This is a genomic window from Rhizobium sp. NPDC090279 (genome assembly GCF_044769665.1).
Taxonomy (GTDB): Bacteria; Pseudomonadota; Alphaproteobacteria; order Rhizobiales; family Rhizobiaceae; genus Rhizobium.
This window is the reverse complement of record NZ_JBIVYI010000002.1, coordinates 451,259-562,277: the sequence shown is the minus strand read 5'-3', so window position 1 is coordinate 562,277 and position 111,019 is coordinate 451,259. Positions and strand designations below refer to the sequence as shown.

115 protein-coding genes, 1 tRNA gene, 1 pseudogene and 1 riboswitch (1 of these 118 only partly in view) are annotated in these 111,019 nt (G+C 60.6%); of the genes and pseudogenes, 55 read left to right on the top strand and 62 right to left on the bottom strand.

Annotated features, from left to right (window positions below):
• The 4 genes from iolG to ACIQWP_RS06845 form a co-directional block, all read left to right on the top strand.
• Positions 1-166, top strand: the end of a protein-coding gene (iolG, locus tag ACIQWP_RS06860; RefSeq protein WP_402783934.1) for an inositol 2-dehydrogenase. It extends 827 nt beyond the left edge of the window; the window shows 166 of its 993 coding nt (coding positions 828-993); its start codon lies off the left edge, out of view; its stop codon occupies positions 164-166.
• Positions 167-320: 154 nt separating this feature from the next.
• A complete protein-coding gene (locus ACIQWP_RS06855; RefSeq protein ID WP_402783932.1) occupies positions 321-635 on the top strand; it encodes an ArsR/SmtB family transcription factor in 315 nt (104 codons plus the stop codon).
• Positions 632-991 carry an SRPBCC domain-containing protein gene (locus ACIQWP_RS06850; RefSeq protein WP_402783930.1) on the top strand — a complete coding sequence of 120 codons (360 nt, stop codon included), beginning with the start codon at positions 632-634 and terminating at the stop codon, positions 989-991. Before ACIQWP_RS06855 ends, ACIQWP_RS06850 begins: the two co-directional genes overlap by 4 nt.
• A 44-nt stretch (positions 992-1,035) precedes the next feature.
• Positions 1,036-1,659 (top strand): ATP-dependent Clp protease proteolytic subunit, encoded by a 624-nt coding sequence (locus ACIQWP_RS06845; protein ID WP_402783928.1) that lies wholly within the window; start codon positions 1,036-1,038, stop codon positions 1,657-1,659.
• Between the two features lie 57 nt (positions 1,660-1,716).
• On the opposite strand, the gene ACIQWP_RS06840 is transcribed toward ACIQWP_RS06845, so the two are convergent.
• Entirely contained in the window at positions 1,717-2,958 is a 1,242-nt protein-coding gene (locus ACIQWP_RS06840; RefSeq protein ID WP_402783926.1) for an ROK family protein, read from the bottom strand.
• A 223-nt stretch (positions 2,959-3,181) separates the two neighbouring features.
• Between ACIQWP_RS06840 and xylF the strand changes: the two genes are divergently transcribed.
• From xylF to ACIQWP_RS06810, 6 genes are all read left to right on the top strand, one after another.
• A complete protein-coding gene (gene xylF / locus ACIQWP_RS06835) occupies positions 3,182-4,222 on the top strand; it encodes a D-xylose ABC transporter substrate-binding protein (protein ID WP_402783924.1) in 1,041 nt (346 codons plus the stop codon).
• Between the two features lie 291 nt (positions 4,223-4,513).
• Positions 4,514-5,827, top strand: coding sequence for a sugar ABC transporter permease (locus tag ACIQWP_RS06830; protein WP_402783922.1), 1,314 nt, complete (start codon positions 4,514-4,516; stop codon positions 5,825-5,827).
• Positions 5,828-5,842: 15 nt separating this feature from the next.
• Positions 5,843-6,625, top strand: a complete 783-nt coding sequence (locus ACIQWP_RS06825) for an ATP-binding cassette domain-containing protein (RefSeq protein ID WP_402783920.1) — start codon at positions 5,843-5,845, stop codon at positions 6,623-6,625.
• Positions 6,626-6,787: 162 nt separating this feature from the next.
• Positions 6,788-6,864, top strand: a tRNA-Arg gene (locus ACIQWP_RS06820).
• Positions 6,865-6,935: 71 nt separating this feature from the next.
• Positions 6,936-7,433 (top strand): hypothetical protein, encoded by a 498-nt coding sequence (locus ACIQWP_RS06815; RefSeq protein ID WP_402783918.1) that lies wholly within the window; start codon positions 6,936-6,938, stop codon positions 7,431-7,433.
• 224 nt (positions 7,434-7,657) lie between these two features.
• Positions 7,658-7,975 (top strand): hypothetical protein, encoded by a 318-nt coding sequence (locus tag ACIQWP_RS06810; protein WP_402783916.1) that lies wholly within the window; start codon positions 7,658-7,660, stop codon positions 7,973-7,975.
• A 145-nt stretch (positions 7,976-8,120) separates the two neighbouring features.
• Here ACIQWP_RS06810 and ACIQWP_RS06805 read toward each other — a convergent pair whose 3' ends face one another.
• Together ACIQWP_RS06805 and ACIQWP_RS06800 are read right to left on the bottom strand one after the other, a co-directional pair.
• On the bottom strand, positions 8,121-8,432 hold the full coding sequence (locus ACIQWP_RS06805) for a hypothetical protein (protein WP_402783914.1): 312 nt from the start codon (positions 8,430-8,432) through the stop codon (positions 8,121-8,123).
• Between the two features lie 302 nt (positions 8,433-8,734).
• Positions 8,735-9,835 (bottom strand): porin, encoded by a 1,101-nt coding sequence (locus tag ACIQWP_RS06800; RefSeq protein WP_402783912.1) that lies wholly within the window; start codon positions 9,833-9,835, stop codon positions 8,735-8,737.
• Positions 9,836-10,202: 367 nt separating this feature from the next.
• On the opposite strand from ACIQWP_RS06800, the gene ACIQWP_RS06795 reads away from it, so the two are divergent.
• Complete coding sequence (locus ACIQWP_RS06795; protein WP_402783910.1) at positions 10,203-10,664, top strand: cupin domain-containing protein; 462 nt, start codon at positions 10,203-10,205, stop codon at positions 10,662-10,664.
• Here ACIQWP_RS06795 and ACIQWP_RS06790 read toward each other — a convergent pair.
• Entirely contained in the window at positions 10,661-11,179 is a 519-nt protein-coding gene (locus tag ACIQWP_RS06790) for a GNAT family N-acetyltransferase (RefSeq protein WP_402783908.1), read from the bottom strand. The genes ACIQWP_RS06795 and ACIQWP_RS06790 overlap by 4 nt on opposite strands.
• A gap of 21 nt (positions 11,180-11,200) precedes the next feature.
• Positions 11,201-12,196 (bottom strand): LysR family transcriptional regulator, encoded by a 996-nt coding sequence (locus tag ACIQWP_RS06785; RefSeq protein WP_402783906.1) that lies wholly within the window; start codon positions 12,194-12,196, stop codon positions 11,201-11,203.
• A gap of 119 nt (positions 12,197-12,315) precedes the next feature.
• On the opposite strand from ACIQWP_RS06785, the gene ACIQWP_RS06780 reads away from it, so the two are divergent.
• Positions 12,316-13,716 (top strand): MFS transporter, encoded by a 1,401-nt coding sequence (locus ACIQWP_RS06780; protein ID WP_402783904.1) that lies wholly within the window; start codon positions 12,316-12,318, stop codon positions 13,714-13,716.
• 31 nt (positions 13,717-13,747) lie between these two features.
• Here ACIQWP_RS06780 and ACIQWP_RS06775 read toward each other — a convergent pair whose 3' ends face one another.
• Entirely contained in the window at positions 13,748-15,019 is a 1,272-nt protein-coding gene (locus ACIQWP_RS06775; RefSeq protein ID WP_402783902.1) for an RNA polymerase sigma factor, read from the bottom strand.
• A gap of 31 nt (positions 15,020-15,050) precedes the next feature.
• Entirely contained in the window at positions 15,051-15,443 is a 393-nt protein-coding gene (locus ACIQWP_RS06770) for a YciI family protein (RefSeq protein WP_402783900.1), read from the bottom strand.
• A 370-nt stretch (positions 15,444-15,813) separates the two neighbouring features.
• Between ACIQWP_RS06770 and ACIQWP_RS06765 the strand changes: the two genes are divergently transcribed.
• Entirely contained in the window at positions 15,814-16,191 is a 378-nt protein-coding gene (locus ACIQWP_RS06765; RefSeq protein ID WP_402783898.1) for a VOC family protein, read from the top strand.
• Positions 16,192-16,324: 133 nt separating this feature from the next.
• The gene (locus ACIQWP_RS06760; RefSeq protein ID WP_402783896.1) at positions 16,325-17,170 is read left to right on the top strand and encodes a phosphatase PAP2 family protein; all 846 of its coding nucleotides are present in this window, start codon (positions 16,325-16,327) and stop codon (positions 17,168-17,170) included.
• Between the two features lie 12 nt (positions 17,171-17,182).
• Here ACIQWP_RS06760 and ACIQWP_RS06755 read toward each other — a convergent pair whose 3' ends face one another.
• Complete coding sequence (locus ACIQWP_RS06755) at positions 17,183-17,569, bottom strand: response regulator (RefSeq protein WP_402783894.1); 387 nt, start codon at positions 17,567-17,569, stop codon at positions 17,183-17,185.
• A 231-nt stretch (positions 17,570-17,800) separates the two neighbouring features.
• Here ACIQWP_RS06755 and ACIQWP_RS06750 point away from each other — a divergent pair, with 231 nt between their 5' ends.
• Positions 17,801-19,480 (top strand): phosphoethanolamine transferase, encoded by a 1,680-nt coding sequence (locus ACIQWP_RS06750; protein ID WP_402783892.1) that lies wholly within the window; start codon positions 17,801-17,803, stop codon positions 19,478-19,480.
• A gap of 61 nt (positions 19,481-19,541) precedes the next feature.
• On the opposite strand, the gene ACIQWP_RS06745 is transcribed toward ACIQWP_RS06750, so the two are convergent.
• Positions 19,542-19,919 carry a cupin domain-containing protein gene (locus tag ACIQWP_RS06745; RefSeq protein ID WP_402783890.1) on the bottom strand — a complete coding sequence of 126 codons (378 nt, stop codon included), beginning with the start codon at positions 19,917-19,919 and terminating at the stop codon, positions 19,542-19,544.
• A gap of 200 nt (positions 19,920-20,119) precedes the next feature.
• Between ACIQWP_RS06745 and ACIQWP_RS06740 the strand changes: the two genes are divergently transcribed.
• From ACIQWP_RS06740 to ACIQWP_RS06720, 5 genes are all read left to right on the top strand, one after another.
• The gene (locus tag ACIQWP_RS06740) at positions 20,120-21,157 is read left to right on the top strand and encodes an LLM class flavin-dependent oxidoreductase (protein WP_402783888.1); all 1,038 of its coding nucleotides are present in this window, start codon (positions 20,120-20,122) and stop codon (positions 21,155-21,157) included.
• A 149-nt stretch (positions 21,158-21,306) separates the two neighbouring features.
• Positions 21,307-22,206, top strand: a complete 900-nt coding sequence (locus ACIQWP_RS06735; RefSeq protein WP_402783887.1) for a MurR/RpiR family transcriptional regulator — start codon at positions 21,307-21,309, stop codon at positions 22,204-22,206.
• Between the two features lie 142 nt (positions 22,207-22,348).
• A complete protein-coding gene (locus tag ACIQWP_RS06730) occupies positions 22,349-23,095 on the top strand; it encodes a COG4280 domain-containing protein (RefSeq protein WP_402783885.1) in 747 nt (248 codons plus the stop codon).
• Positions 23,092-23,298 (top strand): hypothetical protein, encoded by a 207-nt coding sequence (locus tag ACIQWP_RS06725; protein ID WP_402783883.1) that lies wholly within the window; start codon positions 23,092-23,094, stop codon positions 23,296-23,298. Before ACIQWP_RS06730 ends, ACIQWP_RS06725 begins: the two co-directional genes overlap by 4 nt.
• 131 nt (positions 23,299-23,429) lie before the next feature.
• A complete protein-coding gene (locus ACIQWP_RS06720) occupies positions 23,430-24,011 on the top strand; it encodes a histidine phosphatase family protein (protein ID WP_402783881.1) in 582 nt (193 codons plus the stop codon).
• Between the two features lie 74 nt (positions 24,012-24,085).
• Here ACIQWP_RS06720 and ACIQWP_RS06715 read toward each other — a convergent pair whose 3' ends face one another.
• Complete coding sequence (locus tag ACIQWP_RS06715) at positions 24,086-25,021, bottom strand: phytanoyl-CoA dioxygenase family protein (protein ID WP_402783879.1); 936 nt, start codon at positions 25,019-25,021, stop codon at positions 24,086-24,088.
• Between the two features lie 133 nt (positions 25,022-25,154).
• Between ACIQWP_RS06715 and ACIQWP_RS06710 the strand changes: the two genes are divergently transcribed.
• A complete protein-coding gene (locus ACIQWP_RS06710; RefSeq protein ID WP_402783877.1) occupies positions 25,155-26,018 on the top strand; it encodes a helix-turn-helix domain-containing protein in 864 nt (287 codons plus the stop codon).
• Here the strand turns inward: ACIQWP_RS06710 and ACIQWP_RS06705 are convergent.
• Positions 26,008-27,435 (bottom strand): PLP-dependent aminotransferase family protein, encoded by a 1,428-nt coding sequence (locus ACIQWP_RS06705; protein ID WP_402783875.1) that lies wholly within the window; start codon positions 27,433-27,435, stop codon positions 26,008-26,010. The two genes, ACIQWP_RS06710 and ACIQWP_RS06705, sit on opposite strands and share 11 nt — an antisense overlap.
• A gap of 94 nt (positions 27,436-27,529) precedes the next feature.
• Here ACIQWP_RS06705 and ACIQWP_RS06700 point away from each other — a divergent pair, with 94 nt between their 5' ends.
• Positions 27,530-28,213: a pyridoxamine 5'-phosphate oxidase family protein gene (locus ACIQWP_RS06700; RefSeq protein WP_402783873.1), complete on the top strand. Its 684-nt coding sequence runs from the start codon at positions 27,530-27,532 to the stop codon at positions 28,211-28,213.
• 93 nt (positions 28,214-28,306) lie between these two features.
• On the top strand, positions 28,307-28,969 hold the full coding sequence (locus ACIQWP_RS06695) for a GNAT family N-acetyltransferase (RefSeq protein WP_402783871.1): 663 nt from the start codon (positions 28,307-28,309) through the stop codon (positions 28,967-28,969).
• A gap of 27 nt (positions 28,970-28,996) precedes the next feature.
• Here ACIQWP_RS06695 and aac(6') read toward each other — a convergent pair.
• A pseudogene (aac(6'), locus tag ACIQWP_RS06690) lies at positions 28,997-29,436 on the bottom strand (aminoglycoside 6'-N-acetyltransferase).
• A gap of 133 nt (positions 29,437-29,569) precedes the next feature.
• On the opposite strand from aac(6'), the gene ACIQWP_RS06685 reads away from it, so the two are divergent.
• The 5 genes from ACIQWP_RS06685 to ACIQWP_RS06665 all read left to right on the top strand — a co-directional run bounded on the left by ACIQWP_RS06685 (position 29,570) and on the right by ACIQWP_RS06665 (position 37,878).
• Positions 29,570-30,565, top strand: coding sequence for a sterol desaturase family protein (locus ACIQWP_RS06685; RefSeq protein ID WP_402783869.1), 996 nt, complete (start codon positions 29,570-29,572; stop codon positions 30,563-30,565).
• A 221-nt stretch (positions 30,566-30,786) separates the two neighbouring features.
• Positions 30,787-34,110 carry a thiamine pyrophosphate-dependent enzyme gene (locus ACIQWP_RS06680; RefSeq protein ID WP_402783867.1) on the top strand — a complete coding sequence of 1,108 codons (3,324 nt, stop codon included), beginning with the start codon at positions 30,787-30,789 and terminating at the stop codon, positions 34,108-34,110.
• A 256-nt stretch (positions 34,111-34,366) separates the two neighbouring features.
• On the top strand, positions 34,367-35,512 hold the full coding sequence (locus ACIQWP_RS06675) for a PspA/IM30 family protein (protein ID WP_402783865.1): 1,146 nt from the start codon (positions 34,367-34,369) through the stop codon (positions 35,510-35,512).
• Between the two features lie 3 nt (positions 35,513-35,515).
• Positions 35,516-36,169 (top strand): OB-fold-containig protein, encoded by a 654-nt coding sequence (locus tag ACIQWP_RS06670; protein ID WP_402783863.1) that lies wholly within the window; start codon positions 35,516-35,518, stop codon positions 36,167-36,169.
• Positions 36,166-37,878, top strand: coding sequence for a flotillin family protein (locus ACIQWP_RS06665; protein ID WP_402783861.1), 1,713 nt, complete (start codon positions 36,166-36,168; stop codon positions 37,876-37,878). Before ACIQWP_RS06670 ends, ACIQWP_RS06665 begins: the two co-directional genes overlap by 4 nt.
• Positions 37,879-37,961: 83 nt before the next feature.
• Here the strand turns inward: ACIQWP_RS06665 and ACIQWP_RS06660 are convergent, their stop codons facing one another.
• The 14 genes from ACIQWP_RS06660 to ACIQWP_RS06595 form a co-directional block, all read right to left on the bottom strand.
• Positions 37,962-38,807, bottom strand: coding sequence for an aspartyl/asparaginyl beta-hydroxylase domain-containing protein (locus ACIQWP_RS06660; protein WP_402783859.1), 846 nt, complete (start codon positions 38,805-38,807; stop codon positions 37,962-37,964).
• 299 nt (positions 38,808-39,106) lie between these two features.
• A complete protein-coding gene (crcB, locus tag ACIQWP_RS06655) occupies positions 39,107-39,496 on the bottom strand; it encodes a fluoride efflux transporter CrcB (RefSeq protein WP_402783857.1) in 390 nt (129 codons plus the stop codon).
• Between the two features lie 23 nt (positions 39,497-39,519).
• On the bottom strand, positions 39,520-40,890 hold the full coding sequence (locus ACIQWP_RS06650) for a voltage-gated chloride channel family protein (protein ID WP_402783855.1): 1,371 nt from the start codon (positions 40,888-40,890) through the stop codon (positions 39,520-39,522).
• 115 nt (positions 40,891-41,005) lie between these two features.
• Positions 41,006-41,094: riboswitch (Fluoride riboswitch) on the bottom strand.
• A gap of 62 nt (positions 41,095-41,156) precedes the next feature.
• Positions 41,157-41,984, bottom strand: a complete 828-nt coding sequence (locus ACIQWP_RS06645) for an SAM-dependent methyltransferase (protein WP_402783852.1) — start codon at positions 41,982-41,984, stop codon at positions 41,157-41,159.
• Positions 41,985-42,128: 144 nt separating this feature from the next.
• Positions 42,129-43,172: a Gfo/Idh/MocA family protein gene (locus ACIQWP_RS06640; protein ID WP_402783850.1), complete on the bottom strand. Its 1,044-nt coding sequence runs from the start codon at positions 43,170-43,172 to the stop codon at positions 42,129-42,131.
• Positions 43,173-43,180: 8 nt separating this feature from the next.
• Positions 43,181-43,966 carry a ThuA domain-containing protein gene (locus ACIQWP_RS06635; RefSeq protein WP_402783848.1) on the bottom strand — a complete coding sequence of 262 codons (786 nt, stop codon included), beginning with the start codon at positions 43,964-43,966 and terminating at the stop codon, positions 43,181-43,183.
• A 164-nt stretch (positions 43,967-44,130) separates the two neighbouring features.
• Positions 44,131-44,472, bottom strand: a complete 342-nt coding sequence (locus ACIQWP_RS06630) for a DMT family transporter (protein ID WP_402783846.1) — start codon at positions 44,470-44,472, stop codon at positions 44,131-44,133.
• Between the two features lie 19 nt (positions 44,473-44,491).
• Positions 44,492-45,055 (bottom strand): TetR/AcrR family transcriptional regulator, encoded by a 564-nt coding sequence (locus ACIQWP_RS06625; RefSeq protein WP_402783844.1) that lies wholly within the window; start codon positions 45,053-45,055, stop codon positions 44,492-44,494.
• 93 nt (positions 45,056-45,148) lie between these two features.
• The gene (locus ACIQWP_RS06620) at positions 45,149-46,237 is read right to left on the bottom strand and encodes an ABC transporter ATP-binding protein (protein WP_402783842.1); all 1,089 of its coding nucleotides are present in this window, start codon (positions 46,235-46,237) and stop codon (positions 45,149-45,151) included.
• A gap of 94 nt (positions 46,238-46,331) precedes the next feature.
• Positions 46,332-47,207, bottom strand: a complete 876-nt coding sequence (locus ACIQWP_RS06615) for a carbohydrate ABC transporter permease (RefSeq protein ID WP_402783840.1) — start codon at positions 47,205-47,207, stop codon at positions 46,332-46,334.
• A gap of 1 nt (position 47,208) precedes the next feature.
• Positions 47,209-48,114: a carbohydrate ABC transporter permease gene (locus ACIQWP_RS06610; protein WP_402783838.1), complete on the bottom strand. Its 906-nt coding sequence runs from the start codon at positions 48,112-48,114 to the stop codon at positions 47,209-47,211.
• Between the two features lie 71 nt (positions 48,115-48,185).
• Positions 48,186-49,451 carry an ABC transporter substrate-binding protein gene (locus ACIQWP_RS06605; protein ID WP_402783836.1) on the bottom strand — a complete coding sequence of 422 codons (1,266 nt, stop codon included), beginning with the start codon at positions 49,449-49,451 and terminating at the stop codon, positions 48,186-48,188.
• Between the two features lie 235 nt (positions 49,452-49,686).
• Positions 49,687-50,580 carry a sugar phosphate isomerase/epimerase family protein gene (locus tag ACIQWP_RS06600; protein WP_402783834.1) on the bottom strand — a complete coding sequence of 298 codons (894 nt, stop codon included), beginning with the start codon at positions 50,578-50,580 and terminating at the stop codon, positions 49,687-49,689.
• A gap of 4 nt (positions 50,581-50,584) precedes the next feature.
• Positions 50,585-51,628 carry a Gfo/Idh/MocA family protein gene (locus tag ACIQWP_RS06595; protein ID WP_402783832.1) on the bottom strand — a complete coding sequence of 348 codons (1,044 nt, stop codon included), beginning with the start codon at positions 51,626-51,628 and terminating at the stop codon, positions 50,585-50,587.
• Positions 51,629-51,763: 135 nt separating this feature from the next.
• On the opposite strand from ACIQWP_RS06595, the gene ACIQWP_RS06590 reads away from it, so the two are divergent.
• The 3 genes from ACIQWP_RS06590 to ACIQWP_RS06580 all read left to right on the top strand — a co-directional run bounded on the left by ACIQWP_RS06590 (position 51,764) and on the right by ACIQWP_RS06580 (position 53,671).
• Positions 51,764-52,807: a substrate-binding domain-containing protein gene (locus ACIQWP_RS06590; protein WP_402783830.1), complete on the top strand. Its 1,044-nt coding sequence runs from the start codon at positions 51,764-51,766 to the stop codon at positions 52,805-52,807.
• A gap of 89 nt (positions 52,808-52,896) precedes the next feature.
• Positions 52,897-53,286, top strand: coding sequence for a group II truncated hemoglobin (locus ACIQWP_RS06585; protein ID WP_402783828.1), 390 nt, complete (start codon positions 52,897-52,899; stop codon positions 53,284-53,286).
• 7 nt (positions 53,287-53,293) lie between these two features.
• A complete protein-coding gene (locus ACIQWP_RS06580) occupies positions 53,294-53,671 on the top strand; it encodes a DUF423 domain-containing protein (RefSeq protein ID WP_402783826.1) in 378 nt (125 codons plus the stop codon).
• Between the two features lie 38 nt (positions 53,672-53,709).
• On the opposite strand, the gene ACIQWP_RS06575 is transcribed toward ACIQWP_RS06580, so the two are convergent.
• The 5 genes from ACIQWP_RS06575 to ACIQWP_RS06555 all read right to left on the bottom strand — a co-directional run bounded on the left by ACIQWP_RS06575 (position 53,710) and on the right by ACIQWP_RS06555 (position 56,579).
• Positions 53,710-54,024, bottom strand: a complete 315-nt coding sequence (locus tag ACIQWP_RS06575; RefSeq protein WP_402783824.1) for an antibiotic biosynthesis monooxygenase family protein — start codon at positions 54,022-54,024, stop codon at positions 53,710-53,712.
• A gap of 18 nt (positions 54,025-54,042) precedes the next feature.
• Positions 54,043-54,321: a hypothetical protein gene (locus ACIQWP_RS06570; protein ID WP_402783822.1), complete on the bottom strand. Its 279-nt coding sequence runs from the start codon at positions 54,319-54,321 to the stop codon at positions 54,043-54,045.
• Positions 54,318-54,716: a DUF2325 domain-containing protein gene (locus ACIQWP_RS06565; RefSeq protein ID WP_402783820.1), complete on the bottom strand. Its 399-nt coding sequence runs from the start codon at positions 54,714-54,716 to the stop codon at positions 54,318-54,320. Before ACIQWP_RS06565 ends, ACIQWP_RS06570 begins: the two co-directional genes overlap by 4 nt.
• Before the next feature lie 125 nt (positions 54,717-54,841).
• Entirely contained in the window at positions 54,842-56,107 is a 1,266-nt protein-coding gene (locus ACIQWP_RS06560) for a TonB family protein (protein ID WP_402783818.1), read from the bottom strand.
• A 4-nt stretch (positions 56,108-56,111) separates the two neighbouring features.
• Positions 56,112-56,579 carry a hypothetical protein gene (locus tag ACIQWP_RS06555; protein ID WP_402783816.1) on the bottom strand — a complete coding sequence of 156 codons (468 nt, stop codon included), beginning with the start codon at positions 56,577-56,579 and terminating at the stop codon, positions 56,112-56,114.
• A 192-nt stretch (positions 56,580-56,771) separates the two neighbouring features.
• Between ACIQWP_RS06555 and hemP the strand changes: the two genes are divergently transcribed.
• The 7 genes from hemP to ACIQWP_RS06520 all read left to right on the top strand — a co-directional run bounded on the left by hemP (position 56,772) and on the right by ACIQWP_RS06520 (position 61,799).
• Complete coding sequence (gene hemP / locus ACIQWP_RS06550; RefSeq protein WP_047629363.1) at positions 56,772-56,945, top strand: hemin uptake protein HemP; 174 nt, start codon at positions 56,772-56,774, stop codon at positions 56,943-56,945.
• A gap of 8 nt (positions 56,946-56,953) precedes the next feature.
• Positions 56,954-58,009, top strand: a complete 1,056-nt coding sequence (locus ACIQWP_RS06545) for a hemin-degrading factor (RefSeq protein WP_402783814.1) — start codon at positions 56,954-56,956, stop codon at positions 58,007-58,009.
• A gap of 10 nt (positions 58,010-58,019) precedes the next feature.
• The gene (locus ACIQWP_RS06540) at positions 58,020-58,955 is read left to right on the top strand and encodes a hemin ABC transporter substrate-binding protein (protein ID WP_402783812.1); all 936 of its coding nucleotides are present in this window, start codon (positions 58,020-58,022) and stop codon (positions 58,953-58,955) included.
• 19 nt (positions 58,956-58,974) lie between these two features.
• On the top strand, positions 58,975-60,066 hold the full coding sequence (locus tag ACIQWP_RS06535; RefSeq protein WP_402784371.1) for a FecCD family ABC transporter permease: 1,092 nt from the start codon (positions 58,975-58,977) through the stop codon (positions 60,064-60,066).
• Positions 60,067-60,073: 7 nt separating this feature from the next.
• Positions 60,074-60,865 (top strand): heme ABC transporter ATP-binding protein, encoded by a 792-nt coding sequence (locus ACIQWP_RS06530; RefSeq protein ID WP_402783810.1) that lies wholly within the window; start codon positions 60,074-60,076, stop codon positions 60,863-60,865.
• A 169-nt stretch (positions 60,866-61,034) separates the two neighbouring features.
• Positions 61,035-61,385 (top strand): hypothetical protein, encoded by a 351-nt coding sequence (locus tag ACIQWP_RS06525; RefSeq protein WP_402783808.1) that lies wholly within the window; start codon positions 61,035-61,037, stop codon positions 61,383-61,385.
• A gap of 9 nt (positions 61,386-61,394) precedes the next feature.
• On the top strand, positions 61,395-61,799 hold the full coding sequence (locus ACIQWP_RS06520) for a hypothetical protein (protein ID WP_402783806.1): 405 nt from the start codon (positions 61,395-61,397) through the stop codon (positions 61,797-61,799).
• 142 nt (positions 61,800-61,941) lie between these two features.
• Here the strand turns inward: ACIQWP_RS06520 and ACIQWP_RS06515 are convergent, their stop codons facing one another.
• Positions 61,942-62,493: an RNA polymerase sigma factor gene (locus ACIQWP_RS06515; RefSeq protein WP_184702951.1), complete on the bottom strand. Its 552-nt coding sequence runs from the start codon at positions 62,491-62,493 to the stop codon at positions 61,942-61,944.
• 11 nt (positions 62,494-62,504) lie between these two features.
• Positions 62,505-62,711, bottom strand: a complete 207-nt coding sequence (locus ACIQWP_RS06510) for a NepR family anti-sigma factor (protein ID WP_402783804.1) — start codon at positions 62,709-62,711, stop codon at positions 62,505-62,507.
• Positions 62,712-62,973: 262 nt separating this feature from the next.
• On the opposite strand from ACIQWP_RS06510, the gene ACIQWP_RS06505 reads away from it, so the two are divergent.
• From ACIQWP_RS06505 to preA, 4 genes are all read left to right on the top strand, one after another.
• Positions 62,974-63,768, top strand: a complete 795-nt coding sequence (locus ACIQWP_RS06505; RefSeq protein WP_402783802.1) for a response regulator — start codon at positions 62,974-62,976, stop codon at positions 63,766-63,768.
• Positions 63,769-63,915: 147 nt separating this feature from the next.
• On the top strand, positions 63,916-64,947 hold the full coding sequence (locus ACIQWP_RS06500) for a sensor histidine kinase (RefSeq protein WP_402783800.1): 1,032 nt from the start codon (positions 63,916-63,918) through the stop codon (positions 64,945-64,947).
• A 482-nt stretch (positions 64,948-65,429) separates the two neighbouring features.
• Positions 65,430-66,788, top strand: coding sequence for an NAD(P)-dependent oxidoreductase (locus tag ACIQWP_RS06495; RefSeq protein ID WP_402783798.1), 1,359 nt, complete (start codon positions 65,430-65,432; stop codon positions 66,786-66,788).
• 13 nt (positions 66,789-66,801) lie between these two features.
• Positions 66,802-68,115 carry an NAD-dependent dihydropyrimidine dehydrogenase subunit PreA gene (preA, locus tag ACIQWP_RS06490; protein ID WP_402783796.1) on the top strand — a complete coding sequence of 438 codons (1,314 nt, stop codon included), beginning with the start codon at positions 66,802-66,804 and terminating at the stop codon, positions 68,113-68,115.
• A gap of 92 nt (positions 68,116-68,207) precedes the next feature.
• Here preA and ACIQWP_RS06485 read toward each other — a convergent pair whose 3' ends face one another.
• Positions 68,208-68,852 (bottom strand): TetR family transcriptional regulator C-terminal domain-containing protein, encoded by a 645-nt coding sequence (locus ACIQWP_RS06485; RefSeq protein WP_402783794.1) that lies wholly within the window; start codon positions 68,850-68,852, stop codon positions 68,208-68,210.
• A 299-nt stretch (positions 68,853-69,151) separates the two neighbouring features.
• On the opposite strand from ACIQWP_RS06485, the gene ACIQWP_RS06480 reads away from it, so the two are divergent.
• Both ACIQWP_RS06480 and hydA read left to right on the top strand, forming a co-directional pair.
• A complete protein-coding gene (locus ACIQWP_RS06480; protein WP_402783793.1) occupies positions 69,152-70,405 on the top strand; it encodes a Zn-dependent hydrolase in 1,254 nt (417 codons plus the stop codon).
• Between the two features lie 48 nt (positions 70,406-70,453).
• Complete coding sequence (gene hydA, locus ACIQWP_RS06475) at positions 70,454-71,908, top strand: dihydropyrimidinase (protein ID WP_402783791.1); 1,455 nt, start codon at positions 70,454-70,456, stop codon at positions 71,906-71,908.
• Between the two features lie 33 nt (positions 71,909-71,941).
• On the opposite strand, the gene ACIQWP_RS06470 is transcribed toward hydA, so the two are convergent.
• Entirely contained in the window at positions 71,942-72,355 is a 414-nt protein-coding gene (locus ACIQWP_RS06470; protein WP_402783790.1) for a cupin domain-containing protein, read from the bottom strand.
• A 124-nt stretch (positions 72,356-72,479) separates the two neighbouring features.
• On the opposite strand from ACIQWP_RS06470, the gene ACIQWP_RS06465 reads away from it, so the two are divergent.
• The 6 genes from ACIQWP_RS06465 to ACIQWP_RS06440 all read left to right on the top strand — a co-directional run bounded on the left by ACIQWP_RS06465 (position 72,480) and on the right by ACIQWP_RS06440 (position 81,376).
• Complete coding sequence (locus ACIQWP_RS06465; protein ID WP_402783788.1) at positions 72,480-73,271, top strand: ABC transporter ATP-binding protein; 792 nt, start codon at positions 72,480-72,482, stop codon at positions 73,269-73,271.
• A 126-nt stretch (positions 73,272-73,397) separates the two neighbouring features.
• Positions 73,398-74,285, top strand: coding sequence for an ABC transporter permease (locus ACIQWP_RS06460; RefSeq protein WP_402784369.1), 888 nt, complete (start codon positions 73,398-73,400; stop codon positions 74,283-74,285).
• Complete coding sequence (locus ACIQWP_RS06455) at positions 74,282-75,415, top strand: ABC transporter permease (protein WP_402783786.1); 1,134 nt, start codon at positions 74,282-74,284, stop codon at positions 75,413-75,415. Before ACIQWP_RS06460 ends, ACIQWP_RS06455 begins: the two co-directional genes overlap by 4 nt.
• A gap of 55 nt (positions 75,416-75,470) precedes the next feature.
• Positions 75,471-76,439 carry an ABC transporter substrate-binding protein gene (locus ACIQWP_RS06450; protein ID WP_402783784.1) on the top strand — a complete coding sequence of 323 codons (969 nt, stop codon included), beginning with the start codon at positions 75,471-75,473 and terminating at the stop codon, positions 76,437-76,439.
• 390 nt (positions 76,440-76,829) lie between these two features.
• On the top strand, positions 76,830-78,017 hold the full coding sequence (locus tag ACIQWP_RS06445) for an efflux RND transporter periplasmic adaptor subunit (RefSeq protein WP_402783782.1): 1,188 nt from the start codon (positions 76,830-76,832) through the stop codon (positions 78,015-78,017).
• A 14-nt stretch (positions 78,018-78,031) separates the two neighbouring features.
• Positions 78,032-81,376, top strand: coding sequence for an efflux RND transporter permease subunit (locus ACIQWP_RS06440; protein WP_402783780.1), 3,345 nt, complete (start codon positions 78,032-78,034; stop codon positions 81,374-81,376).
• Positions 81,377-81,414: 38 nt separating this feature from the next.
• Here ACIQWP_RS06440 and ureG read toward each other — a convergent pair whose 3' ends face one another.
• The 24 genes from ureG to ACIQWP_RS06320 all read right to left on the bottom strand — a co-directional run bounded on the left by ureG (position 81,415) and on the right by ACIQWP_RS06320 (position 104,958).
• Entirely contained in the window at positions 81,415-82,026 is a 612-nt protein-coding gene (ureG, locus tag ACIQWP_RS06435) for an urease accessory protein UreG (RefSeq protein ID WP_402783778.1), read from the bottom strand.
• A gap of 106 nt (positions 82,027-82,132) precedes the next feature.
• A complete protein-coding gene (locus ACIQWP_RS06430; protein WP_402783776.1) occupies positions 82,133-82,819 on the bottom strand; it encodes an urease accessory protein UreF in 687 nt (228 codons plus the stop codon).
• Between the two features lie 6 nt (positions 82,820-82,825).
• Positions 82,826-83,329 (bottom strand): urease accessory protein UreE, encoded by a 504-nt coding sequence (gene ureE, locus ACIQWP_RS06425; protein WP_402783774.1) that lies wholly within the window; start codon positions 83,327-83,329, stop codon positions 82,826-82,828.
• Positions 83,330-83,407: 78 nt separating this feature from the next.
• Positions 83,408-84,268: a GGDEF domain-containing protein gene (locus tag ACIQWP_RS06420; RefSeq protein WP_402783772.1), complete on the bottom strand. Its 861-nt coding sequence runs from the start codon at positions 84,266-84,268 to the stop codon at positions 83,408-83,410.
• A 274-nt stretch (positions 84,269-84,542) separates the two neighbouring features.
• The gene (gene ureC, locus ACIQWP_RS06415; protein ID WP_402783770.1) at positions 84,543-86,255 is read right to left on the bottom strand and encodes an urease subunit alpha; all 1,713 of its coding nucleotides are present in this window, start codon (positions 86,253-86,255) and stop codon (positions 84,543-84,545) included.
• Between the two features lie 3 nt (positions 86,256-86,258).
• The gene (locus ACIQWP_RS06410; protein WP_402784366.1) at positions 86,259-86,882 is read right to left on the bottom strand and encodes a Urease operon accessory protein; all 624 of its coding nucleotides are present in this window, start codon (positions 86,880-86,882) and stop codon (positions 86,259-86,261) included.
• Between the two features lie 17 nt (positions 86,883-86,899).
• Positions 86,900-87,331 (bottom strand): lysozyme inhibitor LprI family protein, encoded by a 432-nt coding sequence (locus ACIQWP_RS06405; RefSeq protein WP_402784363.1) that lies wholly within the window; start codon positions 87,329-87,331, stop codon positions 86,900-86,902.
• Between the two features lie 22 nt (positions 87,332-87,353).
• On the bottom strand, positions 87,354-87,659 hold the full coding sequence (locus tag ACIQWP_RS06400; protein ID WP_402783768.1) for an urease subunit beta: 306 nt from the start codon (positions 87,657-87,659) through the stop codon (positions 87,354-87,356).
• A gap of 10 nt (positions 87,660-87,669) precedes the next feature.
• Positions 87,670-87,924 (bottom strand): DUF1272 domain-containing protein, encoded by a 255-nt coding sequence (locus ACIQWP_RS06395; protein ID WP_402783766.1) that lies wholly within the window; start codon positions 87,922-87,924, stop codon positions 87,670-87,672.
• A 7-nt stretch (positions 87,925-87,931) separates the two neighbouring features.
• Entirely contained in the window at positions 87,932-88,234 is a 303-nt protein-coding gene (locus ACIQWP_RS06390) for an urease subunit gamma (RefSeq protein WP_004107086.1), read from the bottom strand.
• A gap of 142 nt (positions 88,235-88,376) precedes the next feature.
• Positions 88,377-89,198: an urease accessory protein UreD gene (locus ACIQWP_RS06385; RefSeq protein ID WP_402783765.1), complete on the bottom strand. Its 822-nt coding sequence runs from the start codon at positions 89,196-89,198 to the stop codon at positions 88,377-88,379.
• 227 nt (positions 89,199-89,425) lie between these two features.
• Positions 89,426-90,121, bottom strand: a complete 696-nt coding sequence (locus tag ACIQWP_RS06380; RefSeq protein ID WP_402783763.1) for a class I SAM-dependent methyltransferase — start codon at positions 90,119-90,121, stop codon at positions 89,426-89,428.
• A gap of 124 nt (positions 90,122-90,245) precedes the next feature.
• Complete coding sequence (locus ACIQWP_RS06375; protein ID WP_402783761.1) at positions 90,246-91,217, bottom strand: 2-hydroxyacid dehydrogenase; 972 nt, start codon at positions 91,215-91,217, stop codon at positions 90,246-90,248.
• Between the two features lie 148 nt (positions 91,218-91,365).
• Complete coding sequence (locus tag ACIQWP_RS06370) at positions 91,366-92,487, bottom strand: branched-chain amino acid ABC transporter substrate-binding protein (protein WP_402783758.1); 1,122 nt, start codon at positions 92,485-92,487, stop codon at positions 91,366-91,368.
• Between the two features lie 186 nt (positions 92,488-92,673).
• Positions 92,674-93,027 (bottom strand): DUF6867 family protein, encoded by a 354-nt coding sequence (locus tag ACIQWP_RS06365; protein WP_402783756.1) that lies wholly within the window; start codon positions 93,025-93,027, stop codon positions 92,674-92,676.
• 24 nt (positions 93,028-93,051) lie between these two features.
• A complete protein-coding gene (locus tag ACIQWP_RS06360; RefSeq protein ID WP_402783754.1) occupies positions 93,052-93,780 on the bottom strand; it encodes an ABC transporter ATP-binding protein in 729 nt (242 codons plus the stop codon).
• Entirely contained in the window at positions 93,780-94,652 is an 873-nt protein-coding gene (locus ACIQWP_RS06355) for an ABC transporter ATP-binding protein (protein WP_402783752.1), read from the bottom strand. Before ACIQWP_RS06355 ends, ACIQWP_RS06360 begins: the two co-directional genes overlap by 1 nt.
• Positions 94,652-96,043: a high-affinity branched-chain amino acid ABC transporter permease LivM gene (gene livM, locus ACIQWP_RS06350; RefSeq protein WP_402783750.1), complete on the bottom strand. Its 1,392-nt coding sequence runs from the start codon at positions 96,041-96,043 to the stop codon at positions 94,652-94,654. Before livM ends, ACIQWP_RS06355 begins: the two co-directional genes overlap by 1 nt.
• A gap of 4 nt (positions 96,044-96,047) precedes the next feature.
• A complete protein-coding gene (locus tag ACIQWP_RS06345) occupies positions 96,048-96,950 on the bottom strand; it encodes a branched-chain amino acid ABC transporter permease (protein ID WP_402783748.1) in 903 nt (300 codons plus the stop codon).
• A 306-nt stretch (positions 96,951-97,256) separates the two neighbouring features.
• Complete coding sequence (locus ACIQWP_RS06340) at positions 97,257-99,683, bottom strand: FAD-dependent oxidoreductase (protein WP_402783746.1); 2,427 nt, start codon at positions 99,681-99,683, stop codon at positions 97,257-97,259.
• 219 nt (positions 99,684-99,902) lie between these two features.
• Positions 99,903-100,457 (bottom strand): sarcosine oxidase subunit gamma, encoded by a 555-nt coding sequence (locus ACIQWP_RS06335; RefSeq protein ID WP_402783744.1) that lies wholly within the window; start codon positions 100,455-100,457, stop codon positions 99,903-99,905.
• Between the two features lie 7 nt (positions 100,458-100,464).
• Positions 100,465-103,422, bottom strand: a complete 2,958-nt coding sequence (locus ACIQWP_RS06330; protein WP_402783742.1) for a sarcosine oxidase subunit alpha family protein — start codon at positions 103,420-103,422, stop codon at positions 100,465-100,467.
• Positions 103,419-103,694 carry a sarcosine oxidase subunit delta gene (locus tag ACIQWP_RS06325; protein ID WP_402783740.1) on the bottom strand — a complete coding sequence of 92 codons (276 nt, stop codon included), beginning with the start codon at positions 103,692-103,694 and terminating at the stop codon, positions 103,419-103,421. The genes ACIQWP_RS06330 and ACIQWP_RS06325 overlap by 4 nt, the downstream gene beginning before the upstream one ends.
• 13 nt (positions 103,695-103,707) lie before the next feature.
• Positions 103,708-104,958: a sarcosine oxidase subunit beta family protein gene (locus ACIQWP_RS06320; RefSeq protein WP_402783738.1), complete on the bottom strand. Its 1,251-nt coding sequence runs from the start codon at positions 104,956-104,958 to the stop codon at positions 103,708-103,710.
• 329 nt (positions 104,959-105,287) lie between these two features.
• On the opposite strand from ACIQWP_RS06320, the gene cysQ reads away from it, so the two are divergent.
• From cysQ to ACIQWP_RS06300, 4 genes are all read left to right on the top strand, one after another.
• Positions 105,288-106,082, top strand: coding sequence for a 3'(2'),5'-bisphosphate nucleotidase CysQ (gene cysQ, locus ACIQWP_RS06315; RefSeq protein WP_402783736.1), 795 nt, complete (start codon positions 105,288-105,290; stop codon positions 106,080-106,082).
• A 301-nt stretch (positions 106,083-106,383) separates the two neighbouring features.
• Complete coding sequence (locus tag ACIQWP_RS06310) at positions 106,384-106,659, top strand: DUF1153 domain-containing protein (protein ID WP_007533628.1); 276 nt, start codon at positions 106,384-106,386, stop codon at positions 106,657-106,659.
• 212 nt (positions 106,660-106,871) lie between these two features.
• Positions 106,872-107,441: a hypothetical protein gene (locus tag ACIQWP_RS06305; RefSeq protein ID WP_402783575.1), complete on the top strand. Its 570-nt coding sequence runs from the start codon at positions 106,872-106,874 to the stop codon at positions 107,439-107,441.
• A 172-nt stretch (positions 107,442-107,613) separates the two neighbouring features.
• Positions 107,614-107,895: a GNAT family N-acetyltransferase gene (locus tag ACIQWP_RS06300; protein ID WP_402783573.1), complete on the top strand. Its 282-nt coding sequence runs from the start codon at positions 107,614-107,616 to the stop codon at positions 107,893-107,895.
• A gap of 221 nt (positions 107,896-108,116) precedes the next feature.
• Here ACIQWP_RS06300 and ACIQWP_RS06295 read toward each other — a convergent pair whose 3' ends face one another.
• Complete coding sequence (locus ACIQWP_RS06295) at positions 108,117-108,473, bottom strand: flagellar export protein FliJ (protein ID WP_402783571.1); 357 nt, start codon at positions 108,471-108,473, stop codon at positions 108,117-108,119.
• Positions 108,474-108,915: 442 nt separating this feature from the next.
• On the opposite strand from ACIQWP_RS06295, the gene ctrA reads away from it, so the two are divergent.
• Entirely contained in the window at positions 108,916-109,617 is a 702-nt protein-coding gene (gene ctrA / locus ACIQWP_RS06290) for a response regulator transcription factor CtrA (RefSeq protein ID WP_004116994.1), read from the top strand.
• A gap of 150 nt (positions 109,618-109,767) precedes the next feature.
• Here ctrA and ACIQWP_RS06285 read toward each other — a convergent pair whose 3' ends face one another.
• Both ACIQWP_RS06285 and chpT read right to left on the bottom strand, forming a co-directional pair.
• A complete protein-coding gene (locus ACIQWP_RS06285; RefSeq protein ID WP_402783568.1) occupies positions 109,768-110,130 on the bottom strand; it encodes a PleD family two-component system response regulator in 363 nt (120 codons plus the stop codon).
• A 202-nt stretch (positions 110,131-110,332) separates the two neighbouring features.
• Positions 110,333-110,980, bottom strand: coding sequence for a histidine phosphotransferase ChpT (chpT, locus tag ACIQWP_RS06280; RefSeq protein ID WP_402783566.1), 648 nt, complete (start codon positions 110,978-110,980; stop codon positions 110,333-110,335).
• Between the last annotated feature and the right edge of the window lie 39 nt (positions 110,981-111,019).

Here is a 111,019-nt window from a genome sequence, read left to right as displayed (position 1 = left end):
GACCCGCTACACCGAAGCCTATGCCAACGAGATTGCCAGCTTCATCGCTGCGGTCGAGAAAGGCGCCACCATCACGCCGTCTGGCGCCGATGGCCTGGCTGCGCTGAAGCTTGCGGATGCCGCGTTGCAGTCGGTCAAGGAAGGCCGGCTGGTAAAGGTCGACTAAGCAGCCTCGACTCCTACAAAGAATAGGCCCTCCCAAAAGTCCGCCGCGAATCATGTCGCGGCGGACTTTTCTTTGACACGCTTCGTCAGAGCGCCGGACAGCCCTCATGCGGAAACTTCTTGCGAAACGCATAAGTGTGTGCTTATCTGTTGCCATGATAGAGAATGAGATATTCCGGGCTTTGGCCGATCCGACCCGCCGCGCCATCTTCGAAAAGCTGGCCGCTGGCGGCATGAATGCCAGCACCCTGCGCGAAGGCATTGATATCAGCCAGCCGGCGATGTCCCAACATCTCGCAGTCCTGCGAAGCGCGGGACTGGTGAGGGAAGAACGACAGGGGCGTTTCGTGAATTACGAAGTCGATCCGGAGGGGCTTGCCCTCATCGCCCAGTGGCTGGCGAAATACCGCGCCTACTGGCCGGCTCGTATCGAAGCTCTCAAGGTTTTGCTGAAGGATATGGACCAATGAACGATCTCAAGATCCCCGCGCGGAAGAATGGCATCGAACTGGAATACGAATTCAGCGAGCCACCGCAAAAGGTCTGGCGCGCGGTCAGCACCCCCGAGCTTCGCGAAAACTGGCTGCCGAAGGAAGCCCTGGCCGATCCGGAGGCCATATCGGTCACACCGGGCGAAGAGGTGCGCTACAGGCTGCGGGACGACGCGCCGCCCTTCCTCGAAAGCACCGTGACCTTCAGGATCGCCCCGAATGCAAGCGGCGGCACGAGCCTGCGGATCATCCACGAGCTTGACGATGCGCGGCTTCGCAGGACTGAGAGAACTGCGGCAAACAATAACGGCCTGACCGTCATGCGCGCCGCCTAACGCGCTCGATCTATCAACAATTTCAAGAACATTGGAGTTCGCCGATGCGCGAAGCGATGCAACTCGTCCCTATGGTTGTCGAACAATCCAGCAGAGGAGAGCGGTCTTTCGACATCTATTCCCGCCTGCTGCGCGAGAGGATCATCTTCCTGAATGGTGAGGTGAACGATGACGTCTCGGCGCTGGTCTGCGCGCAACTGCTGTTTCTCGAGGCCGAAAATCCCAAGAGACCGATCCATCTCTATATCAATTCGCCCGGCGGCGTGGTGACCAGTGGTCTCGCGATGTACGATACCATGCGTTACATTCGTGCGCCGGTGCATACCCTGTGCATGGGAACCGCCCGTTCGATGGGTTCGTTCCTGTTGATGTCAGGCCAGCCGGGCGAGCGCACCGCGCTTCCAAATGCCAGCATCCATATTCACCAGCCATTGGGCGGCTTCCAGGGACAGGCATCGGACATCTTTATCCACGCAGAAGAAATGCGGCGAACGAAGCACCGCATGACGCGGCTCTACGCCGAACATTGCGGTCGTTCCTATGAAGAATTCGAGCGCGCCATGGACCGCGACCATTTCATGACGGCGGAGGAAGCCTTGGAATGGGGCCTCATTGACCGCATTCTGCATATTCGCGAGGAGGACCAGCCTTCGGGCGTAGCGGATTGATCTCAGCCGCGGAACAGCGGCCAATCGCATGGCCGCGCCTTGCTCTGTCTTCGCCTCTCAACCGGCCTCGTCACGCAGCTCCACGACCGAAGCGCCTCTTCTCACGATGTCGTTGTCGATGATCGAAAGCGCGCGGTTCAAATGCCCTTCGAAGACGAGCGTCGGCTCGTCCGCGATGACGCGCAGCTCCGGCATGCCCTCCATGCGCACGACATGCGATTCTGCCAGCCCCTCGGTTATGCCCTCGATCAGCAGATCGTAATAGCGCACGCCGGGGCCGGTGATGACGATCGGCATCCGCTCATGCAGACTCAACACGCGCGAAAGACCGTTGCCGAGCGCCAGCCCCGCCTGGCGAAAGGCCAGCACATTGCGGCGGCCGCCCTGGCGCGCGCTCGCCGCGATCTTGTCGAGCTCGGCGATCGGGACGAACTTTGCTGGGATCGTATCGAGCGGCACGTCGAAAGCCGTGCGCAGTATCGCGTAGAAACCCGCATAGGCCTCGATGCAGCCCCGTGCGCCGCAGCGACAAAGACCGCCGCCCGGCACATGCATCATGTGCCCGAAATTCGGTGCCGATATCTGGTGATTGCCTTCGTGATCCCGGCGCACGATGCCGAGCCCGATACTGTGGCCAAGCGAAAGCGCTGCCATGGCGCGGAAGTCGTCACCCTTGCGGATGTCTTCCAGACGCCCGAGGGCCGCGGCCACGAGCAGGGTCTCGTTGCCGAGAATGATTTGCGCCGACCACTCGTCGCGAAGCACGGCGGCAAAATCGATTTCGTCGCGCCCGAAGATCGGCGACCAGCGCAACACCGGCTCCGAAGCGTCGACCAGCCCCTTGCTGCTGATCGAGATCATCAGCACCTTGTCGCGCGACAATTGCGAGCGGGTGACGATCCGGTTCAAGGCATCGCGCAATCCGGCCACAAAGCGCTCGACCCCCGTGACATTTTGCTGCCTGTCCTCGGTAAAGCGGTCGATGAGCCTGCCGGAATAGTCGACGAGGGAATATTGCACGGCATCAGACGAGATGACGACGACGATCAGATAGCCGCAGTCACGCCGCTGCGAAAACAATACGCGCGGCCGGCCGCGGCCGCTGGCGGCCTGCTGTTCCGCTTTTTCTATGATCTGCGCCCGCTCCAGATCGGCCGTGATGGCGGATACCGTCGCGGAGGAAAGTTTCGTGAAATCAGAAAGCTCGGTATGGGCGAGCGGGCCGTGCCGGCGCAGCGCCGACAAGACTAAAGCGCTGTTCTTTTGACGGACCAATTCGGTGCTCGATTTGGCCAGCATTGACAAACTCCCCGCTCATTCAACCCTCCCCTTCCGCAGCCCTAATAGCTTTTTCGGATGACCGATGAAACCGGGCAATGCGGGTGTTGACAGCTGAAAAAATCTCTGACACTAAATTTCTCGACTGTCGAGAAAAAAAGCCCAAAGCTTTTCTTGTCAGCATTTTCGCCGCGACCGACGGGAGTTCAGGATACGTGCGGTCGCATTCACTCGGGAGGATCACATGAAAGCTTTCATCAAGCTGGCTGCGGGCGCGGCCATCGTTTTGACCATGCAGACGGCTGCCTTCGCCAAGGATCTCGTCGTCGGCGTTTCCTGGTCGAACTTCCAGGAAGAACGTTGGAAGACGGATGAAGCAGCCATCAAGAAGGCGCTCGCTGCAGCCGGCGCCAAGTACATTTCCGCCGACGCCCAGTCGTCCGCTTCCAAGCAGCTGACAGACGTCGAGTCGCTGATTTCGCAGGGTGCCAACGCCCTCATCATCCTGGCGCAGGATTCCGACGCCATCGGCCCGGCCGTTGAAAAGGCTGCCGACGAAGGCATTCCGGTTGTCGGCTACGACCGCCTGATCGAAAACCCGGCCGCCTTCTACATCACCTTCGACAACAAGGAAGTGGGCCGCATGCAGGCTCGCGAAGTGCTGAAGGCAAAGCCGGAAGGCAACTACGTCTTCATCAAGGGCTCGTCTTCGGACCCGAATGCCGACTTCCTCTTCTCCGGCCAGATCGAAGTGCTGAAGTCCGCCATCGACGCCGGCAAGATCAAGAACGTCGGCGAAGCCTATACGGACGGCTGGTTGCCGCAGAACGCGCAGCGCAACATGGAGCAGTTCCTGACCGCCAACAACAACAAGGTTGACGCGGTCGTCGCCTCCAACGACGGCACCGCCGGCGGCGCTGTTGCTGCCCTCGATGCCCAGGGTCTGGCTGGCTCCGTGCCGGTTTCCGGCCAGGATGCCGACAAGGCTGCCCTGAACCGCATCGCGCTCGGCACGCAGACCGTTTCGGTCTGGAAGGACTCGCGTGAACTCGGCAAGCGCGCCGCTGAAATCGCCCTGTCTCTTGCCGGCGGCAAGACCCAGGACCAGATCGACGGCGTCCAGACCTTCAACGGTGGCCCGAAGCATGTTGCCATGAAGTCCGTCTTCCTGACCCCGATCGCTATCACCAAGGACAATCTGAACGTCGTCATCGACGCCGGCTGGATTTCCAAGGCTGAAGCATGCCAGGGCGTCAAGGCCGGCAGCGTCGCCGCCTGCAAGTAAACACGAGACCTTGACGGGTTGACCCGAATATAATGCCGACGCCGCAAGGGGTTTCCCGTTGCGGCGTCGAATGCGGATAAGAGGCCTGCAACTCCACCCAGAATGGGGTGAAAGCTTCCCGCATGTGTTGCGTCATCGCATATCCGATCGGCCTGCCGGACGGCGGTCGTGGAACCGGGAGCACCGGATGGGCGAGCGATGACGTCTATTGTGACCAGCGCGGATACTGCCCAGCGATCAACGAGAAGCATTCGCGGGCCTGCGCCCAACAAGTGGGAGAACGGCAAAGCGATGGCCGACATGACACATTCCACAACATCGAGCGGTCCGCGCAAGGCAGAAGAGGGCGCGTTTACGCGTTTCCTGCGCGCCACCGAAATCGATACGCGCCTGCTTGGCATGGTCGGCGCGCTGCTGATCATCTGGATCGGCTTTGACGTCTATACGGGCGGCCTCTTCCTGACCCCCAGAAACCTCTGGAACCTTTCCGTCCAGACCTGCGAGATCGCCGTGCTGGCGACCGGAATGGTGCTCGTCATCGTCACCCGCAACATCGACCTTTCCGTCGGCTCGCTGCTCGGTTTCGTCGCGATGATCATGGGCGTCATCCAGGCGAAATTCCTGCCTGCCTATCTCGGCTTCGACAGCTCGTGGACCTGGGTCATCACGCTGATCTGCGGTCTCGCCATCGGCACGCTGCTCGGCACCTTCCAGGGCGTCATCATCGCTTTCTTCAACGTTCCCTCCTTCATCGTCACGCTTGGCGGTCTTCTCGCATGGCGCGGTCTTGCCTGGTACGTCACCAGCGGGCAGACGGTTGCCCCACTCGATGCAACTTTCCGCATCATGGGCGGCGGTGCCGAAGGCTCGATCGGCGCGACATGGAGTTGGATACTCGGTGTGCTCGCCTGCGTCTTCATCGTTCTCGGCATCATCGGCGGGCGTCATCAGCGCAAGCGCTTCAACTTCCCGCGCCGGCCGCTCTGGGCGGAATATTTCCTCGCCATTCTCGGCTCCGCTCTCGTCCTCGGCACGATCTATATCTTCACCATCTACTACTGGCCGATCGGCATCGCCAAGAAATACGCGACCGAACACAATATCCCCTGGCCGGAAACCGGGCTCGACATCCCCTACGGCATCGCCGTGCCCGTGCTGATCGCCGTCGGCATCGGCATCGTCATGACCTTCATCGCCACCCGCCTGCGCTTCGGCCGCTACGTCTTCGCGATCGGCGGCAACCCGGAAGCAGCCGAACTCGCCGGCATCAAGACCCGCTGGGTGACTGTGCGCATCTTCGCGCTGATGGGCTTGCTCGCAGCCGTGGCCGCCGCCATCTCGACCGCCCGCCTGAACGCAGCCGCCAATTCGCAGGGCACCACCTACGAACTCTTCACCATCGCCGCGGCCGTCATCGGCGGCACGTCGCTGGCCGGCGGCAGCGGCACCATCGCCGGCGCCATGCTCGGCGCCCTGGTCATGCAATCGCTGCAATCGGGCATGGGGCTCGCCAATGTCGACACGCCGATCCAGAACGTCGTCGTCGGCGTCGTGCTCGTCATCGCCGTCTGGCTCGACATCGTCTACCGCTCGCGCGCCAAGTAAAAGGAATTCTGAACCATGACGGATCAAACCACTCCGCTTGTGGAAATGAAGAACATTTCCATCTCCTTCGGCGGCATCCACGCGGTCGACAACGCCTCGGTGGATCTCTACCCCGGCGAAGTCGTGGCGCTCCTCGGCCATAACGGCGCCGGCAAGTCGACGCTGATCAAAATCCTCTCGGGCGCCTACAAGCGCGACAGCGGCGATATCCTGATCAACGGCGAACCCGTCGATATCCGCAGCCCGCGCGACGCCAAGAAATACGGCATCGAGACGATCTACCAGACGCTCGCCGTCGCCGACAATGTCGACGCCGCCGCCAACCTCTATCTCGGCCGCGAGCTACAGACCCGCTGGGGCACGCTCGACGATGTCGCGATGGAGGCCAAGGCCCGCGAGGTGATGGGCCGCCTCAACCCCAACTTCAAGCGCTTCAAGGAGCCGGTGAAAGCGCTCTCGGGCGGCCAGCGCCAGTCGGTGGCGATCGCCCGCGCCATCCTCTTCGATGCCCGCATCCTGATCATGGACGAGCCGACCGCGGCCCTCGGCCCCCAGGAGACGGCGCAGGTCGGCGAGCTGATCAAGCAGCTGAAGAAGGAAGGCATCGGCATCTTCCTCATCAGCCACGACATCCACGACGTCTTCGACCTTGCCGACCGCGTCTCGGTCATGAAGAACGGCCAGGTCGTCGGCCACGCCCGCACCGAAGACGTCACCAAGGACGAAGTGCTGGGCATGATCATCCTCGGCAAGGTGCCGCCAAAGGCCACCCCAGGCCCCGGCGCGATGAAGGAATAGGCCGAAACGGCACCACACGACACAGGGCCGCGCGCCAAAAGCCCGCGGCCCTTTTCATTCAAAACCTATGATATGCGCTTTCCTGAATTTTCCGCATTGAAGCCAAGCGCTTCCTAGGCTAAGAACCAGCCATCGGACAGGCGATTCAAACCGCCACGGCATGCACCCGTAGCTCAGCTGGATAGAGTGTTGGATTCCGATTCCAAAGGTCACAGGTTCGAATCCTGTCGGGTGCGCCACTTAATGTTCATCCTTGCAACGGCTGCTGCGGCTCGCTCGGGTTTGTGCTACGAAGAGCACATGGTCCGGAGTGGACATCTCTCAGATTGGCGCGGTGATTTTGGTGAACGGGGATGTGAATCCTGACATTGAAGCGATCCGCGCGCTTGTCGAGCGCCAGTTCAAGAGCATGAGCTGGATGCAGGGCGGGATGCCCGACTGGGCGGCGTTCACGGTGGATTTCGTTCCTCAGGCACCGCTTTATGCGTCTGCGCGCCCGGTACAATCGCAATCGGTTCAGCAATTTGTCGAACGAATGAACGGTCTCGTCGGCACATCCCTGCAAAGCCTCGATGAAAGAGTCCTGGGGAGCGTGATGCATGTTTTCGGTAATGTGGCGGTCGCCGTCGTGGCCTGCGAGAGCATCGAAAACTGTGCCGAAGTCGATCGGACCGTCGAAATGATGTTGCTCGTCAAGAATGAAGGTGTTTGGCAAATAGCGGCTCAGGCCTGGGATAAGGAAAATGCGTCCCATCGAGTGACGGCTCGGATTTGGCAGGGTACGGGCCAAACGGGTACGAACACCTGAAGTACCGCACTGCTGCAAGAACATCACAATTGCCGATCCCAGCCTCTGCGACGCACTGCTTAAAAGACGTGCGCCGATCTCGCTCTCTGCTCGTTCGCGCCGCCCACGCCACCTTACCAAGGTTTAACCCAACGGACGCCTGGCGGTAATCCCTGGAGAACTATTGTCGGATCGTACTCAGCGGCCAAAAGGGTCGTGATTATTGGAAATAAAGGATCAGGACTATGTGGACCACCATGCGTACGCTTGTCGCCACAGGTCTGGTCGCCTTGACAATTGCAGGCACGTCAATTGCCACCGCTTCCCAGGCTGAAGCTCATAACAATTTCGGTCGCGGCGTTGCCGCCGGCATCGCAGGCGCCGTTATCGGCGGCGCTTTGATCGCCGGCGCGACCGCGCCTCCGGCCTATGCCGAGCCCATGTACGCGGGCCCGGCCTATGCGCCCGACTACCTGCCGCCGCCACCCTACTATCCCCATTGCCATGTGGTCTGGCACCAGAACGCATGGGGCGACATGTATCGCGCCCGCGTTTGCGACTGATAGACTGCCGATAAGAGCCTGATACCGGATTCTAGCCGATCAATTACCGGCTAGAGCAAGGCGGGCCAACGACGGCTCGCCTTGCCAGACCGCTTCCGGTGCGGTGCTATCGCTCGAAGCGACCGACCGGTCGCTTGCTATCAGCTCAGTGGTTCTTGTTCGGTCCCTTGCCGGTGGCAAAGCTGCAGGTCTTGATCTTGCAGCTCGGATCGTCGCTTGTCGGGACGCTGGCGCTGGTCATCGCGCCCTGGCCGAGGCATGACATCGAATTCGAGACGGTACGGTTGTACATCATCATGCCCGGATGATGCGATGGGTACCTCAGCACGATCGACCCTTCCTGTGCCATCTTTTCATGCACGGTTGCACAGGTCATCGATTTCGAATTGTAGGCCGACATGGCCATTGCGTTGGTGGACATCAGTCCAATTGCCGCAAGTATGATGATCGTCTTCATGGGGCTTCCTTTGGTGGCACCAAATCGCGCTAGAAAGGATGAAATATCCCTTCATTAGCTTCACATTTATGACAGTAAGCCGACTTCCCTTTGTCAGCTGTATGGGTCGCGATCGTGAACGATCGCTCGGCAAGCTCGTGGTTCAGATACGCACGAGCTGAACGCCGTCTCGCCTTGCATGATACCCATCGGCAGGATGCAGGCTGAGTCAGGTTTTCCAATCGCCTCGGAGTGAGACAAACGGGCCCGGCGCAAATACCAGGCCCGATTTCCGATGAAGGTCAAGCCAAGCCGGCTTGGTCCTAGAACGTCCGCTCGAAACGCAGGATACCCGAGAAGGTATCATCGCTCGGCAGGTCGTAGTGAACGTAGGTGAATTCCGGCTCGACCAGCAGGTTCTTGACCGGGTTGAACTTGACGTTCGTGGTCGCCTCGAAAATCTTCGAGTCGGTGTAGGCGAGCTGGAGGTTCCACTTCAGCTTGTCGTTGATCGGAACGCCGACACCACCCCAAACAGCCCAGTCACCCCAGCCGCACTTCGCGCCGTGAACGACGCCGTCGGAGGTCGTGCAGGCCGAGACGTTCTGGTTCGAGCCGGCATACTGGTTCAGCTTGTCGCCGTCGGTGTTCCAGCCGCCCATCAAGAAGGCCGTGAGGAAACCGAAGTCAGCGTCGATACGAGCCTTGATGGCGCCCTGTTCGACGATCGAGTCGTAACCGCCGACGACCTTGAAGCCAAACATGCCGGCCTTGTAGCCGAGACCGGCGACGACGTTCGGGGCGTAGTGGTCAGCCTTCGAAAGCTGCCAGTTGCCGCCGTAGGCGCTGGTGGTCGTACCGGAATTGCTGTCTTCGAGCGAGATGACGCCGGTGAAGCCGGTGCCGCTGTCGTAGTTGTAGGTCAGCTGGTTCAATTCATACGGACCGTCATAGATGACGTCGTCCTGGATCACGTCGCCGGCATAGCCGACGAACTGGTTGTACTGCGAGTCCGTCTTACCGACAGTGAAACCGGCAAGGGTGATATAGGCCCACAGCAGGTTGGTGGAGGTGGAGCCGCCGTCGTTCCAGTCCCAACGAACGATGGTCTCGGTCTTCAGCGGACCGTATTCGGTGTCGGTTGCGGTATTGAGGTTGAGTTCGGCGCGGGTATGCCACTTGGTGCCGAAGTTGCTGTCGCGATTGTAGGGATCTTTCCACTGGCCTTCGGTGCGGACCTTGCCGCCGACCCGCAAGCAGGTCTCCGTGCCGGGGATGAAGAAGTAGCCAGCGCCGAACGCGTCGCAGATACGGACATATTCCAGCGGCTCCGGTTCAGCAGCGACGATGGCGTCAGCCGCATGAGCGCCGGATACGACGCAGAGGGCCGCAGCCGAGCCGATAAGCAAGCTCTTGATGTTCATGGTAACTCCATTCTTCAAATGAACTTGCGCGAGAGACGAACCTGGGGGGCCGTTCGACATCAAGTTTCAGTGGCTATCCCGAAGCACAGCGCTTCGCTTCCGGTGATGAAGTTGCATTTGCGGTCTCGCTTTTACAAGGACCGAAACAGCGCCAAAAACATATATGACGGCATGTACATATGCTGTGTTGCTCAAACGACGCATATGTGTACGAACGATGACAGATACATGACAAAAATGGCAGACAACAGTGGTTTGCCATGCACTTGGCCACGATCGGATGCTGGACTGGCAGGGATGATTCTTGATAGATTTGAAGCCGCGCAGATAGCGCGTCCACCCATGGCAAATCGCAGGCAGGATCATCATGCCGAAGATCGATGTTGCAGCCGTGCCGGAAATCAAAGGCACGCGTTATCCCGCCCCTTTCAACGATCCCTGCGCCGAGCGCATCCGGCAGCGGCTCGGCAATGCCGGCGGCCTCCAGGATTTCGGCGTCAATCTCATGCGACTGCCGCCAGGCAACTGGTCGAGCCAGCGGCACTGGCATTCGCAGGAGGATGAATTCGTCTATGTGCTGGAAGGCGAGCTGACGCTGATCGAGGATGATGGCGAAACGGTCTTGCGCGCCGGAGATTGCGCGGCATTTCCAAAAGGTTCCGGCAACGGCCATCACATGATCAACAGGTCGGACACGACGGCTATCTATCTCGAAGCCGGTACGCGCTCACCGACCGACCTCATCACCTGTTCGGACGTCGACATGATGAGTTCCAGCACGGATGGGCGCTTCGTGCATAAGGACGGCATGCCCTACCCCGACGGTTAAATCAGTTCGCCGACATCAGCCGCAGTGATTCGATACGAAAGAAGATGCGTCGGCACGCCATGCAGCATGATTTCGCGCTCGAAACCGAAGCCGCATTTTTCCAGCACGCGCCGGGAGGCGGCATTGACAGGACGCACGAGGCCGACGACGCGCTTTGCTCGCAGGTCGTGACAGGCGAAGGTCAAAGCCTCCCGCACTAGTTCAGTCGCATAGCCGCTTCCCCAATAATCGGGGTGCAGATGATAGGAGAGATTGAGCCCGTCCAATTCCGTCGACACAGTAACGCCGCCAAAGCCGATCAGCCGGTCACCCGTTTCTACCGCCCAACGCCCGAATCCATGGAAGCGCCAGTGCGCGCGATCACGGGCTAGCCTTCGCGCACTTTCCGTCGGAGAATCCGGCGTCGGATCGGGCCGGTGAGCAACAAGTTCTGGCCGGGCAAAGAGCGCGGTCACGAAATCCAGATCCCGCTCCTCCGGCATGCGCAGGACCAGACGCTGGGTTTGCCGGATCATGGCGATTGCTTTCCTCGGGGATTAGACGGCTTCGGCTAGAGGTAGCGGCTCATAACAGCAGGCATCCGTGGAAACCCCCATGCGGCACCCACTCGCCTCAAGCGCTTCCTTCACGACATCAACGAAAAGGCGGCGGAACCACACCGAGCGGCTATCGGCTTGATCGACGCGCCGATAAAGCATGGTCACGGGATCAGCGGGCAATTCGAACGGCGGCTCCGAAATCGTCAGATCGTGCAGTTGCGCCATGCAGCGGGCAATGGCTTCGGGAACCGTCGCAATGGCCGGAATGGCCCGGAGTGTCGTCGGCAGCGCGGAAAAACGGGGAACCGTCGCCACGACCTGACGACGATGGCCGAGGCGTGCAAGAGCGACATCGACGCCGGTGGATATGGCGCCTTCCAGCGAAACGGTGACATGCGGCGCGGTCGCGAAGTGCTTCAGGCTCAGCGGTGTGGCACATTTCAGATGCCGACCATCGTAGATGCAGAGCGAAGCCTGGTCGAACAAGGGAGCCCGAACATGCCAGGAAGCTGGCTCGTCATGCACCGAGATGCTGAAGTCGAAGGCGCCCTCGTCCAGCAGCCGCACGGCGTCACGCCGGTCGAACGCCACGCTGGTCAGTCGCGCATGCGGTGCGAGCTGACGCAACCGCGCCACCAGCGGCCCGAAGAAGGACGATTCGAGATTATCGCAAAGCCCGACGCGGAACTCGCCGTGCCAGTCCGTTGGATCGAAGGCCGCCGGCGGGCGAATGGCGCGCTCGATGCCGGAAAGAGCATCCTCGATCGCCGGTGCAATGGACAGCGCCCGCGGCGTCGGCTGCAGACCGCGGCCGACCCGCACGAACAATTCGTCATCCAGCGTCTCGCGCAACCGGCGCAACGCGGCGGAAAGACCCGGCTGGCCGAGCAACAGGCGCTCGGCCGCACGGCTGACATTCCGCTCCTGCATCAGCACGGAGAAGGCGAGCAGCAGATTGAGATCGATTTTTCGAAGTGTCGCATCATTCATCATCGCCAGTAATACCTGACATGGTTACTATCAATTTGCAATAGGGTTTGAAGATGTACATTTTCTCGTTCCCTGCCGCTTTCAACCTCCCAAGGACGGCAGCATAGAAAGGAACGATCCCGATGACTTCTTCCCAAACCCGAAGCGGGGCGGGATTGGCGTTGCTGCTGCTATGCGCCGCCAATTTCCTCGACGCCATGGACGTCTCCACCATTGGCGTGGCCCTGCCCGCAATCCAGAAAGAGCTGGGCATGCAGGCAACCTCGCTGCAATGGGCCGTCAGCGCCTATGTGCTCGGCTATGGCGGCTTCCTGCTGCTCGGTGGCCGCGTTGCCGATCTTTTCGGCCATCGCCGCGTGTTTCTCTGGTCGCTTGCCGTATTTGCCGCCGCCAGCATCGCCGGCGGCTTCGTCGATAGCGCGCCAACCCTGATCGCCGCGCGCCTGGTCAAGGGCATCGCCGCCGCCTTCACGGCGCCCGCCGCGCTCGCACTCCTGCTCTCCGTCTTCGGAGAAGGCCAGTCCCGCGCCAAGGCACTCGGCGTCTTCTCCTCCACCGGTGCAGCCGGCTTCGTGCTCGGCATGGTGATCGGCGGTGCGGCGACGATCATCAGCTGGCGTGCAACCATCGTCATGGGTGCCCCCGTCGCCATCCTCGCGCTGATCGTCGCCCCCTTCGTCCTGCCGCCCGATCACAAGCGAAGCGGCCCGAGCGCCCGCTTCGACTGGGCAGGCGCCATCACCATCACTCCCGGTCTGCTGCTCTTCGTCTTCGGCGTCACCAATGCCGCAGCCGATGGCTGGCAGGCATTTGCGACCTGGGGATCTTTGGCGGCGGCTCTGGTACTGATCCTGCTCTTCCTGCTGGTCGAGTCGCGCCATAGCGATCCGATGGTGCCGCTTGCGATGTTCCGCCGCGCCAAACTCAGTCACGCCAATGCCATCGCCGCGCTGTACCAGGGGGCCTATGTCGGCTTCCAGTTCATCGCAACGCTCTACTACCAGACCGTCATCGGCTGGTCGGCCTTCGCCACCGGCTTCGCTTTCGCCATTGGCGGCGTCTGCGTGATGTTCCTCGCCCCGCGTTTCGCCACCATCGGCCAGGCGCGCGGCACGACCCTGCTCATGACCTTTGGCGTCGGACTGCAGGCCATCAGCTACCTCTTCTGGGCGCTGTCGGCCGGCAAGATCGATACGATCGTGCTCGTTGCCATCTCGCAGCTGCTGCTCGGCGTCGGCTATGCCATGACCTATCCGTCCATTCAGGTCGCGGCCTTATCCGATATCGAAGAGGATAAGTCGGGCCTGGCTTCGGGTATGCTCTTTGCCTCCTTCCAGATCGGCGGCGGCATCATCCTCGCGGCAGCCTCGGCCGTCTTCAGCGCAGCACCCGGCTTCGGTTGGAACCCTTATACCGCCGGCATCGGCTTCGTGACGATCCTGGCCGTCGCCATCACGCTACTTGCCGCCGTAGGCCCGCGTTCATCCGCGGCGAGAGCCACGAATTATCAGGCTGCGGAATAACCCAAAGCAAGCTGGCCCGCCTTCAGGCGGGTCAATCCTTCCCTGCACCGGCAGCTTCGGTGGCACGGCGCATCAGGAAATCACGCTCCCTCTGATTGTCGGCAAGCGCGGCGGCCGCCTCAAAGGCTCGCCGCGCTTCATCGTGGCGGCCAAGCTTGTAGAGAAGATCGCCGCGAACGCTCGGCAGAAGATGATAGTCCTTCAGCGCAGGTTCATCGCGAAGGCTTTCAATGATCTCCAATGCCGCCTCCGGACCCTCGACCATGCCGATGGCGACCGCGCGATTGAGTTCGACGACAGGCGAATGCAGAAGCCCGGCAAGCTCCGCATAGAGATCGGCGATCCGTCTCCAATCGGTTTCCTCCGCCGCTCCCGCCCTCGCATGGCATGCGATGATCGCGGCTTGCAGAGCATAGACCCCACCCGCACCGCCAAGCTCCTGTACCCGCACCAAAGCTTTCAAGCCGCGCTGGATCTGCAACCGATCCCAGCGACCGCGATCTTGCTCGAGCAAGAGGATCGGATTGCCGTCAGCGTCAGTCCTGGCGGCCGCGCGGGAAGCGTTCAGCTCCATCAAGGCCAGCAATGCGTGCGCCTCCGGCTCCGTTGGCGCGACGGATGTCAATATTCGTCCTAGTCGCAGCGCCTCATTACACAATTGCAGCCGAAACCAATTCTCACCGCGCGCCGCCGTGTAACCCTCGTTGAAGATCAGATAGACGACCTCAAGCACCGAAGCCAGCCGTTGTGACAGCTCCTCGCCATGCGGCGTCTCGTAGCCGAGCCCCGATTCGGACAATGTCTTCTTGGCGCGGACGACGCGCTGGGCGATCGTCGCTTCCGACACCAGAAATGCTCGGGCGATTTCCTCGGTCGTCAGGCCGCAGATCATCCGCAGGGCGAGCGCCACACGCGCCTCGCGCGAAATCAGCGGATGGCATGCGGTGAAGATCAGGCGCAGCATTTCATCGCCGATATCGTCATCGAGAGGAGTGTCTAGATCCGGCATGATCTGCTCCTCCTCCTCCATGTCCCGAACGATCATCTCGTGTTTCCGATCGAGCATCCGGCGACGACGCAGATGGTCGAGCGCCCGGCGTCTGGCAGTGGTCATCAGCCAGGCTCCCGGTCGCTCGGGGATTCCCGTCTCCGGCCATCGCTCCAGTGCAACAATCAGGGTTTCCTGCGTCAGATCCTCGGCCAGCGGCACGTCGCGCAGCAATCGCGCCAGGCTCGTGATGAGCCTTGGCTGCTCGATCCGCCAGACGGCAAGGATCGTCCGGTGGATGCCGGCGGCCGTCACGGCCGCCTGCCTCGGTTATAGACCGAAATTGTCATGCCCTTGCTTCGGCGAGCGGGTCGCATACGTTCTCCGCGCCCGGTTCGAAATAGGCGCGCACTTCGCATGTCCCTTCCCAGCCGGGCATCAAATCCTTGTGCAGCTGCATGAATTCGACCGCCAGCGCCACGGCTTCTTCCTTGCTCTGCAGCTCGAAGATGGCATAGCCGCCGACAACCTCCTTGGCCTCGACGAAGGGACCGTCGACGACGCTTAGCTTGCGATCCTTGATGGTGACGCGAGCGCCGGTCGCAAGCGGCATCAGCCCGGCCGTATCGATCATGCGGCCGGCCTTGATTTCCCGATCGGCGAGCTTGTGGATAGCCTCAAGAAGCTCCGGCGCCGGCTGCATGAAATCCTTAGCAATGACGATAGACATGAAACGCATGGAAAGTTCCCTCCGGAAGCGAGACGCCGGCACCATTGCCGCCTAACAAGCCCGCTCATATTGACAACGAAGCAGCCATCCGGAAATCGACAGTCGTCTCGAAAAAAATTCGGATCACGGCCGAGCATCGGCAAATCCTACTCCGGGCCTGCGCAACTCATCAAGATCGGCGATCCCAAACGACTTTATAGATGAAAAGCCCCGATCAATCGATCCGACGACCCATCGCTTCGCTTTGTTGACTTCCCATAATCATTGCAAGATGGTGAGGCGAAATTCGACCTGCGGACTTTCGAAAGCCGGCGCCTCCCCCCAAAGGAGCACGGTCTTCCGCAAAGCTTCGCAGACAACACGGCGGGAGCTCGTTTTCATGTTCGACCATATCTCGATCGGCGTCAAAGACCTGGCGCGGGCGCAAAAATTCTATGATGCAGCCCTTTCTCCCCTCGGCTATGAGCGCGTGACCAATTTCGACGGCACCGTCGGATATGGGGCGGAGCGTGCGCAGTTCTGGGTCAGCGAGGTGGAGCGCCCCGTCCCAGCCGATCGCGGCTCCGGCCTGCATTTCTGTTTCGTGGCACCGAGCCAGGAAGCCGTCGACGCCTTCTATGCCGCGGGCATCGCCAATGGCGGTGAAGATAACGGTACGCCGGGCATCCGACCGGATTACAGCCAGTTCTATTACGCCGCCTTCGTCATCGACCCCGATGGCTATCGGCTGGAAGCCTATTTCAAGACCGGCGAATAAGCCTCTCTGACGGATAAAAGACGGCACGATCAACCCGCCGGCGTCGGCCAGACGGACAGGCGGCGCCGCAATCGATTGTCTCGACCATTTGAACTTCAGGTTGCCGTCAGGTTGCCGTCATAAAAGACGCTTGATGGTGGCCGCCTTCGTGTTTGCGCAACGCAGGCGGGCACTGATTTTGAACCTGTTCGGAAAGTGGCCGACCTTCCCGATGTACGATAATTCCATTGCCTATACGAAACGGATCACGCCGGTCGGCCGATCCTTTTTCGTGCTTATCGCTTTGTTTGCGCTTTGGTGGCTGCTGCTATTCGTCTTCCATTATTTTCCCGACATCGATCTCATCGTTGCCAAGAGTGTCTTTACCACCGCGCCCTGTGCATCGGCCGTCATTCCCGGCGACGTCTGCGGCGTCTTTGCTCTAGCCAAGAACCCTCTTCTCGAGATCATGCGGGATGTGACGCTCGCACTGCCCTACATCGCGATCGTCGTCCTGATCGCCACCTTGATTTCGCGCCGGCGCAAATACGGCGTACGCTGGCGGACGCTGGAAACGGACCGGGGCATTGCCGCGCTAATATCGCTTGCCATCGGCTGCGGTCTCATCGTCAACACGCTGCTCAAGAGCTATGGCGGCAGGCCGAGGCCGCGCAGCACGGATCTCTTCGGCGGCTCGCTGGATTTCGTCCAGGCAGGCTCGTTTGCCGGCCGCTGCGTTGGAAACTGTTCCTTCGTCTCCGGTGAAGCATCGTCCGGCGGCTGGCTGCTTTGCCTTGTCGTGCTGCTGCCTCCGCGCCTGCGGCTCCCGCTTGGCATCCCGCTCGCCATCGTCTCGATCATGATGCCGGTCATGCGCGTCATGACCGGAGCTCATTACCTGTCGGACGCTGTCCTCGGCTGGCTACTGTCTCTGGTGGTCTTTGCCGCCGCCTTGGCGCTGATCGATCTCCTGCGATCGGGAGCGCCGGCCCAATCCTGAAGGCGGTCCTTCTCAGCCGGCATTGCGCATACGGATCAGCCGCTGCCGCCTGGCTGCCTTGCGCACACGAACCGCCATTTCGGTCAGCGCAAAGGGCTTCACGAGATAGTCGATGGCGCCGATATTCATGGCCGTTATCTGGTCCGACAGCTGATCATAGGCCGACATGACGATAACCGGCGTCGCGTCCCCGCGCGCCTCCATGAGCTTGAGCAGTTCGAGGCCGCTTCCATCGGGCAATCGAAGGTCGAGAAGCATCACATCGTGAGCTTCCGCGGCAACGGCGACCCTTGCGGACTCCAAATCCATGGACCAGTCAACAGACCAGCCGTCCGCATGCAGATGGTCCTGCACGGCATTGCCTATCAGTGTATTGTCTTCGACCAGTAGAAGTCGCACGATTGCGTCCCCATTTGCAATCATGCAGCTATGATGCCTATTTCTGACGGCGACCTGAACCCTAGGTCTGAGGTCGGTAAAAAGGGGAGATAATCGGAATCCGGCCCGAAATAGCCCTGCACAAGAACTTGGCGTTCAGGTAAATGTCAGGATTGGTGACCATGGTGGCCGGCTTTAACAGCCGAAGCACACCCTGCAGTAGTGGGCTTCCCGGCGCCCAGCCGATAGCCTATGCCTCGGAGACGACCATTGACCAATGAAAATGCACCATCTGGCCGACAGATAGTCAGGCCAGCCATCGGTAGCGTCACGCTTTGTTTCATAGCCACTCTTTATGTACTTCTTGTGACAAATCGGATGTTTTGGACCAAGGCCTACGGCTATTTCATCGCCGATCCTGCAGCCTTCGCTGCCTTCGTTATCGGTATCTCCGCGGCGATCATGGCGCTCTTCACGCTCTTCTCCGCGAAATACGTCACGAAGCCGGTCCTGATCTTCTTCGTGCTGGTGGCGTCAGTGTCCTCCTGGTTCAACGACCAGTTCGGCGTCATCATCGATAAGGAGATGATCCGCAATGCGGCCGTTTCCACGGGCGCGGAAAGCGCCCATCTGATCACGACGCGCTTCGTCACCTATGTTCTGCTGACGGGTGTCTTGCCGTCGCTCGTCATCGTTTGGGTCCGGATCGTCCATCGCACGATCCTGAAGAAGCTCGCTTACAATACCGCAGTCATCCTCACCTGCTCGGCGATCCTCGTCATCGCCGGAACAACCTTCTACAAGACTTATGCCGGCGTCGGCCGCGCGCACCGAGACTTGATGGATACCCTTAATCCGGTGATCCCGATCGCCAGCGCGGTGCGTTACGTCATCGATACGCAAAGGAATGCAAACGTTGTCGCACAACCGTTGGGCATGGATGCCCGCAGGGTCGGCGTGGTCGACAATGGCAAGCCGCGCGTCACGATCATCGTCGCCGGAGAGACAGCTCGCGCGCAGAACTTCTCACTCGGCGGCTACCCCAAGATGACCAACCCCGAACTGGCGAAGCGCAACGTCGTCTATTTCCCGAACACAAGCAGCTGCGGAACGGCGACGGCAACCTCCATACCCTGCCTGTTCTCGGTCTACACCCGTGGGCAGTACACACATCGCAAGGGACTTGAGACGGAGAACCTGCTCGACGTGCTGACCCACGCAAAGGTCGATGTGACCTGGCTCGACAACGACACCGGCAGCTACGATGTCACCAATCGCGTCTCCTACACCTATCTGCCGCCATCAGCCGATCCGCGCTTCTGCAAGGATGGCGAGTGCAAGGACGAAATCCTCGTCGACAAGGTCGACGGCTGGCTCGACAAGGTGAAGGGCGACAGCGTGCTGGTGCTGCACCAGCTCGGCAGTCACGGTCCCGCCTACTATCAGCGCTATCCGGAGGAGTTCCGCCGGTTCCGGCCGGATTGCCGTTCCAACGACTTCAGCTCCTGTTCGCAGGAGGAAATCACCAATGCCTACGACAATACGATCCTCTACACGGATCACGTCGTCTCGATGGTCATCGATAAGCTGAAGCAGCGTTCGAATTCGGTATCAGGCGCCGTGCTCTATTTTTCGGATCATGGCGAATCCCTCGGCGAGAACGGCATCTATCTGCATGGCGCGCCCTATATCATCGCGCCGGCGCAGCAGACGCATGTGCCGATGCTGGTTTGGATGGCCGACGATCTCGCCAAAGCTGCCGGTTTCGACATGACCTGCCTTTCGAAGCGCGCTTCCGAAGGCACCTACTCCCATGACAATATCTTTCACAGCATTCTCGGCATGATGGACATATCCACGAAGGTCTACGATCCGAACCTGGACGTCTTCGCGGCCTGCCGCACGCCATCGAACAAACTGGCGCTGAACTGATAGGCTATCCGATGTCCGGCGGCTCCCTATTCAAAAAGGAGCCGCCAGACATCGGGATCGCTCAAAGACGCTTGGGCTCGCGGATCGTCCGCTCGTTTTCGACAGTGCCGGTATTGAGCGTCGTATTGCGCTCGAACAGCACCACTTCGCAGGTTGGTTCGGCAACCGGGCAATGTTCCACCCCATGTGGAACGATGATGTATTCGCCCGGCCCAAGGACGATGTCGCCGCCATTTTCATCGTGCAGCTTCATGCGCAGCGTGCCCTTGACGACGAGGAATAGCTCATCCTCCTCTTCATGATGATGCCAGTGGAAGGCACCATCGAGTTTCACGAGCTTGACCTGGAAATCATTGATGTCGCCGCCGATACGTGGACTCCATGTCTCGTCGAATGCTGCAAAAGCCTTGGTAAGATTGATCTTTTTCAGCACGCTCATTTGTTTCCTCCATTTAGGTCTAAACGACCTGGTGTCGCCAAGGCTAATATTGGCGGCAGCCGCCCCAAAGGCAACGCCGGCGGCCGGCCTCGCATATCGAATTCATCGAAGATTTCGGCCGAAACTTTCCGGGTAGTCGAGGATCGGGAGCGACACTACATGCATGCTCAACATCATTTCGACACATGACAGGAAAAATCATGACGACAAACCATGTCGAATTCGGCCTAGATACTTTTGGCGATGTGACCTTTGACGACAAGGGCACGCCGCTGCCGCATGCGCAGGTGCTGCGCAACGTCGTCGAAGAGGGCGTGCTTGCCGATCGGCTCGGCATAGACTTCTTCGGCATCGGCGAGCATCACCGCGAGGATTTTGCAGTCTCTTCGCCAGAGACGATTCTGGCGGCCATCGCCAGCCGCACATCGAAAATCCATCTGGGATCGGCCGTAACCGTGCTGAGCTCGGACGACCCGATCCGTGTGTTCCAGCGCTTCTCCAGCCTCAACGCGGTTTCGAACGGCCGTGCCGAAGTCATTCTCGGCCGCGGCTCGTTTACGGAATCCTTCCCGCTGTTCGGCTTCGAGCTGTCGCAGTACGAGCAGCTGTTCGAGGAAAAGCTCGACCTGTTCGCGGCTCTGCTCAAGAACGAGCCGGTAAACTGGCAGGGCAGCATTCGCCCGCCGCTGCGCAATCAGAACGTCTTCCCGACGATCGAAAGCGGTCAACTGAAGACCTGGATCGGCGTCGGCGGCAGCCCGGAATCGGTGGTGCGTGCCGCGCACTACGATCTGCCGCTGATGCTGGCGATCATCGGCGGCAGCCCTTATCGCTTCCAGCCCTATGTCGATCTCTATCACCGCGCTTTCGAGCAGATGGGCAGGCCCGTGCGGCCGATCGGCATCCATTCGCCGGGTTACATCGCCGAGACGGACGAGCAGGCGCGCGAAGAGTTGTGGCCATGCTTCAAGGCGATGCGCGATCGCATCGGCCGCGAGCGCGGCTGGCCGCCAATGACGCGGGCGGAATTCGACAACGAAATCGAGAAGGGCTCGCTCTATGTCGGCTCGCCGGAAACGGTCGCCGCCAAGCTCGCCCCGGTCGTCAAGACGCTCGGCATCAGCCGCTTCCAGCTGAAATACAGCGCCGGCGCGCTCGGCCACGACAAGATGCTGCGTTGCATCGAACTCTACGGTCAGAAAGTGATTCCGGCGGTGCGGGCTGCGCTGACGGCATAAGCTCGGCCGGATATCCCTTCTCGCCTTTCGATCAAATGCGGGCGCTTCGCAGCACAGCGAGGCGCCCGCTGTTTTTTGCTGTCATCTTTTTGAAGTAAATGCTACAGATACCAGTATCGGTAGCATTTACTACATATCGAACATATTCAATGGCAGAGAAGACACAAAAGCCCCCCACTTTCGACGACCGCGTTCTCGGCCTGATCGAGACGCTCGCACCTGCGGAACAGCGCATCGCCCGCTTCTTCGTCGACCAGAAGCAGGCCGCGTTGCTGAATTCGGCGGCCCAGATCGCGCAGCTCGCCGGCACCAGCGATGCCACCGTCGTACGCACCGCTCGCGCCCTCGGCTTCGAAAGCCTGTCGACGCTGCGGGCAGCATTGCTTACGGAGCTGACGGGAACGCCTTCCCCCGGAACACGGATGGAGCGCACGCTGGCTCAAACGGGCAGCCAGGCCGGCGACGCGCTTCGCCATGTCATCGGCATGCACGAACAGGCCCTGGATGTTCTGCGACGTGAGGAATTTGCCGCAAGCTTCGAACGCTGCGTCGACAGTCTCGCAAGTGCTGCCCGGCGCCATGTCTTCGGCATCGGCCCTTCGGGCGCCATCGCAGACTATGCCAGCCTGCAGTTCAACCGCATCGGCCTGCCGACCAATGCGCTCTCGGTATCCGGCATCGCGCTTGCGGATCGCCTGCTCTCAATAGGCAAGGGCGACGTGGTGCTGATGATCGCCTATGCGCCACTTTATCGCGAGGTCGAAGTACTGCTCCAACAGGCCGGCAAGCATGACGTGCCGGTCATATTGGTCAGCGACGACCTTGGCCTGCTGATTGCCGACAAGGTGACTGAAGTCCTGCCCGCGCCGCGCGGCAATGCCGGCCACCTCGCCATGCACGGCGGGACAATGGTGTTGATCGAAGCCTTGATCGTCGCGCTCGCCGCAAAGGGTAAGGATGCCGCCATCGACAGCCTCGATCAGCTCAGCCAGCTGCGCGGCGCCATCGACAAGGCATGGAACAAGCGCGGCACGAGGAAACGAAAGTGAATGCGATCGCGATCATCGCAGCCAAAGCACGCATGTCGCATCGATGTTCGTCCAGGCATGAGTTCATCCAAGAGATGAACAACAGCCGCCCGGAAAACATCTTTCGAATTCAAAGCCCTAATCGTCATTCGGGAATCATTTCATGAACAGCCTCACACCTATTCTCTCCACTGTGACGGCATCGTTCCTCGCCTCGTTCGTCGAGGTCGTGGAAGCCTTCACCATCGTCCTTGCCGTCGGCGTCACGCGAAGCTGGCGTCCGGCACTGACAGGCGCGGCGCTTGCCTTGGCCGTGCTTGCCGCCCTCGTTCTCATCTTCGGACCGCTGCTGGCGCTGATACCGATCGGGACGATGCAATTCGTCGTCGGCGTTCTCCTCATCCTTTTCGGCATGCGCTGGCTGCGCAAAGCCATTCTCCGCTCGCTCGGCGTCATCGCCCTGCATGATGAGGAAGCGGCCTTCTCGAAAGAGACGGCTGCATTGCAGGCGCAGTCCGCGGATCGTCGAGCCGATTATCTCGCCGGCCTCGCCGCCTTCAAGGCGGTGCTGCTGGAGGGTGTCGAAGTGGTCTTCATCGTTATCGCCGTTGGCGGTGCGCATGGCCTGACGCTCTATGCCGGCCTCGGCGCGCTTGCCGCCGTCGCGATCGTCATGCTGATCGGACTATTCGTCCATCGCCCGCTCGCCACTGTGCCGGAAAATACCCTCAAATTCGTCGTCGGCCTCATGCTCACCAGCTTTGGCATCTTCTGGACCGGCGAAGGCATCGGCGCGCATTGGCCGGGAGAAGATCTCGCCCTGATTGCCATCTTCGCGATCGTCTCGCTCACCTCCTATGCCATCGTCCGCGGCCTGCGCGGCAACCCGACAGCAAAGGCAACCCAATGACCGTCCTGCGCATCGCCCTGTCCGAGCTCATCGGCATGTTCATCGACGACGGCAGCCTCGCCACGCTCTGCCTCGTCCTCATTCTCGCCATTGCCGGAGCGGTGGAGTTTCTCGCCATGCCGCCGCTCGCGGGCGCGCTTCTCCTGCTGATCGGCTGCCTCGCTATCCTGCTTTACAGCGTCCGCCGCGCCGTGAAGCGGTGAGATTCAAAACCCTCTGCAAGAGCTTGGATTTGCAGAGGGTTGTCACGCCACTTGCCAAACAGCCTTAACTCTCGACAGAACCCTTCGCAGATGCGAAGAATTTCGCACGCCAAGCGAAAAGGAGCAACGGCATGAGTAGCGCCTACCCCGAAGTCTATCTCGTACGACACGGACAGACGGAATGGAGCCTCTCCGGCAGGCATACGGGCCGCACCGACATTCCCTTGACCGCTGCCGGCGAGGACGCCGCCCGCAAGGTTGCGGGCCGCCTGCCCGCCATCGACTTCGCCGCCGTCTGGTCGAGCCCGTCACAGCGCGCGCAAAACACCTGCGCTTTGGCCGGCTTCGGCGACCGGCGCATCGTCAAGGACGATCTGGCGGAATGGGATTACGGCGCCTATGAGGGCGTCACCACCAAGGCGATCCTTGCCGAACGACCCGGCTGGCAGGTCTTTCGCGACGGCTGCCCGAATGGCGAGACGGCCGCCGATGTCGGCGCACGCGCCGATCGGATCATCGGTGAACTTCGTGGCATCGAGGGTTCCGTCCTGATTTTCTCCAGCGCCCATTTCCTGCGCGTCTTTGCCGCCCGCTGGGTCGGTCTGCCGCCGGAAGGCGGCGCGCATCTGGTCCTCGATACGACAAGCATCAGCGTGCTTGGCTACGAACACGACCTGACCGAGCCGGTCATCCGCCGCTGGAATGAAGTCTGACGGCTTCCCATCGCCATAACTGAATCGAGCGGCCCATGGCCGCTCGATGTCTTTCAAGAACTCGATCCTTACGCTTACCAGGGCTTGAGACCCAGCAGCCTCTCGCCGAGCGGCGTCAGCTCGGCCGTGGTCGCATTGTGCTTTTCCCATTCGCGGGGGTCGCCCGGAAAGGCGTCGCGCTTCGGAGAATCCAGCTCCCGCCACAGGCGGATGCGTTCGTCGCGCTCGGCGACATTGTCGAATTCCGCCGGATGCATGGAGATATATTGCGCCATGCGAACGCGATTGTCCGAATGGTTCGGACGGACGCCGTGCGCCAGCAGCGAGTTGAAGATCATCAGATCGCCGGGCTCCATGTCGATGTTGACGGCTGAAAGACCCGTCATGTCGGGGTGCATCGGATCGCGATCTTCCGGCTGGGTCCTTTCCCATTCATAGAAATGCTCGAAAAGCTCCGGAACGCACTGGAAGCCGCCGACATCGCCATCCTGCTTCTTCAGGCTGAGCACGCCCTGGACACCGATCGGCAGCGGGCGGATCGAGGTGTCGACATCCCAGTGGATGAAGCCGTTCGGATTGCCCTTCACCTTCTTCGGCGGGTTGAGATTGGCGCGATCGATGGTGACCCACAGATCCTCCCGATCCCAGATATCGACGAAGACATCGTAGATCCGCTTTTCCATGCGGTTGTCCCAGAGATACTGGTGATTATAGATCTCCAGCATGCCGGTGTTGTTGAGCTCCTTCATCTTGTGCTCGCGCCGCTGCGGCGCATACCAGGTGGAGGGGTCGCTCGGGTCTTTCTCGTCAAAACGCCACAAAACGTCGGCAAGCCGCTCGACATTCGCCGCCGGCACCGCCTGGCGCACGATTACATAGCCCTTCGTGATCCAATGCTGCCAGTCGTCCTTCGACAGCACCCTGAGCGGCAAGGTCTTCTGGATATCCTTCAGTTGCGTCGTAACCGAGGATGCGGTCGGGTGAGCGTCTCGTTTCAAGGCAGGCTGCATCGGTTTCCTCCATCTCGTTGGCCCCTTTGGTTTCGGGTGACGGAAAACTTGTAGCGCCAAAGCTCGCATTGATGTTGCTCAGCTCTGGCCAATTCTGATACTATTCTGGCTTCTCTAGTATTCTGGACGCTCCATGAGGCCCTATCTCGAAGTCCTGCCCCGTTCGCCGGAAGCATCGTGGAGCATGCTGAACCGCCGGCTCGACGATTGCATCCCCTTCCAGTGGCATCATCATCCGGAGTTCGAGCTGACGCTCACCCTGAACTCCATCGGGCAGCGCTTCATCGGCGATCACAGTGGCGACTATGGTAACGGCGATCTCGTTCTTGTCGGCCCCAATCTGCCGCACAGCTGGGTCTCGCGCGCCAAGGTCGAGGAACACCAGCCGCATATCGCGCTGGTGCTCTGGTTCAATCGCGAATGGCTGTTGCAGATGACAGGTGGCGCCGTCGAATTCCGGTCGATCGAGACGATGCTACAGCGCGGAGACAGCGGCCTGCGCTTTGCGGATGAGACCGCCGCCGCCGTGCGTCCTGCCTTCGAAACCATTTTCGAAAAACCGCCGGTGGAACGCCTTCTGGCTTTGCTCGGCATTCTGGTGAGAGTCGCGGAAGATCGGCAGGCGACGCCGCTCGCAAGCGCGCCGGCGCAGGCGCCTGACATCAAGGAAAGCCGCGAGCGCATCGACCGCGTGTTGACGCATATGCACCTTCACTATGCCCGCGCGATCAGCCTCGATGAACTTTCCGATATCGCGGCGCTCAGCGTCTCGGGCCTGCACCGCATGTTTCGCCGCCATACCGGCGGGACGATATCGGACTATCTCATGCGCATGCGCATCGGCGACGCCTGCGCCCGTCTCTCCTCCACCGATCAGGCGATCCACCATATCAGCGATGCCGTCGGCTATAGCTCGCTCGCCAATTTCAACAGGCAGTTCAAGGCGCTGAAGGGCATGACGCCGCGAGAATATCGCGTGATGTTCCTCAGGCGCTGACAGGCACCGTCGCCAGCAGCCTGGCAATTTTCGCAGCCGCCGCATCCGCCGCCTGGGCCTCCATGCGGGCGATGCCGAGCAGCAGCCCGGGCCGCGCCGGCCCGAGATGCAGTGCCGATATCGGCCGCAAGGCGAAACCATTGGAATTGATGGTGCGTGCGACGGCGACGTCATCGATCCGAGCGTCCCTGAACCAACCTGCCAGCTGCAGCCCGCCACCACCTGCGCCGACCTCAAGCTGACTGCCGCAATGGCGGTCAAGTGCCTCGACGCTCGCCGCCATACGCTCCGCATAAATGGCATTCATATGCCTCAGATGTGCTCGAAACCGTCCCTCGCGCATGAAATCGGCAAGAGCGGCCTGGATATGAACAGGTACGATGGCGCCGCGCAGCCGCTGCACCGCCTCGGTCGCTGCCAAGAGCCGAGAGGGCACAACCGCATAGGCGACACGCAGTCCCGGCGCGAGCGTCTTCGAGAAAGTGCCGATATAGGCGACCACCTCGCCACGATCGATACCTTGCAAGGCGGCGATCGGGCGCGACGCATACTGGAACTCGCTGTCGTAATCGTCCTCCAGCACGATCACGCCATTGGCCCGGGCAAACTCCAACAGAGCGAGACGGCGCGGCAGGCTCATGGTGACGCCGGTCGGATATTGATGCGAAGGCGTGACATAGATCAGCCGAGGCGACGGCCCGACACCGCGGGCGATATCGATGCCCTCGGCATCGCAGGGCACCGGCACCAGCTTGGCTCCGGCCATCCGCAGGATCGCCTGCGCGCTGGCATAACCCGGTTCTTCCATCCAGACCACGTCGCCGCTCCCATCGCCGGCGCGGACCAACACGCTCGCAAGCAGCCCGATTGCAGCGCCCGTCGACGGCACGATCAGGACCTGTTCAGGACGGGCGGCCACGCCACGCGTCGCCGCGATGTGATCGAGGATCGCTTCGCGCAACTCGCGGACGCCGCCGTGATCGCTATAGCCGAGATCATGCACCCGCAGCAAACGGCCCCGGGCTCCGAGACAGCGCGCCCAGGCAGCATGGGGAAAGGCCGACACATCCGGCACGCCGGGTTCGAACAACCCTCCGGTCTTGAATTCCGTAATTCGCGGCTGGTTCGGAAGTGGCGTTGCCGCCTGCCCGGACAATGGCGCCGATGGAAAGGCCGCGACGCGCGTCGCGGCGCCGGTCGTCGATTGCAGGTAGCCCTCCGCCTTAAGCCGATCATAGGCATTGACGACGGTCGAACGTGCAACGCCGAGCGAGACGGCCATCGTCCGCGTCGAAGGCACGCGCTGCCCCGCCGGCATTTGCCCGTGAAGAATACGGTCGCGCATCAGGCGATAGACTTGTCCTTCAAGATCGCCAGAGGTCCGGTCGAGTGCCGGCCATTGCGTCACCGATGCCATGAAACCTCAACTGGTCTGCTAAAAATCAAAAAACTGGCTGTATATAGCCTACCTCTTTGCTGACAGAGATCAATGCACAATCGATGAGGAAGACATGGCCGATCTCAGCGCGCCCGACACCAAGACCTATCCGACCACCGAGCGTACCCGCGTGCGGCGCAGCCCGAAGCGTGGCAGCCATGCCCATGCCGACGTCCATGCCATTCTCGATGCCGCACCTCTCTGTCACGTCGGCTATGTCATCAACGGCGCGCCCTATGTGACGCCAACCCTGCACTGGCGCGAGGACGACCATGTCTATTGGCACGGCTCGTCCGCCAGCCGCTTCCTGCGCGCCGCCGAAGATATGCCGGTCTGCCTGACCTGCAGCATCATGGACGGCTACGTGCTGGCCCGTTCCGCCTTCAATCATTCGGTCAACTACCGCTCGGCCATGGTCTTCGGCACCGCCCGCCTGGTTGACGACATCGAGGAAAAGACCGATGCGCTTCGACGCCTGATCGAAGACCTGTTTCCCGGCCGCTGGGATGGCCTGAGACCGATGACCAAGCAGGAAGTGAAGGCGACATCGGTTCTGCGGATGAAGATCGACGAGGCTTCCGCCAAGGTCCGCAATGGGCCGCCCGGCGATATCGACGAGGCAAATCATCCGGTCTGGGCCGGCGTCCTGCCGGTCGAAAGCCGTCTGGTATCGCCGCTGTCGGCTCCCGGCGTGCCCGACGGGATAGAACTGCCACAATCCCTCGCCGAGCTGATACAATCCGGCCGGCTCCGCTAAAGCATTGTTTCCACGCAATTCCGAAGACAAAACCGCTTCGCACTTTTGCTGAAATTGCTCTAAGCTGCATTTTAATGACCAAAGGATTTTGACATGGATCTCACGAACTGGAAGGGCGTGGCTCGCCCCGAGCGGATTACTCTCGAAGGCCGCTATGTCAGGATCGAACCGCTTGACGCGGCTCGCCATGGCGGCGACCTCTTTGCCTCTGCTCAGGCGCCCGGCGCGGAAGATCGCTTCCGCTACCTTTTCGAGGACGCACCGGCTGACTACGCCGCCTTTTCTCCCTGGCTCGAGAAAGCCGCGTCCAGCGCCGATCCGTTGTTTTTCGCAACGATCGACAAGCGGACGGGACGCGCCGAAGGCCGGCAGGCATTGATGCGCATCGACAACACGCATGGCGTCATCGAGATCGGCAGCATTCTTTGGGGACCGACGATCGCCCGCAGCCGCGTGACCACCGAAACCCTCTTCCTTTTCGCATCCTATGTCTTCGATACGCTCGGCTATCGCCGCTTCGAATGGAAGTGCAACAACCTCAACGAACCGTCGAAGCAGGCAGCCGAACGCTTCGGCTTCGTTTTCGAAGGCATCTTCCGCCAGCATATGGTCGCCAAGGGCAAGAACCGCGACACCGCCTGGTTCGCCATGATCGATGCCGATTGGCCACAACTGAAGGCCCGCTACGAACGCTGGCTGAACCCTGAGAATTTCGACGTAACAGGGCATCAGAAGACCAGGCTGACTTTCGGTTAAGCCTCGATGTCTCGCTGCGGTTCAAGCCTATAGCAGCTTGCGGAAGTAGACCACGCGTTCGATTTCGATGAAGCCGAGCGCGGCATGGAAGGCGTGGCTCTCGAGATTGTCGATCAGCGCATCCGAGGCAAATTCCACGCAGCCGGCCTCCCGTCCCCGGCGGCGACAACCTGGCAAAGCGCCTGCGCCACTCCTTCCCGTCGATTTTCCGGCCGCACATAAATGCCTTCCAGAAACAGGACCGGCGAGGTGTCGCAGCCATTGACGTAATCATGCCGCAATGTCGCTTCAGCAAAACCGACGACATGACCGGCAGAATCGATCGCAAGAAACGCAACAGCATTGTCATTGGCGCGAAATTGCGCCAGTTCCACCCGGTGATGTTCATAGGAATCATCTGGCCAAAGCTCGGCGCGCAATCGTACCCACGCCTCCAGATGCTCGTCCGCTGCTTGCTCTATCCGCATGTCTTGATCTCCTATCCAACTGCCTGTCGCCAGCGAACGGAAAAATTTCGCTTTCGACTCCACAATCATCGCGCTACATATCGCGCATACTCACGCGTCAATTTTTCGCCGATCAGAATCTGAGGACGATGGAATGACTTTTCAAAGCAGTTCGCGTCTTTACGCTGCTGTTTCCTCCCTGTTGTGGCCCGCCATCTTCTGCGCCGGATTGACCGGTGCATATTTCGCCTTCGAGTCGAATATGCATCTGCTCTGGTTCAACGTCGTCTATCTGTCGACGGTGGCGGTAATTGCTCTTTTCGAGCGGTTGATGCCCTACGAGAAGACCTGGCAGAAGCGCGATGGCGAGACGTTCAACGATATCGCCCACACGCTACTGAACAAGGGGGGCGTACAGATCGCCGCGGCGATCGGAACCTCCTTCCCGATGGCCGTTGCCACGGTGGCGCAGCCGGCGCTGAGTTACCATTCGCATTTCTGGCCGGATCAATGGCCTATGGCATTCCAAGTGGTGCTCGGCCTCGTCGTCGCCGAGTTTGGCCTCTATATGGCGCATCGCCTGGCGCACGAGCATCTGTCGCTCTGGCGCTTCCATGCCCTGCATCACAGCGTCGAGCGCCTTTGGGTCATCAACACAGGCCGTTTCCACGTCATCGACACGCTGTTCAAGATCGCGCTCGGCCAGATTCCGCTTTACCTGCTTGGCGCGCCATTGCCGGTCTTCCTCTGGATCGGTGCGGTCACGGCCTTCATCGGCCTGCTCACGCATTGTAACGTCGACATGCGCACCGGCCCGCTGGACCTCATATTCTCGACGCCGCGCCTCCATCGCTGGCATCATTCCAAGGTTCTTGCCGAGGGCAATACGAATTATGGGGAAAACCTCGTGATCTGGGATCAGCTTCTCGGCACCTTCTACAACCCGCCGCGCCCATCCTCGACCGATATCGGTATTACCGGCAAGGTAGCCAAGGGCTTCCTCGCCCAGCTTGCTCAACCCTTCTCCAGGAAGGGTCGCAAGGAGATCATCGGCAAGAAGCCCAAGGAACTGATTCTCAAGGAAGAACAGACGGCAAAGGCCGCAGCCGAAAGGCAACGCGGCTCCGCAACGATACGCAAATCAGGCTGACAGGGCTCGTAAAAGAGGCACCCGTTTAACGTTTGGGCGGGCGCTTTATCGCGCATGCCTTGTGGATAGAAACATCGCGAAAAATTGCAGCCCCGCAATATGCGTATTTCGGTTTCAAACCGAGAACATCTTGTCATTTAACGTGTATTGAAAAAGGCAAGCTGCGGGTTTACCTAACTCCCAGAATTTAATTCAGACGAAAGATCAGGAAAATCATTGAGATGGAAGGGAGGTTTGCAACAGAATACCTTAAGCAGCTTCATAGAATATTTTTCATTTCCAGAGAAATAGATCGCCTTGAGCGAGAATTCATCAAGCAAGGCATAGCACATTTCCATGTTTCCGGCGCAGGCCACGAGTCCACGGCGCTTCTAAACGAATTCCTACAGAACGACGATTGGCTGCATCTGCACTATCGCGACAAGGCCCTGATGCTGGCGCGCGGCATGCCCATTCGTGAGTTCTTTTCCAGCCTGCTTGCGACAGCCAATTCCCATTCCGCCGGCCGGCAGATGAGCGCGCATCTTTCCTCCCGCGCCCTTAACGTCACATCCATCGTCGGTCCTGTCGGCAACAACGCCCTGCACGCCGTCGGCGTCGCGGCCTCCCTGAAGCATAAGCCCGGCATGCCGATCGCTATCTGTTGCGTTGGTGATGGCACCACGCAGCAAGGCGAATTCCTCGAAGCCGTCGCCGAAGCCGTGCGCAGCCAATACCCCGTCGTCTTCGTCATCGAGGACAATAGCTTCTCCATCTCGACGAGGACGAGCAAGCAGACCTTCTTCGATCTGCCTGATGGCCCCGCCGCCTCTTTCTATGGCATCGACATCATCCGCACCGATGGCGATGACCTGGCTGCGTCGCGAGAAGCCTTCCGCAAGGCAGTCCGCCACAGCCGCAACAACCGCACGCCGAGCATCGTGCTTCTGAACGTCGAGCGCCTCTCCGACCACACCAATGCCGACGACCAGAAGACCTATCGCACCTTGCTCGAAATCGAGGCCGGCTCATCGCGCGATCCGCTGCCGAGCCTGCGGGCAATGCTGCATGACGCGGGCGTCGACGCCGCGGCGCTTCAAAAAATCGAACAGGCGCTGATTGCGGAAGTGCAGGCAGAAGCCGCCCTTGCCCGCAAGGAAGATGCCCCCAAGGTCGAGCCGGATGCCAAGGCTCCCTATCCCGCCTCGTTTGATGGCAAGACGGAATATCGCGGCAATGAGAAAGCATCGACGCTGACAATGCGAGAGGCGCTGAATGTCGTCCTCGACAAGCAGCTTGCAGCCAACTCCGAGGTCGTTCTCTTCGGACAGGATATCGAAGATCCGAAGGGCGATGTTTTCGGCGTCACCCGCGGCCTCAGCACGAAATATCCCGATCGGGTGCGCAACGCCGCTCTCACCGAGTCCACCATCGTCGGCACGGCAGTCGGCCGCGCGCTCGCCGGCCAGCGCCCCGTCGCCTTCCTGCAATTCGCCGACTTCCTGCCGCTTGCCTATAATCAGATCGTCTCGGAAATGGGCAGCATGTTCTGGCGCACCAATGGTGCCTGGGAAGCGCCCGTCATCCTGATGGTCAGCTGCGGTGGCTACAAGCCGGGCCTCGGCCCGTTCCATGCCCAGAGCTTCGAGGGCATGCTCGCGCATACGCCCGGCATCGACGTCGTCATGCCCTCTAGCGCCGGCGATGCCGCTGGCCTGCTCAACGCCGCCTTCGAATCGCGGCGCCCAACGGTCTTCCTCTATCCGAAGGCCGTCCTCAACAATTCCGACGGCCGCACGTCCGAGGACCTCGACAAGCATTTCGTCCATCCCGGCTTGTCGCGCCATGTCACCCGCGGCCGCGACATCACCCTTGTCAGCTATGGCAACACGGTTTCGCTCTGCGCCAATGCCGCAAGCGCTTTCGAAGCTCAGGGATTTTCCGTCGAAGTGATCGATCTCCGCTCGATCTCGCCTTGGGACGAGAAGGAAGTGCTCGCGAGCGCAAGGCGCACCCGCCGCCTGATCGTCGTCCATGAAGACAACCGCACCGTCGGCATGGGTGCGGAAATCGTCGCCACGGTTACCGAAAAAACCGACGTGCCCGTTGTCGTGCGCCGGCTTGCGCGCTCGGACGCCCACATCCCCTTCAATTTCCGCAATCAGCTCGACACGCTACCCTCTTACCGCAAGCTGGTCGATCTGATGGCCGAGGTCCTCGAATGCGAGGTGACCTGGCATGAAGAGGACGACAGTGGTCCGACGGCGGCCATCAAGGCGATCGGGTCGGGGCCTGCTGACGAAAACGTTCTCGTAACGGATTTGCTGGTCAAGCCGGGCGACACGATTGAGGTCGGCCAGCTCGTTGCCGTCGTCGAGGCGACGAAGGCATCGGTCGAAATCTGCGCCAATATCGGCGGCGTCGTGCAGGAGGTCTTCGCCAAGATCGGCGACCAGATCGCCACGGACAGCCCGCTTCTGACCGTCGACGCCAACCGCGACCTGAGCGAGCAGAATTTCGCGCTCGCCTCGGAAATCCAGAACAAGTTCGTGCTGCGTCGTCTGAAGTCGCATGTCATTCCGGCACTGCGCCGCCATTCCGGCAATTTCTCCGAAATCGCTATCAACGGCATCGGTTTCGCGACCGGCGCCCGCCGCGTCACCAACGAAGAGATCATCCATAACTGGCCGAACCGGCGCGCTGATGAAATCCTCGCGCTGACGGGCATCAAGAGCCGCTTCTGGGTCGGGCCCGGAGAAGGCACGCTGAGCCTTGCCACCAAGGCTGCGCGCGATCTCCTCAAGCAGAACCAGATCTCGATCCACGATATCGATCTGGTCATTGCCGCGACTGGAACACCCGATATCGCCACGCCGTCTCTCGCAAGCCGCGTCGCGGTTGCCGTCGCAGAAGATGGCGTGCGGCCGTCGCTGGCCGCCTATGATATGGGCGCCGCCTGCTCCGGCTACCTCTACGCGCTGCAGCAAGCCTATGATTTCATTGCGCAGCAGAACGATGCCAAGGTGCTTATCATCACCTCCGAGGTCCTGTCGCCGCTGCTCGACATGAACGACTTCTCGACGGCGATCCTATTTGGTGATGCTGCCACGGCCAGCCTCGTAACCAGCCGCGACATGGCACGCAACCCGGTCTTTACCGCGAGCCGCCCGATCGTCAGCGGCCGGCCGGAGCCGGGAGATCTGCTCTACGTTCCGCTGCCAGACGATGGCGTGATCGCGATGAATGGCCGCTCGGTCTTCACCGAAGCCGTACACTCGATGACCCGCTCGATCGAAAACGCGTGCGTCGATGCAGGCATCGAGCTTGCCAATCTCGATCTCTTGGTGCCGCATCAGGCAAACCAGCGCATCATCGACACGATTGCCAAGCGCAGCGGCCGCCCGGCCTTGAGCGTCATCGAGACCTATGGCAATACCAGCTCATCAAGCATCCCGCTTGCCATGCTGCATGTTGCCAACGAGCGCTCCGATCCCCTCAATCTCGGTCTCGTTGCCTTCGGCGGCGGTATGACGGCGGGCGCGGCAATCGTGCGGACCGTGAAGTAGCCCCGCGCGCAGCTCTAAGCAGCTTCATCCACAGTGAGTGATCCGGCGCGGCCAATTGGCCGTGCCGCTCGTTTCGCTATGGTTTTTTCTCGCCACAATCACCACATATGCGCGAAGCCTTCGCGGCACTTATCGCCTATAAGCGGCGTGAACATCAAGTTTTTGCAACCTATACGGCCCATCGTTCATTACAATTCATTCATGTTTAACGTCTTGATCTCTTGAAAAGCACCGCAGCGGTGCTTTACTTGAATACATGGCAAAGGCACACGCTCCAACACACCGCTCTCGTCTGCGCTACGACCTCGCTCCCGATGACGCAGCGCGGCAAGCTCTGGACGAAACCTTTGCCGCATACGGGCAGATGATGAAGCTCCTGGCGGAAATCGTACCGAACAGAGCCGGCGCGAACCTCGTCACGCTTCACGATCTCGCCTATGAAACCATCCGCGAACGCACCGCCTTGCCCGCGCGCCTCGTAACGCTCGGCCTGCGTGATTTCGCGGCCAATCGAGGCGGACTTGCCGATTGGAACCGGCTGCCGCTGGATGAAAAGCTCTTTGCCATCAAGGGTCCGTCAGACCTGACAATCTCGACAGTGCGCGGCCGCGTTGCCGTGCCCTTCGACGTGGCCGGCTATTTCAAAGGCTGGGACAGCAATATCCCCGCCTACCTGATCGCCGATGGCGGCCACTACGCAATTCACATCGGGGTAACACCAAACTCTCCCCGGACGGAGGATAACATGACGATGCATGAAGGCATTCTTTCCCGCATGGGACGACTGATCGCAGGCCTCACCAACGCCGCAGTCGACACCGTAGAAGGCTCCAACAAGGTTGCCGTCATCGAGCAGGCGCTGCGCGAGATCGATGCCGCCGCCGACGAGGCCCGCGCCGATCTCGGCAAGGCGCGCGCCGAGGAATACCGCATCCAGAGCCGCCGCAACGATATCGTCGAGGATCTCGACAATCTCGAAGCAAAGATCCGGCTTGCGATCTCTGCCGATCGCGAAGACCTCGCCAAGGCCGGCGTCGCGCGCCAGATCGATCTCGAAGCCCAGATCGCCGCGCTTGACAAGGCACTGGCGGACGTAAACGCACAGATCGACGAAGGCCAGAAGGCGCTTCAGGCCGTACTTGCCACCCGCCGGGAGGCGGAGGCGCGCCTGATCGACTTCAAGCGCAGTGTTGCGCGCCATACGCCAGAGGAAGTAACGGGCGGAAATCCACGACCGACGCCAGCAGCCGGTGCGGCACGCGCCGCCGCTGCCGTTTCCCGGCTGACCGGAGTTCCTTCAGGCGAACCGGCCACCAGCGCCGAGCTAGACGAGCTCGACCGCCTGCATCGGGAGCAGGCCATTGAAGCACGCCTTGCCCGCTTCAAGGCCAATGGCCAGTAAACGATGCACCTCTTTCTCGCACCCGAATGTGCGCCCTTTGCCATTGCGGCAATGATCTTGATTGGCCTGACGGCAATCGAAATCCTGTCGATGCTGCTCGGCTTTTCGCTGAGCGAGCTCATCGGCAAGCCGCATTTCGAAGGTCATGATGGTATCCTCGCCGGCCTGCTGTCCTGGATCAATATCGGCGGCGTGCCGTTGCTGATCCTGATCATGCTGGTCCTCGGCATCTTCGCCGTGGCGGGTTTTGCCATTCAGACCGTGGCCGACATGGTCTCGACGCCACTGCCGGCGATCGTCGCCACGGTGCCGGCCCTCCTTGTCACGATCCCCCTCGTCCGGAGCTCGACACGCACGATCGCCAGGATCGTGCCGCGCGATGAGACCTATGCCGTCGACACCGGCGACCTCGTCGGCCGCACCGGCACGGTTTCCATCGGCCCTCTGGATCAAGGTCTGCCCGGCCGCGTCAGCGTCAAGGATGCGCATGGCAACTGGCATCAGCTGCGCGCCTGCGCCGCCAAGGGCGAAAGCCCGTTGCCGATCGGCGCCCAAGTTCTGCTTGTCGACCGCAAGGCCGACATCTTCATCGCAGTTTCCGCCCCCTCGGATCTTGTGAGGTCCGACGACAAATCCTCTACGGAGCAACATCCATGAACGGCCTCTACGACCTTATTCTCCCTGCAGGCATAGGTCTTGTCCTGATCTTCGGGATCGGCTTCGTCCTTGCCTCGCTCTATGTCCGCTCGAGCCGCGATGAAGCGTATGTGCGCACCGGTCTCGGCGGCCAGAAAGTCGTGCTCGACGGCGGTTCCGTCGTCCTGCCGATCTTCCACTCGATCGCCCGCGTCAATCTCAAGACCCTGCGCCTGGAAGTCCAGCGCGGCGAGAATGATGCGCTGATCACCAAGGACCGCATGCGCGTCGATATCGGCGCCGAGTTCTATGTTCGCGTCAAGCCGGACAGCTCCTCGATCGCGCTCGCGGCCCAGACGCTCGGCAACCGCACCAATGATAGCGAGCAACTGCGCCAGCTGATCGAGGCGAAATTCGTCGACAGCCTGCGCTCGGTCGCCGCCACGATGAGCCTCGATGCCCTGCAGGAGCAGCGCATGGATTTCGTCAAGGCGGTGCAGGACGCCGTCGGTTCCGACCTGCAATCCAACGGTCTCGAACTGGAATCCGTGTCACTGACGCGCCTCGACCAGACCGATATCAAGCATTTCAATGCCAACAACTTCTTCGATGCGCATGGTCTTGCCGCACTGACCCGCGTCACCGAAGCGCGCAAGAAGGAGCGTAACGAGGTCGTCCGCGACACCGAAGTCGCGATCGCCCAGAAGGACCTCGAGGCTCGTCAGCAGTCGCTCACCATCGAGCGAACGAAGCGCGAGGCCGAGCTGAACCAGCAGCGCGATATCGCCAACAAGTCTGCCGCCACGCGCGCCGAAACCGCCCAGCAGGAACAGGCGGCCAAGCGTGCGGAAGAGGAAGCCCGCATCGCCTCCGAACAGGCCATCGCCGAACGCGAAGCCGCGGCCAAGCAGGCGCGCGAATCCGCCAACATCGACTCGACCCGCGCCGTGCAGCAGCGTGAAACGGAGGCTCGCCGCGACAACCAGATCGTCGCTCAGGAAAGCGCCATCGCGGTTGCCAACAAGAGCCGCGAGGAGTCGGAAGCCAAGGCGAAAGCCGAAGCGGCTCGCGCACTCGCCATTGCCGCCGAAGAAAAGGTCGGCACAGCCAGGGCTGTCGAGATTGCCGAGCGCGAAAAGCAGATCGCGGTGATCGACGCGCAGAAGCGCGCGCAGACCCAGGCAACCGCCGTCACCATCGCCGCTGAGGCAGAAAAGCAGGCGGCAACCGACCAGGCGGACGCCATCAAGACGCTGGCAACCGCAGAGGCCGATGCCGCCATCATCAAGGCCAAGGGTATTCTGGAAACTGGCAAGGCAACGGCTGAGAGCGAAGCACTGCTCAACGACGCACGCAACAAGCTCAGCCCCGCCATCATCGAATTCGAGATCACCCGCGAGCGCATCCGCATCGTGCCCGCCGCCCTTGCCGAAGCGGTCAAGCCGATCGAGAAGATTTCGGATATCCGGATCTTCGATACCGGTGGCATGCTCGGCCGTAACGGCAACGGTTCGGGCAGCAGCGGCGTCGGCCTTGGCGAAGGTCTGGCCGGCCAGCTTCTCTCCTACCAGGCCAACAAGCCGATCCTCGACCGCCTGCTGAAGGAAGCCGGCTTCGACGGCGACAACGCCATCTCGGCCCTGCTCGGTAAGCTGGACGGCAAAACCGCTGCCGAGCAGCCAGACGAGGAATATTACGACGACACCGAAGAGATGGATAAGCCTGCCTGACGGCTACGTCTGATCGACCAAAAGAAAACCCCGGAATCCCTGAGGGATTCCGGGGTTTTCGTCAAATTGAGCAGCCGATCAGATCAGGGCTTCGGCCGATTTCTGAATGCCTCGGCTTCGGCATAGAACTTCTTTTCCCATTCCTTGTGGTTGTCGAGACCTTCCTTGATGAAGGGCGTGAAGATCGCCAGGTTCATCAGGGCCCAGTTGACGAAGCGGGCCGGGAACTTCATCGGCTTGACGAAGTCGACGAAGAGCACGACGCGGGTCTTGTCGGAATGGTTCCAGGCCTCATGCTCGTAGGCGTCGTCGAAAATCAGCGCCTTGCCTTCCTGCCAATGGCAAACCTGCTTGTCGACACGGATCGCGAGCTTCTCGTTCGGCTCCGGCACGATGAGGCCGAGATGCAGGCGCAGCACGCCGTTATAGGGGCCGCGATGGGCGGGAAGATGCTTGCCGGGCTCGAAGATGGAGAACATCGCCGTCTTCAGCCCCGGGATTTTCTGCACGGCGGCCCACGTGTTCGGGCATGCCTTTATATTCTGCTCGGACCTCACGCCGAAACCGAGGAGGAAGAAGGTCTTCCAGCGGTTATCGGTCGAGATGGTCTTCACGTCGGTGGAGATATCCTGGAATGTCGGCAGCTCGCTCTGGCGCAGCAGCACCTTTTCGAGCTCGGCGCGGATTGCGGGATAATCCTTCTCGATCTCGGCGGCCCAGGGGAAGGTCGCGTTGTCATAGACCGGCGGATTGCCGAGCTTGGCATATTTCAGATTGAGGCTTTCGGCCCAGGCAACGATGCCCATGAAGAAGCGCGTCATGGCGCTGGGGCGATCCATCGGCGCGATACCGCTAGTGCCGAAGGTTTGTTCCGGAGCAGGAGATTGGTTAGAAGTGGGAGCAGGTGCGCTCAAGGGACTCTCCGTCATGTCTATCTTTAAGGGCTGTCCAGGGAGGAAGTCTTGGCCGAGGGAATCTGCATGCAAATCCCGCTGGGGCGACAGGAGCGAAGCTTGGGATATTCGCCTGTCCCTTCCCGATTGACACCCGACTCCTTTGTTATGCGGTGATCACAATAGCCGATTATATGAGTTGATTAGTCGAATTTCGCAAGAGAGTCCGTTCGCAACGAGCGGTGGTTTGTCGCGCAAGGACTCTCCAGCGATTCTCGAGAGGGATTCACCTCAGAATCGGCGAAAATACGGCGAAATCTGCCGACCCCTCATCACTATGCCGTTTGAGCCTGAATTATTAGCCGGACAATTGCAAGCCCTGCTATCAAAGCCCCGATCGACAGGAAAACGGACAGGGCGATATAGGCGATGGATGGCATCCATTGGCCGCGCTCCCAGAGCATGACGCTTTCCAGCGCAAAGGTCGAGAATGTCGTGAACCCCCCGAGAATCCCGGTCGTCAGAAACACTCGCGCCTCCTGCGACATACCGCCGCGAAAGACGAAATATTCCGTCAGCAACCCCATGATAAACGCCCCGAGGACATTGATGATGAGGGTGCCGAACGGAAATTCCACCCCGAGCAGCCGGGCGGCGAGCTCGTTGATCCCGAGACGGAATGCCCCGCCCAATCCAGCACCGAGAAATACGACAAGATAGAGCACGACAACCTCCAGCCGTCCTAGCGTCAAACCTCTTCGATCTTATGGATGTTTTCCCGCCGCGTCTCCAAGCCGCGTTCGCGAATGTGGCGCAGCGACATATCGGCAGGGACATGCCCCGGGACCGCGCTCTTGGCGATGCCCAGACGCTGCGACAGGTAGATGCTGGTATGGCCGCTGCAGATATAGGCAAGGAAGCAGGCAACGGCGAGATAGACGGTATGCGTCGCGCCGAACAGCTCGATGCCCATGATCATGCAGGCGAGCGGCGTGTTGGTAGCGCCGGCAAAGACAGCGACGAAGCCCAGTCCGGCGAAAAGATCGGCCGGCGCACCGAGGATGGCGGCAAGCGCGTTGCCCAGCGCGGCGCCGATGAAGAACAACGGCGTCACCTCCCCGCCCTTGAAACCGGCGCTCAGCGTCACGATCGTGAAGACCGCCTTCCAGAACCAGCTCCAATAGTCGACATGGGCCGGATCGAAGAAACCGAGGATCGTCGCATCGCCGGGATTGGGCGACCAGACGCCGAGCCCGAGATATTGCCGCGTACCGAGCAGATAGACGAGGCTGATCAAGATCGCACTGGCGATGACGGGCCTGAGCGGCGCATAGGCACAGAAGCGTTTGAACGCCGCCGATGCCGCGTGCGAGACCTCGCTGAAGCAGCGCGCCATCAGGCCGAAGATGACGCCGGCGATGCCGACCTTGACGAGCAGCAGCGCATCGAGATGGAACGTGCTGGCCGGCGTGCCGGCCAGATACCCGATATGGTATTGAATATGTTCGACACCCCAGGCATGGCAGGCCCAATCGGCAGCGATCGCAGCCGCAAGGCTCGGGATCAGCGCTTCATATTGCATGCGCCCGATCGTCAAAACTTCGAGAGCGAAGACCGCGCCCGCGATCGGTGTGCCGAAGACTGCGCCGAAGCCAGCTGCGATCCCTGCCATGAGGAGAATGCGGATCTCGGCGTGGCTGAGCCGGAATATCTTCGCGAAGGCGCTGGCAATGCTGCCGCCGAGCTGCACGGCCGTCCCCTCACGCCCCGCCGAGCCACCGACCAGATGCGTCAGGACGGTCGAGACCAGGATGAAGGGTGCCATGCGTAGCGGCACGCCGCCGCCGGGCTCATGAATCCGGTCGACGATCAGATTGTTGCCGCCTTCCGACCCACGGCCGAAACGCTGGTAGACCAGCACCATCAGGAAACCCGCGACCGGCATCAGGAAGATCAGCCAGGGGTGGTCGAAGCGGATCGCGGTCGCCTTGTCGAGACTCCACAGAAACAGGGCGCAGAGCGAGCCGACGACCACAGCCATCGGCACCACCAGAACTATCCATTTGAAGAGGCTGCGAAATTGCTGAAAGCGATGATAAAAATAGACGGATGCGGACATCAGTTTGCCCCTCCCGCGAAGCCGCTGGAGGGTCTCCCGGGGACAGTGGATAAGAAACATGAGTGGGATAACGACAAGAAAACAGGCACGACTCTACTCCTTCGCCTTTCAGGCGCGTTGAGTAGGAGTCATCAGCTTCCCTGGAAAAATCAGAGCAGCGGTTCGGCCAGCATGGCCCGGCAGAAATCCATTACCGTTGGATTTTCAATATAGAAACAGGCCCGCCGCTGTCAATGCGCGCCGTCGGGCACATCAGGCGCACTCTGTCACACCGCCCGGGCGATCATCTCGATCGGTGCGAGCAGGCCAGCTTCGACCGAGATGTTGACGTTGCTGCTTCGCTCTCCGGCCCGCGGACCCATCAGCGTGCGAAAACCCTGGTCTCGCGTCCCGCCCGCCGCAGCCTTGGCGCGTGCCTCATGCGCCAGCCGGATCGCAAGGGCGCTGCGGTCCTGCTCCAGCTCGACGGCGAAGCCGGCTTCATCGAGCAGACGGCGATAGACATCCGGAGTGCAGACGAAACTCGTTTCCGGCTCCATCGCCCAGGGCATCGGATAGGGCAGCACGCCATCGCGCATCTGCATGATCTCATAGAGACCGAAACGGCCGCCCGGCTTGAGAATACGCCTGATCTCCGCGAATAGCCGCGCCTTGTCTTCGATATTCATGCCGACATGGATGAGCGTCGTGCGATCGAAACCACCGCTCTCGAAGGGCAGCGCCAAAGCACTCCCCTGCCGGAACGACACCTGATCCGCCAGACCGCAGCGGGCCGTCAGCGAATTGGCGACCTGAACGAACTCTTCGGTAAGATCGATGCCCGACACGATGCATCCATAGGAATCGGCAAAATGACGGGCGGGTCCGCCAAGCCCCGATCCGATATCGGCGAGCCGCAGGCCAGCCGCAAGATCGAGATCCCTCGCAAAATCCACCGTCGCCGCATGCCGCCCCAGATGGAACTCGTCGACACCGGCGAGATCACGGATGCGCAGGTTGTCGATGTCCTTGCCGTCGGCCGAAAGGGTTTGCAGGATCGCCGTTTCCAGCGATCCATGCGTGTAGTGACTGGCAACTTTTTCCTCGGTAGACATGCATGCACTCCCAAGGCTTTGCCTGAAGGTTACCTGCCGCATAATTCCTTAAATCGGAATCGATTTAAGGATAAAATTGTGCGGCAGATTTAAAATACTACAGCGACCTTTGCACGTCACATGTGACGCGCGGCGCTGTAATCATCAGACCTTCAGCTCGCGCCGTTCGACCTCAGTTACCATGGCAAGATCCAGCACGCGCTGCAAGTTGGCTGCGTGTCGGAAACTCGGGTCCTGGCTGCTGCCGGTCATGACGGCCTCGGCAAACCGCTGATAGTTGGTCGGCACCGGCGGCACTTCGAGAACACGCCACGTCGCCGTTTCCATATCATCACCGAGGCAGCCACGCAGTTCGGAGCCGTTTGGGCTGTGGTTCACCTCCAGGCCGCCGCGCTCGCCGTAAATGCGAAGCTTCAGCTCGTTCAGATGCCCCGTTGCCCAGCGGCTCGCATGCACGACGCCGAGCGCGCCGTTGGCGAAATCGACCGACATCGAGAAGCTGTCATTCGCATCAAGCGTATATTCGCCGATGCGCTCGCCAGGCGCCTTGGCGAAGGTCTTGAGGCGAGCGAAGACATGATCGATATCGGTCGCCGCGCCATAGGCGGCGAAGTCGAGAATATGGATGCCGATATCGCCGAGAACACCGTTCGAACCGTGCCCGGTCGATAGGCGCCACAGCCATTTGGATTCGCTGCGCCAGTCACCCCAGGCCTTGGAGACGAGCCAGCTCTGCAGGTAGGACGCCTCGACATGCTTGACCGTACCGATCTCGCCCGAGATCACCATCTCGCGCGCCTTCTGCAGCTGCGCGACATTGCGATAGGTCAGGTTGACCATGTTGACGACCCCTGCCCTTTCGGCAGCTTCCGTCATTTCGAGTGCCTTTTCATAGTTCTCCGCGAGAGGCTTCTCGCAGAGAACATGCTTGCCGGCGGCAAGCAGCGGCAGGGTGGTCGGGTTGTGAGCCTTATCCGGCGTGACATTGGTCGCCGCATCGAACTCACCCCAGGCCAGCGCCTCGTCGAGCGACGAGAAGCGCTTCTTGATATCGAACGTATCGCAAAAGGCGGTGAGCCTCGTCGCATCCGTATCGACGGCGCCGACGATTTCGACGCCAGGAATGCGGGCGAAATGCTCCACATGGTTCTTCGCCATGCCGCCCGTGCCAACTACTATGAGACGCATATGATACCTCAGCGATAACCGGCTTCGCCGGCCTGGTGGAGTCTTGGGCCGCGCTCGACGATCGGCTCCAGTGCCTTTTCGACCGGCACGTTCGGCGCATCATGGATGCTGGCCTGGGTGCCGAGCGGGTTGTGAGCCCACTTTACCGAATTGATCAGAACCTTCTGAACCGTGCCGTTGTGATAGGTCGGATAGGTCTCGTGGCCGGGGCGGAAATAGAAGATGTTGCCGGCACCGCGGCGCCAGGTCATGCCGGAACGGAAGACTTCACCGCCCTGGAACCAGGAGATGAACACGGTTTCCAGCGGCTCCGGAACGGAGAACTGCTCGCCGTACATTTCTTCGTTCTCGAGCTCGAAATGCTCGCCGAGGCCGGCTGCGATCGGATGGCGCGGATTGATGACCCACAGCCGCTCGCGCTCGCCAGCCTCGCGCCACTTCAGCGCGCAGGGCGTGCCCATCAGGCGCTTGAAGACCTTGGAGAAATGGCCCGAATGCAGGACGATGAGGCCCATGCCTTCCCACACGCGCTTGGCGACGCGCTCGACGACCTCGTCCTTGACGGCGCCGTGATCCTTGTGACCCCACCACAGAAGGACGTCGGTGTCCTTCAGGCGAGCTTCGCTGAGACCATGCTCCGGCTCCTGCAACGTTGCAGTCGTTGCCTCGATACCCGCATCGGCATTCAATGCCTTGGCGATGGTGTTGTGCATGCCTTCCGGATAGATCCCGGCGACGACCTTGTTTGTTTGCTCATGAATGTTCTCGCCCCAAACGACGGCACGAATAGTCATTACGGCACTCCTCTAATACCATTGGGATTGAATAGGTTATGCGATCCAAAGCGCTTTGGGAAAGCGCCGTATTTCAAGCCTCCATCAGCCTATCCAGCGCAAGACATACTGCGCCCAAAGCGATTTGACAAAGGCAAAAGCAACCATGAACAACACCTCTGTTTTCAGTGCGACACGGATTTTGAAAAGAGGTTGACGACAAGCACGCCGGCGATAATCAACCCCAGGCCGATGATGGCGGCGAGATCGAGTTTCTGGCGGAAAAGCACCACTCCAACCATCGAAATCAGCACGATACCCAGCGCGCTCCAGATAGCGTAGGCGATACCAACCGGAATGACCCGCAACGTTACCGAAAGACAATAGAAGGCGGCGGCATAACAGACCACCACAACGACTGCCGGGCCGAGGCGGGTGAACTGCTGCGACATCTGCAATGCCGTCGTGCCGATCACTTCGAGCACGATCGCGACCAGCAGCATTGCATAGACGGATGCGTTCGCCATTCCATTTTCTCCGAGTTTGTTAGAGCTGCGTCAGCTCGATCAGCCGGTCGACCAGCCTTTGGCGGGCCTTCTCGTCCATGTCGTGGCTGCCGAGCAGGTCCGCAAGCCAGATCCCGTCGGTCGCCAATCGGACGATCGCCGCATCCACGGAGGAGTCCGTGCCGACATATTCCTCGCTGCGCTCGCGCACCCATTCGTGCCACCGCTGCCGCAATTGCGGCTCCGTGAGCAGCACCATGGTCACCTGCGCCCAGTCTTTCGTACCCTCAGGCTGATCGCGCAACGCCAGGCAGGCATGCAGGTAACCGCGCGTAAAGCGGCCATGCGGCAAAGGATCTGCCCGCATCGCTTCCTCGATCGCAGCGTCCAGCCGCTCCAGAAGGCTGTCGAACAGTGCCTCCAGCAACATGTTCTTGCTGGGGAAATGATGCAGCAAACCACCTTTGCTGACGCCGGAGGCGCCGGAAACGGCATCCAGCGTCACTGCCGTCATCCCCTTTTCGGAAGCAAGCCGCGCCGCCACGTCAAGCAATTGCTGGCGGACGAACAAGGGCTGCTTCTTCCTATGGTGCGCAGTGGACATGGCGATATAACATACCAGTTGGACGGTTTCGTCAACGATCTAATCGGCGGCGTCGGAGTCTAATTTTATGGATGATCTCGTGTTGTTTCCTCCTCAATTTACGGAATGATAGGCCGCATCCTTCTCATCGAAGATGCTGACCTTTGTTGCCTCGACGGCGAAGGCGATCGGCGAGCCGGTCGCAATCGTCGTCATGCCGGGATCGGTGCCGATGATCTTCGAACCGTCCTTGAGCCGGACGTGAACGAGCGAACGGTCGCCCAGACGCTCTATGGTCTCGACATGCCCGCCGATATCGCCCTTCTCCGCCGTCGTCACGACCAGATGCTCCGGGCGGACACCGAGCGTCAGCCCGGAATTCGAAAGGCCATCGAGCGCGACAGCCGTCCTGATGACCGAGCCATCGGGCAGCGTGGCCGTTGCCAGTCCGGCCGCCTCGCCGAGGCCGGCTATGTTGATGAAGTTCATGCCCGGCGATCCGACGAACTGAGCGACATAGCGCGTCGCGGGGCGCGTGTAGATCTCGACGGGCGAAGCTACCTGCTCGATCTTCTTGTTGTTGAGCAGCACGATACGGTCGGCAAGCGTCATCGCCTCCACCTGGTCGTGGGTGACGAACACCATCGTCGCACCCAGCCGCTCATGCAGCTGCGCCAACTCGACGCGGGTGCGCGTGCGCAGGCCGGCATCGAGGTTGGACAGCGGCTCGTCGAAGAGGAAGACATCGGGCTCGCGCACGATGGCACGGCCGATCGCGACGCGCTGGCGCTGGCCACCGGAGAGTGCCGAAGGCTTGCGATCGAGAAGATGCGGCATTTCGAGGATCTTCGCCGCCGCCTCGATGCGCCTCGCGATCTCGGCCTTCGGCGTCTTGATGTTGCGCAGGCCAAAGGACATGTTGTCGCGAACGGTCATGTGCGGATAAAGCGCGTAGGATTGAAAGACCATCGATACGCCGCGCTCGCCGGGCGGCAGCTGGTCGACGCGGCGGCCGCCGATCCAGATCTCGCCGCTGGTGATCGATTCCAGTCCCGCGATCATCCGCAGCAATGTCGACTTGCCGCAGCCAGAACCGCCGAGGAAGACGACGAATTCGCCGCGCTCGATCGTCAGATCGATGTCGTTCAGAACCTGCACGGCCCCGAAATGCTTGGTGAGGGACTTGATATTGATACCTGCCACTTTACGCCTCCCGCGGAAAAATCGAACTTCGTCAGACTTGCCATTCATCGCGCCCCGCCCGACGATCATGGTCGGAACGGGGCTTCCGCATTGGTTATTTGACGGCACCTACAGCGACGCCGCGCGTCAGGGTCCGCTGGAAAATAAGGAAGAAGATCACCGTCGGCAGGATACCGAGCAACGAGGCCGCCGCAATCGCGGTCGGCTCTTGCGTATTGGCACCCGACAGCACGCCCATGGCGACGGAGACCGTCTGGTTGTTGTTGGAAACGAGGAACACCAGCGGGATCAGAAATTCGTTCCAGGTCCAGATGAAGAAGAAGGTCGCAAGCACGGCCAGCGTCGGCCGTAACACCGGCACGATCACCATCCATAGGATCTGCCAGCGGCTTGCATTGTCGATCTGCGCGGCTTCGATGATCTCGCGCGGGAATGTCGCCATGACGGACGAGAGCAGGTAGGTGCCGAAAGCCGTATGCAGGACGCCGATGATCAGGATCACCGAAAGCACCGAGTCGAACAGGCCAACCTGCTTGGCCATGTAGTAGAGCGGATAGACCAGTGCCTCCTGCGGCGCCATGATCGAGATCAGCAGGATGACCAGCAGTGCCTGTCCGCCGCGCACCCGGCCGATGCCGATGGCATAGGCGTTGAGCAGGCTGAGAACGACGGCAAGAATGGCCGTGCACCCGCTGATGAGAATGCTGTTGAAGAGCTTGAGCGGAAAATTGACCGTGTTCCAGAAGTTCTTGAGCGCCGTCAGGTCGAAGGTTTGCGGAAAGCCAAGCGGGCCGTTGGCGGCATAATCCGAAGGCGTCTTGATGGCATTGAAGGCCGCAAGGAAGAACGGAAACAACGTTCCGGCCAGGAAGACGAGCAGGATGGCCAGAACGACCCAGCGGCCGAAGCCTTTCTTCTGACGATGATCGACCGAAGCGACTGCGGCGGAAATCGAAGACGTGGCCGTCATGTCAGTGCCCTCCCTCGGTCTGCTTCGATTGCATGCGCAGGAACACGACGCCGAGTATGATCGTCATGACCGTCTGCAGGGTCGCAATGGCCGCAGCGTAGCCGACGCGGTTCGTCGTGAAGAAATGATAATAGGACAGATAGGACGGCACCGTCGTCGCATTGTCAGGCCCGCCCGAGGTCAGAACATAGATCGGTGCGAAAACCTTGAGCGCTGCGATCAGCGTTGTCAGCGCAACGACGAAGATTTCCGGCATGAGCATCGGGATCGTGATGGAGCGGAAGCGCCCGAACCAGCTCGCATTGTCGAGCTCGGCGGCTTCGTAAAGCGAGGGGTCGACGCGCGCCAGGCCGGACATGAAGACAACAAGGCAGTAGCCGACCTGAACCCAGACGATGACTGCGGAAACCGCCCACAGCGCATAGCTCGCATCCCCCAGCCAGTTCTTCGCCATGAAATCGAGGCCGATCGCTTTCAGCACCGCGTTGATGATGCCGATCGGGTTGAGTATCCATCCCCAGAGAACGCCGGCCGCGGTCAGCGGCAGGATCTGCGGCAGGTAGAAGCCGGCCCGAAAGAAGCTCGACCATGTCTCACTGAATTGCGCGCTGATATAGTCGAACAGTACCGCCGCCAGCAGCAATCCCAAAAGAATGGGAACGATCGTCATCGAGATGATGAACAGCAGCGTATGCTGGATCGAGCCCCAGAAGGCGGTATCCTGCAGCAGCCTCTCATAATTATCAAAACCGACATAGCGCGGCGGAATGACGCCGCCCTTCCATGTCGTGAAGCTGATCGCAAAATTGGCAATGAGCGGAATGAGCACTATGACCGCAAACCCCAGCATGCCGGGGATCATGTAGAAATAGTATCCCGCCCTGCCGGCGCTCCTCGACTTATCCATCGAATTCCTCCAGTCCGATACGGCGAGGCGGCGTTGAAAGCCGTCCCGCCGTTGTGATTGTCGCCGATGGGTTACTGGGCCGCCTGCACGTCGTCGTAGGCCTTCTTCAGCCGTGCAGCCAATTGATCGGGCGTCGTGGAGCCGTTCACCAGGCCGGTGGTCGCCTGGATCAGGAGTTCGTAATAACCGGGCACCGGCCAGTCCGGGTAGAAGCCGAGGCCGCCCTTGCCGGAAATCTGCTTGAAGAGTTCGACGTTGCGCTTGCCGACCTCATCGGTGATGGCAGCCGGATCTGCATCAATGGCCACACCGCCAAGATTTGCCTGTTCGTTCTGGTTTTCCTTGCTGAGCACCAGATCGATGAACTCATAGGCGAGATCCTTGTTCTTGGCGCTCTTCGGCACCATGAACATGCTGCCAGTCGAGCCGACGGTGTACTTCGGCGTCGGGAAAAGGAACTGGCTCCATTTGAACGTCTTGATGGTGTTGGCAAAATTGCCGTTGTTCCAGGTGCCGCTGACGAACATCGGCGCCTTGCCCGAAGAGAAGACGTTGGCGGCGTCGGTGCCCTTGAGGCCGGTCGAATCCTTGGAGATGTAACCCTTGCTCACCCAGTCGGCGATCTTCTGAGCGGCGAACAGGAAAGGCTTGGTATCGAGCGGGGCCTTGAGGCCCTGATAATTCTTGACCCAGGTATCGTCAGCCTGCGTCAATGCCAGTGTGTACAGCAAATGCTGTGCGTTCGAATCCACCGTGCCGTAGGCAAGCGGCGTGATGCCCTTCTGCTTGAAGTGATCGAGGGTCGCTTCAAACTCGGCCAGCGTCGTCGGCACCTTCAAGCCATCAGCCTGGAACATGTCGATGTTGTAGAAGACCGAGACAAACTCGCCGAGCGCCGGAATACCGATGATCGGACCCGAGCCATAGACGCCGTTTGCATCATATTTGCTGAGCTGAGTATTGGTTTCGTTCAGGACCTTGTCCCAACCGCGTGCCTTGAATTGGTCGTCGAGCGGCGTCAGCAAGCCCTGCGAGGCGACGAGACCGGCGGTGGCGTTGCCCTTGTTGTACTCCAGCACATCCGGAGCCTGGTCCGAATTGAGAATAAGACTGCCTGCCTTCTGCAATTGATCGAAGGTCTTCTGTTCAAAATTGACGGTTACGTCGGGATGCTTGGTCTTGAACACCTCGAGTGCCTTCGTCCAGGCGATCGCCTGAGGCGTGTCGGGCAGTTCGTACCACCAGACGTTAAATGTCTTGCTCTGGGCTTGCGCCACACCGGCAGCCAGCAGGAGCGACATGCCGGCGGTGAGCGCCAGCTTCGAAAAAATATTCATATATTCTCCTCCACCTGCGAACCGTGACGGTATCTGTCCGATGGCATGGCCCGCGCTGCCATCGGCGTTTTTCCTCTCATTTGCACCAAGCGCCCGCCTGCCACATGGGACAAGGAGCGGACGCTCGATGGTTCCTCCGTTTTGGTACCCGTCCTGCCAGAAACGTCGCTGCTCCGGGCACTTTATTAACGCACAACTTGCCTCCTAAATCGATGCAGATTCGCAAATCCATGCGTTACTCGACAAACTCCCCGCCCCGGCTTTTCTTCAGATAGTTCAACCCGTGGACCTGGCCAGTCATTTCGAGCGCATCGCGATAGACCGGGTCATGCCAGCCTTCGATGTCGATGGAGCCGGACCAGCCGGCAAGACGCAGCTCGGAGATGATGTCGGTCCAATTGCTGTCGCCGAAGCCCGGCGTGCGCATGAACACGAACTTCTCCTTGCCGAAAATGCCGTGTTCCTTGATGACATCCCAGCGGATCGTCGCGTCCTTGCCGTGGACGTGGAAGATCTTTTTCGCCCATTTGCGGATCTGCGGCAGCGGCTCAATCAGATAGACCATCTGATGGCACGGCTCCCATTCCAGGCCGAGATTATCGTCCGGGGTCTCGTTGAACATCAGCTCCCAGGCATCGGGATTATGGGCGATATTCCAGTCACCGGTCGCCCAGTTGCCATCCATGGCGCAGTTTTCGAAAGCGATCTTGATGCCCTTGTCAGCGGCCCGCTTGGCAAGCTCGCTCCAGACCTGCTTGTAGCGCGGCAGGCTGTCGGTGAGCGGCTTGTTGCGGATGCGTCCGGTAAAACCTGCCACGCAGGTGGCACCGAAATGATGGGCGTTGTCGATGCAATCCTTCCAGCCCTGCAACGTCAGCAGGTCCATCTCACGCTCCTCAAGCGGATTGCCGAACATGCCGAGGGTCGAGATGGTGATGTCGCGATCGCCGATGGCGTCCAGGCTGCGCTTGCCGAGTTCCGCCAGGTTCTGGCCATTCGTGGTCTGCCAAAAGAATGGCTCGAAGCTTTCGAAGCCGAGATCGGCGATCTTGGCGATGCCCTTGGCGGCATCCTCGTTTGTCGCCCTGATCATCGTGCCGATGCGGATGGCCTTTGCCGGATTGGTCATGCTCTCACTGTCCTTGTGCTGAAATATCGACGCGGCGGCCGGTCTTGGCGCTCTCGATCGCGCCCAAAACCATGGCGAGGCTGCGAATGTTGTCGCGGCTTTCGGTTTCCGGCCGCTTGCCCGTCTCGATCGCTTCGATGAAGGAGGCAATGACGCTGGCATGGCCATGCGTCTCATCCTCATGTTTCGGGCCGGGGACTTCGATCGGGGTAAAGCCATGCAGCAGCCCCGGCTCGCTGCCCGCCACGCTGGCCTCGAAATTCTCTTCGCCATCCCAGGTCAGCATGCCCTTGCTGCCGGTCAGCCGCCATTGGCTCTCCCAGCTCGTGCGCCGGCCTTCCGCGCACCAGGAGCCGCGATAGCTGAAGACGACGTCGTCGGAAAAATCGAAGAGCGCATGGGCCGAGGCTCCGTGCCTGTACCAGGAGCCAACCGGGTTCTTTTCGACGCAATAGACCGAAACCGGCACCTTGCCGGATACAAAGCGGGCCGCGTCGAAGGTGTGGATCGCCATGTCGAGCAACAGCACATTGTCCATTTCCTCGCGGAAGCCGCCGAAATGCGGGCCGAGGAAGAAATCGCAATGAATACCCGTAAGCTCGCCGATCGCCCCCTCCTCCACAAAGCGTCGCAGGCGACGGATACCGGAGATGAAACGGCGATTCTGGATGATGGCATGGACCTTGCCGGCCTTGGCGGCAAGATCGATCAGGGCCGCGCCCTCAGCCAGCGACGTCGCCATCGGCTTTTCGCTGAGCACGTGGCAGCCGGCCTTCAAAGCCGTCGAGACCACGCCGAAGCGCGCAGCCGGAATGACGACATCAAAGACCAGATCTGCCTTGGTCGCCGCAATGACCTCGGCGAGATCGGAGCCGATGACGGCATCGCCGAGAGAGAATTCTTTGGCAAGGTTTTCCGCGGTCGCCCGGTTGAGATCAACCAGACCCACGATCCGAATGGAACCGGCAAGCGCCGGCGTCGAGGCGATGGCCCTGAGCCAGCCTTTGGACATGGCTCCGCACCCGCACAAAATGGCATTAAATTTCACGATGTCCTCCAGCGGGCAGTGTCTTACCCCTCATGACACGCGCTCCGTAAACGTTTACGATACTATGCGAAAAGATTTTCCTGTGTCAATAGAGGAGGACTACGGAAAATGGCGCATGGAGGAAAACCGCGGCCGATGAAGGGTATTCGTCAGCTTGCCGAGCATCTCGATATCTCGATCGGCACAGTATCACGCGCGTTGAACGGCAAGCCTGATGTCAACGAGGAAACCCGCAAGCGCGTACTCGCCGCCGCCGAACAGCTGGGCTATGTCGCCAACCAGTCGGGGCGCAGCCTCAGACAGGGCACGACGAACGTCATCGGCCTGATGATCCAGTCCAGCCGGGAAACGGTTGAAAATAGCGACAATTTCTTCCTGACCGTGACGGGCGGGCTGCAGAGCGTGTTCTCGCGGCACAATCTCGATTTGATCATGCTCCCCTGCCCGCATGACGAAGACCCTTATGAATATCTCAAGCGCATGGTGGCGCGGCGTATTGCCGATGCGATGATCATTTCGGAAACGCAACGGGTCGACAAACGCTTCGATCTGCTTGCCAAGGCGAAAATCCCGTTTGCAGCGCTCGGCCGCAGCCTTTCGGGCACGCAGCACCCCTGGGCCGACCTCGATTTCGACGGCGTCGTCAATTGCGCCGTCGACCGGCTCGTGGCGCATGGACATCGCCGTATCGCTATCAGCGCGCCCGCAAGCGAGATCAATCTCGGCTTCGTCTTCGTGGACGGCTATCGCCATGCCCTCGAGCGACATGGCATCGTCTATGACCCGGCGCTGGTCATCCGCGCCAAATCGAGCGAACAGGGCGGCTATCAGGTAGCCGACGAGCTGCTGGGCCTCGAAGATCAACCGACAGCCGTGATCCTGATCTATGAACTGATGGCGATCGGCTTTTATCGGCGCGTGATGGAATCCGGCATCATTCCCGGGCGCGACATCGCCGTCGTCAGCTTCCGCGAGGCGCCGCGCGCCAAATTCCTGCAGCCGGCGCTGACCTGTTTTCGCACGTCGCTCCACGACCTTGGCGTCGAACTGGCTGAAATTCTGCTCTCCAGCATGCCGGCCTACAGCCAGGAATACCCGAGGACGTCGCGCCAGAGCGTGTGGCCGCTCGAACTCATTCCCGGAGAAAGCGACGCTTTCCAGCTGGCGACGGCAAAATAGGCAGCGCCGAAACGCCGCACCGGCCGTTTCGACGGTTGCGGCTTCGCCCGTCAGTTGCCATGTAGGACATCGTAAACAGGGGCCGAGGCTTGAGCGAAGAAACCATCACACTTTACGAAGCGATCGGCGGCGACCGTACCGTGAGGGCGCTGACGGCGCGCTTCTACGAACTGATGGATACGCTGCCCGAGGCCGCCAATTGCCGCGCCGTGCATCCTCCCAGCCTTAAGGGCTCGCAGGAAAAATTCTACGAATATCTGACCGGCTATCTTGGCGGGCCGCAGCTCTACGTCGAGAAGCGCGGCCATCCCCGCCTGCGCAGCCGGCATTTCGTCGCCGCCATCGGCCCCCAGGAACGCGACGAATGGCTTCTGTGCTTTCGCCGCGCCATGGACGAAACCATCGAGAACGAGAAACTGCGAGCCATTATCTGGGAGCCGGTCGAGCGTCTGGCCTTCCACATGCAGAACAGGGAATGAGGAAGATATGAGCATCGGTGCCACAATCCGTCCGGCCACCCTGTTTATTGCCGGCATTCTCGGCGGTGGCGGCGTCGCGCTCGCCGCAGCCGCGACCCACGGCGGCGATACCCACTTTCTCGGCGCGGCCTCCGCGATGAGCCTTGCCCACGCCCCTGCCCTCCTGGCGCTTTATGTCGGCTATGACCGCATCCGCACAGCACCGATCGCCGCTGTCCTGCTGGGATTGGGAACGCTGATCTTTGCCGGCGACCTGATCAACCGCCATTTCGGCGGCGGCTCGCTCTTTCCGCTGGCCGCTCCGACAGGTGGGATGGGGATGATCGCCGGCTGGGCGGCGATAGCGCTCGGCGCCTTCTTCAGAACAAACGCCGCAAAAGCGTAAAGCCGGCACCGTCACCTGCGATGCTGGCTATCTCCAGCTCAAATCCCGGGAACGACGCTGAAGCCTTCAAATTGCGGCGGCCCCCAATAGAGCCGCTTGTTCTCGCCCGCATTGCGGTGCGCCGCGCGAAAATGCTCGGATTTCGTCCAGTTGATGAAATCCTCTTCGCTGTGCCAGATGGTATGCGAGGAGAACAGCGTATAACCTTCCTCGACATCGGCCTTGCCGCGCAGGAGCCGAAACTCCAGGAAGCCCGGCACTTCCGATAGTCGGGAGTCACGCCCTCTCCACACCCCTTCGAATTCGCCCTCCAAACCGATGACGACCTTGAAGCGGTTCATGGCGATGTACATGGCAACCTCGTTCGACGATCAGACCTTCTTGCGACGGGCGACAGTCTTATCCACGTAAGGCGCAAAGGCAACGACATTTCCGCCGTCACCGTTCTTCTTGTCCAACGGCTGATCCGGCGCCTCTCCCGGCAGCCGCGCTTTCCAGGCCGGAAAGGAGGAGACATTGGCCGCGCGCTGCTGTTCTTCGGCGCGGCGCATCAGCAATTCATAGAGTTCGGGCACAAGCCCGTCGCCATTCTGTGCGGCCAGCTTGTGCAGGCCGATCAGCATAAACCCGTCAGGGCCATTATCGATCATTGGGAAACGTCTCGTTCTTTCATCGTCTGCAGCGCCCGTTCGAGGCTGGACTTGCTGCCGTTGCGCAAGGGAATGAACGCCTTGCCAAACTTCTTGCAGCCCGTCTTCACGCGCAGGCAGGCATCGTGGCTGATACAGTCGATCGGGCAGAAGACGCAGTCGACCGAGGGCAGCACGGTGTCGATGCGGGACACCGCTTCGCGCAGGCCGCCGTCGTGATGGATCAGTTCGGCGCCGAAATTGCTGGCGATCTGGCGTAGATGCGCCACCTGGCAATCGCGACCGCCGACATAGAGAAAGCTGCGGACATCGAGACCGGATTTCGCCGGAGCCTGCGCCGGCGCTTGTGCCTGACGGCTCTCACGACCAGAATCCCTCTTCCCCTTACGCGCCATGCATCACCCGTTTGCTGGTTGCTCTTGCGCGCTCGATTCCATCGAGCACGAGGCGACCATATTAAACATGAGTTTTGGAGTAAAGTATAAAGTTGAGGATTTTCATCATATTTTAAGGCGATACGTCAGCGCACCATGATTGGGATGACGTATAGCAAACTTGAGACACCCATTTCGCTAGGAATAGATGGGCATGATCCGACTTTACGCAACGCAGCAAGGACAGCCTGGTCAACCTCGGAATTGCCCGAACCACCTGCAATGCCAGGCGACAGCACTTGACCAGACGCATTGATCCTAAAGCGAATTACGACGGTCAAATTTTTCTCACTTGGGGAAACGCGCCGTATATAGCGCTCGACACATGTCCGGATTTTGCCGTCATAGTTTGATTTATCAGCGTTTCCAGATCCGGTTCGACGCGCGTTAGCCTGTGCTGTATTATCGGAACGCGCTGCTTCGGTGCCTTCCGAAGAGCCCTTTGACAAGTCCTGCTTGCCCTCACCCTCGGAACCCGATTTTCTCTTCACGATCTTCGGCGCCGGCTTCTTAACAAGCTCTTTCGACTTATCAACCGGTTTGGCTGGTTGAACTGGCTTTTCGGCGGGCGTCACGACTTCCGCAGGCGGCTCTACAGCCTGCGCGGTTTCTGTAGGCTGTACTTCTACCGTCGGCTCCGCAGTTGGGGGCTGAACCACGGTAGTCTCGGCTGGCGCTTGCGTTGCCAATATCTGGGGTTCCGTCGTGGCGACGGTCTCAGATGATGTTGGTTGCATGGTTTCCGTCGTCGGCTGCGCGGCTTCACTCGTTTCGACAGGTTGAATCGCTTCGGTCGTATCAGGAGGCTGAGTGGGTTGCGCCTCCACAGGTTCAGCATCAGTGGGCTGTACAGTATCCGGCTGCACCGCTTCAGCCTCGACCTGCTCTGGTTCCGGCGGTTGCTTACTTCTTTCCCCGGCCGCCACTTCATCAACATCGGAGGTGCCAAGCATGACGACGTTGAGCGTATCACCCTCTTCCTGCTGGACGTCGTCCAACGGCGGAATAGCGAACCATAGTACCGCAACAACCAGTGCTATGTGAAAAAAGCAGGAGCCGAGGTAAGCGGCGGTAATATTCTTCCTTTTGAGAGAGAAATTACCACTCGACTTTTCAACCAACACGTCCATAGCGGGCGGCTCGGATGCATCCGACGCAGGCTCCGCCGGATGGGTCGGGAAAGAACTGATCTCCGTAAACCGGCTGTAATGTACCACAGCCTCGCCGGCCGGCGGTCGCGGTACGCCTTCAAGGCCAGTCAATTCATGGCCGGGCAGCACGCTCGGATAGTTGTCATTCAAGCCGCCATCAGCGCGGCGTTCCATGGAAACTTTCGCCGAGCGCATTGCCATGGCTTCAGCCTTCGAAAGGAACGGAAGTCTGGGAGTGGGTCGTCAACGCAGCCTTGCATTCGCCGGCCGCAGGACCATCGCAAACCGGCGTGTCGTTGATGATGATACGGGATACGGTCTCGCACTTCACGCCGGGCATATCGAATTGTCGCACGCGTTTCTTGCCGAGCGGCAGGTCACGGAAATCAAGTACCGTGACGCGGTCGACGGCATTCTTGTCGTTGAAGAAGGCAAGTTCGAAGGAGATCTTGTTGATCGGCGTCGCCATGTCGTTTTCGGCAACGAAGGTCATCATGCATCCCTTCTGGGAAGGAGCGAGCGCGTTCAGTTCGACGTTGAGCTTGCGCACAGCCGCAGGGGCGGCAGATGCGGGCGCCGCTGCCGCGTTCGCTTCCTGGGCGAAGGCGGGAACAGAAGATGCCGCAGCAAACAGCCCCGAAGCGGCGAGCGCCAAGATCGTTTTCGTCAACATCGGCATGTCTCCTGAATGTGTTTTGACGTCCATTTGCCCGGCCAACTGCCCTGGCGTGTGCCGTCGAAATTTTAAACTTGACTTTACCAGTCTCCTATTGCGTCTTTATGGAACCATGAGTATGAGAGTCAAGATAAATTTGGCCGGACAACGGTTCGGCCACCGATGAATTTTCAGGCAAAACTAAACAGGATGATTGCTGAGAAGACCCCAACGCCGCCGGTGCAATGCACGGCCGCACCGCAGGTAAGAATTGTCGAGAGCACGGATATTTTCCGGGGCCAGACCGAAATCATGATCAAGCACGAAGGCGTCATCTACCGAATGAAGATTACGCGCCAAGGCAAGCTGATACTCAACAAATAGGCATGACAATGACTGAGACGACCCGCCCGACCCCCGCCGAAATCCGCGCTTTCCGCGCAGAAAACCCGAAGATGCGCGAGCGCGATATCGCGGCGCGCCTCGATATTTCCGAGGCAGCGCTGGTCGCGGCCGAGGTCGGCATTTCGGCCATCCGCATCGATGCAAGTGTCGAGCGCTTCCTGGACCGGATTGCCTCGCTCGGCGAAATCATGGCCCTGTCGCGCAACGAAAGCGCCGTGCATGAAAAGATCGGCGTTTATGAAAACATGAAGTTCGGCGCTCAGGCCGCCATCGTGCTTGGCGAGAACATCGATCTGCGCATCTTCCCGAAGCGCTGGGCCTACGGCTTTGCCGTTACCAAGACCGATGGCGATCAGAAGAGACTGAGCCTGCAATTCTTCGACAAGGCCGGCGATGCCGTTCACAAGGTGCATCTGCGCCCTCAATCGAATGTCGAAGCCTATCACGCCATGGTCGCCGAGCTGCGGATCGAAGACCAGTCGCAGGAATTCGTCGAGGATCGCTCTGGCTATGACAATGGCGCGACCGACGGCGACGTCAGCCGCGACGAGCTGCGCGATCACTGGAGCCGCATGACCGATACGCACGAATTCTTCGGGATGCTGAAGAAGCTGAAGATCGGCCGCCACGAAGCGATCAGCAGCGTCGGCGACGACTACGCCTGGAAGCTCGATGCCGGCGCGGTCGCCGAAATGATGCACGCCTCCGTGCGCGAGGGACTGCCGATCATGTGCTTCGTCGCCAACGAGGGCACCGTGCAGATCCACTCCGGCCCGATCTTCAACGTGCAGACGATGGGTCCCTGGATCAACGTCATGGACCCGACCTTCCATCTGCACCTGCGTCAGGACCACATTGCCGAGGCATGGGTCGTGCGCAAGCCGACGAAGGACGGCCACGTCACGTCGCTCGAAGCCTACAACGCCAAGGGCGAGATGATCATCCAGTTCTTTGGCAAGCGGAAGGAGGGCTTCGATGAACGCCCCGATTGGCGTGCCATCATGGAAAGCCTGACGAGAGCCGACGCCAGCGTCGCCGCATGAAAGATGGTGCATGACCATGTTTAAAAACTTCAAGCTTATCAGGCCATGGGAAATCGCCCTGACCGTGGTGGTGATGGCCCTGCCCCTCGTGCCGGCCAATCCGATCGCCGGCTTCGGCAGCCTTGTGCGCCATGCACATGCCGCCGAAGCGCCCAAGAAGCTGGACACCTCGCGCCTCGTCTCCATCGGCGGCGATGTTACCGAGATCGTCTATGCGCTCGGCGAGGAAAAGCGGCTCATCGCCCGCGATTCCACCAGCCTATACCCGAAGGACGCGACCAAGCTTCCCGATGTCGGCTATATGCGCGCTTTGTCGCCGGAAGGCATTCTGGCAGTCAATCCGACTGCCATCATCGCCGTCGAGGGTTCCGGCCCGCCGGAAGCACTGGCGGTGCTGCACAATGCCAGCCTGCCCTTCGAAACCGTGCCCCAGCATTACGATCGCGACGGCATCCTGAAGAAGATCGAAGTCGTCGGCGCGCTGCTCGGCGTGCCGGACAAGGCAAAGACGCTGGAAGACAAGGTTGCCGCCGATCTCGATGCCGCGATCAACGATTCGGCCAAGCGCCCGGAGGCCGAGCGCAAGCGCGTGCTCTTTATCCTCAGCAACCAGAACGGCAAGATCCTGGCGTCGGGAAGCAACACGGCCGCCGATGGCATCATCAAACTCACCGGCGCCATCAATGCGATCAGCGGCTTCTCCGGCTATAAGTCGGTGACCGACGAGGCGATCATCGAAGCCAAGCCCGACGTCATCCTGATCATGGATCGCGAAGGACCGCTGTCTATGTCGAACGAAGACCTGCTCAAGCAGCCGGCCATTTCGCTGACGCCGGCCGCGAGCCACAAGGCGATCGTGCGCATGGACGGCCTGCACCTGCTCGGCTTCGGGCCGCGCACGGCAAGCGCCATCCGCGAGCTGAACGCGGCGATCTACGGAGGCTGACGTGGCATTCAACGATGCCATGGCGGGACTGAAGCAGATGTCGCAAACCACGGCACGCCGACGCGAAGGGGATCGCACCGCGCTTGCGGTCCTCGTCATCGCCGGCCTCGTTCTGGTCTCAGCGGCGGCCTTCCTCTTCTCGATCACGACAGGCGCCTCGAACGCTTCGGTCATCGACGTGATGATGGGCATGCTGCGCGGCAGTGCCGAAAGCACGCTCAGCATTCGCGACCGCATCGTCATTTTCGACATTCGCCTGCCCCGCGCCGTCCTTGGTTTCCTGATCGGCGGCGGGCTCGCGGTTTCGGGCGCGGTCATGCAGGGTCTTTTCCGCAACCCGCTGGCCGATCCCGGCCTGATCGGCGTGTCCGCCGGTTCCAGCCTCGGCGCGGTCGCCATGATCGTTCTGGGCGGTGGCGTGCTGGCTCCGCTTGCGCATCTTTTCGGCATCTTCGCCCTGCCGATTGCTGCTTTCATAGGCGGTCTGGCAACGACAATCCTGCTCTACAAGATCGCGACCCGCTACGGGCAAACATCCATCGCAACCATGCTGCTCGCCGGCATCGCGCTTGGCTCCCTCGCCCTCGCGGCGACCGGAATCCTCATCTACATGGCCGACGACCGGCAATTGCGCGACCTCACTTTCTGGAGCATGGGCTCGCTGGCGGGCTCGACCTGGAGCAAGGTCGCGGGCGCCGGCCCGATCATCATCCTTTCCCTGCTGCCCCTTCCCTTCATGGCCCGCGGGCTGAATGCGCTGACACTCGGCGAAGCCGCCGCCTTCCACATGGGGATATCAGTGCAGCGGCTGAAGAATATCGCCATCGTCAGCGTCGCCGCGGCGGTCGGCGCCTCGGTCGCCGTCAGCGGCGGCATCGGCTTCGTCGGTATCGTCGTCCCGCACATTCTGCGCATGGTGATCGGACCGGACCATCGCTTTCTGCTGCCCGCCTCGGCGCTGTTGGGCGGCTCCTTGTTGATCGTTGCCGATGTCGTTGCCCGCACCATCGTTTCCCCGGCCGAGCTGCCGATCGGCATTCTGACGGCCGGCGTCGGCGGTCCGTTCTTCCTGTGGATGCTGCTGCGGCAGCGCACGCGCATCAGCCTGTGAGCCTGCGATGATCGAGGTTTCCAATCTGAGTGTGCGGCTTGCCGGCAAGCCGGTCGTGCAGGACATATCCTTCACGGCCGACGCGGGAACGCTGACGGCGATTTGCGGGCCGAACGGCTCGGGCAAGACCACGACGATGAAAGCGGTCTCCGGCGACCTCGCCTATCGCGGTTCCGTGCATATGAACGGTGCCGAAATCGGCAGTCTGGAAGCCTGGCGGCTCGCCGAAATGCGCGGTGTCCTGCCGCAGGCAAGCTCGATATCCTTCCCCTTCACCGTCCGCGAAATCGTCCGCATGGGCCTCACCAGCGGCCGCAACCGCCATCCGGAACAGGCCGATCGCACGGCGACGGAGGCGCTTGCCGCCGTCGACCTCGGCGGCTTCGAAGGCCGCTTCTATCAGGAGCTTTCCGGCGGCGAACAGCAGCGCGTGCAGCTTGCCCGCGTGCTTTGCCAGATTTCCGAGCCAGTCATCGACGGCAAGCCGTGCTGGCTGCTCCTCGATGAGCCGGTCTCCAGCCTCGACATCAGCCACCAGCTGACCATCATGACGCTTGCCCGGCAATTCTGCCGGCGTGGCGGCGGTGTCATCGCCGTCATGCACGACCTCAACCTGACCGCGCTTTTCGCCGATCGGATGGTTTTGCTCAAGAACGGCCGACTGCAAGCCAAGGGCTCGGTCAGGGATGTGTTGACGGATCAGCATCTTCAGGACGTGTTCGGCTGCAATTTGCGGGTCAATCGCGTCCCAGCCGATGGCGCGCCTTTCGTCCTCGCTCATAGCGCACTGATCTACTGACCATCCCCGATCGCGCAGCTTCCGGAACTTTTTGTTGCATCCGCGCGTTGAGAGCAGGTGATCGGAACCGATGTTCCGAACGCCATGTCTTTCGGTGTGTCGGATAGCCTCCGATCATCGCGAATAACAGGCGCCTCAAGGCGCTCGAGCAAGCGAAAGGGAGCTGAATATGGCTACATCCAATCTCCATTCGGGGCGCGGCAAGCGCAATGGCAGCAGCCTGCACGATGTCGAGGCAAGCATCGAGGATCAGATCGAATCGCTGCGCGAAGAAGTTGCAGCCTTCGCCAAGCTGATCGGCGAGAGCGGCGCCAAACAGAGCAAGAAATTGCGTGCAAGCGCCGAGTCCGGATTTGATGATCTGACTGTTCGCGGCGAAGAGCTATTGCGCGACCTGCAGCGCGGCTACACCAGAGGCTCGCGCGAAGTACGCAGGACCGTACGCCAGCATCCCGTCGCCACCATCGGCGCGGCGGCTGCATTCGGTCTTGCCGTTGCTCTGCTTCTGTCTCGCCGCTAGGGTAGCGGGATGATCGCGCCGATCCTCGGCCTGCTTCTGTCGGGCACATTCAACCGTACCGTTGCGCGAACCAAGCGCAACGGTATTTTTATTGCCATCGCGGCTCTTCTGCTGCTGACAGCCTATGCTTTCGCGCTTGTGGCCGCGGCCATCTGGCTTGCGACGATCTATGGCGCGGCGGTTTCGGCACTGCTGATCGCGGCAGGTGCCTTGCTGCTCGGGCTGATCGTCCTCGTCATCATGGCCATCATCAACCAGCAGGAGCAACGGCGTGCCCGCGAGCGCCGGCTGGCGATGGAATCGATGGCGGCAGCGGCACTTGGCCTCGTTCGCAAGCAGCCGCTGATGACTGCGGCCATTGCCGCCGCCCTCGTCTTCGGCAACCTGTTTGGAAAGAGCGACGAAGACGATTGATCCGGTTACTCCGGAGGCCCGAAACGGCCGCCAATATGAAAATAACCCGATTGCGGCCGGCAACGGGGCTGAAAGCATAAAAGCTGTGTGAATTGGATCGACGTAGGAAAAAGGCCCGGTTGCGAGACCGGGCCTTTTTTTGTCAGAAGGCGAATGCCTTTGAGGTCAACGGCGCGGAGGTGGCGTCGGGGCCGAAATCCGCCTCGCCGGAAATATCAAGCAGTTCCTGCAGCCGTTGGCGCGCGCGATTGACGCGGCTCTTGATCGTACCGACCGCACAGCCGCAAATCTCAGCGGCTTCTTCGTAGGAAAATCCGGACGCACCCACCAGGATGATGGCTTCGCGCTGATCCGGCGGCAGCTGGTCCAAGGCCTTGCGGAAATCCTGCAGGTCGACGGCGCCATATTGCGAGGGATGCGTCGCCATCGATTCGGTGAATATGCCGTCGCTGTCCTGCACCTCACGGCCGCTCTTGCGCATCTGGCTATAGAGTTCGTTGCGCAGGATGGTGAAGAGCCAGGCCTTCATATTGGTGCCCATCTCGAAATGGTCCTGCTTGGCCCAGGCCTTCATGATCGTATCTTGGACAAGATCGTCCGCCCGGTCGTGACGGCCGGTCAGCGAGATGGCAAATGCCCGGAGGCTCGGCAGGGCCGCGAGGAGTTCGCGCTTGAAGCTCGTTTGCGTTTCCATGGCGCCACCTCCTATTCGGAGACCTTTGCGGAAGCCATGCGCTCGGCATGATCGAGCTTCTCGAGAAGATCGAGGAAGCGATCGGGAATGGCTTCATCCTGCACGGCAGCATAGAACGAACGCAGCCGATTGCCGATCTGATTGTTGGGATCGAGGATATCCATCGCACGCAGGTCCGATGCCTTCTTGTCTGCGTCCTCGTGATTCTGGATAGTCATTTAGCCTGCTCGCTTCTCAATTGTCTCGCGTTCATGGATAAGGCGCGCCCTTGCCTCCCCGTCCGGGAGACCGGTTGACCTCATTCAAAACAGTTGCCTAACGAATCGTAAAGGTTGAAGTCGACCGATTGTAAGCATTGTAATGCGACTGCCTAAAAAAAGTTCCGTCAAAGAGGAACTTTTTTACTCAACTGACGTTTGTTAGTCATTCCAGCCTCTGGGCTGTATTTAATTAGAATTTGATAAAAGGCGGGAGCCATTGATGACACTTTCCACACGCATTGCGCCGCATCTTCCGTATTTGCGGCGCTATTCACGTGCTTTGACCGGAACGCAGACGTCGGGGGACGCCTATGTTGCTGCGGTTTTGGAAGCCATCATCGCCGACATCACCATCTTTCCGGACACGGACAGCGACCGTGTTGCACTCTATAAACTGTTCACGAAGCTGTTCGGTTCCGTGACACTTCAGATTCCTGAACCAGCCTCTCCCTTCGCCTGGGAACAGCGCGCGTCGGTAAATCTCTCCAAGGTTTCGCCGCTTGCCCGCCAGGCATTCCTGCTTGCATCGGTCGAAAGTTTCCGCCTCGGCGAGATCGCCGATATCCTCGACATTTCGGAAAGCGACGCCATGCACCTGCTCGATACCGCATCCCAGGAAATCTCACGGCAGGTGGCAACGGACATCATGATCATCGAGGACGAGCCGCTGATCGCGATGGATATCGAGCAGATGGTCGAAAGTCTCGGGCATCGCGTCACCGGCATCGCCCGCACGCATGCCGAAGCGGTCGCGCTCTACAACGCAACGAAGCCGAGCATGGTGCTTGCCGACATCCAGCTTGCTGACGGCAGCTCGGGCATCGATGCCGTCAACGACATCCTCAAGACCGCCAGCATCCCGGTGATCTTCATCACCGCCTTCCCGGAGCGGCTGTTGACCGGCGAACGGCCGGAGCCGACCTTCCTTGTGACCAAGCCGTTCAATCCGGACATGGTGAAGGCCCTCATCAGCCAGGCCCTTTTCTTTAACGAAACCACAAAGGTGGCCGCCTGATCCAAGTGCAAACCTCACGGCGGAACAAAGACCATGACCGGGCGTTTGTGTTCGAAACGGCCGGTTTACCGACTATTAGCCGGGGTGATTCTATAGGTCGGTTCAAGTTGTTACGAGTGAGAACGCCCTGTCGGCGGGGTTCTCGAAATGCGAGTGAAAGGCAAGCTGGTGAATACGTCTGACCCATTACCCGGCGCGCCTTTGAGTTTGGAAGGCAAAGCCGCTCTGATGGAGCGGGCGCTCGCCAGCGCCAGCGTGTCCATCCTGTTTCAGGATGTAAATCTTTCGATCCGTTATGCCGACAATCTGCCGGATCATCTTCAGCCGCGTGTCATCATCGGCGGTAACGATTCGCATCTCTTCGGCGAAAAGGATGGCGAGCACCTGTCGCGATTGAAGCGGGGCGTGCTTGAGAGCGGCAAGCCGGCGACCGCCGAGGTCGAGATCGCCAGCGGCGACGGCGTACGCGTCTACGAGCTGAAGATGGAACGCATTGGCGGACGCAAGCCGCAGGGCATATTGTCCGTCATCTCCGAAATCACCGAGAGCCGCCACCGCGAAAAGGTTCTGAAGTCGCTGCTGCGCGAACTGTCGCATCGTTCCAAGAACCTGCTTGCGATCATCCAGGGCATCGCCACGCAGACCGCCCGCCACACGCTTTCCGTCGACAATTTCCTCATCAAATTTCGCGGTCGTCTGCAATCCCTGTCGAATTCGCAGGATCTCATCACCGATTCGAGCTGGCGCGGTGCCTATCTGTTCGAACTCGCGGAAAAGCAGTTTGCCCCCTATTGGCCCGATGCCGGCGTGCCCATGCCGATCTACGGCATCAATGCGCATCTGACACCCAATGCCGCCGTGCATCTGGGGCTTGCCCTGCACGAGCTCATCGTCAACTCCGCATCGCATGGCGCCATCTCGATGGGCGCCACCAGCATCACGCTGAATTGCAAGGAAGCCGAGCTCGACGGCAAGAAGGCGATCGAAGTCGCCTGGTCGGAGCGCTTCTATACGCCCTCCGATCACGAATTCGAGGATAACAGCTTCAGCCGCACGGTGCTTGAGCGCGTCGTGCCGACCTCCATGAACGGCCGCGCCGACTTCGCCATCGGCGACGGCAGCATTGGCTATCGGCTCACCATTCCCGAAACAGAATATGAAATCCTGAGACGTCGCTGAGGCGGATAACGGAGACAAAATAAAACAGCCAGTGCGAGGGCGGCGCACTGGCTGCTTTGCACTCATCGGGAGGGGACCGTGAGTAGAAGTCCTGAGACGTATTGGGCGTGCATCAGGAGATGCGATCATCGTCAGGACATTGGCATAACGAGGCTGCAGAGGCTTGGTTCCATGCTGGCGTGAAAAAATTCATCTATTTTTCATATTTCCTAGCGGCCGCAGACAGGACCCCGATCGGATCTGACGCACGCCGCTCCCCATGGCGAAGCGTCAGGCCTCAGCAATTCTCTCCTTCACCCGCCGTCGAAATATATAGCCGAAGCATAGGCTTGGACCGCTATGCCGGCAGTTCGAAAAGGCTTCCGCGTGGTGGCTGAAGACGTCTCCTGACGGATTTCAGGGTCAAAATTTTACCGTTTGATAAATTTTTTAACCTGAGTTACCGTTCTATCACTAGCCGTTTACTATAAGAGGGAACTTCAATGGGACGACTGGAAACTGGGATTCATAAGGGCAGGCTTACGCCCGCCGAATATGATGCAAACTTTTCCGATCTTCACCCGCGCCTGAACAAGCATGAGGCGCTGGTCGCATCCGACCGCTGTTATTTCTGTTACGACGCGCCGTGCATGACGGCCTGTCCCACCTCCATCGACATTCCGATGTTCATCCGCCAGATCTCGACGGGTAATCCCATCGGCTCGGCCAAGACGATCTTCGATCAAAACATCCTCGGCGGCATGTGCGCCCGCGTCTGTCCCACCGAACAGCTCTGCGAGCAGGCTTGCGTGCGCAATACTGCCGAAGAGCGCCCGGTCGAAATCGGCCGGCTGCAGCGCTATGCGACCGACGCCGCGATGGCGGAGAACAAGCAGTTCTATGCCCGTGCTGCTTCCACCGGCAAGAAGATCGCCGTCATCGGCGCCGGCCCGGCGGGTCTTGCCTGCGCGCACCGTCTTGCCGTCAAGGGCCACGAAGTCACCATCTTCGACGCCCGCGAAAAGGCCGGCGGCCTGAACGAATACGGTATCGCCACCTACAAGACGGTCGACGACTTCGCCCAAAAGGAAGTCGACTATGTCCTGTCGATCGGCGGCATCGAGGTGAAGAACGGCCAGGCACTCGGCCGCGATTTCAGCCTTTCCGACCTCTCCCAGCAATATGACGCCGTTTTCCTCGGCCTTGGCCTTGCCGGCGTCAACGCATTGCGCGCCGAAGGCGAGGAACTCGACGGCGTCGCCGATGCGGTCGCCTACATCGCCGAACTGCGCCAGGCCGGCAGCAAGTCCGATATCGCCATCGGCCGCCGCGTCGTCGTCCTCGGCGGCGGCATGACCGCGATCGACGCGGCCGTGCAGGCCAAGCTGCTTGGCGCCGAAGAGGTGACGATCTGCTACCGTCGCGGCAAGGAGCACATGAACGCCTCAGAATTCGAGCAGGATCTGGCCGCCTCCAAGGGCGTCATCATCCGCCACTGGCTCGCCCCGAAGCGCATCCTCGACAAGGACGGCAAGGTTGCCGGCATCGAAGTCGAATATACCGAACTGCGCGACGGCAAGCTTATCGCCACCGGCGATGTCGGCGTCATTGCCGCCGACCAGATCTTCAAGGCGATCGGCCAGACTTTCGAGGCCTCGGGCCTCGGCGCGCTGCGTATGGAAGCCGGCCGCATCGCCATCGACGGCGAAGGCCGCACTTCGATCGAAGGCGTATGGGCCGGCGGCGACTGCGTGCTCGGCGGCGATGACCTGACAGTCTCGGCCGTAGCACAGGGTCGCGACGCTGCCGAATCCATCAACAATGCGCTCGCTGCCGCCAAGTCGGCCGCTGCAGTCGCCTGAAAGGAGAATCGACATGGCTGATCTCCGTAATAATTTCGTCGGCATCAAATCCCCGAACCCGTTCTGGCTGGCCTCGGCGCCGCCGACCGACAAGGCCTACAATGTCGAGCGTGCCTTCAAGGCCGGCTGGGGCGGTGTCGTCTGGAAAACGCTTGGCGAGGAGGGCCCTCCGGTCGTCAACGTCAACGGCCCGCGCTATGGCGCGATCTGGGGCGCCGACCGCCGCCTGCTCGGCCTCAACAATATCGAGCTGATCACCGACCGCGACCTTTACACCAACCTGCGCGAAATGAAGCAGGTGAAGATGAACTGGCCGGATCGCGCTCTCATCGCCTCGATCATGGTGCCGTGCGAGGAAGATGCCTGGAAAGCCATCCTGCCGCTGGTCGAAGAGACCGGCGCCGACGGCATCGAACTCAATTTCGGCTGTCCCCACGGCATGTCCGAGCGCGGCATGGGTGCTGCTGTCGGACAGGTGCCTGAATATATCGAAATGGTCGTGCGCTGGTGCAAGCAATACACGCGCATGCCCGTCATCACCAAGCTGACGCCGAACATCACCGATATCCGCAAGCCCGCCCGCGCCGCCAAGGCCGGCGGTACCGACGCGGTGTCGCTGATCAATACGATCAACTCGATCGTATCCGTCGATCTCGACAGTTTCGCACCGAACCCGACGGTCGGCGGCAAGGGCAGCCATGGCGGCTATTGCGGCCCGGCGGTCAAGCCGATCGCGCTCAACATGGTGGCCGAGATCGCCCGCGATCCGGAAACCTACGGCCTGCCGATATCAGGCATCGGCGGCATCACCACCTGGCGCGATGCGGCTGAATTCCTGGCGCTCGGCGCCGGCAACGTGCAGGTCTGCACGGCGGCAATGACCTACGGCTTCAAGATCGTCGAGGAGATGATATCAGGCCTTTCCGACTGGATGGACGAAAAGGGTCATCGGAGCCTTGATGATATCATCGCCCGCGCCGTGCCGAACGTCTCCGACTGGCAGTACCTCAACCTCAACTACATCGCGAAGGCCAAGATCGACCAGGACGCCTGCATCAAATGCGGCCGCTGCTACATCGCCTGCGAGGATACCTCGCATCAGGCGATCACCAACATGGTCGATGGCGCCAGGCATTTCGAGGTGATGGACGAGGAATGCGTCGGCTGCAATCTCTGCGTCAGCGTCTGTCCCGTCGAGAACTGCATCACGATGGAAGAATTGCCGGCTGGCAACCTCGACAAGCGCACCGGCAAGATCGTCGACCCCAACTATGCCAACTGGACGACCCATCCGAACAATCCGATGGCACGGCAGGCGGCGGAGTAAGACGGCCAGTCTCCGTCAATCAATTTTTGCACCCATGTTCAATGGCATGGGTGCAAAAGCCGAGCGCCGAGCATGGTAACAAAAATTCCTAACTAGGACCGCCGAATGCCGAGCCCATCGACGAAAAGCTTCTCCAGATAGCGGGCGGCATCCTCGAAACGGCCCTCGCCCGAATGCTCGTCGCCAAGCACGGCACGCACCTGCACATCGAAATCCGCATAGTGCTGCGTGGTCGACCAGATCGAGAAGATCAGATGATAAGGATCGCATTTGGCGATCTTGCCGGCCTGCGCCCAGGCGCGGATGACCTCGGCCTTCTCATCGACGAGGCTCTTCAGCGGCCCGCGCAACTCGTCCTCGACATGCGGCGCCCCCTGCAGCATTTCATTGGCGAAAAGCCTGCTTTCGCGCGGGAAATCCCGGGCCATTTCGAGTTTGCGGCGGATATAGGAGCGGATCTCGCTTTCCGGATTGCCATTGGCATCGAAGGCGCGCAGCGGCTCCAGCCAGGTAAACAGTACCCGGTCGATCAGCGCCCGATGCATCGCCTCTTTCGTTCGGAAATAGTAGAGAAGATTGGGCTTCGACATGCCGGCCACGTCGGCGATCTGATCGATGGTCGAGCCACGAAAGCCGCTGACGGAAAACACGTCCAGCGCGGCCTCGAGTATGATTTCCTCTTTCTCTTCCTGAATCCGGGTGCGGCGCTGGGTGCGGGCGGCTCTGGGGATGGCCATGTCTGCTCTGTTTCTCCTTGAAATCCAAGCCTTTCGGCAAAGCTCTCATTCACCCTGTCAGTGCTTTGAATTTAGGCAGCCGCCGGAAATTTTATCGGAATTTTTCGTGCTTTTCGTCTTGAGCCGCGCCACGGAAGTTGTAATGTTTACCAATCGGTCAAATTATCTGTCAGATGTCTCCTAAAGGCAACTGGCGATTTTCCGAGGCGATAAAAACAAGTAGACGCTTCGGATAGACCAACGGGAACAATCGGGCATGCGCCTTGCATGCCCCAGGACAAACAGGTGAGGATTGCATCATGGTGGCAGCGCCAGGAGAAAACATGCGTATCAATGGCGACCGCCTTTGGGATACGCTGATGGACATGGCGAAGATCGGCCCCGGCATTGCCGGCGGCAACAATCGTCAAACGCTGACAGATGCCGACGCCGAGGGGCGCAGCCTTTTCAAGACATGGTGCGACAAGGCCGGCATGACCGTCGGCGTCGACAAGATGGGCACGATGTTCGCGACCCGCGCCGGTACCGATCCGGATGCGTTGCCCATTTACGTCGGCTCGCATCTCGATACCCAGCCGACCGGCGGCAAATATGATGGCGTGCTCGGCGTGCTCGCAGCCCTCGAAGTCGTCCGGACCATGAACGACCTCGGCATCAAGACCAAGCATCCGATCGTGGTCACCAACTGGGCCAATGAAGAGGGCGCGCGCTTTGCGCCCGCCATGCTGGCCTCGGGTGTCTTTGCCGGCGTGCATTCGCTCGAATACGCCTACGGCCGCAAGGACCCGGACGGCAAGACCTATGGCGAGGAGCTGAAGCGCATCGGCTGGCTCGGCGACGAAGAGGTCGGCGCCCGCAAGATGCACGCCTATTTCGAATACCACATCGAGCAGGGCCCGATCCTCGAAGCCGCGGACAGGACCATCGGCGTCGTCACCCACTGTCAGGGCTTGTGGTGGCTGGAATTCACGCTGACCGGCAAGGAGGCTCATACCGGCTCGACACCGATGAACCTGCGCGTCAATGCCGGCCTCGCCATGTCGCGGATCGTCGAGATGGTACAGAGCGTGGCGATGGAAAACCAGCCGGGTGCCGTCGGCGGCGTTGGCCAGGTGTTCTTCTCGCCGAACTCGCGCAACGTGCTTCCCGGCAAGGTCGTCTTCACCGTCGACATCCGCACGCCCGACAAGGAAAAGCTCGATCGCATGCGTGCCAAGATCGAAGCCGAGGCAGCGAAGATCTGCAACGCCATCGGCGTCGGCTGCTCGGTCGAGGCCATCGGCCATTTCGAGCCGGTGACCTTCGACCCGAAGCTCGTAACGGCGGTGCGCAACGCCGCCGAAAGGCTCGGCTACAGCCATATGAACCTCATCTCCGGCGCCGGCCATGACGCCTGCTGGGCCGCCAAGGTCGCGCCTGCCACGATGGTCATGTGCCCATGCGTCGGCGGCCTGTCGCACAATGAGGCGGAAGAGATTTCCAAGGAATGGGCGGCCGCAGGCGCGGATGTGCTGTTCCACGCAGTCGTAGAGACGGCGGAGATCGTGGTCTGACCGTCACGATTGCCAACATCGGAACTTCACACATCTGGAGCAGACACCATGAGCACAGTCATCAAGGGTGGAACCATCGTCACGGCGGACCTGACCTATAAGGCCGACGTCAAGATCGAAGGCGGGAAGATCGTCGAGATCGGGCAGAATCTTTCGGGCAACGAAGTGCTCGACGCCTCCGGCTGTTACGTCATGCCCGGCGGCATCGATCCGCATACGCATCTCGAAATGCCGTTCATGGGCACCTATTCCTCCGACGATTTCGAAAGCGGCACGCGCGCGGCGCTTGCCGGCGGCACGACGATGGTGGTGGATTTCGCGCTCCCCTCGCCCGGCCAGTCGCTGCTGGAAGCGCTCACCATGTGGGACAACAAATCCACCCGCGCCACCTGCGACTACTCCTTCCATATGGCGATCACCTGGTGGGGCGAACAGGTCTTCAACGAGATGGAGGCCGTGGTCCGCGACAAGGGCATCAATACCTTCAAGCACTTCATGGCCTACAAGGGCGCCTTGATGGTGGATGATGACGAGATGTTCTCATCCTTCCAGCGCTGTGCCGAGCTCGGCGCTTTGCCGCTCGTCCACGCCGAAAACGGCGATGTTGTCGCGCAGATGCAGGCAAAGCTGCTGGCAGAAGGCAATAACGGGCCGGAGGCACATGCCTATTCCCGCCCGGCGGAGGTCGAGGGCGAGGCAACGAACCGCGCCATCATGATCGCCGACATGGCGGGCTCGCCGGTCTATATCGTCCATACGTCCTGCGAGCAGGCGCATGAAGCCATCCGCCGCGCCCGCCAGAAGGGCATGCGCGTCTATGGCGAGCCGCTGGTCCAGCACTTGACGCTCGACGAAAGCGAATATGCCAACCCGGATTGGGATCACGCCGCCCGCCGCGTCATGTCGCCGCCGTTCCGCAACAAGCAGCATCAGGACAGCCTCTGGGCCGGTCTTGCCTCGGGCTCGCTGCAGGTGGTTGCGACCGACCACTGCGCGTTTACGACCGAGCAGAAGCGCTTCGGTCTCAACGACTTCACCAAGATCCCGAACGGCACCGGCGGCCTGGAAGATCGCCTGCCGATGCTCTGGACCTACGGCGTCAACACCGGCCGCCTGACGATGAACGAATTCGTCGCCGTCACCTCGACCAACATCGCCAAGATCCTCAATGTCTATCCGAAGAAGGGCGCGATCCTCGTCGGCGCCGATGCCGATATCGTCGTCTGGGACCCGAAGCGCTCGAAGACCATCGCCGCCAAGACGCAGCAGTCGGCGATCGACTACAATGTCTTCGAAGGCAAGGAAGTGACCGGCCTGCCGCGCTACACGCTGACGCGCGGCGTCGTCGCCATCGAGGAAGGCACGGTCAAGACTAGGGAAGGTCACGGCGAGTTCGTCAAGCGCGAGCCGTTCACTGCCGCCAACCGGGCGCTTTCGACCTGGAAAGAGGTTACCGCGCCGCGCAAGGTGCAGCGCAGCGGCATCCCCGCCAGCGGGGTGTGACGCTTGGCTCCAGCGCCTCGGCTCATCGGCCGCTCAACGCGGCACATACTGCTCCAGATCCGGCAGCAGGACGACGCTTTCCTGCTCGTTCGGGTCGGTGCGGGCGATGACCGCCGTCGCCGGCCGGTCGCTGAGGTTGGCGGGAAGATGCGGAACGCCGGCCGGAATGTAAAACATCTCGCCCTCACGCACGACAACGTGCTCCTCCAGCCGGTCGCCGAACCAGCAATGCGTCTCGCCGGAAATTGCATAGATCGCCGTTTCATGCGAGGCATGCAGATGCGCCTTGGCGCGGGCGCCGGGCGGAATCGTCAGAAGATGCATGCAGATCCCCGTCGAACCCACTGTCTCGGCGGCGATCCCTTCAAAATAGCTGAAGCCTTGTTTTCCGGCATAGGTGCCGCCGGGCCGCACGATACGGCAGGTGGGCTTCGATGAGACACTCATGGCATTGCTCCCGTCGATCCAGCAGCCCCAAGGCGTCCTCGCCTCTCCGGACTGCGGCAATGCCAAACAGGATAACATGCAATCCGCCCCGACCATGCGGCGAAAACAGGACTGGTAGGTGTTAATGACGTCATCCGCTTCCTCCGTCGTCTCCGCGCGGAATCTCTGTCTCACCTACAATACGAATGACGGACCGGTGCATGCGCTGAGCAATGTCGATCTCGATGTTCGCAAGGGCGATTTCATCTCTTTCATCGGCCCTTCCGGCTGCGGCAAGACCACGTTCCTGCGCGTCATCGCCGATCTCGAGCGCAAGAGCTCCGGCGATATCACCGTCAACGGCATGTCGCCGGAAGAGGCGCGCAAGGCCCGCGCCTACGGCTATGTCTTCCAGGCCGCAGCCCTCTATCCCTGGCGCACGATCGAGAAGAACATCGCCCTGCCGCTCGAGATCATGGGCTACGGCAGAGAAGAACAGGCCAAGCGCATCGCCCGGACCCTTGAGCTCGTCAATCTCAATGGCTTCGAACATAAATTCCCCTGGCAGCTCTCCGGCGGCATGCAGCAACGTGCCTCGATCGCCCGCGCACTGGCCTTCGATGCCGACCTCCTGCTGATGGACGAGCCCTTCGGCGCGCTTGACGAAATCGTCCGCGACCATCTGAACGAGCAGCTCCTGAAGCTCTGGAAGCAGACGAACAAGACCATCTGTTTCGTCACTCACTCCATTCCGGAAGCGGTCTATCTCTCCACCAAGATCGTGGTCATGTCGCCCCGTCCGGGCCGCGTCACCGACGTTATCGAATCGACGCTTCCGGCCGAGCGGCCGCTGGGCATTCGCGAAACGCCGGAATTTCTCGAAATCGCCCATCGCGTCCGGGAAGGACTGCGAGCAGGTCACAGCTATGAGGAATAGGATGATGGATAGCTCCGTCGCATGGCGGCCCCTCACCTTAGCCCTCTTCCCGCACACGGGGAGAGGGAACGACCTCGGCACGACCGCCAATTTCATTTGCCGGTGGGAAGAAGGAAGGGCATGAGCATGGAGAAGGAGCAGTTCTTCAAGCACAAGCTCCTGCCGGTCACGACGATCGTGCTCGCGATCATCCTGCTCTGGTACGTCTTCGCTGTCATTCTCAATGCGCCGTTCCAGCGCGATATCGACCGGCGCGGCAATGTCAGCCCGACGACGGTAGAATTCATCGGCAAGACGCTGTCCCAGCCGAAACCGACCTTGCCCGCACCGCATCAGGTGGCGCAGAACGTCTTCGAGAACACCTTCCTGCGGGTTCCCACAAGCAACCGCAGCCTTGTCTATAATGCCTGGGTGACGCTGGCGCCGACGGCAGTCGGCTTTGCCTTCGGGACAATATTGGGCGTCCTTTTCGCAGTCGGCATCGTTCACCTCGTCGCGCTCGACCGCAGCCTCATGCCCTGGATCATCGCCTCGCAGACGATCCCGATCCTTGCGATCGCGCCGACGATCATCGTCGTCTTCAGCGCTCTTGGCATAGACGGGCTGATCCCCAAGGCGCTGATTTCCACCTATCTGTCGTTCTTTCCGGTCACCGTTGGTATGACGAAGGGCCTGCGCTCGCCGGAAATCATGCATCTCGACCTGATGCGCACCTATAATGCCAGCAGCTGGCAGACCTTCTGGAAGCTGCGCGTGCCGGCCTCGATCCCGTTCCTCTTCACCTCCATGAAGGTCGCGATCGCCGCAAGCCTCGTCGGCACGATCGTCGGCGAGCTGCCGACGGGCGCGGTCGCCGGCATCGGCGCAAAGCTGCTCGCGGGCTCCTATTACAGCCAGACGATCGACATATGGGCGGCCCTGGTCGCCGGTTCGGTTCTGGCAGCAATCCTCGTCGGCATTGTCAGCGTCGCCGCCCGCATCGTCGACCGTTCGATGGGAGGCAGAACGGCATGAAATCCTTTCATTTCTCCTGGCAGGGCGTGCTTGCCATTCTTCTCTGTCTCTTGGCGATCCCCGCTTTGCCACTGCTTGCGGCGGATGCCGCTGCCCCCGTCAGCAGTGGAACGACCTTCGTCATCTTCATTCTCGTCGCCGCGGCGGCCGCCCTCTCCTTCATGCGCATCTCCGCGGATCTGAGCGCGGCAATCCTCTTCTTTGGCGCACACGCAGCCGCATGGCTGCTGCTTGCGGGAATTTCAGGCAATGAGGGCAAGGCGCAGGCATCCTTCTTCATTCTGATCGCCGCCGCCTGGCTGCTGGCCTGTCGCTGCGTTTCCGTACTGTCGTCGATGCGCTCGCACTCGACCGCCGGCAGCTATTCGCTGCGGCTGCTGATCCCGGCAGTCTTCGGCATATGGATATTGATCATCTGGGAGGCCGTCACCCGCGGCGCCGGCGTTTCCCTGGTTCTGCTGCCGCCGCCGAGCGCCATCGGCACCCGAATCGCCAACTCGCTGCCGACGCTCTGGATCGATGTTCGCCAGACGATCCTGACCGCGGTCCTGATCGGCTACCTCATCGGCTGCGCCAGCGGCTTCGTCGTCGCCATCCTCGCCGACCGCTTCGCCTTCCTGCGCCGTGGCCTGCTGCCGATCGGCAATTTCGTCTCCGCCTTGCCGATCATCGGCGTCGCACCGATCATGGTCATGTGGTTCGGCTTCGATTGGCAGTCGAAAGCTGCCGTCGTCGTCATCATGACCTTCTTCCCGATGCTGGTGAACACGGTGACGGGCCTTACCGCCGCCGGCAACATGGAACGCGACCTGATGCGCACCTACGCATCGAGCTACTGGCAGACGCTGTTCAAGCTGCGCCTGCCAGCCGCCGCTCCCTTTATTTTCAATGCGCTGAAGATCAACTCGACCCTGGCCATGATTGGTGCCATCGTGGCGGAATTCTTCGGAACTCCCATGTCGGGCATGGGCTTTCGCATCTCAACCGAAAATGGCAGGTTGAACCTCGACATGGTCTGGGCCGAGATCGCGGTTGCCGCGATCGCCGGCTCCGTCTTCTACGGTATCGTCGCCATCATCGAACGAATGGTGACGTTCTGGCATCCGTCTATCCGTGGTGGGCAGACGTAATCCAGGATCTCCTCAAGGGATCAAGGCATAACTTCAGAGGGAAAAGGGTGAAGACATGAAAAAAATAATGTTTGCATTGATGGCAAGTGCGATGACGCTTGCCGCCACCCAGGCTGCAATGGCCGCCGACAAGTTGACGCTGCAGCTGAAATGGGTGGCTCAGGGTCAGTTCGGCGGCTACTTCGTCGCCAAGGACAAGGGCTTCTACAAGGAAGAAGGCCTCGACGTCGATATCAAGCCGGGCGGCCCGGATATCGCTCCGGAGCAGGTGATCGCCGGCGGCGGCGCCGACGTGATCGTCGACTGGATGGGCGGTGCGTTGGTTGCTCGCGAGAAAGGCGTGCCGCTGGTCAACATCGCCCAACCCTTCGACAAGTCCGGTCTGGAGCTGATCTGCCCGAAGGACGGCCCGGTCAAGACGGAGAAGGACTTCAAGGGCCACACCCTCGGCGTCTGGTTCTACGGCAACGAATATCCGTTCTTCGCCTGGATGCACAAGCTCGGCCTGAAGACCGACGGCGGCAAGGATGGCGTCAACGTTCTGAAGCAGAGCTTCGACGTGCAGCCGCTCGTCCAGAAGCAGGCCGATTGCATCTCCGTCATGACCTACAACGAGTATTGGCAGGCGATCGATGCCGGCTTCAAGGCGGAAGACCTCACCGTCTTCAACTACACCAAGCTCGGCAACGACCTTCTGGAAGACGGCCTCTACGTCAAGGAAGACAAGCTGAAGGATGCGAAGTTCAAGGCCGACATGGTGAAGTTCGTCCGCGCTTCGATGAAGGGCTGGAAGTATGCCGTCGAGCATCCGGATGAAGCCGCCGAAATCGTCATGGACAATGGCGGTCAGGACGAAAACCACCAGAAGCGCATGGCAGGCGAAGTCGCCAAGCTGATCGGCAACGGCAAGCTCGACATGAAGACGTATGACCGAACGGTCGAAGCCTTGCTCGATCAGAAGATCATCAACAAGAAGCCAGCCGGCGCCTATACGCATGAAATCACGGACGCCGCTCTGAAATAGTCTTGAACCACGTCCAGTCACTGAAACGCGCGAGGTTTCCACCCCGCGCGTTTTTTTCATTTTGTAACAGCAGCAACAAAAGGCTGGCTTTCTCGCGGCAATTGCCTGAAAAGCCCTCGGCTATCAACTATTCGAATGCTGACATCACAATGCCGTGATTGCTTCGGAAAGTTGCGGACGATAGAGATACCCGCGAAATCATTTTCTCGTGATCTTGCGAGAATTGAAAACCGCTCCCATCTACAGGGGCGATTTTAGGATGAGGAACCTGCAGGCATGACAGACGGATATTGATCCGCCGGGTAAGCCGGCTCGCATGCAGTGATCCCCGTGTTCGCGACGGATAACAGCGAAATCCCTTTGACCAAATGCCGAACTGGAACCTGACGCATGGCCCTCACGCCGTTTAGATTTCTGAGCACGACCGCCATCCTGCTTCCGCTGCTGGCGGCACCCGTCATGGCGGAGCAGCCCGCCGTTACCACGCCGAAGCAGAATCTGCCCGCCATCGTCATCACTACAGCGACGATGCGCCATCTGACGGACAAGGTCGTCGCGACCGGCACGGTGAAAGCCGTCGAGGAAGTTTACATCCAGCCGCAGGTGGATGGCCTGTCGATCCGCACGCTCAACGCAGATGTCGGCGACCGGGTGCAGGCGAACAGCACGCTCGCCACGCTGAACGACGACGCATTGGTCCTGCAGAAGAGCCAGATGCAGGCGACGCGGGCCAAGGGTGAGGCAAGTCTTGCGCAATTGCGCGCACAGCTCACCGAGGCGCACGCCAATGCGGAAGAGGCCGAATTGCAGCGCGTCCGTGCCGTGACCATGGGCGCCAAGGGCACGATGTCGACCTCTTCCGTCGAACAGGCGAATGCCTCCGCCGCCGCCAACAAGGCGCGCGTGGTCTCCGCCGAGCAGGCGATTGCGGTTGCCGAGGCCGATCTGAAGGTCACCGACAGCCAGATCGCCGACACCGACCTGAAGCTTGCCCGCACCGGCATCAAGACCCCGGTCGCAGGCACTGTCGCCTCGCGCAACGCCCGCGTCGGCGCCATTGCCAACGGCAATGGCGACCCGCTTTTCACCATCATCCGCGACAGCCAGCTCGAACTGGTGGTCGATGTCTCCGAAAGCGACATCACCAGGATATCGGCCGGACAAAAGGCCCTGATCGCCCTTTCCGGCAGCCGCGAAAAGCTTGCCGGAACCGTCCGCCTCGTCGCGCCGATTGTCGATCCCGTCACCCGCCTCGGCGCGGTGCATATCTCCATTGACGATGGTGAGAAGGCGCGCGCCGGCATGTATGGCAGCGCCGATATCATCATCCGCCAGGAAGACGGCATCGCCTTGCCCTTGACGGCAGTCAACAGCGAGGAAAACGGCTCATCGGCCCGCAAGGTCGAAAACGACGTCGTCAAGTTTGTCAGTGTCGAGACTGGCATTCAGGACGGTGCCTATATCGAGATCGTCAAGGGCCTGAATGCGGGCGACGATGTCGTCGCCAAGGCGGGCGCCTATGTTCGCGACGGCGACCACATCACGCCGGTGCGCGATACGTCGCAAGCCTCCAACTGAGCGAGAACGGCAAGATGAACTTCTCCGCCTGGTCCATCCGAAATCCGGTCGCCCCGCTCCTCGGCTTCTTCCTGCTGATGGTGGTGGGCGCGCACGCGTTCTTCAATCTGCCCATCACCCGCTTCCCGAACATCGATGTACCTATCGTCAACGTCACCGTGACGCAAAGCGGCGCCTCGCCAGCCGAGCTCGAAATGCAGGTGACGAAGGAAATCGAGGACGCCGTCGCCAGCATCAATGGCATTGACGAGATCCAGTCGACCGTCACGGATGGCCAATCGCAGACCGTGGTCATCTTCCGCCTGGAAGTGCCGACCGAGCAGGCCGTTCAGGATACCAAGGACGCGATCGACCGTATCCGCGGCAACCTCCCATCCACAATCGATGCGCCGATCGTCTCCAAGGTCGACGTGGCCGGCCAGGCGATCCAGAGCTTTGCCGTTTCGTCGCCGAACATGACGCTCGAAGAGCTGTCCTGGTTCGTGGACGACACGGTCAAGCGCGCCCTGCAGGGTAAAGCGGGCATCGGCCGTGTCGACCGCTACGGCGGCGCCGATCGCGAAGTGCGCATCGAGCTCGATCCGAACAAGCTCAACGCCTACGGCATAACAGCGCTTTCGGTGAGCCAGCAGCTTCGCAGCACCAATATCGACCTCGGCTCCGGCCGCGGCCAGGTTGCCGGCAGCGAGCAGGCGATCCGCGTGCTTGGCGACGCCCGCAATGTCGCCCAGCTTGCCGATACGACGATCGCGCTGACCAATGGCCGCTTCGTCAAGCTCTCCGACCTCGGCGCGATCAAGGACACCTATCAGGAGCCCAAGTCGTTCTCGCGGTTCAACAGCACGCCTGTCGTCACCTTCGGCGTATTCCGCGCCAAGGGTGCCAGCGAGGTGACTGTCGCCAAGACCGTGGCCGACACGCTCGACAAGGTGCGCGCGGAGAATCCGAGCGTCTCGATCGAGATGATCGACGATTCCGTCTACTACACCTATGGCAACTACGAATCCGCGATGCACACGCTGATCGAAGGCGCCATACTGGCCGTCATCGTGGTGTTCCTGTTCCTGCGAAATTGGCGCGCGACGCTGATATCGGCGGTGGCTTTGCCGCTTTCCGCGATCCCGACATTCTGGATCATGAGCGAGATCGGCTTCTCGCTGAACCTCATCAGCTTCCTTGCACTGACGCTGGCTACAGGCATTCTCGTCGACGACGCCATCGTCGAGATCGAGAATATCGCCCGCCATATCAAGATGGGCAAGACGCCGTACCGCGCGGCAATCGAGGCTGCGGATGAGATCGGACTGGCCGTCATCGCCACGACGTTCACCATCATCGCCGTCTTCGTGCCTGTCTCCTTCATGCCGGGCATTCCGGGCCAGTACTTTATCCAGTTCGGCCTGACGGTCGCCTTCTCGGTATTCTTCTCGCTACTGGTGGCGCGTCTCATTACGCCGATGATGGCCGCCTACCTGATGCGCGCAGAAGACGGCGTCGACGATCATCACGACAATGACGGCCGCTTCATGCGCGGTTACAGCTGGCTGGTGCGGCGGACAACACGGCATTGGTACACGCGCTATCCGACGCTGCTTGCAGCCTTTGCCTTCTCGGTCGCTTCGGTCTTCGCTCTCATCATGTTCGTCCCCGGCAGTTTCATCCCGCCGGAAGACTCCTCGCGCATCGTGCTGTCGGCGGAACTGCCGCCGAACGCCCGGCTCGACGATACGGAACAGGCAACCAACGAGATCTATCGCCGTGTGAAGGGCATAGATGGTGTTGAAAGCGTCTTCGTTCTCGGCGGCGCTTCGCCGAAAGGCGATCTGGAACTGCGCCGCGCCACCGTGACGCTGACGCTCGGCAAGCTCGACCAGTCGCTGACGAAGAAGCTGCTGAACGATATGCTGGGCTCGCTGCCCGTCATCGGCCCCTATCTACCGAAGGTCACCGTGCATGGCCGCGTGCGCCCGCAGTGGGACATAGAAAAGGAAGTTTTTGCCAAGCTGCGTTCGATCCCCGATGTCCGCATCACCAAGCTGAACGACCGTGGCGACCGCGATTTGACCTATAACTTCCTGTCGCGCAACGAAAAGGATCTGAACCAGGCCGTCGGCATCCTCGAAGCGAAGCTGCGCACCGATCCGACGCTTGCCAATGTCAGCGCCGACGGCGCTCTGCCGCGGCCCGAATTGCAGATCTTTCCGCGCAAGGATGAGGCGGCGCGCCTCGGCATCACGCCGCAGATGATTTCCGACACGGTCCGCGTGGCCACCATCGGCGACATCGACGCTTCGCTCGCGAAGATCTCGCTCGACGATCGCCAGATCCCGATCCGCGTTCAGGCGTCGCTTGGCATGCGCCAAGATCTGGCGGCGATCCGAGCGTTGCGCATCAAGACGTCCATGGGCACCACCGGACAGGCATCCGCCAACACCACCGTGCCGCTGTCGAGCGTGGCCGACATCGACTATTCCGAGGGCCTGTCTTCCATCAAGCGCAACAACCGCTTCCGCGTCGTCGCCATCGGCGCCGACCTGCCACAGGGCGTGGCGCTGGATACGGCATCCGAACACTTCCTCGATATCGTCAACAACGCCAAGATCCCGGCAACCGTGCATCTGGCCGAAAGCGGTGACACGAAGGTTCAGAAAGAAATGGAGCAGAGCTTCGGCAATGCCATGCTGCTCGGCCTCCTGCTGGTCCTGACCGTGCTGATCCTGTTGTTCAAGGATGTGATCCAGCCCTTTACCATTTTGCTGTCGCTGCCCCTGGCGATCGGCGGCGTCGCGCTGGCCTTGATCATGACCGGCAACGCGCTTTCCATGCCTGTCATGATCGGCATTTTGATGCTGATGGGCATCGTGACGAAGAACGCCATCCTTCTCGTCGATTTCGCCATCGAGATGATGCATCAGGGCATGCCACGGCTGGAAGCGGTCGTCGAAGCCGGTCGCAAGCGTGCCCGCCCGATCATCATGACCTCGATCGCCATGTCGGCCGGCATGCTGCCGTCCGCCCTCGGCGTCGGCGAAGGCGGCTCCTTCCGCGCGCCCATGGCGATTGCCGTGATCGGCGGCATCATCGTCTCGACAGTGCTCAGCCTGGTGGTCGTGCCGTCTTTCTTCCTGATCATGGACGACCTGTCCCGCCTGCTCGGCTATCTCTTCGGCAGGCTCGTCGGCAGGAAGGATGCGGATGACGAAGTCATCACCAAGGAAGGTCTCGCCGTCGCCGTCAACGAAAACCGCCAGTCGCTCAGCAGCCTGGAAGAACGGCTTGAGGCGATCGAAAGCAAGGATGGCAGAAGCAGGTCCGTGGGCACGAATGTCCTGAAACTGCCGCCCTTTGCGGCAGAATAAGACGCCTCATCGGATAGGGCTGATATCGACAGGGCGGCTCAAAGGCCGCCCTGTTCCTTTAGAAAATCGACGATCTTACTGACGCCCTCGCCCCGCTTCATGTCGGAAAAGACGAAGGGACGCGCCTGGCGCATGCGGGTTGCATCCCGATACATGACGTCGAGATCGACCTCGACGAAGGGCGCCAGATCCTTCTTGTTGATGACGAGAAGGTCGGATTTGGTGATGCCCGGCCCGCCCTTGCGCGGGATTTCCTCGCCCTGGCACACGGAAATCACATAGATGGTGATATCAGCAAGATCGGGCGAGAAAGTCGCTGCCAGATTGTCGCCGCCGGATTCGATGAAGACCACATCGAGATCGGGCAGCCGCTCGTTCAGGCCGGCAATGGCCTGCAGGTTGATGGTCGCATCCTCGCGAATGGCGGTATGCGGGCATCCGCCGGTCTCGACGCCGACGATGCGATCCGAGGTCAGCGCCTGCATCCGCACCAGCGCTTCCGCATCCTCGGTTGTATAGATATCGTTGGTAACGACAGCGACGGAATAGTCGTCGCGCATCGCCTTGCACAGCTTCTCCGTCAGTGCCGTCTTGCCCGAGCCGACGGGGCCGCCGATGCCAACGCGCAAGGGTCCATTTCTCGATTTCATGCTCGCAACTCCGATAAAGCAACAGCATAGCGAAGCGCCCGGCCGCCGCACAGCGGCGAATGACGTAGGCCATGCTTCGATTTCAGTATTTCCCCGATGGCGCACATCATGACCGGAAGAGCCGCGTACCCTGGGTTTCATGGCGCAAGCTTGCAATATCCGCCTGCACGCTGGCCGAGCCGAGATCGTCGAGGCTGGATTGCGCCGCCCGTCGCGCAACAGCGGCAAAGAGCTGCTCCAGCCGCGCGAGGATGGCGACGCCATCTTTCTGTCCGCTGACGCCGAGGCGGATGCCGGCCGACACCATCTGCGAGGCCAGCGCATGCAGGAAGGCCGCAGACGTCTCTTCGGCTGAGATGCCATGGGCACTTGCGACCGCTCCGACCGCAACCGGATAGGCCATTCTCGCCGGAAGCATGGAAAAGACCTCGTGCGGCCAGGCGGAGGCGGCCGAGAGAAAGGCATCTCCAAGCAGCATGGTCTCGTTATGACGTTCCTTGGAGCCAGCCAGCGCCTCGGCAAGCTCCGCGACTGCGGAAAGACGCGCCATGTCTGCGCCTTCCCGGTGAGCCTCGCTCAGCAGCACCGCATCATTCCAAACCGGGCCATGCTGGATCAGCGATGCGATCCAGTCTCCGAGGTCGATGCTGTCGCGCACCAGAGCATCGTGCACGGCACGCTCGAGACCGCCGGAATAGGCAAACGATCCCACCGGAAATGCGGGCGACAGCCAGGCCATCAGCCGCAGCAGCGCCTGCAGATCGCGATCGTCCGTAACTGCGGTGCCGGTCATCGGGGTTCAATCGTGCGAGTGGTCGTGATGATCGTGCCCGTGGTCATGGTGGTGGCCCTGGCCATGCGAATGGCCGCCATGGGAGTGATAGGCGCCGCGCGCAGGCTGGAACGGTTCGCTGACTTCGGTCACGACAGCGCCCAGCCCTTCGAGCATGGCGCGGATGACGTGATCACGCAGGATCAGGATGCGCTCCTCCTCGATCTGCGCGGAAAGATGCCGGTTGCCGAGATGCCAGGCAAGTTCGATCAGATGCCTGCGATCACGCGGGCGGATCTCGAAAAGCTTCTCGTCCGCCGCAACGATCTCGATCAGCTCGCCATCCTCGCGCACCAGCAGGTCGCCGCTGGCAAACAGCACCGGCTCCTTGAGGTCGAGCATGACCATTTCGCCGTTTTCGAGATGCAGCAGCTTGCGGCGCAGATGCCTGAGATCATGCGGCAGGACGACGCGATCGATCGGATTGGAGGAAGGGGTGCCGGCCGGCAGATAGGAGGTGACGCGTTGCATGGCTGTTCCAGTTCAATGCTTTGTCAGACCATGCAAAATAGTCGCCTCCCGCGCAAGCATCAATGACGCGCGGGAGCCTCACATCCGCTGCACATATCGCTGCAGCTCCCTGACATCTGTCGTCGCTTCCTGTTCCTCCTCGGTGGCACAGCGATGCCAGACCTGCGACAGCCGCTCGCGCTCGTGCATGACGCGATTGCGGCCGAGCGTCTTGGCAAGATAGAGCGCCTTGTCGGCGGCGGCATAGACGGCCTCCGTCTTGCGATCGCTGCCGATGTCGGCAATCCCGGCGGAAATGGTGATTTTTACCGAACCGCCATCGATGGCGATCGGATGTTCGGCGATCTGCTCCTTGATCGCTTCAACGCGCGCGACGCGTTCGGCCGTATCGCCGCCATGGATGATGACGCCGAATTCCTCGCCACCGAGCCGGGCGATTACGTCTTCCCCGGTAAAGGCTTCGGAAAATAGCTGCGACACCGCGACGATCACGGCATCGCCGGATGCGTGCCCGAAGCGATCGTTGATCGTCTTGAACCGGTCGAGGTCGAAGATCGCAAGCGAAGCGCCGTCACCAGCCGTATTCAGCGCCTCGGTGAAGGCGCGACGATTGAGCAGGCCGGACAGCATGTCGGTACGGCTCAAGCGCTCAAATTCGGCGTGCGAGACAGCCAGCCTGTGGATGGAAAAGCCCGCCAGCACTGCCAACGCACCGGACACGGTGCCGCCGATGATCCATGCGAGCAACACGCCGAAGCGCAATGCCTCGAAGATCGGCAATGGCAGAAGATCGAGCCACTGCAGCACGAAAAGCAGCGCCAGAATGATCGCGAGCGACATGATGACGGCGACAAAACTCATCTTGAGCGCGAAAATAAAAATCGCACGTCGCTGCTGAAAATTACCGAGTTCGGCCTGCAGCGAAATCCATTGCTTCATGCGATTCACCTTCCTCAGCCCACTATTTCAATCATGTGAGATAGGGGTGAAGACGCTTCCAGCTCTTTAATGTAACAATTAAAATGCGCTGCATTTCCCAAGTTGTGAACAGTCAGCGGCGCCGACCCGAACACGCCGGTTTGCCGATGGAAATACAAGACCCGGGCTCGGGGGGGTATCGCAGCTTCGACAATACTGTATTCAGCACGCAGCATAGGAAACCCCGGAAAGCCGGGGCTTTCCCGTATGCTGTTGATTACGCGTGGAAACGCCTTCAGAAGAGGAAGTAGCGTTGCGCCATCGGAAGCACCGTCGCCGGTTCGCAGGTGAGAAGCTCGCCATCGGCCCGCACTTCATAGGTCTCGGGGTCCACCTCGATATGCGGCGTGAGGTTGTTGTGGATCATCGACGCCTTGGAAATGCCGCCTCGCGTATTCCTGACGGGCAATAGCGTCTTGGCGACGCCGAGCTTGCCGGCGAGCCCGGCATCGAACGCCGCCTGGGAAACGAAGGTCACGGAAGAATTCGTGCGATTCTTGCCATAAGCGCCGAACATCGGGCGGTAGTGCATGGGCTGCGGCGTCGGGATCGACGCATTCGGATCGCCCATGGGAGCCGCCGCGATGGACCCGCCGAGCAGGATCATCTCCGGCTTCACGCCGAAGAAAGCCGGATTCCAGAGTACCAGATCGGCACGCTTGCCGACCTCGATCGAGCCGACCTCGTGGCTGACACCATGCGCGATCGCCGGGTTGATCGTATATTTGGCGATGTAGCGCTTCGCGCGGAAATTGTCGTTATCACCGACCTCCTGTGCCAGGCGGCCGCGCTGACGCTTCATCTTGTCGGCGGTCTGCCAGGTGCGGATCGCCACTTCGCCGACGCGGCCCATGGCCTGGCTGTCGGATGAAATGATCGAGAAGGCGCCGATGTCGTGGAGAATATCCTCGGCTGCGATCGTCTCCTTGCGGATGCGGCTTTCGGCAAAGGCAATATCCTCAGGGATAGACGGCGACAGGTGATGGCAGACCATCAGCATGTCGAGATGCTCGGCGATGGTATTAACCGTATAGGGCCGCGTCGGGTTGGTTGACGACGGAATAACGTTCGACTGGCCGCAGATCTTGATGATGTCGGGCGCATGGCCGCCACCCGCCCCTTCCGTGTGGAAGGCATGGATCGTGCGACCCTTGATGGCGCCGATCGTATCTTCGACGAAACCGCTTTCATTCAACGTATCCGTGTGAATCATCACCTGCACGTCGTATTCATCGGCAACGCTGAGGCAGCAGTCGATCGCCGCCGGCGTCGTGCCCCAATCCTCGTGCAGCTTCAATGAGCAGGCACCGCCGAGCACCATCTCTTCCAGGGCCGCCGGCAGCGAGGCATTGCCCTTGGCCGACAGGCCGATATTCATCGGAAATGCATCGAAAGCCTCGATCATCCGCGCCAGATGCCAGGGTCCCGGCGTGCAGGTCGTTGCCAGCGTGCCATGTGCCGGCCCGGTGCCGCCGCCGAGCATGGTGGTGACGCCGGACATCAGCGCTTCCTCGATCTGCTGCGGGCAGATGAAATGGATATGGCTGTCCATGCCGCCGGCAGTGACGATCTTGCCCTCGCCCGCGATCGCCTCCGTCCCCGGTCCGACAATGATGTTGACACCGGGCTGCGTATCAGGATTGCCGGCCTTGCCGATAGCGACGATGCGACCATCTTTCAGGCCGATATCCGCCTTGACGATCCCCCAATGGTCGAGGATCAAAGCATTGGTGATAACGGTGTCGACCGCGCCGTTCGCTCGCGTCACCTGGCTCTGCCCCATGCCGTCGCGAATGACCTTGCCGCCGCCGAACTTCACTTCCTCGCCATAGGTGGTGAAATCCTTCTCGACCTCGATGAACAATTCGGTGTCGGCCAAGCGAACCTTGTCGCCAACCGTCGGTCCGAACATGTTGGCATAGGCGGCACGGGAAATCCTGTAGGGCATGGATCAGTCTCCTTGGGAGGCAGAGATGAGGTTCGTGTCGGCAAGGCGCCGCAGGCGGCCGAGGGATATGTAGGCGTCCACCAGCCGCTTCTCGGCGGCAAAGGGATGCTCTTCCCAGCCAGTATGGCTGAAGCCGGTAATAGCGATATCGTCGCCGGGATGGCGTGCCATCGCCTCGGCAATCACGATCATGCCGCTGCTCGGCACCACGTAAGCGCCGGGATCATGCTCCGCGAGCGCCGCATCGACGCCCTCGTGAACGGATTGATCGATCACGACATGCCGCTTGCCTGTGGCCTGGCAGAAGGCGGTGAACTGGTCGGTATAATCGTCGCAGAAGTCGTCGAGTTGCGGATGCGAGATCGCCAGGGGCGCGCGCAGCGTATCGAATTTTCTTGGATCGCGCACGCTCCAGATTTCAGACGCCGAGGCAACGGCGGGGCTCTTGCGCCACTCGGCCGAGCCGAGCATGGCGCGCGCCGGCCGGCCTGTGTTGCACACCGCAACGACATCGGTCCGGCTGCCGCCGGCGCCCATCGAGCGGCAATCGTTGAAGCGGATTACGAGATCGGCGGCATCGATGACAGCCGCAGCGCCTGCTGCGATCTCACCATTGCCAATGATCATCACCGTGCGCCTGGAACTCACTGATTGCCCTCCGGTCCATCGGCGAGATCCTTCAGTTCCTTGGTCCGCGTCTTCGTCAGATCCGCCTTGCAGCCGGAAACGAGCATAGGCTCCATGGAGCCGCCGCGCGCCTGGAACCCCTGCGCCTCGCACTCGCCATCGCGATAATCTACCCAGGCGCGCTGCGCCTTGACGAGCGCCTTTTCGGCGCCCTTCATGTCGTTGTCGAGATCCGCGTCGATGGCGATCATCGCGGCTCGCGTCTTCTTGTATTGTGCATTCAGCGCCTTGTCGGACGTGTCGAAATCGAGCGCGGCGCAAATATTCAGGTCGGTCTGCGTCTCCGCCTTGGCGCAATCGATCTTCGGCTCATCCGGATTGTTCTGCGCAAAGGCAGGACCACAGATCAGGGCTGCGGCAAGAGCCGCAGCAGACGCAAGCAATTTCATCGACATTGAATTCCCCCCAAACCTAAAGCTTGCCCATGACCTGCTGGCGGAAGCCATAGACTTCGCGCTTGCCGGATAGCGGGATCAGCGTCACCGAGCGCGTCTGACCCGGCTCGAAACGCACCGCGGTTCCGGCGGGAATATCGAGCCGCATTCCCCTTGCCTGGTCGCGGTCGAAGGAAAGCCCTGCGTTGGTTTCGGCGAAATGATAGTGGCTGCCGACCTGCACCGGACGGTCGCCGGTATTGGAAACCTCCAATGTCACGGTCGGCGCTCCGGCATTGAGTTCGATATCGCCGCCTGCGGCGATGACTTCACCTGGGATCATGGTTGTCTCCTCATGCGGCCCGGACGGGCGCACATCCCTCTGCTTTCAGAACACGCGTGGTTGAAGCGGGGTATTTGGCAAGCAACGCCGCTGGACGGATCGGACGCGGGACGAAGCCGCCGCCGCAATTCGGACAGACGCCGCCCAAGACAGTATCGACGCAAGCGGTGCAGAAGGTGCACTCGAAGGTACAGATCATCGCCTCGTTGCTATCCGCCGACAGATCCTTGTCACAGCACTCGCAATTGGGTCTCAGTTCCAGCATGACAGCCTCATCTTATCGGCTCGTGGACAGTGACGAGCTTGGTTCCATCGGGAAACGTCGCCTCGACCTGAATATCATGGATCATCTCGGCGATCCCTTCCATCACCTGATCGCGCGTGATGACATGAGCGCCAGCCTCCATCAACTCGGCGACCGGACGCCCGTCCCGCGCGCCTTCGACCACGAAGTCCGTGATCAAAGCGATGGCTTCGGGATGGTTGAGCTTGACGCCCCGCTCCAGCCGCCGCCGCGCCACCATCGCCGCCATCGAAATCAGCAGCTTGTCTTTTTCTCTCGGAGTGAGGTTCATCGCCTACCTATTTGATTGCGGTTTCCAGAGCATGATGCCGAAACGTGTCAGGGGAATTCGGAGGACACCATGCTCCAGTTCTTTGATTTTGAAGCCGGATGATTTTAGTTCAAACAGGCCTAAAATCATCCGGCTCTGCGGACTACAGGTTCCAGACTTTCGGCACGGGCGCTCCATTACGCAAGACGGAAATGATCGGGATGAGGATTTTTCTGAGCGCGAAACCATCGGCAGCGGCAAGCCGCACGACGAGCTTCTCGCCCCAGTGGCTGGCGCCCCCCATATGCGTTTCGAGCAGTGGCCGTATGCGGCCGAGATAGGTCTCGGCCGACGGCCCGACATAAAGCAAGGTCGCAAACGCCACCTGACCGCTTAAGACGGCCGCCTTGGCCGTCAACGCAGCCACATCGCCGTCCAGGCGCAGCTCCTCGGCATGAACGAGCCGTCCGCAACGCCGAATGCGCCAGCGATCGCGGAACAGCCCCTGCCCCATCGCCTCGCCCATGGCCTTCCGCCCGAGCAGGATCGCCTCAACGGCAAGGAATTCGGCCGTATCATCAAGCTCGACGTTCAACGCACGCGAAAGCGAGGCGCGATCGAACAGGATGGTCTCCTGCGGCAGCCAATCGACCCGCGCGCCGCTACCGACCTTGATCGAGGTTTCGACCTCGGCCGTGCCGGCCGAAGCCTTGTAGATCTTTTCACAGGCTTGCGTCGTCACATCGATGCGCGTGCCCAGTCCGGCGACGACGCTCCAATCCATTCGGTCGCCGCCGGTCAGGCCGCCGGCGGTGTTGATGATAACAGCCTCCATGGAGTGATCGAAGGTTTCCGGCAGCCTGATCTTGGCCGCTCCTTCCTGGAAAAGCTCGGCCAGACGCGCGCGACCGCCAAGCGACTTGGCCGCCAGATGGCCGCGACCCCGCGCCCTCTGCGGTCTCGTGCCTGCCGCCGCCATTACCATCTGCCTCTCCACATACGACACCATGCCCTTGCCCGGCCATTGAAGCCCGGCAAGGAATAAATGCAAGCAATTCCTGTGCCTTATACGATCCCCCGCAATATCCGGATTCGACCTGCGGCCTTCGCCGCATTTTTCGTCAAACGCCGAAAAGATAGGCAATGATCTTCGGCCGATTGATCGGGTATCAGGAGCGGATCTATGGGAAGCTCGGCCTGAGGACCGCATCTCTATCCCCTCGTTGCAGAGAAAAAGAGGAACCGGGGCTTGGTCGTCAGGCTTTTATAGGCCTCCGGAAAAAGGGTGCTGACCCTAGGGTCCGGCTGCGGCTCGCTCACGACGTCGATCTGAAATCCAGCCGATTTCAGCGCATCGAACATGGCATGCAGCGGCCGGTGCCAAAACCGCATGGTGATGGCCTTGCCGCCGCGCCGCCACGTCTCGCTGAAGTTATAGGTCTCGAAATAGCTTTCTTCGCCGGCAGGATCATGATCCATGAACGGGTGATGCGTGGAAAAAATCAGGCGACCGCCATCGGACAAGACGCGCCTGAACTCCGAAAGAGGCCGCGACCAATCGTGCAGATAATGCATGACCAATGAGGCCATGACCAAATCGAAGGCGCCGTCTTCGAAAGGCAGCGGCTCGTTCAAATCTGCCAGCAACAATCGCGCCCGCCCTTCCAGACGACGCCGCGCGATTTCGAGCAAGCCCGTGCTCGCATCGACACCGGTCAGGATCGCTCCTCGATCGACAAGGGCGGCCGCATGTGCCCCGCCGCCGCAACCCGCATCGAGGACGCGAAGTCCAGCCACATCGCCGGCAAGAGAAAGAATTGCCGGGCGCTCGTAATAGGCATTCCAGGCATTGTTCTCGTTGTCGGCCTGATAGGCAGCTGCGAACGCATCATAGTCATTGTCAGACAACGTCACCCCCTCGTCGAGGAACGGCATATTCGACAGCATCTCATTTGGTTGACGAACGTACCCTATCGATGCGCAATTTCCGCGACAAGGTTGTGTTTTCGACCTGGATCAACGCGTCCTGAGGCTAAGCCACGCGGTCCGGCGGCTCTCGCCCGGCAAAGAAGGCGGTGATATTGTCCACCACCTTCATGCCCATCGCCGTGCGCGTCTCTTCCGTCGCGCTGCCGAGATGCGGCAGGAGCATGACGTTATCCATTTCCCGCAGCCGCTCGGGAACATGCGGCTCCGCCTCATAGACATCGAGACCGGCGCCGCGGATCGTTCCCTGCTCCAGCGCCGAGATGAGCGCGGCCTCGTCGACGACATCGCCCCTTGCGGTATTGATCAGGAAGGCGCCTGACTTCATGGCGGCGAAGCGAGCCGCATTCATCAGATGGCGGTTCTCGGCGCCGCCGGGGCAATGCAGGGAGACGAAATCGGAGACTTCGAGAACATCCTCGACTGTCTGCAATTGCACGGCGCCATAGCGCGCCGCCTCCATCGGATCGATGGCGGAGCGATTGTAGAAGACGACATCCATGCCGAAACCGAAATGGCAGCGTTGCGCGAAGGCACGGCCGATGCGGCCGAAGCCGACGATACCGACGGTCTTGCCGGTGACCTTGGTGCCGACGAGATGCGTCGGCCGCCAGCCGCTCCAGGCGCCGGCCCTGACCTCACGCTCGCCCTCGCCGCCACGCCGCGCGACGGACAGAAGAAGCAGCATGGCGATATCGGCCGTGCAGTCGGTCAGCACGCCCGGCGTGTTGGTGACGACCACGCCCTTTTCCTTGGCGGCCGCGATATCGATATTATTGAAGCCGACGCCGAAATTACCGAGAATCTTCGTCCGGATCGTCTGGCCCTCGAAAAGCGCGGCCGGAAGCTTGTCGGAGACGGTTGGCAGAACCGCATCATAGGCGAGCAGCGCCTCGCGCAGCTGTCTTGCATCGAGTGCGATATCGTCCTTGTTGAGCGTGGTGTCGAAACGTTCCGAAAGCACGGACTCGACCGCTGCCGGCCAGCGCCGGGTCACGAGAATACGGGGTTTGCTCATGCTGCCATCCTCCTGCCGATACAGGGGCAGACTTAAAGCAGCTTCGGCATGAAAGAAATGGCGAACCGCTGTCGCGGATATGAAAAAGCCCGGCCAATGGCCGGGCTCCTCAGAACGTGCATATGCCGGAAGACCGGCACTGCGAAGATTACTTCTCGATTTCGGCGTAGTTGTACTTGCCGTCGGAACCCTTGGACCACTTGTACATGACATAGTCCGGACGGGTGATGTCGCCCTTGGCGTTGAAGCCGAGGTCGCCGATAGCGGTCTTGAACGGACCCTTTGCCTTCATTGCATCGGCAACGGCCATCGGGTCGTTGGAGCCGGCAGCCTTGGCAGCGGCGGCGATGACCTGCAGTGCGGAGTAGGAGTACAGCGTATAGCCTTCCGGCTCGTAGCCGGCAGCGCGGAACTTGGCGACGAGATCGGCAGAAGCCGGGTTCTTGCGCGGGTCCGGCGAGAAGGTCATCAGCGTGCCGTCGACGGCGTCGCCGGCGATCGAGGCCAGTTCGTTCGAAACGATACCGTCACCCGACATGAAGTGAGCCTTCACGCCCTGGTCGGCCATCTGGCGCATGATGAGGCCAGCTTCGGTATGCAGACCGCCGTAATAGACGAAATCCACACCAGCCTGCTTCATCTTGGCGATGAGGGCCGAATAGTCCTTGTCGCCGGGGGTGATGCCTTCATAGAGAACTTCGGTCACGCCAGCGGCGTTGAGGTTCTTCTTGGTTTCGTCGGCAAGGCCCTGACCATAGGGGGTCTTGTCGTGAACGACGGCAACCTTGGCGCCCTTGAAGTTGTCGGCGATATACTTGCCGGCAACGGCACCCTGCTGGTCGTCACGACCGCAGGTGCGGAAGGTGTTCCAGAGGCCGCGCTCGGTAAACTGCGGATTGGTGGAAGCCGGGGTAACCTGCAGAATGCCGTTTTCGGCGTAGACTTCCGAAGCCGGGATGGAAACGCCCGAGTTGAAGTGACCGACGACGAACTTGACGCCGTCAGCAACGAACTTGTTGGCAACTGACACGCCCTGCTTGGCGTCGGAGACGTCGTCGCCGAGTTCGATCTTGATCTTTTCTCCGTTGATGCCGCCTGCCGCATTGATGTCGGCTGCAGCCTGCTCAGCGCCCTTCTGGAGCTGCGCGCCAAACGCAGCATTCGCACCCGTCAGAGGGCCGCCAACGCCAACAATGATGTCGGCCTTCGCAACGCCGCCGAAAGCGATCATCGCCGACAAAGCCACCGCCGACAGAAGATACTTCTTCATATTATTACTCCCAATTTTTAAGCGGGTTCCGTTTGATCTGCCCTGCGCGATACCCACCAATCATCACGCCGGTAACGCTTGCATTCCGAACTCTGGAAGCATGACCCAGCCCGTTCCCGTTTGTTTTTATGGGGCTTGGGTGACGCTCGTAATCGCACGCAGACTGTGCCTAGTTTGGGCGCACTGTCAATTCTTCTTCTTCCAGGAAAAGGCCGAGGTCTTTTCATAGAGCCAGTAATAATTGTTCACCATCTGATCGGTACGTCGATACCGGTATCCGGCTGTCGCAAAGACCAGCAGAAGCACGATATCGATGACGTAGATGGTGACGTCGAACACCGGGCCATTGAACAGCGCATGGTGCAGGAACTGCAGGCCAAGGCCGATCAGAAAGCCGTAGATGACAACAAGCGGATAGGTTTCCCAGTTGGATGCGACAGCGCGGCCGGCACGCCATGCGGTCCAGAAACCGAGGATGACGATGACCACGCGGATGACCATGCGGCCGCCGGTATCGCTGTCGAAGAGAAGTCCCTGCATGTCAAATTCTCCGCGAAACGAAACTCAATGATGGCCGCCTTCGAGATAGGCGGCGCGCACTTCCGGATTGGCGAGCAGTTCCTTGCCCGAACCGCTCATCGTCACCCGGCCGTTGACCATCACATAGGCGCGGTCGGAAAGCTTGAGCGCCGCGAAGGCGTTCTGCTCGACGAGGAACACCGTCAGCCCCTGGGTCTGGTTCAGGACCTTGATGGCCTCGAAGATGCCCTTGACGATCAGCGGCGCGAGACCGAGCGACGGCTCGTCCAGAAGCAGCAGCTTCGGACGCGCCATCAGCGCACGGCCGATCGACAGCATCTGCTGCTCGCCGCCCGAAAGCGTGCCGCCGCGCTGCGACTGGCGCTCTTTCAAGCGCGGGAAGAGCGTGAAGATCTTCTCGACGTCCTCGTTGAAATATTTGAGTTTGTCGAGGCTCGCGCCCATCTGCAGGTTTTCATAGACGGTCATGCGCGGAAAGATGCGCCGCCCCTCGGGCGACTGGGCGATGCGAAGCCGGGCAATCTCATGCGTCGGCATGCGCGTGATATCGCGGCCGTCGAAGGTGACCGAGCCGGTGCGTGCCTGCGGACTGCCGCAGATCGTCATCATCAGCGTCGATTTGCCGGCGCCGTTGGCGCCGATCAGGCTGACGATCTCGCCGCTGTTGACTTCGATATCGACGCCGGCAAGCGCGCGGATGTTGCCGTAGTAGGTTTCGACACCCGCGACTTTCAGAAGTGATTGCCCCGCCATCAATGTTCACCCTCTTGGAGGTGTTCGACTTCGGCAATCACCTCTTCTACTTCTTCGTCCTCGACACCCAGATAGGCCGCGATCACGCGCGGATCGTTCTTGACCTCATCCGGCGTGCCGTCGGAAATCTTCTGCCCGTATTCGAGCACGATGACATGGTCGGAAATTTCCATGACCACGGACATATCGTGTTCGATCAAGAGGATCGACGTGCCGGTGTCCTTGCGGATGCTGCGCAGAAACTCGTTGAGCACCAGAGACTCGCGGGGATTGAGGCCAGCGGCCGGCTCGTCCAGGCAAAGGAGCTCCGGACCCGTGCACATGGCGCGGGCGATTTCCAGGCGGCGCTGGGCACCATACGGAAGGTCGCCGGCCGGATCGTCGGCCCGGTCAACGAGGTCAGCCTTCTCGAGCCAGAAACGCGCAAGCTCGATCGCGTTCTTTGCCTCGCTACGATAGCGACCGATGCCGAGCAGGCCGAGGATCGTATAGCCGGAGGCGCGCATCAACTTGTTGTGCTGCGCCACCAGCAGATTTTCGAGCACAGTGAGACCCGAAAACAGGCGGATGTTCTGGAACGTGCGCGCCACCTTGGCCTCACGCGTGATCCGGAAATCCGGAAGCCGCTCCAGCATATATTCCTTGCCGGCCTTCTGGTTGAGGGTGATCATGCCCATTGTCGGCTTGTAGAAGCCGGTGATGCAGTTGAACACGGTGGTCTTGCCGGCTCCGTTCGGGCCGATCAGCGCCGTGATATCGCCGCGCTTCGCCTCGAAGGAGAAGTCATTGATCGCCATCAGGCCGCCGAACTTCATCGACAGATGATCGACCTTCAGCAGGGTGTCGCTGGGGGTTGCGGTCACAGCGTTCATCAGCCGTGGCCCTCCTTGGTAAAGCTGCCCGAGACCGCTTTTCGCTCCTTGAGGAAGGCGGTCGGCTCACGCGTGCCGACAAAGCCGCGCGGCTTGATGATCATCACGACCACCATGGCAAGGCCGAAGATCAGCATGCGGTAGAGTTCCGGGGTGAAGTCCGGCCCGAAGATCAGCTTGAGGAAATCCATATCGCGCAGCAGTTCGGTGCCGCCGACCATGGCGATGGCGGCAATCGCGATGCCCTTGAGCGACCCCATGCCGCCGAGAACGACGATCGCCAGGATCACCGCTGATTCGAGGAAGACGAAGGATTCCGGCGAGACGAAGCCCTGACGTGCAGCGAAGAACGATCCTGCGAAACCGCCGAACATCGCGCCCGTGGCGAAAGCGGTGAGCTTCGTCGTGACCGTGTTGATGCCGAGCGAACGGCAGGCGATTTCATCCTCGCGCAGCGCTTCCCAAGCACGTCCGATCGGCATGCGGCGCAGGCGGATCGTCACGTAAGCCGTCAGCATGCAGAGCGCCAGGATGACGTAGAATAGGAAGATCTTGTACCAGGCCGAGGAGATCGGCAGGCCGAACGACCGGACGAAATTGTGCGGGTCCTTCATGTCGAAGGTATAAATACCGAACAGCGAAGCCTTGGTGATGTTGGAGATGCCGAAGCTGCCCTGCGTCACGTCGGTCCAGTTGGTCAGCACGATGCGGATGATTTCGCCGAAGGCCAAGGTGACGATCGCCAGATAGTCACCCCGCAGGCGCAGCACCGGGAAGCCTAGGATCATGCCCCAAAGCGCGGCAAGAAGCCCCGATATCGGCAGAAGCAGCCAGAAGGACAGGCCGAAATGCATCGACAACAGTGCGTAGGAATAGGCACCGACCGCGTAGAAGGCGACATAACCCAGGTCGAGGAGGCCGGCGAGGCCGACGACGATGTTCAGACCCCAGGCGAGCATCACGTAGATGAGGATCTGGATGCCGAAATTGTCGACATAGGTCAGCGACCCCTGCGGGCCGAGGATACCGACCGCCGCCAGCGGATAGATGAGCAGCAGGACGAGCGCGATCTTGTTGAAATGCCTGGCGGCGAAGCTCGGTTCGCCTTCCACCGCCACGACCTTGGCCTTGGCGGCCTTTCGCGCCGCCAGATAAGGCTGAACGGCGACCGTCATGATGAAGCGGCCGACGGCGGCGATTGCGACGATGGTCGCCAGAAGACCCCAGCGCTGCACGATGATCAGCTTGTTGTCTATGTTCTGATCAGTCTTGAGACCGATATAGAGGACGAACATGCCGAAGGCGATGACAGCGGTCCAGAGGGCGTCCGTAATCCCCTTCTGGACAAGACCGGGCGCGGTCTTGCCTGCAACGAAGTTTGAATTTGCCATGGCGTTATACCTTTTCGACTTCCGGCCGGCCGAGAATACCCGTCGGCTTGAAGATCAGCACGTAGGCCAGGATACCGTATGTCGCGACATCCTTATACGCGATGGGAAAATTGCCGGACCAGAACGACTCGATGAAGCCGATCATCAGGCCACCGAGGACGGCGCCCGGCAGCGAACCGATGCCACCCAGAACCGCCGCCGTGAAGGCCTTGACACCAGGCACGAAGCCGTCCGTGAAGTTGGCGACGCCATAGTACATCATATACATCGTGCCGGCGACGGCCGCGAGCGCGGCACCCATGATGAAGGTGATAGAGATGGTGCGGTCGACATTGATGCCGAGCAGCGCCGCCATCTTGCGGTCCTGTTCGGTGGCGCGCTGGGCGCGACCGAGCGCCGTCTTGTTGACGATATACCAGAAGGCTGCCAGCAGAACGACGGTTATGATGAAGATAATGATCTGCTTCAGGGACAGTGAGACCGCACCGAAGTTGTAGACATCCCCCACCAGCGTCGGGATCGGCTTGTTGCGCGGGCCCTGAGCGACCTGGATGAAGTTCGACAGCACGATCGACATGCCGATTGCGGTGATCAGCGGCGCCAGCCGGAACGATCCACGCAACGGCCGGTAGGCAATGCGCTCAATCACCCAGTTCCAAAGGCTCGTCATCAGCATCGCGACGATGAGCATCACCAGAAGCAAGACCGCAACCGGCAAGCCGGCAAAGAGCGAGACGAGAACCAGATAGGTGATGAGAGCGGCAAAGCCACCGAGCATGAAAACATCACCATGGGCGAAATTGATCATGCCGACAATGCCGTAAACCATGGTGTAACCGATGGCGATCAGGCCATAGATGGACCCGAGAGTCAGCCCGTTTAAGAGCTGCTGGATAAAATAATCCATATGTCATTTCCCCTGGATGCGGCGTCATACGACCACATCTCTTATTACTTTTTTAGGTTCCTTCTAGAGGCCTATGGCCGCGATTCCATACTGGTTTCGAAGGAAATGTGAAGCCAAAAAGGCGAGAAATTGACAAATTCTTTTCAAATCGCCGTGCGCTGATGCGAATCCGACCAAAAAAGACACAAAAGCGGCAGCTCCTGGCTTAAAAAACAGCCAAGATTGCTCTTCAGCGCGCTCGCGCTGAAGAGCTTTCGTCAGCGGCGGGCCTGCCAGGGTCCGCCGCGGGCTTGCGAACGGTGTTTTTTAGGAGCGCATGCGCGCGCCATCGGCATCGAACAGCGGCTCGGCCTGCAGCTTTGCCGGCAGAAGCTCGCCGAGCAATTCAATCGACCAGCCCTGCGCCTCGTCGGCGACCTCCTTCGGCACATAGCCGACCGCAACAGAGAGGCCGGACGCATGGGCATAGCCACCCGACGTCACCCAGCCGCAGACCGCGCCATTGTGATAGATCGGCTCGTCGCCGATGACGTCGGCATCCCTGGCCGAAAGGATGAAGGTGCGCAGCCGCAGCGTGCCGCCCTCCGCCTTCTCCTTGGCGGCAGCGGCTTTGCCGATGAAATCCGCCTCCTTGGACAGAGCCACGAACCGGTTGAGACCAGCTTCAAAGGGTCCGTAGAGCGGCCGATACTCGCGCGCCCAGCTACCATAGGATTTATCGAGACGCAGCGCGTTCAGCGCTCTCAGGCCGAAGAGCCGGATGTCGAACTCGGCGCCTTCCTGCATCAGAAGATCGAAAATATAGCGCTGGTGCTCCGGCTTCATCCAGATCTCGTAACCGAGATCGCCCGTATAGGAGACGCGGCCGACGATTGCGGGCGCCATGCCGATATCCATGCGGCGAATCGACATGAAGGGAAATTCTGCGGTGGAGAGATCCTGATGGGTCAGTTTCTGCATGAGCTTGCGGGCCTTCGGGCCGGCAATCGAAAGGCCGAGGAGCGAAAGACCGAGTGCCTGGAGCTCAACCGTGCCATCCTTCGGCAGGAGGCTTTCGAACCAGCGCATATGGTAGGCTTCGGCAATGCCGGAGCCTATGAGAAGGAAATCCTCCTCGCCGAGCTTCGCCAGCGTGAAGTCGCCGATGAGCTTGCCGTCGTGCTTCAGCATCGGCGCGAGCGTCATGCGGCCGACGGCGGGAATGCGGCTGGTCAGCAGCCTGTCGAGGAATGCTTCCGCGCCCGGCCCCTTCACCGAATATTTGGCAAAGCCCGAGGTCTCCATCAGGCCGACGCTCTCGCGGACCGCCTTGGCTTCCGCAGCGACGACGTCGAAGTCGTTGGAACGGCGCCAGGAGAATTGATCCTCCTCGCCCTTCGGCGCGAACCACAGCGCCTGCTCGAGGCCGTAATACGCGCCGAAGACACCGCCCGCCTCCTTCAGCTTGTCGTAGATCGGCGTCGTCAAGAGAGGACGCGCGGCCGGTAGCTCTTCGTTCGGGTAGCGGATGGAGAAACGGCGGGCATAGTTCTCGCGCACCTTGGCATTGGTATAGGCGAGTGTCGCATAGTCACCGTAACGAGAAACGTCCATGGCGAAGACGTCGAAGCCCGGATCGCCGTGGATCATCCAGTTGGCAAGCGCCAACCCGACGCCGCCGCCCTGGCTGAAGCCGGCCATGACGGCACAGGCCGACCAGTAATTCCTCAGTCCCCGCACCGGACCGACGAGAGGATTGCCATCAGGCGAGAAGGTGAAGGGTCCGTTGATGATCTTCTTGATGCCGGCATTGTTGAAAGCCGGGAAGTGGCGGAAGCCGACTTCCAGTTCGGGCGTGATTCGCTCGATATCCTCGGCGAGCAACTCGTGGCCGAAATCCCAGGGCGTCGTCAGCGGCGACCAGGGACGACATGCCTTTTCGTAGGTGCCCATCAGCATGCCCTGCCGCTCCTGGCGCAGATAGATCTCGCCATCGAAGTCGACGCAGTGCATTAGCTCCTTGCCCGTGGACTTGTTGAAGTCCATCACCTCGGGCATGTCCTCGGTGATCAGGTACATATGCTCCATGGCGAGCACGGGAAGTTCCAGCCCGACCATGCGGCCGACTTCGCGCGCCCAGAGGCCGGCGGCGTTGACGACATGCTCGGCAATGATCTCGCCCTGGTTGGTGATGACACGCCAGGAACCGTCCTCGCGCTGCACCAGCTCTTCCACCTTCGTGTGCAGATAGATTTCGCCGCCGTTCTTCTTGGCCGAGCGGGCATAGGCATGCGTGGTGCCATAGGGGTCGAGATGGCCTTCGACAGGATCGTAGAGCGCGCCGACGAACTGGTCTGGGTCGAGGAGCGGCATCATCTCATGCGCTTCCTTCGGCGTCAGCAGCGTCGCTTCAAGACCATTATAGCGGCCCTTGGAGAGAATGGACTTCAGCCAGTCGAAGCGCTGCGGCGTGGCGGCCAGCATCAGGCCGGAGGTCAGATGCAGGCCGATGTCCTGGCCGGAATATTCCTCGATCTCCTTGTAGAGCTCGACCGTATATTTTTGCAGCTTGGCAACGTTCGGATCGCCGTTGATCGTGTGCATGCCGCCGGCGGCATGCCAGGTCGATCCGGAGGTCAGTTCGGAGCGCTCCAGCAGCACCACATCCTTCCAGCCGAACTTCGTCAGGTGATAGAGCACCGAACATCCGACGACACCGCCACCGATGACGACGACCTTGGCATGGCTTTTCATCTAGGAATCCCCTGTATTCGGCACGAAGCCGCCGGGTGTCTTCCCGCGCGACCGACCGCATTTGAGAGGAAACCTAGAGACTATCCGATAGGCCAAATAGCCCGAACTGCGAAGCCGATATGTCTGTTTGCGCCATCGCAATTGTTCGGATCGCGCCATCGTCTTTCGGCGGCGCAAGCCGGAGGGTCAGGCACGCGATGTCCGCCGGCAAGGGGGTTTTCAATCGGCAAAACCCGCCGTCAGCGCGAACTCCCGCCCCATCTCCATGATCTCCTCGAACACGCTGCCGGCATAGGAGCGCGGCAGGATGATCTCGAAGGCGTCCGGCCCGGTACGGGCGACATTGGCACTCACATGACAGCACAGCATGCTGGCTGATTGTCCCTGAGCGAAGACCTCCGGATGCAAGTCCACGGCCACGCATTTCGCCAGGATGCGACGGACGCTGGGGCCGGAAATGCGAAGCAGCACGCGGCCATCGCTCTGTTCGAAGAAGGAAGCCCGGGCTGGATCGAGCGTGAAGAGATCGCGTGCCACGCTCTCGGCACCGAGCGTCTCCGACACGACAAGCCATTCCCGTGGCCCGATCTCGCGAATGGATACATCCTTGATCGCCTTCAGGCTCGCCAGGATGCCGTCCTGATCGCCGGCCCTGCCGAGCACGGAGAAGATGGCGGGACGGCGTACGACGGCAAGATGATTCGGATTGGCGGCAGCCTCGAAGCCGGAAATGTGATCTTCCAGCACATGCCTGTTCTGAAACGCGACGCTCATCAATCCCTCACCCCAAAAGCTTCTTGTTGTCCGGATCGACAAAGACGGGACTGCAGACCTCTGCCGCCACTTCCTCGCCACGCAATCCATCCCAGACGGTGACACGCTCGCCGATGCGCTCCCGGCCCGACTTCAGGAAGGCCAAAGCGATGGAATGGCCAAGGGTGGGCGAGAAGCAGACCGAAGAGACATGGCCCTGGTCGTTCACGGTCGAAGGCCGGGCGCCTTCCTTCAAAATATGCGCGCCGGCATGCATTTCCTTGGCGGTATCGATCGGCTTCAGACCCACGAGCTGGCTGCGGTCGGCGGCGGTCAGGCCGAAGCGGGTCGACAGTCTCTTGCCGACGAAATCCGGCTTCTGCGCCGACAACATCCGGCCAAGCCCGACATCGTCGGGAGTGGTGCGGCCATCCAGTTCGCTATGGGTCACGTGGCCCTTCTCGATACGCAGCACATTGAGGGCTTCGACGCCGTAAGCGCAGATGCCATGCGCCTTGCCGGCGTTCATGATCGCATCCGCCACCGCCTCGCCATAGCCGGCCGGAACCGCAAGCTCATAGGCCAGTTCGCCCGAGAACGAGATGCGGAACAGCCGCGCCCTCAAGCCACCCTTCAGCAAGACTTCGGCAGCGGCGAGGAACGGAAAGAATGCGTCGGAAATATCGTCCTCGACGATCTGCTCCAGCACCAGCCGCGCCTTCGGGCCGGCAATCGCCATCTGCGCCCACTGATCGGACGAGGAAACGAAGCGAACGTCGAGCTGCGGCCAAAGCGTCTGTGCGCAGAACTCCATATGCGTCATCACCTCGCCGGCCATCGCCGTCGTGGTCGTCATGAAGAAATGATCCGGCGTCAGCCGGCTCGTCGTGCCGTCATCGAACACCATGCCGTCTTCGCGCAGCATCAAGCCGTAGCGCGCCTTGCCGATCGGCAGTTTCAGGAAGGCGTTGGAATAGAGACGATTGAGAAACTCCGCCGCATCCTTGCCGAAAATCTCGATCTTGCCGAGCGTCGACACGTCGCACAGGCCGACATTGTTGCGGACGTTCAGGACTTCGCGGTCGACGCTGTCGCGCCAGCCCTTCTCGCCCGGCCGGGCAAACCAGGAGGAACGATACCAGAGGCCGGCTTCGACGAAGGCGGCACCATTCTTCTTGGCCCAGCCATGCAATGGCGATTCCCTGACCGGCTGCGCGTGCTTGTCGCGCGCAGTCCCCGCCAGCGCGCCGAAGGAAACCGGCGTGTAGAACGGTCTGAATGTCGTCGTGCCGACGGCAGCCGGACTGACGCCACGCATGCCGGCAATAATGCCGGCGGCGTTGACATTGCCGAGCTTGCCCTGGTCCGTTGCCATGCCGCTGGTCGTATAGCGCTTGGCATGTTCCACATGGCCGAAGCCTTCGCGCAGGGCGAGGCCCAGATCCTTGGCGTGGACGTCGTTCTGGAAGTCGACGAATGCCTTGTCCTTGGCACCAGGCACATGCCAGATCGCCGCGAAGGACGGGTCGTATTCGCCTTCGACTTCAGGCAGATCGCTGGCATGAGTCGCACGGCCCAGGCTCTCGACAACCAGCCGTGCCTTTTCCGCACCATCGGCGAGGCAGCCCGAAACGCTCTCAATGCCCGCTGCAGAGCCAGCGATTTCCAGCTCGCCGCCGACGAGCGGCGCCATGAAGGCCTGCTTTTCGTCCGACCAGATCGGTTTGGCGCCACGCTGGCAGGCAAGGTGGATGATCGGCGACCAGCCGCCCGACATGGCAAGCGCATCGCAGGCGATCAGCTCATCCAGCCCGCCGCGATCGGCGATGACGCCGCTGATGCGATATTTGCCCTTGGTCGCATGGACACTCGCTCCGTGGACCACGCGAATGCCCTGGGGCGCAGCATCCGCCGATGCGGCCCGTGTATCGAGGATCGCCGAAATCTCGACGCCCGCGGCAGCGAGATCGGCCGCCGTGCGGTAGCCCGAGCCGCCATTGGTGAACACCGCAACCTTCTGACCGGCAACGACACCATAGCGATTGAGATAGCTGCGCATGGCGCCGGCGATCATCACGCCGGGGCGGTCGTTGCCGCCGAACACCAGCGGCCGCTCCTCGGCGCCGGAGGCGAGGATGGCGCGCTTGGCGGCGATGCGCCAGAGACGCTCGGCCGGCAGATCGGGCGATGGCATCGCCACATGCTTCTGCACCTTTTCGACCGCACCGAAGACATTGCCGTCATACCAGCCGAACACAGTCGTACGCGGCATCAACGTCACATTGTCGAAGCTCTGCAGCTCCTCCAGCGTTGCCTGCACGAAGACATCGGCGGAAGCGCCGCCGATCGTCAGCTTTTCCGAAAGCAGGGAGCCGCCGAAACGGAAACCTTCATCGGCGAGCACGACACGCAAGCCAGCACGAGCAGCGGTCAGAGCCGCCATCAGGCCCGCCGGACCGGAGCCGATGACGAGCAGATCGCAATGCGCCCAGGCCTTTTCATAACGGTCCGGATCGGGCTGCATGACCGCCTTGCCCAAGCCGGCGGCGCGCCGGATGATCGGTTCGTAGACCTTTTCCCAGAAGGCAGCCGGCCACATGAAGGTCTTGTAGTAGAAGCCAGCACCGAGGAAGGGCGAGAGCATGCTGTTGACCGAGCCGAAATCGTGCTTCAGAGACGGCCAGCGGTTCTGGCTTACGGCCGACATGCCCTGATAGAGCTCGGCGACGGTAGCGCGCGTATTCGGCTCGGTGCGGCCATCCTTGCCGATGGTGACGAGCGCATTCGGTTCGGCTGAGCCCGCCGTCAGAATGCCGCGCGGCCGGTGATATTTGAAGCTGCGTCCGACCAGCAGCTGGTCATTGGCGAGAAGAGCCGCGGCAAGCGTATCGCCCTCCAGCCCTTTCATCTCCTTGCCGTCGAACTGGAAGGAAAGCGGGCGGCTGCGATTGACGAGGCCGCCAGTCGAGAGACGATAGGCCGTCATCGTGCCGCCTCCTTCGCCTTGTCCTCGGCATCGGTAACGGAAAAGACTTCATGACTGACATTGCTGCGGTCAACGACCAGCCAACGGCGACACCCGGCACTGTGATGCCAATACTCCTGAATTCGGCCGCGCTCATTGTCGCGGATGAAGACGTAACGGTTCCAGTCCTCGTCCGGTGCTGATGGAGCCGGACGGGCGATGGATGCGCCGCGAATGGAGAACTCTTCCTTCGGTCGCATGCCGCAATGCGGGCAGTTGATCAAGCTTGCCATTGGTATTGTGCCCTCAATGCAGGTTCGGCTGCGGACCCTTGCCGCTTTCGTCGATCGCAAAGCCGCGCTCGAAGCGGTCAAGACGCAGAAGGCGGCTGACATCGTGGCTCTCGCCCTTGGCGATCAGATGCGCGAAGCAGAAGCCCGAGGCTGGCGTCGCTTTGAAGCCGCCATAATTCCAGCCGCAGTTCAGATAAAGATTTTCGATGGGCGTGCGATCGATGATCGGCGAGCCGTCCATGCTCATATCCATGACGCCGCCCCAGGCGCGCAGCACGCGCACACGCGACAGGCCGGGGATAAGCGCCACCCCCTCCTCCATCGTATGCTCGACGGTGGCGAGATTGCCGCGCTGGGCGTAGGAGCTGTAGTAGTCGATATCGGCGCCGAAGACCAAGCCGCCCTTGTCCGACTGCGAGATATAGAAATGTCCGGCGCCGTAGGTGATGACGTTGTCGATGACGGGCTTCAGTCCTTCGGAAACGAAGGCCTGCAGCACATGCGTTTCGATCGGCAGTTCCAGATCGGCCATGTTGCCGAGGATCGAGGTATGGCCGGCGGCCGCAAGCGCCAGCTTGTTGCAGCCGATGAAGCCGCGATTGGTCTCGACGCCGGTGACGATACCGTTTTCACGGCGGATGCCGATGACCTCGCATTGCTGGATGAGATCGACGCCGCGACTATCCGCGCCGCGCGCATAACCCCAGGCAACCGCATCGTGCCGCGCCGTGCCACCGCGCCGCTGCAAGAGGCCGCCGAGGATCGGGAAGCGCGCATGATCGAAATTCAGGTAAGGCATCATCCGGCGAACCTGCTCGCGATTAAGCAGCTCCGCATCGACGCCGTGCATGCGCATGGCGTTGCCGCGCCGGGCATAGGCGTCACGCTGGCCGTCGGAGTGGAACAGATTGACGATGCCGCGCTGGGAAACCATGGCGTTATAGTTGAAATCCTGCTCCAGCCCTTCCCAGAGCTTCATCGAGAACTCGTAGAAAGGCTCGTTGCCGGGCAGCAGATAGTTGGAGCGAATGATCGTCGTGTTACGGCCGACATTGCCGGAGCCGATGTAGCTTTTTTCGAGCACCGCCACATTGGTGATGCCGAATTCCTTGGCAAGATAATAGGCCGTCGCCAGACCATGGCCGCCGCCGCCGACGATGATGACGTCGTAATGCGGTTTCGGCTCCGGCGTCCGCCACACCGGCTGCCAATGGCGGTTGCCCGAAAAAGCCTGTTTCAGAAGCTGATATGCCGAATATCGCATGCATTCATCCCGATGCTACCCGGCCGCACATTCGCACATGCAATAAAAACGACAAGTCCCTTCAGGACGAAAACGCTTCGCAAACAGAACATGATCTTTTCCGAATGCGCAGTGACAGGCGGCGCATGCCTCCGGAAGAATATGCCGCCGACCCGCTGAAAAACCCGGCCGCCCGGAAAGTCCTGCAAAGCTCTGTTGCTAAACCTCCGTTCAGGCGTTAAGCCGAAGGAAAGCCGGGCATCGGAAGTCTAAACTTCGCAATCGCAACTTCCTATATATAATGTCCGGAGAGTTGAGACGCGGATCAGACGCGGAAGACGAAGACGCAAATGCTTGCAACATTCGAAAAGGCGGCGCTAGATGCAGGAAAGGCCATATTGGAGGTCTATCGTGCCGGCTACGCGGTTGCCCTGAAGCAGGACATGAGCCCCGTCACCCTCGCCGACGAGCGCGCCGAACACATCATCCTCAGACAGCTGGAGCGCGATTTTCCGCATATACCGGCCGTAGCCGAAGAGCAGGTTTCCGCCGGCAAGGTTCCCGACGTGCGCGGCCGCGCCTTCTTTCTGGTCGATCCGCTCGACGGCACGCGCGAATTCATCGAGCACCGCGACGAGTTCACCGTCAACATTGCCTATGTCGAGGACGGTATTCCCACCATCGGCATCGTCTATGCACCGGCGCTCGGCGTCGCGTTTACCGGCGAGCCCGGCAAAGCGCGCAAGCTGATCATCGACGAGCAATTTTCCGTCGCCGATCGCCGGACGATCGCCGTGCGCGAACCTCCCGCGAGGCTGACAGCGCTTGCCAGCCGCTGCAACAGCAATGCGAAAACCGAGGGCTTTCTCAGCGACAACGCCGTTTCCGGCTGCACCTCGATCGGCTCGTCGCTGAAATTCTGCCTCCTTGCCGAAGGCAAGGCCGATGTCTATCCGCGTTTCGGCCGCACGATGGAATGGGATACAGCCGCCGGCGATGCCGTATTGCGCGCGGCCGGCGGCAAGACGGTCACGGTCGAGGGTCGCCTCCTGACCTATGGCAAGACCGACCAGAGCGAGGATGCCGACTTCGCCAATCCGCACTTCATCTGTTGGGGCGGACAGAGGCATAACGTTTCCGCGTAAGTCTATTTTCGCAAGTAAAGAACGATTCTGACGCCTGCTCTTGCACCCGCGAGCAACCGCCGGACTCCGGGATTTCGATCGAGAAACGTAAGTTTTTACTGACGAAAAATCACAGAATCGAAGCGATTTCCCCTGAAATAACAGGGGCTTTTGGGCATTTTGCTCAGGTAGAGCATACGCAAATCAGCTCTCCGCCACATTCATTAAAATTATTAGCAAAGTCTTACCATGTGCTTAGGCAATTTTTAAATGTGGCAAGCTAGAGTGCCACACGTGGTCTTGAGTGTGTGTAGAGAGTCCAATGACCGAAATGATACGTCCCCGAGTGAAGTATGTCATCGGCCCCGATGGCAGCCCGCTGACGATAGCAGACCTTCCGCCGCCGAATACGCGCCGCTGGGTCATTCGTCGTAAGGCAGAGGTTGTCGCCGCCGTGCGTGGTGGTCTGCTCAGCTTGGAAGAAGCCTGCGAACGTTATACGTTGACCGTCGAAGAGTTCCTCTCCTGGCAGTCGTCCATCAACAGCCACGGCCTGGCTGGCCTCCGGACGACCCGCATACAGCAGTATCGCCACTGACAGCAGCGACAGTACCAACTTAATTTGACTTTGTGTTCGGGCCTCCTTTCCTGCGAAAGAGGCCCGAATTATTTGGAGCTGCCGCACCCGCCGCAAGCCACCCTCCGACCTCTCCGCCGGTCAAGCCGCATCTCCCCGTCGTTCCGATATGTCTTCAGGCAAGCGCGCAAAGCCTGCTACAAGAACCAGCGCACTTGCGGAGATTCGAGAATTTGCTGCTTCACATCCTGCCGGCCGTAGTCACGCACAATTTTCATCCGGATCGCGGCGCCTTCCGCAATGTCTGCAATTTGGCGATCGACGACGCGGAGCGGATCATCGCGTCGATCCGGCGTGGCGGCCATGCCTATCTCAAGGAAAATTATCTGCAGAGACGCATGCTTGCCGAAAGCTGGCTCATCGCGGAGCGCCGGCGAAAGATTGGCGAAACGCCCTTGCCGCGCCCGGTTTATTTTTTCCTCGGCAACGTGGCCGATGGATGGGACAAGTCCCGCCCCGCTTCGGTCATCCTGCCTCTTGCCATGTTCGACGTTGGCATGATTACGTTTACGTTTCCGGATAGCATGAGTAGTTGCCTGCATCTAAGATCGGCAGATGATATCGATGAGCCATGGCATGGCCAGGTTTTCACTCGCGACGAGATCGAAGACGTCATTGCCCGGTACGGCTTTCCCGATCCCAGCCAGTCACGCGAGCGGCGCGGGCCGGACGCCTTTATCGAAGTGCAGGTCTGGGACGATCGTCCGCTTGAAAATGTTCGACGGCAGGCTGATCTCTCTTAGAACCTTTGGCTTTTCTTCGAATCGCGAAAGCGCTCTATCCTTTTGTTTTTACGCAAGTCCGAACGGAGAACCGCTATGCACTTTTCCTGGAATTGCTCCAGATCATTCGGGAGTTGGCAGCGCGGCAGGCGCATGTAATCCTTCCGGCACGCAACACAATGAGGGAGAGATCATGGATATCCGCAACGAAAACAACGCATCCGGTGGCCGTTATGTCACGACTGTCGAAGGCCACGAGGCGGAAATGACCTTTTCCCGCACCTCTCCCAAGCTGATCATTATCGATCATACCGGTGTGCCGGATGCCCTGCGCGGCAAGGGCGTCGGCCAGGCGCTGGCGCTTCACGCCGTCGAGGACGCGCGGCGCGGCGGCTGGAAGATCATCCCGCTCTGCCCCTTCTTCAAGGCGCAGGCGCAACGCCATGACGACTGGCGCGACGTCGTCAATCTCTAGCGCATGTCGCGCGAAAAACGCTGCGGCGAGTTGAGCAGCGGCAAAACCGTCCGCTCGGCCGGATTAATCTAAAAATGCAAAAGCTGCGCATGGCCGGCCCCGTCACGGCCAGTCATGCGCAGCTTTCTCGCGCCTTTCGTCATATCCCTCGCATTCCGAAGATAAGCCCCCTGTCGGAACGCAATGAAGCTTGATCCGAAGGAGGCGACGGAATTGCAATCTCAGGCGCGCGCCCGCGCCGGGCCCGAACCATCGCGCTCTTCGAGCGCAGCGGCCTTGGCATATTCTGCCTGCATTTCCTCGAGCGAATTTTCCAGCGTCTCTTCCTGAACCTGTAGCTCGCGGATCGACACCTGCAGGTTGTCCGCGCGCTGGCGGGCGGCCTTGGCAAAGGTCGGGTAAGCAAAGTGGTTCGGATCGGAAATGCCGGACTTCTTCTCTTCGACGACGATCTGGCTTTCCAGATCCTTCGTCATGCGGTCAAATTCCGCCATCATCATCTGCAGTTGCTGCAGTTGACGTCGTTTTTCGTTCACCTGAAACTCTTTCAGGCGAACAAGGCTCTCACGTGACTTCATACGCATTACTCCCGTGATGCGAGACCCCGGCTCTCGATATTCCCGCCCGCCGAACCGCTTTGAGACGGCTTGGTTAAAAAAATTTCCAGCGATCTTAATAAAAGCCTACCGCTGGTAACCTTTCGTTTACGGGCATCGTTAATGATAGGCGCAATGATTTAAGGCTCAGTAAATGTTGTGGTCAGAATTCGACATGTCGGCATTGGTGAGTCAGATGAATCACTTGGCGTTGGTTCTTAATGCGATACTTTAGGAGAAGATTTTACTGATTGTCGTTGGAAAACAGTGCAATGGAAAAATTATTTAATAAATTCGATACGACTTGCCAGAGTGAATCAGAATTTGTTAACCATTGCATGGCAGCTTCCAAATCAAGCAGTGATTTGATCGGTATCGCGTTAAGGGGGCTGACGACCTTTCGGCGGCGGTAAAGGGGACAATTATGCGGGTTCTACTCATTGAAGACGACAGCGCGACAGCGCAGAGCATCGAACTGATGCTCAAGTCCGAAAGTTTCAACGTCTATACCACCGATCTCGGTGAGGAAGGCGTCGATCTCGGAAAGCTTTACGACTACGATATCATTCTTCTGGATCTCAACCTTCCGGATATGTCGGGCTACGAAGTGCTGCGCACGCTGCGCCTTTCGAAGGTCAAGACGCCGATCCTCATCCTCTCCGGCATGGCCGGCATCGAGGACAAGGTTCGCGGCCTCGGCTTCGGCGCCGACGACTACATGACCAAGCCGTTCCACAAGGACGAGCTGGTCGCCCGCATTCACGCCATCGTTCGCCGCTCCAAGGGCCATGCCCAGTCGGTGATCATGACCGGCGAGCTCATCGTCAACCTCGACGCCAAAACAGTCGAAGTCGGTGGCCAGCGCGTGCATCTGACCGGCAAGGAATACCAGATGCTGGAGCTGCTCTCGCTGCGCAAGGGCACGACGCTCACTAAGGAAATGTTCCTCAACCATCTCTATGGCGGCATGGACGAGCCGGAACTGAAGATCATCGACGTCTTCATCTGCAAGCTGCGCAAGAAACTCGCCAATGCAGCCGGCGGCGCCAACTACATCGAAACGGTCTGGGGCCGCGGCTACGTGCTGCGCGAGCCCGACAGCAACGATTTCGCCGAAAGCGCCTAAAGCCGCCTCCCCGCCCCAATCGCCGAAATCTTCAAATCCCGCCTCTTCAGGCGGGATTTTTCTTTTGAACGACCGACCGACCGATAAGACGCCCAAAATAATAGCCGCCTCAAAGGGCGGCCATCGTTGTTTCGATATATCTCGTTGAAATCAGGCGGCGGCCGCGCGATTGCCGAATATGGCGGTCAGGATCTTGCGATCGAACGGCTTCAGCAGAAAATCCGTGGCGCCCGCGCGCTTTCCGGCCATCAGCTTGCGAAGGTCGGCCTCGACAACGCAATAATAGATCTTCACGTCCTTACCATCCGGCATGGCGCGAATGGCGGCGATGAGATCGAGCGCGCCCTCCATGCCGGCATCCACGATCAGATAATCCGGGATTTCGGCCTGGCAGCGCATCAACGCTTCGTGGGCGTCCCCGGCTTCGCTCACGAGAAAATCCAGCTCGGACAGGATTCGCTTGCCGACCTTGCGTACGACATCCGATGTATCCGTTATCATGAACCGCTGCATGTGTGAGCTCCCTGGCATCGGCCGCCGGCATTCGACCGGCGACGTCAAATTGAAACGATAGGAGCAGCAAGCTAAGGATTCGTTACCGCTACATTATCAAAAGCGCGGACAACCCGAAGATTGCACAGAATTTTCGATACACGAAAAAATAAACCCGCAGCCGGGGTCGACTGCGGGCGAGTAATGCGAGTGGATGGGGCCGTTACTGAGCGGCCATCGTCGCAACGAAGGTCAGCTCTTCCGGCGTCGCATTATAGGAAAGCTCCATGCCGCTCTCCTCGGCAAGAAGAACCGTGTAGTATGGCTGGATCGAATGGGCATCGACCGCCTCCTCCAGGGAGCCGGAGCAAATTTCGGCAAATTTCGGCGGCACGCGCATCAACCGTCCCTTGACGGCGATGGTGAACCTGGCGTCGAGCTCCGGGTTTTCCAGCGTCACCTCGATATTGCCGCCGCGCGGGATCGCTCCATAAGCGACAAGGAAGAGATTGAGCAGCAGCTTGACGCGGTTCTTCGCGATGATGGCGCGCGGGCCGACCCAGCTGACCTCGGTCTTCTTCTCGGCGGCGGCGAATTCCTTGGCGGCCCGCTCCGCTTCGCCGGTATCGATCGATGCGCCGACCGAGCCGGATGCACCGAAGGCGAGGCGTGCGAATTTCAAGCGGACGGAAGCATTGAGCGCACTGGTGCGGATCAGATCCATCGCATCGGCGTCGGCACCACCCTCGTCGAGCAGCTCCAGGCCATTGTTGATCGCCCCGACCGGCGAGATCACATCGTGGCAGACGCGGCTGCACAGCAGCGCGGCCAGATCCGGTCCGGTCAGAGTGAGATTGGGATTTTTCGACATTCATTGTCTCCTGAATGCTGACAGGGCAAAGCGAGTGGT

Excerpts from the sequence above, each read along its gene's own strand:
- ACIQWP_RS06855 (WP_402783932.1), top strand. The coding sequence starts at position 321 with ATGATAGAGAATGAGATATTCCGGGCTTTGGCCGATCCGACCCGCCGC.
- ACIQWP_RS06850 (WP_402783930.1), top strand. The coding sequence starts at position 632 with ATGAACGATCTCAAGATCCCCGCGCGGAAGAATGGCATCGAACTGGAA.
- ACIQWP_RS06845 (WP_402783928.1), top strand. The coding sequence starts at position 1,036 with ATGCGCGAAGCGATGCAACTCGTCCCTATGGTTGTCGAACAATCCAGC.
- ACIQWP_RS06840 (WP_402783926.1), bottom strand. The coding sequence starts at position 2,958 with ATGCTGGCCAAATCGAGCACCGAATTGGTCCGTCAAAAGAACAGCGCT.
- xylF (WP_402783924.1), top strand. The coding sequence starts at position 3,182 with ATGAAAGCTTTCATCAAGCTGGCTGCGGGCGCGGCCATCGTTTTGACC.
- ACIQWP_RS06830 (WP_402783922.1), top strand. The coding sequence starts at position 4,514 with ATGGCCGACATGACACATTCCACAACATCGAGCGGTCCGCGCAAGGCA.
- ACIQWP_RS06825 (WP_402783920.1), top strand. The coding sequence starts at position 5,843 with ATGACGGATCAAACCACTCCGCTTGTGGAAATGAAGAACATTTCCATC.
- ACIQWP_RS06810 (WP_402783916.1), top strand. The coding sequence starts at position 7,658 with ATGTGGACCACCATGCGTACGCTTGTCGCCACAGGTCTGGTCGCCTTG.
- ACIQWP_RS06805 (WP_402783914.1), bottom strand. The coding sequence starts at position 8,432 with ATGAAGACGATCATCATACTTGCGGCAATTGGACTGATGTCCACCAAC.
- ACIQWP_RS06800 (WP_402783912.1), bottom strand. The coding sequence starts at position 9,835 with ATGAACATCAAGAGCTTGCTTATCGGCTCGGCTGCGGCCCTCTGCGTC.
- ACIQWP_RS06795 (WP_402783910.1), top strand. The coding sequence starts at position 10,203 with ATGCCGAAGATCGATGTTGCAGCCGTGCCGGAAATCAAAGGCACGCGT.
- ACIQWP_RS06790 (WP_402783908.1), bottom strand. The coding sequence starts at position 11,179 with ATGATCCGGCAAACCCAGCGTCTGGTCCTGCGCATGCCGGAGGAGCGG.
- ACIQWP_RS06785 (WP_402783906.1), bottom strand. The coding sequence starts at position 12,196 with ATGATGAATGATGCGACACTTCGAAAAATCGATCTCAATCTGCTGCTC.
- ACIQWP_RS06780 (WP_402783904.1), top strand. The coding sequence starts at position 12,316 with ATGACTTCTTCCCAAACCCGAAGCGGGGCGGGATTGGCGTTGCTGCTG.
- ACIQWP_RS06770 (WP_402783900.1), bottom strand. The coding sequence starts at position 15,443 with ATGCGTTTCATGTCTATCGTCATTGCTAAGGATTTCATGCAGCCGGCG.
- ACIQWP_RS06765 (WP_402783898.1), top strand. The coding sequence starts at position 15,814 with ATGTTCGACCATATCTCGATCGGCGTCAAAGACCTGGCGCGGGCGCAA.
- ACIQWP_RS06760 (WP_402783896.1), top strand. The coding sequence starts at position 16,325 with ATGGTGGCCGCCTTCGTGTTTGCGCAACGCAGGCGGGCACTGATTTTG.
- ACIQWP_RS06750 (WP_402783892.1), top strand. The coding sequence starts at position 17,801 with ATGCCTCGGAGACGACCATTGACCAATGAAAATGCACCATCTGGCCGA.
- ACIQWP_RS06745 (WP_402783890.1), bottom strand. The coding sequence starts at position 19,919 with ATGAGCGTGCTGAAAAAGATCAATCTTACCAAGGCTTTTGCAGCATTC.
- ACIQWP_RS06740 (WP_402783888.1), top strand. The coding sequence starts at position 20,120 with ATGACGACAAACCATGTCGAATTCGGCCTAGATACTTTTGGCGATGTG.
- ACIQWP_RS06735 (WP_402783887.1), top strand. The coding sequence starts at position 21,307 with ATGGCAGAGAAGACACAAAAGCCCCCCACTTTCGACGACCGCGTTCTC.
- ACIQWP_RS06730 (WP_402783885.1), top strand. The coding sequence starts at position 22,349 with ATGAACAGCCTCACACCTATTCTCTCCACTGTGACGGCATCGTTCCTC.
- ACIQWP_RS06725 (WP_402783883.1), top strand. The coding sequence starts at position 23,092 with ATGACCGTCCTGCGCATCGCCCTGTCCGAGCTCATCGGCATGTTCATC.
- ACIQWP_RS06720 (WP_402783881.1), top strand. The coding sequence starts at position 23,430 with ATGAGTAGCGCCTACCCCGAAGTCTATCTCGTACGACACGGACAGACG.
- ACIQWP_RS06715 (WP_402783879.1), bottom strand. The coding sequence starts at position 25,021 with ATGCAGCCTGCCTTGAAACGAGACGCTCACCCGACCGCATCCTCGGTT.
- ACIQWP_RS06710 (WP_402783877.1), top strand. The coding sequence starts at position 25,155 with ATGAGGCCCTATCTCGAAGTCCTGCCCCGTTCGCCGGAAGCATCGTGG.
- ACIQWP_RS06705 (WP_402783875.1), bottom strand. The coding sequence starts at position 27,435 with ATGGCATCGGTGACGCAATGGCCGGCACTCGACCGGACCTCTGGCGAT.
- ACIQWP_RS06700 (WP_402783873.1), top strand. The coding sequence starts at position 27,530 with ATGGCCGATCTCAGCGCGCCCGACACCAAGACCTATCCGACCACCGAG.
- ACIQWP_RS06695 (WP_402783871.1), top strand. The coding sequence starts at position 28,307 with ATGGATCTCACGAACTGGAAGGGCGTGGCTCGCCCCGAGCGGATTACT.
- ACIQWP_RS06685 (WP_402783869.1), top strand. The coding sequence starts at position 29,570 with ATGACTTTTCAAAGCAGTTCGCGTCTTTACGCTGCTGTTTCCTCCCTG.
- ACIQWP_RS06680 (WP_402783867.1), top strand. The coding sequence starts at position 30,787 with ATGGAAGGGAGGTTTGCAACAGAATACCTTAAGCAGCTTCATAGAATA.
- ACIQWP_RS06675 (WP_402783865.1), top strand. The coding sequence starts at position 34,367 with ATGGCAAAGGCACACGCTCCAACACACCGCTCTCGTCTGCGCTACGAC.
- ACIQWP_RS06670 (WP_402783863.1), top strand. The coding sequence starts at position 35,516 with ATGCACCTCTTTCTCGCACCCGAATGTGCGCCCTTTGCCATTGCGGCA.
- ACIQWP_RS06665 (WP_402783861.1), top strand. The coding sequence starts at position 36,166 with ATGAACGGCCTCTACGACCTTATTCTCCCTGCAGGCATAGGTCTTGTC.
- ACIQWP_RS06660 (WP_402783859.1), bottom strand. The coding sequence starts at position 38,807 with ATGACGGAGAGTCCCTTGAGCGCACCTGCTCCCACTTCTAACCAATCT.
- ACIQWP_RS06650 (WP_402783855.1), bottom strand. The coding sequence starts at position 40,890 with ATGTCCGCATCCGTCTATTTTTATCATCGCTTTCAGCAATTTCGCAGC.
- ACIQWP_RS06645 (WP_402783852.1), bottom strand. The coding sequence starts at position 41,984 with ATGTCTACCGAGGAAAAAGTTGCCAGTCACTACACGCATGGATCGCTG.
- ACIQWP_RS06640 (WP_402783850.1), bottom strand. The coding sequence starts at position 43,172 with ATGCGTCTCATAGTAGTTGGCACGGGCGGCATGGCGAAGAACCATGTG.
- ACIQWP_RS06635 (WP_402783848.1), bottom strand. The coding sequence starts at position 43,966 with ATGACTATTCGTGCCGTCGTTTGGGGCGAGAACATTCATGAGCAAACA.
- ACIQWP_RS06630 (WP_402783846.1), bottom strand. The coding sequence starts at position 44,472 with ATGGCGAACGCATCCGTCTATGCAATGCTGCTGGTCGCGATCGTGCTC.
- ACIQWP_RS06625 (WP_402783844.1), bottom strand. The coding sequence starts at position 45,055 with ATGTCCACTGCGCACCATAGGAAGAAGCAGCCCTTGTTCGTCCGCCAG.
- ACIQWP_RS06615 (WP_402783840.1), bottom strand. The coding sequence starts at position 47,207 with ATGACGGCCACGTCTTCGATTTCCGCCGCAGTCGCTTCGGTCGATCAT.
- ACIQWP_RS06610 (WP_402783838.1), bottom strand. The coding sequence starts at position 48,114 with ATGGATAAGTCGAGGAGCGCCGGCAGGGCGGGATACTATTTCTACATG.
- ACIQWP_RS06605 (WP_402783836.1), bottom strand. The coding sequence starts at position 49,451 with ATGAATATTTTTTCGAAGCTGGCGCTCACCGCCGGCATGTCGCTCCTG.
- ACIQWP_RS06600 (WP_402783834.1), bottom strand. The coding sequence starts at position 50,580 with ATGACCAATCCGGCAAAGGCCATCCGCATCGGCACGATGATCAGGGCG.
- ACIQWP_RS06590 (WP_402783830.1), top strand. The coding sequence starts at position 51,764 with ATGAAGGGTATTCGTCAGCTTGCCGAGCATCTCGATATCTCGATCGGC.
- ACIQWP_RS06580 (WP_402783826.1), top strand. The coding sequence starts at position 53,294 with ATGAGCATCGGTGCCACAATCCGTCCGGCCACCCTGTTTATTGCCGGC.
- ACIQWP_RS06575 (WP_402783824.1), bottom strand. The coding sequence starts at position 54,024 with ATGTACATCGCCATGAACCGCTTCAAGGTCGTCATCGGTTTGGAGGGC.
- ACIQWP_RS06570 (WP_402783822.1), bottom strand. The coding sequence starts at position 54,321 with ATGATCGATAATGGCCCTGACGGGTTTATGCTGATCGGCCTGCACAAG.
- ACIQWP_RS06565 (WP_402783820.1), bottom strand. The coding sequence starts at position 54,716 with ATGGCGCGTAAGGGGAAGAGGGATTCTGGTCGTGAGAGCCGTCAGGCA.
- ACIQWP_RS06560 (WP_402783818.1), bottom strand. The coding sequence starts at position 56,107 with ATGGCAATGCGCTCGGCGAAAGTTTCCATGGAACGCCGCGCTGATGGC.
- ACIQWP_RS06555 (WP_402783816.1), bottom strand. The coding sequence starts at position 56,579 with ATGTTGACGAAAACGATCTTGGCGCTCGCCGCTTCGGGGCTGTTTGCT.
- hemP (WP_047629363.1), top strand. The coding sequence starts at position 56,772 with ATGATTGCTGAGAAGACCCCAACGCCGCCGGTGCAATGCACGGCCGCA.
- ACIQWP_RS06545 (WP_402783814.1), top strand. The coding sequence starts at position 56,954 with ATGACTGAGACGACCCGCCCGACCCCCGCCGAAATCCGCGCTTTCCGC.
- ACIQWP_RS06540 (WP_402783812.1), top strand. The coding sequence starts at position 58,020 with ATGACCATGTTTAAAAACTTCAAGCTTATCAGGCCATGGGAAATCGCC.
- ACIQWP_RS06535 (WP_402784371.1), top strand. The coding sequence starts at position 58,975 with ATGGCGGGACTGAAGCAGATGTCGCAAACCACGGCACGCCGACGCGAA.
- ACIQWP_RS06530 (WP_402783810.1), top strand. The coding sequence starts at position 60,074 with ATGATCGAGGTTTCCAATCTGAGTGTGCGGCTTGCCGGCAAGCCGGTC.
- ACIQWP_RS06525 (WP_402783808.1), top strand. The coding sequence starts at position 61,035 with ATGGCTACATCCAATCTCCATTCGGGGCGCGGCAAGCGCAATGGCAGC.
- ACIQWP_RS06520 (WP_402783806.1), top strand. The coding sequence starts at position 61,395 with ATGATCGCGCCGATCCTCGGCCTGCTTCTGTCGGGCACATTCAACCGT.
- ACIQWP_RS06515 (WP_184702951.1), bottom strand. The coding sequence starts at position 62,493 with ATGGAAACGCAAACGAGCTTCAAGCGCGAACTCCTCGCGGCCCTGCCG.
- ACIQWP_RS06510 (WP_402783804.1), bottom strand. The coding sequence starts at position 62,711 with ATGACTATCCAGAATCACGAGGACGCAGACAAGAAGGCATCGGACCTG.
- ACIQWP_RS06505 (WP_402783802.1), top strand. The coding sequence starts at position 62,974 with ATGACACTTTCCACACGCATTGCGCCGCATCTTCCGTATTTGCGGCGC.
- ACIQWP_RS06500 (WP_402783800.1), top strand. The coding sequence starts at position 63,916 with ATGCGAGTGAAAGGCAAGCTGGTGAATACGTCTGACCCATTACCCGGC.
- ACIQWP_RS06495 (WP_402783798.1), top strand. The coding sequence starts at position 65,430 with ATGGGACGACTGGAAACTGGGATTCATAAGGGCAGGCTTACGCCCGCC.
- preA (WP_402783796.1), top strand. The coding sequence starts at position 66,802 with ATGGCTGATCTCCGTAATAATTTCGTCGGCATCAAATCCCCGAACCCG.
- ACIQWP_RS06485 (WP_402783794.1), bottom strand. The coding sequence starts at position 68,852 with ATGGCCATCCCCAGAGCCGCCCGCACCCAGCGCCGCACCCGGATTCAG.
- ACIQWP_RS06480 (WP_402783793.1), top strand. The coding sequence starts at position 69,152 with ATGGTGGCAGCGCCAGGAGAAAACATGCGTATCAATGGCGACCGCCTT.
- hydA (WP_402783791.1), top strand. The coding sequence starts at position 70,454 with ATGAGCACAGTCATCAAGGGTGGAACCATCGTCACGGCGGACCTGACC.
- ACIQWP_RS06470 (WP_402783790.1), bottom strand. The coding sequence starts at position 72,355 with ATGAGTGTCTCATCGAAGCCCACCTGCCGTATCGTGCGGCCCGGCGGC.
- ACIQWP_RS06465 (WP_402783788.1), top strand. The coding sequence starts at position 72,480 with ATGACGTCATCCGCTTCCTCCGTCGTCTCCGCGCGGAATCTCTGTCTC.
- ACIQWP_RS06460 (WP_402784369.1), top strand. The coding sequence starts at position 73,398 with ATGGAGAAGGAGCAGTTCTTCAAGCACAAGCTCCTGCCGGTCACGACG.
- ACIQWP_RS06455 (WP_402783786.1), top strand. The coding sequence starts at position 74,282 with ATGAAATCCTTTCATTTCTCCTGGCAGGGCGTGCTTGCCATTCTTCTC.
- ACIQWP_RS06450 (WP_402783784.1), top strand. The coding sequence starts at position 75,471 with ATGAAAAAAATAATGTTTGCATTGATGGCAAGTGCGATGACGCTTGCC.
- ACIQWP_RS06445 (WP_402783782.1), top strand. The coding sequence starts at position 76,830 with ATGGCCCTCACGCCGTTTAGATTTCTGAGCACGACCGCCATCCTGCTT.
- ACIQWP_RS06440 (WP_402783780.1), top strand. The coding sequence starts at position 78,032 with ATGAACTTCTCCGCCTGGTCCATCCGAAATCCGGTCGCCCCGCTCCTC.
- ureG (WP_402783778.1), bottom strand. The coding sequence starts at position 82,026 with ATGAAATCGAGAAATGGACCCTTGCGCGTTGGCATCGGCGGCCCCGTC.
- ACIQWP_RS06430 (WP_402783776.1), bottom strand. The coding sequence starts at position 82,819 with ATGACCGGCACCGCAGTTACGGACGATCGCGATCTGCAGGCGCTGCTG.
- ureE (WP_402783774.1), bottom strand. The coding sequence starts at position 83,329 with ATGCAACGCGTCACCTCCTATCTGCCGGCCGGCACCCCTTCCTCCAAT.
- ACIQWP_RS06420 (WP_402783772.1), bottom strand. The coding sequence starts at position 84,268 with ATGAAGCAATGGATTTCGCTGCAGGCCGAACTCGGTAATTTTCAGCAG.
- ureC (WP_402783770.1), bottom strand. The coding sequence starts at position 86,255 with ATGCCCTACAGGATTTCCCGTGCCGCCTATGCCAACATGTTCGGACCG.
- ACIQWP_RS06410 (WP_402784366.1), bottom strand. The coding sequence starts at position 86,882 with ATGATCATTGGCAATGGTGAGATCGCAGCAGGCGCTGCGGCTGTCATC.
- ACIQWP_RS06405 (WP_402784363.1), bottom strand. The coding sequence starts at position 87,331 with ATGAAATTGCTTGCGTCTGCTGCGGCTCTTGCCGCAGCCCTGATCTGT.
- ACIQWP_RS06400 (WP_402783768.1), bottom strand. The coding sequence starts at position 87,659 with ATGATCCCAGGTGAAGTCATCGCCGCAGGCGGCGATATCGAACTCAAT.
- ACIQWP_RS06395 (WP_402783766.1), bottom strand. The coding sequence starts at position 87,924 with ATGCTGGAACTGAGACCCAATTGCGAGTGCTGTGACAAGGATCTGTCG.
- ACIQWP_RS06390 (WP_004107086.1), bottom strand. The coding sequence starts at position 88,234 with ATGAACCTCACTCCGAGAGAAAAAGACAAGCTGCTGATTTCGATGGCG.
- ACIQWP_RS06385 (WP_402783765.1), bottom strand. The coding sequence starts at position 89,198 with ATGGTAATGGCGGCGGCAGGCACGAGACCGCAGAGGGCGCGGGGTCGC.
- ACIQWP_RS06375 (WP_402783761.1), bottom strand. The coding sequence starts at position 91,217 with ATGAGCAAACCCCGTATTCTCGTGACCCGGCGCTGGCCGGCAGCGGTC.
- ACIQWP_RS06370 (WP_402783758.1), bottom strand. The coding sequence starts at position 92,487 with ATGAAGAAGTATCTTCTGTCGGCGGTGGCTTTGTCGGCGATGATCGCT.
- ACIQWP_RS06365 (WP_402783756.1), bottom strand. The coding sequence starts at position 93,027 with ATGCAGGGACTTCTCTTCGACAGCGATACCGGCGGCCGCATGGTCATC.
- ACIQWP_RS06360 (WP_402783754.1), bottom strand. The coding sequence starts at position 93,780 with ATGGCGGGGCAATCACTTCTGAAAGTCGCGGGTGTCGAAACCTACTAC.
- ACIQWP_RS06355 (WP_402783752.1), bottom strand. The coding sequence starts at position 94,652 with ATGAACGCTGTGACCGCAACCCCCAGCGACACCCTGCTGAAGGTCGAT.
- livM (WP_402783750.1), bottom strand. The coding sequence starts at position 96,043 with ATGGCAAATTCAAACTTCGTTGCAGGCAAGACCGCGCCCGGTCTTGTC.
- ACIQWP_RS06345 (WP_402783748.1), bottom strand. The coding sequence starts at position 96,950 with ATGGATTATTTTATCCAGCAGCTCTTAAACGGGCTGACTCTCGGGTCC.
- ACIQWP_RS06340 (WP_402783746.1), bottom strand. The coding sequence starts at position 99,683 with ATGAAAAGCCATGCCAAGGTCGTCGTCATCGGTGGCGGTGTCGTCGGA.
- ACIQWP_RS06335 (WP_402783744.1), bottom strand. The coding sequence starts at position 100,457 with ATGAGCGTCGCGTTTCAGAACAGGCATGTGCTGGAAGATCACATTTCC.
- ACIQWP_RS06330 (WP_402783742.1), bottom strand. The coding sequence starts at position 103,422 with ATGACGGCCTATCGTCTCTCGACTGGCGGCCTCGTCAATCGCAGCCGC.
- ACIQWP_RS06325 (WP_402783740.1), bottom strand. The coding sequence starts at position 103,694 with ATGGCAAGCTTGATCAACTGCCCGCATTGCGGCATGCGACCGAAGGAA.
- ACIQWP_RS06320 (WP_402783738.1), bottom strand. The coding sequence starts at position 104,958 with ATGCGATATTCGGCATATCAGCTTCTGAAACAGGCTTTTTCGGGCAAC.
- cysQ (WP_402783736.1), top strand. The coding sequence starts at position 105,288 with ATGCTTGCAACATTCGAAAAGGCGGCGCTAGATGCAGGAAAGGCCATA.
- ACIQWP_RS06310 (WP_007533628.1), top strand. The coding sequence starts at position 106,384 with ATGACCGAAATGATACGTCCCCGAGTGAAGTATGTCATCGGCCCCGAT.
- ACIQWP_RS06300 (WP_402783573.1), top strand. The coding sequence starts at position 107,614 with ATGGATATCCGCAACGAAAACAACGCATCCGGTGGCCGTTATGTCACG.
- ACIQWP_RS06295 (WP_402783571.1), bottom strand. The coding sequence starts at position 108,473 with ATGAAGTCACGTGAGAGCCTTGTTCGCCTGAAAGAGTTTCAGGTGAAC.
- ctrA (WP_004116994.1), top strand. The coding sequence starts at position 108,916 with ATGCGGGTTCTACTCATTGAAGACGACAGCGCGACAGCGCAGAGCATC.
- ACIQWP_RS06285 (WP_402783568.1), bottom strand. The coding sequence starts at position 110,130 with ATGCAGCGGTTCATGATAACGGATACATCGGATGTCGTACGCAAGGTC.
- chpT (WP_402783566.1), bottom strand. The coding sequence starts at position 110,980 with ATGTCGAAAAATCCCAATCTCACTCTGACCGGACCGGATCTGGCCGCG.